Source organism: Vibrio sp. St2, assembly GCF_947311885.1.
GTDB classification, from domain to species: Bacteria; Pseudomonadota; Gammaproteobacteria; order Enterobacterales; family Vibrionaceae; genus Vibrio; species Vibrio coralliilyticus.
The window spans coordinates 1-115,343 of the sequence record NZ_CAMZNA010000007.1 but is presented as its reverse complement, the minus strand read 5'-3'; the positions used below and the strand labels follow the sequence as shown (position 1 = coordinate 115,343).

100 protein-coding genes and 2 pseudogenes (1 of these 102 running past the window's edge) are annotated in these 115,343 nt (G+C 52.5%); 50 read left to right on the top strand and 52 right to left on the bottom strand.

Annotated features, from left to right (window positions below):
* Both QMA41_RS18730 and QMA41_RS18725 read right to left on the bottom strand, forming a co-directional pair.
* Positions 1–602: the start of a solute:sodium symporter family transporter gene (locus QMA41_RS18730; protein ID WP_019276727.1), read on the bottom strand. The gene continues 1,168 nt to the left of window position 1, outside the view; 602 of the gene's 1,770 nt are visible here — the first part of the coding sequence; its start codon is at positions 600–602; its stop codon lies beyond the left edge, outside the window.
* A gap of 135 nt (positions 603–737) precedes the next feature.
* Positions 738–2,840, bottom strand: coding sequence for an alpha-galactosidase (locus tag QMA41_RS18725; RefSeq protein ID WP_235676550.1), 2,103 nt, complete (start codon positions 2,838–2,840; stop codon positions 738–740).
* 250 nt (positions 2,841–3,090) lie between these two features.
* Between QMA41_RS18725 and QMA41_RS18720 the strand changes: the two genes are divergently transcribed.
* The gene (locus tag QMA41_RS18720) at positions 3,091–4,164 is read left to right on the top strand and encodes a LacI family DNA-binding transcriptional regulator (RefSeq protein WP_235676549.1); all 1,074 of its coding nucleotides are present in this window, start codon (positions 3,091–3,093) and stop codon (positions 4,162–4,164) included.
* Positions 4,165–4,784: 620 nt separating this feature from the next.
* On the opposite strand, the gene QMA41_RS18715 is transcribed toward QMA41_RS18720, so the two are convergent.
* Complete coding sequence (locus QMA41_RS18715) at positions 4,785–5,843, bottom strand: hypothetical protein (RefSeq protein WP_021456963.1); 1,059 nt, start codon at positions 5,841–5,843, stop codon at positions 4,785–4,787.
* Between the two features lie 3 nt (positions 5,844–5,846).
* The gene (locus tag QMA41_RS18710) at positions 5,847–6,938 is read right to left on the bottom strand and encodes an SPFH domain-containing protein (protein WP_021456962.1); all 1,092 of its coding nucleotides are present in this window, start codon (positions 6,936–6,938) and stop codon (positions 5,847–5,849) included.
* 767 nt (positions 6,939–7,705) lie between these two features.
* Here QMA41_RS18710 and QMA41_RS18705 point away from each other — a divergent pair.
* The 4 genes from QMA41_RS18705 to QMA41_RS18690 all read left to right on the top strand — a co-directional run bounded on the left by QMA41_RS18705 (position 7,706) and on the right by QMA41_RS18690 (position 12,982).
* Positions 7,706–9,994: a hypothetical protein gene (locus QMA41_RS18705; RefSeq protein WP_235676548.1), complete on the top strand. Its 2,289-nt coding sequence runs from the start codon at positions 7,706–7,708 to the stop codon at positions 9,992–9,994.
* Positions 9,978–10,847, top strand: a complete 870-nt coding sequence (locus QMA41_RS18700; RefSeq protein ID WP_021456957.1) for a toll/interleukin-1 receptor domain-containing protein — start codon at positions 9,978–9,980, stop codon at positions 10,845–10,847. Before QMA41_RS18705 ends, QMA41_RS18700 begins: the two co-directional genes overlap by 17 nt.
* Positions 10,848–10,983: 136 nt before the next feature.
* The gene (locus QMA41_RS18695; protein WP_082315513.1) at positions 10,984–12,222 is read left to right on the top strand and encodes a TRAFs-binding domain-containing protein; all 1,239 of its coding nucleotides are present in this window, start codon (positions 10,984–10,986) and stop codon (positions 12,220–12,222) included.
* A gap of 286 nt (positions 12,223–12,508) precedes the next feature.
* Positions 12,509–12,982, top strand: coding sequence for a DUF1203 domain-containing protein (locus QMA41_RS18690; RefSeq protein WP_082315515.1), 474 nt, complete (start codon positions 12,509–12,511; stop codon positions 12,980–12,982).
* A 73-nt stretch (positions 12,983–13,055) separates the two neighbouring features.
* Here QMA41_RS18690 and QMA41_RS18685 read toward each other — a convergent pair.
* A pseudogene (locus QMA41_RS18685) lies at positions 13,056–13,895 on the bottom strand (hypothetical protein); the annotation flags it as partial.
* A gap of 32 nt (positions 13,896–13,927) precedes the next feature.
* Here QMA41_RS18685 and QMA41_RS18680 point away from each other — a divergent pair.
* Together QMA41_RS18680 and QMA41_RS18675 are read left to right on the top strand one after the other, a co-directional pair.
* The gene (locus QMA41_RS18680) at positions 13,928–14,575 is read left to right on the top strand and encodes a DUF1993 family protein (protein ID WP_235676547.1); all 648 of its coding nucleotides are present in this window, start codon (positions 13,928–13,930) and stop codon (positions 14,573–14,575) included.
* 13 nt (positions 14,576–14,588) lie between these two features.
* The gene (locus tag QMA41_RS18675) at positions 14,589–14,933 is read left to right on the top strand and encodes a hypothetical protein (protein WP_235676546.1); all 345 of its coding nucleotides are present in this window, start codon (positions 14,589–14,591) and stop codon (positions 14,931–14,933) included.
* 14 nt (positions 14,934–14,947) lie between these two features.
* Here the strand turns inward: QMA41_RS18675 and QMA41_RS18670 are convergent, their stop codons facing one another.
* Positions 14,948–15,736 (bottom strand): CLCA_X family protein, encoded by a 789-nt coding sequence (locus QMA41_RS18670; protein WP_165579953.1) that lies wholly within the window; start codon positions 15,734–15,736, stop codon positions 14,948–14,950.
* A gap of 131 nt (positions 15,737–15,867) precedes the next feature.
* Positions 15,868–16,617 (bottom strand): WYL domain-containing protein, encoded by a 750-nt coding sequence (locus tag QMA41_RS18665; RefSeq protein ID WP_235676545.1) that lies wholly within the window; start codon positions 16,615–16,617, stop codon positions 15,868–15,870.
* Positions 16,618–16,709: 92 nt separating this feature from the next.
* Here QMA41_RS18665 and QMA41_RS18660 point away from each other — a divergent pair, with 92 nt between their 5' ends.
* The gene (locus tag QMA41_RS18660) at positions 16,710–17,654 is read left to right on the top strand and encodes an alpha/beta hydrolase (RefSeq protein ID WP_235676544.1); all 945 of its coding nucleotides are present in this window, start codon (positions 16,710–16,712) and stop codon (positions 17,652–17,654) included.
* Between the two features lie 130 nt (positions 17,655–17,784).
* Entirely contained in the window at positions 17,785–18,291 is a 507-nt protein-coding gene (locus tag QMA41_RS18655; protein ID WP_235676543.1) for a hypothetical protein, read from the top strand.
* On the opposite strand, the gene QMA41_RS18650 is transcribed toward QMA41_RS18655, so the two are convergent.
* Positions 18,283–19,212 carry a LysR family transcriptional regulator gene (locus QMA41_RS18650; RefSeq protein WP_235676542.1) on the bottom strand — a complete coding sequence of 310 codons (930 nt, stop codon included), beginning with the start codon at positions 19,210–19,212 and terminating at the stop codon, positions 18,283–18,285. The two genes, QMA41_RS18655 and QMA41_RS18650, sit on opposite strands and share 9 nt — an antisense overlap.
* A gap of 623 nt (positions 19,213–19,835) precedes the next feature.
* Here QMA41_RS18650 and QMA41_RS18645 point away from each other — a divergent pair.
* The 5 genes from QMA41_RS18645 to QMA41_RS18625 all read left to right on the top strand — a co-directional run bounded on the left by QMA41_RS18645 (position 19,836) and on the right by QMA41_RS18625 (position 22,778).
* Positions 19,836–20,633: a transcriptional regulator gene (locus QMA41_RS18645; RefSeq protein WP_235676541.1), complete on the top strand. Its 798-nt coding sequence runs from the start codon at positions 19,836–19,838 to the stop codon at positions 20,631–20,633.
* Positions 20,620–21,099 carry a hypothetical protein gene (locus QMA41_RS18640; protein WP_235676540.1) on the top strand — a complete coding sequence of 160 codons (480 nt, stop codon included), beginning with the start codon at positions 20,620–20,622 and terminating at the stop codon, positions 21,097–21,099. The genes QMA41_RS18645 and QMA41_RS18640 overlap by 14 nt, the downstream gene beginning before the upstream one ends.
* A 288-nt stretch (positions 21,100–21,387) precedes the next feature.
* Positions 21,388–21,891 carry a thiol peroxidase gene (gene tpx / locus QMA41_RS18635; RefSeq protein ID WP_045985581.1) on the top strand — a complete coding sequence of 168 codons (504 nt, stop codon included), beginning with the start codon at positions 21,388–21,390 and terminating at the stop codon, positions 21,889–21,891.
* Positions 21,892–21,893: 2 nt separating this feature from the next.
* The gene (locus QMA41_RS18630) at positions 21,894–22,502 is read left to right on the top strand and encodes a peroxiredoxin (RefSeq protein WP_045985582.1); all 609 of its coding nucleotides are present in this window, start codon (positions 21,894–21,896) and stop codon (positions 22,500–22,502) included.
* 69 nt (positions 22,503–22,571) lie between these two features.
* Positions 22,572–22,778, top strand: coding sequence for a hypothetical protein (locus QMA41_RS18625; protein WP_064487087.1), 207 nt, complete (start codon positions 22,572–22,574; stop codon positions 22,776–22,778).
* 120 nt (positions 22,779–22,898) lie between these two features.
* Here QMA41_RS18625 and QMA41_RS18620 read toward each other — a convergent pair whose 3' ends face one another.
* The 3 genes from QMA41_RS18620 to QMA41_RS18610 all read right to left on the bottom strand — a co-directional run bounded on the left by QMA41_RS18620 (position 22,899) and on the right by QMA41_RS18610 (position 25,463).
* Positions 22,899–23,162, bottom strand: a complete 264-nt coding sequence (locus QMA41_RS18620; RefSeq protein WP_064487086.1) for a hypothetical protein — start codon at positions 23,160–23,162, stop codon at positions 22,899–22,901.
* 156 nt (positions 23,163–23,318) lie between these two features.
* A complete protein-coding gene (locus QMA41_RS18615) occupies positions 23,319–24,527 on the bottom strand; it encodes a M20/M25/M40 family metallo-hydrolase (RefSeq protein WP_281630365.1) in 1,209 nt (402 codons plus the stop codon).
* A gap of 360 nt (positions 24,528–24,887) precedes the next feature.
* Positions 24,888–25,463, bottom strand: a complete 576-nt coding sequence (locus QMA41_RS18610; protein WP_235676538.1) for a TetR/AcrR family transcriptional regulator — start codon at positions 25,461–25,463, stop codon at positions 24,888–24,890.
* 94 nt (positions 25,464–25,557) lie between these two features.
* On the opposite strand from QMA41_RS18610, the gene QMA41_RS18605 reads away from it, so the two are divergent.
* Complete coding sequence (locus tag QMA41_RS18605) at positions 25,558–26,031, top strand: HPP family protein (protein ID WP_235676646.1); 474 nt, start codon at positions 25,558–25,560, stop codon at positions 26,029–26,031.
* Here QMA41_RS18605 and QMA41_RS18600 read toward each other — a convergent pair.
* Complete coding sequence (locus tag QMA41_RS18600; RefSeq protein WP_172854893.1) at positions 26,023–27,693, bottom strand: ABC transporter substrate-binding protein; 1,671 nt, start codon at positions 27,691–27,693, stop codon at positions 26,023–26,025. The two genes, QMA41_RS18605 and QMA41_RS18600, sit on opposite strands and share 9 nt — an antisense overlap.
* 486 nt (positions 27,694–28,179) lie before the next feature.
* On the opposite strand from QMA41_RS18600, the gene QMA41_RS18595 reads away from it, so the two are divergent.
* The 6 genes from QMA41_RS18595 to QMA41_RS18570 all read left to right on the top strand — a co-directional run bounded on the left by QMA41_RS18595 (position 28,180) and on the right by QMA41_RS18570 (position 34,078).
* Positions 28,180–29,001 carry a C45 family peptidase gene (locus QMA41_RS18595; RefSeq protein WP_235676537.1) on the top strand — a complete coding sequence of 274 codons (822 nt, stop codon included), beginning with the start codon at positions 28,180–28,182 and terminating at the stop codon, positions 28,999–29,001.
* Positions 28,998–29,888, top strand: coding sequence for a hypothetical protein (locus QMA41_RS18590; RefSeq protein WP_235676536.1), 891 nt, complete (start codon positions 28,998–29,000; stop codon positions 29,886–29,888). Before QMA41_RS18595 ends, QMA41_RS18590 begins: the two co-directional genes overlap by 4 nt.
* Positions 29,889–29,897: 9 nt before the next feature.
* A complete protein-coding gene (locus QMA41_RS18585) occupies positions 29,898–31,481 on the top strand; it encodes an asparaginase domain-containing protein (RefSeq protein ID WP_235676535.1) in 1,584 nt (527 codons plus the stop codon).
* An 11-nt stretch (positions 31,482–31,492) separates the two neighbouring features.
* Positions 31,493–32,260 (top strand): hypothetical protein, encoded by a 768-nt coding sequence (locus QMA41_RS18580; protein WP_019277168.1) that lies wholly within the window; start codon positions 31,493–31,495, stop codon positions 32,258–32,260.
* A gap of 608 nt (positions 32,261–32,868) precedes the next feature.
* A complete protein-coding gene (locus QMA41_RS18575; RefSeq protein WP_019277169.1) occupies positions 32,869–33,357 on the top strand; it encodes a JAB domain-containing protein in 489 nt (162 codons plus the stop codon).
* Positions 33,358–33,715: 358 nt separating this feature from the next.
* The gene (locus QMA41_RS18570) at positions 33,716–34,078 is read left to right on the top strand and encodes a hypothetical protein (RefSeq protein WP_172854888.1); all 363 of its coding nucleotides are present in this window, start codon (positions 33,716–33,718) and stop codon (positions 34,076–34,078) included.
* Here the strand turns inward: QMA41_RS18570 and traI are convergent.
* The 15 genes from traI to traE all read right to left on the bottom strand — a co-directional run bounded on the left by traI (position 34,075) and on the right by traE (position 55,795).
* Positions 34,075–39,141 carry a conjugative transfer relaxase/helicase TraI gene (traI, locus tag QMA41_RS18565; protein WP_235676533.1) on the bottom strand — a complete coding sequence of 1,689 codons (5,067 nt, stop codon included), beginning with the start codon at positions 39,139–39,141 and terminating at the stop codon, positions 34,075–34,077. The genes QMA41_RS18570 and traI overlap by 4 nt on opposite strands.
* The gene (locus tag QMA41_RS18560) at positions 39,135–39,332 is read right to left on the bottom strand and encodes a hypothetical protein (protein WP_235676532.1); all 198 of its coding nucleotides are present in this window, start codon (positions 39,330–39,332) and stop codon (positions 39,135–39,137) included. Before QMA41_RS18560 ends, traI begins: the two co-directional genes overlap by 7 nt.
* Entirely contained in the window at positions 39,325–41,055 is a 1,731-nt protein-coding gene (gene traD / locus QMA41_RS18555) for a type IV conjugative transfer system coupling protein TraD (RefSeq protein WP_281630384.1), read from the bottom strand. The genes QMA41_RS18560 and traD overlap by 8 nt, the downstream gene beginning before the upstream one ends.
* A 76-nt stretch (positions 41,056–41,131) precedes the next feature.
* Complete coding sequence (locus tag QMA41_RS18550; protein ID WP_281630364.1) at positions 41,132–43,798, bottom strand: conjugal transfer protein TraG N-terminal domain-containing protein; 2,667 nt, start codon at positions 43,796–43,798, stop codon at positions 41,132–41,134.
* On the bottom strand, positions 43,791–45,176 hold the full coding sequence (locus QMA41_RS18545) for a conjugal transfer protein TraH (protein WP_235676529.1): 1,386 nt from the start codon (positions 45,174–45,176) through the stop codon (positions 43,791–43,793). The genes QMA41_RS18550 and QMA41_RS18545 overlap by 8 nt, the downstream gene beginning before the upstream one ends.
* A complete protein-coding gene (gene traF / locus QMA41_RS18540) occupies positions 45,163–45,882 on the bottom strand; it encodes a conjugal transfer protein TraF (RefSeq protein ID WP_235676528.1) in 720 nt (239 codons plus the stop codon). Before traF ends, QMA41_RS18545 begins: the two co-directional genes overlap by 14 nt.
* Positions 45,879–47,555 (bottom strand): type-F conjugative transfer system mating-pair stabilization protein TraN, encoded by a 1,677-nt coding sequence (gene traN, locus QMA41_RS18535; RefSeq protein WP_281630383.1) that lies wholly within the window; start codon positions 47,553–47,555, stop codon positions 45,879–45,881. The genes traF and traN overlap by 4 nt, the downstream gene beginning before the upstream one ends.
* 41 nt (positions 47,556–47,596) lie before the next feature.
* Positions 47,597–48,178: a type-F conjugative transfer system pilin assembly protein TrbC gene (trbC, locus tag QMA41_RS18530; protein WP_235676526.1), complete on the bottom strand. Its 582-nt coding sequence runs from the start codon at positions 48,176–48,178 to the stop codon at positions 47,597–47,599.
* Positions 48,179–48,188: 10 nt separating this feature from the next.
* A complete protein-coding gene (gene traU / locus QMA41_RS18525; RefSeq protein WP_235676525.1) occupies positions 48,189–49,202 on the bottom strand; it encodes a conjugal transfer pilus assembly protein TraU in 1,014 nt (337 codons plus the stop codon).
* Complete coding sequence (gene traW / locus QMA41_RS18520; RefSeq protein WP_235676524.1) at positions 49,199–49,858, bottom strand: type-F conjugative transfer system protein TraW; 660 nt, start codon at positions 49,856–49,858, stop codon at positions 49,199–49,201. Before traW ends, traU begins: the two co-directional genes overlap by 4 nt.
* Positions 49,855–50,205, bottom strand: coding sequence for a TrbI F-type domain-containing protein (locus QMA41_RS18515; protein WP_235676523.1), 351 nt, complete (start codon positions 50,203–50,205; stop codon positions 49,855–49,857). Before QMA41_RS18515 ends, traW begins: the two co-directional genes overlap by 4 nt.
* Positions 50,202–52,793, bottom strand: a complete 2,592-nt coding sequence (gene traC / locus QMA41_RS18510) for a type IV secretion system protein TraC (protein ID WP_235676522.1) — start codon at positions 52,791–52,793, stop codon at positions 50,202–50,204. Before traC ends, QMA41_RS18515 begins: the two co-directional genes overlap by 4 nt.
* A gap of 344 nt (positions 52,794–53,137) precedes the next feature.
* Complete coding sequence (locus QMA41_RS18505) at positions 53,138–54,523, bottom strand: TrbI/VirB10 family protein (RefSeq protein WP_235676520.1); 1,386 nt, start codon at positions 54,521–54,523, stop codon at positions 53,138–53,140.
* A complete protein-coding gene (locus QMA41_RS18500) occupies positions 54,516–55,232 on the bottom strand; it encodes a type-F conjugative transfer system secretin TraK (protein ID WP_235676519.1) in 717 nt (238 codons plus the stop codon). The genes QMA41_RS18505 and QMA41_RS18500 overlap by 8 nt, the downstream gene beginning before the upstream one ends.
* Complete coding sequence (gene traE, locus QMA41_RS18495) at positions 55,229–55,795, bottom strand: type IV conjugative transfer system protein TraE (protein WP_235676518.1); 567 nt, start codon at positions 55,793–55,795, stop codon at positions 55,229–55,231. Before traE ends, QMA41_RS18500 begins: the two co-directional genes overlap by 4 nt.
* Before the next feature lie 68 nt (positions 55,796–55,863).
* Here traE and QMA41_RS18490 point away from each other — a divergent pair, with 68 nt between their 5' ends.
* Positions 55,864–56,067 (top strand): hypothetical protein, encoded by a 204-nt coding sequence (locus tag QMA41_RS18490; RefSeq protein ID WP_281630363.1) that lies wholly within the window; start codon positions 55,864–55,866, stop codon positions 56,065–56,067.
* A gap of 52 nt (positions 56,068–56,119) precedes the next feature.
* On the opposite strand, the gene traA is transcribed toward QMA41_RS18490, so the two are convergent.
* The gene (gene traA, locus QMA41_RS18485; RefSeq protein WP_031343380.1) at positions 56,120–56,374 is read right to left on the bottom strand and encodes a type IV conjugative transfer system pilin TraA; all 255 of its coding nucleotides are present in this window, start codon (positions 56,372–56,374) and stop codon (positions 56,120–56,122) included.
* 410 nt (positions 56,375–56,784) lie between these two features.
* Here traA and QMA41_RS18480 point away from each other — a divergent pair, with 410 nt between their 5' ends.
* Positions 56,785–57,393 carry a DUF2913 family protein gene (locus QMA41_RS18480; RefSeq protein WP_019277172.1) on the top strand — a complete coding sequence of 203 codons (609 nt, stop codon included), beginning with the start codon at positions 56,785–56,787 and terminating at the stop codon, positions 57,391–57,393.
* Here QMA41_RS18480 and dnaB read toward each other — a convergent pair.
* Together dnaB and cfa are read right to left on the bottom strand one after the other, a co-directional pair.
* On the bottom strand, positions 57,386–58,735 hold the full coding sequence (gene dnaB / locus QMA41_RS18475) for a replicative DNA helicase (protein ID WP_235676517.1): 1,350 nt from the start codon (positions 58,733–58,735) through the stop codon (positions 57,386–57,388). The two genes, QMA41_RS18480 and dnaB, sit on opposite strands and share 8 nt — an antisense overlap.
* 437 nt (positions 58,736–59,172) lie before the next feature.
* Positions 59,173–60,297, bottom strand: coding sequence for a cyclopropane fatty acyl phospholipid synthase (gene cfa / locus QMA41_RS18470; protein ID WP_235676515.1), 1,125 nt, complete (start codon positions 60,295–60,297; stop codon positions 59,173–59,175).
* Between the two features lie 239 nt (positions 60,298–60,536).
* Between cfa and QMA41_RS18465 the strand changes: the two genes are divergently transcribed.
* The 9 genes and pseudogenes from QMA41_RS18465 (at position 60,537) to QMA41_RS18425 (ending at position 67,650) form a co-directional block, all read left to right on the top strand.
* On the top strand, positions 60,537–60,896 hold the full coding sequence (locus tag QMA41_RS18465; protein ID WP_235676514.1) for a DUF6559 family protein: 360 nt from the start codon (positions 60,537–60,539) through the stop codon (positions 60,894–60,896).
* Between the two features lie 1,111 nt (positions 60,897–62,007).
* A complete protein-coding gene (locus QMA41_RS18460; protein ID WP_235676513.1) occupies positions 62,008–62,844 on the top strand; it encodes a hypothetical protein in 837 nt (278 codons plus the stop codon).
* Between the two features lie 580 nt (positions 62,845–63,424).
* Entirely contained in the window at positions 63,425–63,931 is a 507-nt protein-coding gene (locus QMA41_RS18455) for a hypothetical protein (RefSeq protein ID WP_235676512.1), read from the top strand.
* Positions 63,932–64,043: 112 nt separating this feature from the next.
* Positions 64,044–64,682 carry a hypothetical protein gene (locus QMA41_RS18450; protein WP_235676511.1) on the top strand — a complete coding sequence of 213 codons (639 nt, stop codon included), beginning with the start codon at positions 64,044–64,046 and terminating at the stop codon, positions 64,680–64,682.
* Positions 64,683–64,845: 163 nt separating this feature from the next.
* Positions 64,846–65,436: a Crp/Fnr family transcriptional regulator gene (locus QMA41_RS18445; RefSeq protein WP_082315571.1), complete on the top strand. Its 591-nt coding sequence runs from the start codon at positions 64,846–64,848 to the stop codon at positions 65,434–65,436.
* Positions 65,437–65,497: 61 nt separating this feature from the next.
* Positions 65,498–65,944, top strand: coding sequence for an isoprenylcysteine carboxylmethyltransferase family protein (locus tag QMA41_RS18440; RefSeq protein WP_019274826.1), 447 nt, complete (start codon positions 65,498–65,500; stop codon positions 65,942–65,944).
* 180 nt (positions 65,945–66,124) lie between these two features.
* A pseudogene (locus QMA41_RS18435) lies at positions 66,125–66,589 on the top strand (isocitrate lyase/phosphoenolpyruvate mutase family protein); the annotation flags it as partial.
* A 23-nt stretch (positions 66,590–66,612) separates the two neighbouring features.
* The gene (locus tag QMA41_RS18430; RefSeq protein ID WP_281630382.1) at positions 66,613–67,188 is read left to right on the top strand and encodes a LysE family translocator; all 576 of its coding nucleotides are present in this window, start codon (positions 66,613–66,615) and stop codon (positions 67,186–67,188) included.
* 159 nt (positions 67,189–67,347) lie between these two features.
* Positions 67,348–67,650, top strand: a complete 303-nt coding sequence (locus QMA41_RS18425; protein ID WP_021458675.1) for a hypothetical protein — start codon at positions 67,348–67,350, stop codon at positions 67,648–67,650.
* A gap of 216 nt (positions 67,651–67,866) precedes the next feature.
* Here QMA41_RS18425 and QMA41_RS18420 read toward each other — a convergent pair whose 3' ends face one another.
* On the bottom strand, positions 67,867–71,967 hold the full coding sequence (locus QMA41_RS18420) for a TcdA/TcdB pore-forming domain-containing protein (protein ID WP_242704201.1): 4,101 nt from the start codon (positions 71,965–71,967) through the stop codon (positions 67,867–67,869).
* A gap of 2,721 nt (positions 71,968–74,688) precedes the next feature.
* On the opposite strand from QMA41_RS18420, the gene QMA41_RS18415 reads away from it, so the two are divergent.
* Together QMA41_RS18415 and QMA41_RS18410 are read left to right on the top strand one after the other, a co-directional pair.
* Positions 74,689–75,492, top strand: coding sequence for a type II CAAX endopeptidase family protein (locus tag QMA41_RS18415; protein ID WP_021458644.1), 804 nt, complete (start codon positions 74,689–74,691; stop codon positions 75,490–75,492).
* Positions 75,493–75,727: 235 nt separating this feature from the next.
* Complete coding sequence (locus QMA41_RS18410; protein ID WP_281630362.1) at positions 75,728–75,979, top strand: hypothetical protein; 252 nt, start codon at positions 75,728–75,730, stop codon at positions 75,977–75,979.
* Between the two features lie 45 nt (positions 75,980–76,024).
* Here QMA41_RS18410 and QMA41_RS18405 read toward each other — a convergent pair whose 3' ends face one another.
* The 3 genes from QMA41_RS18405 to QMA41_RS18395 all read right to left on the bottom strand — a co-directional run bounded on the left by QMA41_RS18405 (position 76,025) and on the right by QMA41_RS18395 (position 78,558).
* Positions 76,025–76,282, bottom strand: a complete 258-nt coding sequence (locus QMA41_RS18405; protein WP_154351843.1) for a hypothetical protein — start codon at positions 76,280–76,282, stop codon at positions 76,025–76,027.
* Positions 76,283–76,427: 145 nt separating this feature from the next.
* A complete protein-coding gene (locus QMA41_RS18400; RefSeq protein ID WP_235676506.1) occupies positions 76,428–77,495 on the bottom strand; it encodes a metal-dependent hydrolase in 1,068 nt (355 codons plus the stop codon).
* Positions 77,496–77,586: 91 nt separating this feature from the next.
* Positions 77,587–78,558 carry a hypothetical protein gene (locus QMA41_RS18395; protein WP_235676505.1) on the bottom strand — a complete coding sequence of 324 codons (972 nt, stop codon included), beginning with the start codon at positions 78,556–78,558 and terminating at the stop codon, positions 77,587–77,589.
* 464 nt (positions 78,559–79,022) lie between these two features.
* On the opposite strand from QMA41_RS18395, the gene QMA41_RS18390 reads away from it, so the two are divergent.
* Both QMA41_RS18390 and QMA41_RS18385 read left to right on the top strand, forming a co-directional pair.
* A complete protein-coding gene (locus QMA41_RS18390; protein WP_006958757.1) occupies positions 79,023–79,277 on the top strand; it encodes a hypothetical protein in 255 nt (84 codons plus the stop codon).
* Positions 79,278–79,384: 107 nt separating this feature from the next.
* On the top strand, positions 79,385–79,762 hold the full coding sequence (locus QMA41_RS18385; RefSeq protein WP_235676504.1) for a hypothetical protein: 378 nt from the start codon (positions 79,385–79,387) through the stop codon (positions 79,760–79,762).
* A gap of 45 nt (positions 79,763–79,807) precedes the next feature.
* Here QMA41_RS18385 and QMA41_RS18380 read toward each other — a convergent pair whose 3' ends face one another.
* Positions 79,808–81,478, bottom strand: a complete 1,671-nt coding sequence (locus tag QMA41_RS18380; protein ID WP_235676503.1) for an SgrR family transcriptional regulator — start codon at positions 81,476–81,478, stop codon at positions 79,808–79,810.
* 1,523 nt (positions 81,479–83,001) lie between these two features.
* On the opposite strand from QMA41_RS18380, the gene QMA41_RS18375 reads away from it, so the two are divergent.
* From QMA41_RS18375 to QMA41_RS18365, 3 genes are all read left to right on the top strand, one after another.
* Positions 83,002–83,910 carry a leukocidin family pore-forming toxin gene (locus QMA41_RS18375; protein ID WP_006958760.1) on the top strand — a complete coding sequence of 303 codons (909 nt, stop codon included), beginning with the start codon at positions 83,002–83,004 and terminating at the stop codon, positions 83,908–83,910.
* Between the two features lie 57 nt (positions 83,911–83,967).
* Complete coding sequence (locus QMA41_RS18370) at positions 83,968–84,639, top strand: hypothetical protein (RefSeq protein ID WP_235676502.1); 672 nt, start codon at positions 83,968–83,970, stop codon at positions 84,637–84,639.
* 288 nt (positions 84,640–84,927) lie between these two features.
* Positions 84,928–86,028 carry a hypothetical protein gene (locus tag QMA41_RS18365; RefSeq protein ID WP_045987580.1) on the top strand — a complete coding sequence of 367 codons (1,101 nt, stop codon included), beginning with the start codon at positions 84,928–84,930 and terminating at the stop codon, positions 86,026–86,028.
* Between the two features lie 61 nt (positions 86,029–86,089).
* Here the strand turns inward: QMA41_RS18365 and QMA41_RS18360 are convergent, their stop codons facing one another.
* From QMA41_RS18360 to QMA41_RS18350, 3 genes are all read right to left on the bottom strand, one after another.
* Entirely contained in the window at positions 86,090–86,749 is a 660-nt protein-coding gene (locus tag QMA41_RS18360; RefSeq protein WP_021458554.1) for an outer membrane beta-barrel protein, read from the bottom strand.
* A 278-nt stretch (positions 86,750–87,027) separates the two neighbouring features.
* Entirely contained in the window at positions 87,028–88,128 is a 1,101-nt protein-coding gene (locus QMA41_RS18355) for an FAD-dependent oxidoreductase (RefSeq protein WP_099608923.1), read from the bottom strand.
* A gap of 112 nt (positions 88,129–88,240) precedes the next feature.
* Positions 88,241–89,920: a methyl-accepting chemotaxis protein gene (locus QMA41_RS18350; protein ID WP_043011888.1), complete on the bottom strand. Its 1,680-nt coding sequence runs from the start codon at positions 89,918–89,920 to the stop codon at positions 88,241–88,243.
* A 500-nt stretch (positions 89,921–90,420) separates the two neighbouring features.
* On the opposite strand from QMA41_RS18350, the gene QMA41_RS18345 reads away from it, so the two are divergent.
* Entirely contained in the window at positions 90,421–91,506 is a 1,086-nt protein-coding gene (locus QMA41_RS18345; protein WP_045987582.1) for a tyrosine-type recombinase/integrase, read from the top strand.
* 380 nt (positions 91,507–91,886) lie between these two features.
* Here QMA41_RS18345 and QMA41_RS18340 read toward each other — a convergent pair whose 3' ends face one another.
* The 3 genes from QMA41_RS18340 to QMA41_RS18330 all read right to left on the bottom strand — a co-directional run bounded on the left by QMA41_RS18340 (position 91,887) and on the right by QMA41_RS18330 (position 93,962).
* Positions 91,887–92,540: a 3,4-dihydroxy-2-butanone-4-phosphate synthase gene (locus tag QMA41_RS18340; RefSeq protein ID WP_038175856.1), complete on the bottom strand. Its 654-nt coding sequence runs from the start codon at positions 92,538–92,540 to the stop codon at positions 91,887–91,889.
* A 113-nt stretch (positions 92,541–92,653) separates the two neighbouring features.
* A complete protein-coding gene (locus QMA41_RS18335) occupies positions 92,654–93,634 on the bottom strand; it encodes an HDOD domain-containing protein (RefSeq protein WP_281630361.1) in 981 nt (326 codons plus the stop codon).
* A 142-nt stretch (positions 93,635–93,776) separates the two neighbouring features.
* Positions 93,777–93,962, bottom strand: coding sequence for a hypothetical protein (locus QMA41_RS18330; RefSeq protein ID WP_281630360.1), 186 nt, complete (start codon positions 93,960–93,962; stop codon positions 93,777–93,779).
* A 109-nt stretch (positions 93,963–94,071) separates the two neighbouring features.
* On the opposite strand from QMA41_RS18330, the gene QMA41_RS18325 reads away from it, so the two are divergent.
* Positions 94,072–94,848, top strand: a complete 777-nt coding sequence (locus tag QMA41_RS18325) for a transporter substrate-binding domain-containing protein (RefSeq protein WP_021457913.1) — start codon at positions 94,072–94,074, stop codon at positions 94,846–94,848.
* Here the strand turns inward: QMA41_RS18325 and QMA41_RS18320 are convergent.
* The gene (locus QMA41_RS18320) at positions 94,814–95,122 is read right to left on the bottom strand and encodes a hypothetical protein (protein ID WP_095665020.1); all 309 of its coding nucleotides are present in this window, start codon (positions 95,120–95,122) and stop codon (positions 94,814–94,816) included. The genes QMA41_RS18325 and QMA41_RS18320 overlap by 35 nt on opposite strands.
* A gap of 440 nt (positions 95,123–95,562) precedes the next feature.
* On the opposite strand from QMA41_RS18320, the gene QMA41_RS18315 reads away from it, so the two are divergent.
* Positions 95,563–97,176: a peptide ABC transporter substrate-binding protein gene (locus QMA41_RS18315; protein ID WP_019274803.1), complete on the top strand. Its 1,614-nt coding sequence runs from the start codon at positions 95,563–95,565 to the stop codon at positions 97,174–97,176.
* Positions 97,177–97,234: 58 nt separating this feature from the next.
* The gene (locus QMA41_RS18310) at positions 97,235–97,456 is read left to right on the top strand and encodes a hypothetical protein (RefSeq protein ID WP_141650588.1); all 222 of its coding nucleotides are present in this window, start codon (positions 97,235–97,237) and stop codon (positions 97,454–97,456) included.
* A gap of 280 nt (positions 97,457–97,736) precedes the next feature.
* Here the strand turns inward: QMA41_RS18310 and QMA41_RS18305 are convergent, their stop codons facing one another.
* The gene (locus QMA41_RS18305; protein ID WP_141650587.1) at positions 97,737–97,931 is read right to left on the bottom strand and encodes a hypothetical protein; all 195 of its coding nucleotides are present in this window, start codon (positions 97,929–97,931) and stop codon (positions 97,737–97,739) included.
* A gap of 12 nt (positions 97,932–97,943) precedes the next feature.
* Here QMA41_RS18305 and QMA41_RS18300 point away from each other — a divergent pair, with 12 nt between their 5' ends.
* Entirely contained in the window at positions 97,944–98,195 is a 252-nt protein-coding gene (locus tag QMA41_RS18300; RefSeq protein ID WP_141650586.1) for a hypothetical protein, read from the top strand.
* Between the two features lie 17 nt (positions 98,196–98,212).
* On the opposite strand, the gene QMA41_RS18295 is transcribed toward QMA41_RS18300, so the two are convergent.
* The 3 genes from QMA41_RS18295 to QMA41_RS18285 form a co-directional block, all read right to left on the bottom strand.
* Positions 98,213–98,407 carry a 4-oxalocrotonate tautomerase family protein gene (locus QMA41_RS18295; protein ID WP_019274801.1) on the bottom strand — a complete coding sequence of 65 codons (195 nt, stop codon included), beginning with the start codon at positions 98,405–98,407 and terminating at the stop codon, positions 98,213–98,215.
* 114 nt (positions 98,408–98,521) lie between these two features.
* Complete coding sequence (locus tag QMA41_RS18290; protein WP_019274800.1) at positions 98,522–98,899, bottom strand: Rid family detoxifying hydrolase; 378 nt, start codon at positions 98,897–98,899, stop codon at positions 98,522–98,524.
* Between the two features lie 183 nt (positions 98,900–99,082).
* Complete coding sequence (locus QMA41_RS18285; protein WP_019274799.1) at positions 99,083–99,814, bottom strand: hypothetical protein; 732 nt, start codon at positions 99,812–99,814, stop codon at positions 99,083–99,085.
* Positions 99,815–100,012: 198 nt separating this feature from the next.
* Between QMA41_RS18285 and QMA41_RS18280 the strand changes: the two genes are divergently transcribed.
* The gene (locus QMA41_RS18280; protein ID WP_019277792.1) at positions 100,013–100,252 is read left to right on the top strand and encodes a hypothetical protein; all 240 of its coding nucleotides are present in this window, start codon (positions 100,013–100,015) and stop codon (positions 100,250–100,252) included.
* A gap of 37 nt (positions 100,253–100,289) precedes the next feature.
* On the opposite strand, the gene QMA41_RS18275 is transcribed toward QMA41_RS18280, so the two are convergent.
* The 4 genes from QMA41_RS18275 to QMA41_RS18260 form a co-directional block, all read right to left on the bottom strand.
* Positions 100,290–100,985 carry an aspartate/glutamate racemase family protein gene (locus QMA41_RS18275; protein WP_281630359.1) on the bottom strand — a complete coding sequence of 232 codons (696 nt, stop codon included), beginning with the start codon at positions 100,983–100,985 and terminating at the stop codon, positions 100,290–100,292.
* Positions 100,986–101,028: 43 nt separating this feature from the next.
* Positions 101,029–102,288 (bottom strand): DUF917 family protein, encoded by a 1,260-nt coding sequence (locus QMA41_RS18270; RefSeq protein ID WP_235676639.1) that lies wholly within the window; start codon positions 102,286–102,288, stop codon positions 101,029–101,031.
* Between the two features lie 23 nt (positions 102,289–102,311).
* Positions 102,312–105,218 carry an XRE family transcriptional regulator gene (locus QMA41_RS18265; protein WP_281630358.1) on the bottom strand — a complete coding sequence of 969 codons (2,907 nt, stop codon included), beginning with the start codon at positions 105,216–105,218 and terminating at the stop codon, positions 102,312–102,314.
* A 160-nt stretch (positions 105,219–105,378) separates the two neighbouring features.
* Positions 105,379–106,470 carry a carbohydrate porin gene (locus tag QMA41_RS18260; protein WP_019277788.1) on the bottom strand — a complete coding sequence of 364 codons (1,092 nt, stop codon included), beginning with the start codon at positions 106,468–106,470 and terminating at the stop codon, positions 105,379–105,381.
* Between the two features lie 699 nt (positions 106,471–107,169).
* Between QMA41_RS18260 and QMA41_RS18255 the strand changes: the two genes are divergently transcribed.
* From QMA41_RS18255 to QMA41_RS18240, 4 genes are all read left to right on the top strand, one after another.
* A complete protein-coding gene (locus tag QMA41_RS18255) occupies positions 107,170–107,634 on the top strand; it encodes a hypothetical protein (RefSeq protein WP_019277787.1) in 465 nt (154 codons plus the stop codon).
* Between the two features lie 797 nt (positions 107,635–108,431).
* Positions 108,432–109,496, top strand: coding sequence for a replication initiation protein (locus QMA41_RS18250; RefSeq protein ID WP_172845700.1), 1,065 nt, complete (start codon positions 108,432–108,434; stop codon positions 109,494–109,496).
* Between the two features lie 187 nt (positions 109,497–109,683).
* The gene (locus tag QMA41_RS18245; RefSeq protein ID WP_006958798.1) at positions 109,684–110,883 is read left to right on the top strand and encodes a ParA family protein; all 1,200 of its coding nucleotides are present in this window, start codon (positions 109,684–109,686) and stop codon (positions 110,881–110,883) included.
* Entirely contained in the window at positions 110,883–111,965 is a 1,083-nt protein-coding gene (locus QMA41_RS18240) for a ParB family protein (RefSeq protein ID WP_019274723.1), read from the top strand. Before QMA41_RS18245 ends, QMA41_RS18240 begins: the two co-directional genes overlap by 1 nt.
* Here the strand turns inward: QMA41_RS18240 and QMA41_RS18235 are convergent.
* Both QMA41_RS18235 and QMA41_RS18230 read right to left on the bottom strand, forming a co-directional pair.
* Complete coding sequence (locus QMA41_RS18235) at positions 111,953–113,587, bottom strand: MFS transporter (RefSeq protein ID WP_006958420.1); 1,635 nt, start codon at positions 113,585–113,587, stop codon at positions 111,953–111,955. The genes QMA41_RS18240 and QMA41_RS18235 overlap by 13 nt on opposite strands.
* Before the next feature lie 27 nt (positions 113,588–113,614).
* On the bottom strand, positions 113,615–114,814 hold the full coding sequence (locus QMA41_RS18230; RefSeq protein WP_171353198.1) for an aromatic amino acid transport family protein: 1,200 nt from the start codon (positions 114,812–114,814) through the stop codon (positions 113,615–113,617).
* A gap of 317 nt (positions 114,815–115,131) precedes the next feature.
* Here QMA41_RS18230 and QMA41_RS18225 point away from each other — a divergent pair, with 317 nt between their 5' ends.
* A complete protein-coding gene (locus QMA41_RS18225; RefSeq protein ID WP_235676636.1) occupies positions 115,132–115,326 on the top strand; it encodes a hypothetical protein in 195 nt (64 codons plus the stop codon).
* The last annotated feature ends 17 nt before the right edge of the window (positions 115,327–115,343 follow it).

The window sequence follows — 115,343 nt, the reverse complement described above, 5'->3', positions numbered from 1 at the left end:
CCACCGACAATCAGACCTACGCCATTCAGAGTATCTGCGATTACTACCGCTTTTAGACCACCATAAATCGCATAGAACAAACCTAGGAAACCGATAACAGCCGCGATAAGTAAGATGGCTTGGAAACGACTAATACCTAGCATTGTTTCAATATCGAAGATACCACCGATAACCATGGCACCGGCATAAAGCGTATTCGGTAATAAATTCACGATGTAGCTCAGCAGGAATAGAACGGTAACAAATTGCTTAACCGATAGGTCATAGCGAGATTCTAAGAAGTCGGGAATGGTGGTAATACCCTGCTTTAAATATCGCGGAACTAAAAAAAGGGCGATAATGATCAAAGTAATACCTGATGCGACTTCATAGCCCATTACAGACATATTGCCTTTGAACGACAGTGCACTCATTCCGACAAAACTGGTGGCAGAAAGGTTGGTTAGAATCAGTGAACTTGCAATTAGGCCACCAGTCAGGCTTCTACCACCGAGGAAGAAACTATCTTTAGAGTCATTTTTCTGATTCTTAACACGAGACCAGGTGTAATACACGACGAGCCCGGTAAAGAAAAAGAATGACAGTAGGATTGTCATTGGCATTTTATTTTTCCTTAAATTTTGTGAATTAATTTTTATTTTTCACTTTCTTTAGGCAAAGGGGTGACGTCAGATGAGCGTCAACTCTTCACCTGGTACGCTTGAAACTGTGCTGGTATGAACGTTCGCTAATCGCGCTTAGATTTTTTTTAGATGTACGATTAACGCTGACTCTGGGTCAAGAATCGGTAAAGTTAAGCCAATTTCTTTAAGATTGTCGCCGCTCAAAGTCAGTGTTTGATCTAGCCATTTAGGACGTTGTTTCATGAGCTGAAAGCTGGTTTGTGGCATTTCCACCAGCTTGACTTGGTATTTGGCGTTCACATCGGAGCCGCTAATACGTAGCGGGGAAGGTAACGCATGATCTGGCATAGCGAGCTGACAAACTGTAATGAGCATTTCATCATCACTTTCCACACCATAGATATTTTGGTTCTTATCCGCAGGATCAATACGGAAGCTGCGCCCGCGATGAAGAAGGTGGCGATACTGCTTGTGCAGAGCGATGTAGTGAGAGAAGGCTTCTTTCTCTTGTTTCGACTCTTTCACCGGATCAAGCTCAACCCCCATGTGACCACCTAGAGCGGTCACACCACGCATGTTAATACTGTGGCGACGGTTAGTTGAGTGGCACTCATACGGACCAATATGCGCGCCCATTACCTCCGGAGGGAAGAAGTAGCTCATGCCTTTTTGAATCGCTTGACGTTCCAATGCATCGTTACAGTCAGATGCCCAGAAGCGTTGCGTACGTTTGAGAATTTCAAAATCGATACGCCCACCACCGGAAGCGCATGATTCGATCTCTATTTCTGGGTGCGCTTTGTTTAGCGCATCAATCAGGCGATATAGAGCTTGTGTTTGACCATGTACTGCAGGTCTGCCTTGATGGCCTGGCTGAACCAGCTCACGGTTCATGTCCCATTTTAGGTAAGTAATATTGAAACTGGTTAAGAGGTCGTTAAGGCGCTCGAACAAGTAGTTAAAACAGTCATCATTTTGCAGATCCAAAACGTATTGCCAACGACCAGAAGGTTGGTGATAACCTTGTAGGCTTAGCACCCAATCAGGGTGATTGCGATAAAGATTCGAGTCTTGACTCACCATCTCTGGTTCAACCCACAAACCAAACTCCATACCTTTTTGGTTAACATGTTCAATCACAGGTTCTAAACCATTCGGGTATTTAACTTCATCTAAATACCAGTCACCAAGTGCCGCACGTTCACCATCACGACCAATAAACCAACCATCATCAATGATGAACCGTTCAACACCCATCTCAGCGGCTTCTGTCGCCATCTGCATGATGTATTCCGGTTTATGATCAAAGTAGATGCCTTCCCAAGTATTGAGATGAACGGGGCGTGGTTTGTCGACTGGAAATGTCACAATAGTGTCGCGAACGAACTGTTGGAAGCGCTGTGCAACACCATTTAACCCCCTGTTGCTGTAACAGCCATATAACCATGGACTTTGGTATGACTCACCCTGTTCAAGGATCACTTCGCCGGAAATCAGCAGTTCCCCCGCTTGAACAAAACGACGGCCGTCACTACGCACATCGGCACGCATTTGGTGGTTACCACTCCAACCAAGGTGAAAGCCCCAAACTTGGCCAAGTTGTTCACTAAAGCCGTTAGAGCCAACAAACAAACCAGGAAAGTTTTCGTGAGACGTACGTCCACGACGGTTCTCTTGCATAAAGCCACCGTGTTCAAAGCGTTGACGTTGTGTTTGAAACTCGTGACACCAGCGACCATGGAAAGTCATTAGCTCATTAGCGTGATTGGGAAGAGGAAGCGTCGAAGAGAGCTTACCTAGATAGTACTGGCCCGAACCGATGTTTTTTACAGCGACTCGTTTTTGCAGTACATCCGTTTCAGGATTCAGCATAAGCTCAATAGCCAATTCAAGTTGAGCGGTCTCGTCGATCAGGGTAAAAGTAACACTATGAGCTTGCTCATCAATTGCCACACAACGGAACACTGGTGCCCAATCAAAGCCTTGGCGATGACCTTCGATGCCAGGAGCATTAAAGTGACCACTGCCTAACTCAGGACATAATGACAGCGGTACATCCACATCTAAGCGCGCTTGCGAGATAGGTCGTTCAGTCGATAGCAGAAGATCGTGGTCAATTTGAGCGATCTTTGCCCCCCAATGCAGTATCTCGGGCACACGCTCTGTTTTAATAATTACGCTGTGGTTTTTACTCTGTAAGTGTACAAACTTAGTCATATCTAAACTCAACAATTGTTTTCGTAAACATTTTGTGGGTTAAATATCGAACTAAGTTATGCGTAATAATAGTGATATAAAGGAAAAACGTGATCAAAAAGAGTTTAAAAATAATAAAAACATGGTTTAGATCGACTGTTTTCGAGAACATTTTTTGATGTTTTCGCCAACATTGTTAGGGCATCTCACGTTAACTTTCATCTAGATTTGTTAATGTTTATGCAATACAAAAAGGAAGGGGGTAAATGGCATGAGTGTCACTTTTAAAGAAGTAGCAAAATTAGCAGGTGTTTCGACTCAAACGGTGTCTCGTGTCACGAATGGTTCGGAACACGTTTCAGAATCTACCCGCGCTAAAGTTAACCAAGCGATCAAGAAACTTGGCTATGTTCCCAATAAAGGCGCACAAATGCTTAGCCGTGCCAAATCAACCAACATAGGTTTGGTAACCTTAGATATGGCATTGCACGGCGCCGCACTCATTGCCAATGGAGTAAGACGAAAAGCCCATCAACTCAACTTCGGTACCGCTTTTTCCATTGTTTCGGGGCCAGGCTTAGACAATATTCAGGCCTCAATGAGAGAGTTGATTGCTCAACAAGTGGACTGTGTGATCCTCAATGTGCCTGTAACGTCAGAAGAAGCTGTCACGCTGGTAGAACAGTTTCCTAGTCTCCACCTTATTTTTATTGACGTACCAGACGGCACATCAGTGAATTTTGTGCATGGCGAACACGCATCTGGCGCTGCAGAAATTGTGAAACATCTTCTCGATACGGGACGGGAGAAATTCCTCTTGGTGACAGGCCCTGAAGAATCTAGTGCATCAAAAATTCGTTTAGACAGTTGGCGACATGAAATATCAAAAGCAGGTAAACAGGTTACCTTTCAATACCAAGGAGATTGGCAAGCGAGTAGCGGTTATTTAGCCGTGCGAGACGCTGTCGCGCAACAACGAGAGTTTGATGCCGTTGTGGTTGCTAGCGATCAGATGGCACTTGGCGCTCTGAGAGCATTAGATGAACTTCACATGAAGGTGCCAGAACAAATCGCAGTAGTCGGTTTTGATGACATCACAGACAGTGCTTACTTTACGCCACCGCTAACGACAGTGAAGCAAGATTTCACGCTAATTGGTGAACAGGCAATGATCCAGGCGATTGAGCTAAAAAATCACACTCCGCAAGATACCGAATCGTTTAAACAAACTCGTATACCTGTGGAGTTAATTATACGCAAGAGCAGTGAGCAAAAACCGCAAAACCACTACAACAAACATGAGATTCAGAAGCTATTAAAAAAGGTAGAATCGCTTCTGCCTTAATGAATTAGGTGAATTGAAATAATGATTAGCTAGACAGAGATTCTAACAAGCCTGCTCCAGGTTTAGACTGACAAACGTAGATAGTAAGGCAAGTAGCCGCTCGGTAGTTCGATTCCACGACGGCGTTAACTTTCATCCTCTGGCATAGGCGGCACTAGGAACAACGCAGCCGCCCCCTGTCATCCGCACGCCTCCTTTGTCACCAATGTGTCCTAACCATCTTATTATTGAATAACTGTGTAGATAGTGAGGTGAATAGCCACCGATTTAATAGACGTCAGGCAAGTGTTAGGAAAAATCGTCCCTAATGGTCAATCGTAGGCATGCAGCTTAGTCAGCATATTAAATTCGACAGCGCAATACAGCTACAGGATGTCTGATCCGGATGTGACCTGGACCGCAGCAGTGTATTCAAGAATAGTTGTAACACGTTTCTGGACAGAATTGATTTGGGTGCATAGCTCTAATCTATCGCTATCAAAATGACGCGATGGCTTAGATTCATTTTTATCAAGTTATTTGTGTAGTAAGTGAAAAGCACTCCACATCACATGCGCCCTGCATGCGATATGGCGTCAATTTTTATAGTCAATAGAAGGATCGTGTCGTGAGTAGCCACCTTATGTATCTTTGGTCAAAATGGTGATGCCCAGCGCCGCCAAGGCTACGAGTATCTGAAAAAAGGTGAGTTTGACTTTGCTGACGGGGTAAGTCCCGTGCACTTTGCCCGTCTGACCGTTGACAAGAACCTGGTACACCTTGTCCTTGTATCGGTAAGAGGTCACCCAGATAGGAAGCGTGATGTGTTTGAAAAATGCATTAGAATACGTCGAGTCGGTGGCCGCGATGAATTGCCTTGCTCCGCCAATGTCTTTGCGGATCAGCGCATTGATGTCGAACTGCATGCGATCTTTCGCGTCTTCGAATCCTTGCTTGATGTCGATCTGGTAGGTTTCGGCTTGATAGCCGATGAAATATTCGTCAGCGTAGGCCTCGAGAGCATCCAGATCCCAGGGCTCCAACCTATTGAGGAGCTTGTCAGGCAAAGACGTGCTGCCCGGGACCATCACATCATCGAAACTGGTTGCGACGCTACCGGTGACCTTTTTCCATTTTACGTCGATTTTTGTGTGACCTGAGCTACTTTTGCGTTTTCTCTCGTAGCCGCGCTCGCCACGATAATCGGTGGCGACATCACAATCGTACGTCCAGTAAGGCAAATACACCCCCTGAAAGTGTTCATAATGCTGAGCGTGTTTTTTCAGCGCATTGGGCGCCAGCCAGCGGCATCCAATCCAGCTGTTAAAGTGTTGGATGGCTCGCTGCCGATTGATGAGAAAGGGGATCATCCCTTGGGGTTTGATACGGTTGCGGTTCTGGGCTTTGTCGACCACCAAAGGAGTGTCGCAGAACGCACAGTGCGTTGCCTTGATGTTGGCTCCAAACTCGGCAGTCGCGCCGCAACTGTCGCATTCAATGGTGCTCACCTCAATATGCTCTTGGGTTTGCTCAAACGCTTCAAGATAACTTAGCAGTTCACTTTCCTTAAAGACGTTCGTGGTGTCCTGAGCGGGCGCGATGTCAAAGGAAGTCTCACATGTTTCACACGTCAGTGACCGAGCGCCAGGTAAGTAGGTCAATGACGCGGAACAATTTGAGCATTTTGTATCGATCAACATGCGTTAGGCTCTCTGGATGGGTGGTGGGGTGACACGCAATATGGCATTAAGTTCGCCCACGTTCTCGGCGCATGTCCAGTCAGGTAAGCCTTGCTTCCAGACTTTGTCATGTCGCCCCAGTTGACCCTGCGCGATTTGTTGGCGGATGTCATGCTCTGAGAACGGGCCGGTCTGTTTTCCTTCGACCGCGACATAATAGTGCACCGGGCGGTCAATCGGGGGTGGAGTGACCGTCTGAGCGGGCGCGCCCATGGATTGAACCATCTGATGAGCCATCGCGATGCCGGCGCCCATCTCCAGCGCAGAGCTGGCACTGTTCTCATGGTTGGCTGCCTGCTCAATGGCCGTCGCGGTTTGAAATTTCGAATACTGGTCCAATCCACCAATAATATTGATTGACGTGCGTTTGTCCAAGATGGCCTCAACACTGGCAGGCAGTGAAATGTTTTCAATGATGAAGCGAGACAAAGTCAGACCATAAGCATTGAAATCCACGTTCATGCGCTGCTGCATCAATGTTGAAAGTTCATCGTAGTTCGACGCCATGTCCATGATCGGGATCTGACTCTCCGCCAACGCATCGCTAAAGCGAGAGACGGCTAATGTGCGCAGTTGGTCGTGAATTTCGTGAATTTGAAAACAGCCATCGGTCCCCACCACTTGCTCTAATAGCTTCACTGGCTCGCTGACTTGGACATCATAATTGCCAAAGGCTCGCAAACGCACTGGACCAAAGTCCAGATCACGTAACATGATCGGGTTTTTCGTCCCCCATTTGTTGTTGACAAAGGTACGTGTATTTAAAAAATACACCTCCGCTTTAAAAGGGGAATTGAAGCCATGCTTCCAGCCTTTTAATGTACTAAGGATAGGTAAGTTCTCGGTGGTTAATGAATACATGCCCGCTTCAAATACGTCAGCGATAATACCTTCGTTGACAAAGATGGCTACCTGCCCCTGTCTGACAGTCAACTGAGCCCCGTTTTTGATCTCATTCTGATAGCGCTCGAATCGCCACACCAGGGTGTCGTTACTGTCATCGGTCCATTCAACGATGTCGATGAACTCTCCCAATAATTTCTTCCACAGACTCAACCTAACCTCCTACATCATCTTGTTTTTAGTAGTGATTTTGTACGATTTAAATAATAACTTTGACGATTGGCGGGGATAGTAACAGACAAATTTTGGTCTGTCGTGATGGCAAAGTGACGGCTCATTGTGAGCTTTTCACTGACCTTGGAGTGCATTGGTCGGCGTGGGAGCAGAGAGGCTGAGTGGTCTTGTCGGTACACGGCGACATTTGCACTATGGTAGGCGCTTGGTTGGGCCAATTCATCGAAAAAAAAACGCTTTAAGAGGCATCAAAGCGTGAAAGCAAACGTAGACTCAGGGCACGGTCGATTCAAACTGGCCAGATCGGCTAACCATCCGCTCATCTTTGAAGTGCGTCTCTTGCCGTGATATTGATTCATATAGTAATGTGATTGTTTGATGTGAAATCATAGTCATTGTCATAAGTTTCAATGCGCAAAATTGAACTTCATGCGAACAAGAGCGCCACAACCACGAAGGCGCCGTTGACTACACCATGAGCTCCTGCAGCGTGTGTCGCCCTATAGGGTGGCTACAGCGAAAAGTCACACGGCTGAAGCCAAGTGGTCAGCCAAACGATGCCGTGTCTACCGATCCCTCAATGTAAATGGATGAGGGCCATTGATGGGTGCTCAGGACTGATAACACTTGGCTTGATGTGCACGTCCGATTGCCGGCCGCCTCGTCACGTTCCTGTGACTCGGTGGTGAACTGGTAATGAAAAGAATGAATAAAAATCTATAAATTAAATACAAGTGGGTCTATTTATGAAAGAAGCCAAGTTTTATGCAGTTGGCGCTCATCTCGACGCGAACACCTCATCGCCGCTCCGGTCTCAAATCGACCGTAAGTACCTTGTTGAATGGGGCCTAGGTAAAACCTACAAAGTGATCTGCGAAGACGAAGATCATGTGCGAGAGTTTGAACGTCATAGCGCTCCTTTGACTGGGGTCACCAAACTGTATTTTAGCACGCGCATGTTCCTAACCATGGCTGAAGATAGGGAAGTGCATGTCTGCGCAAATACTGGGCGCCTGCTTCATACCCTGACTGGGCATACGAGCTCAATTATGGGGACCATTGAGTTGACCGATAAACGTTTGTTGACCGTTGGAGAACAGAGTGAGATCAAGCTCTGGAATCCTAAAAATGGCCAGAATTTGGCAACGATCCCCGCCAAAGTGAACGCACTCTCGGCAATTAAGATGTTTCATCAATCGCCTCACTTTGCCGTCAGTGAAGCGAACAGTGTCAGCATTTGGAACTATGAAGGTGAGCGAGTCACCATGCTGGACGATGTGAAAACAGAAATTACTGATGTACTGAATCTCAGCGGCGGTCGATGGCTGGTGAACGCCATGAATACTACCCCGGGGATCTGGAACCGCAGTGGCCAACGTATCTGCGATTTCCGTTTTCACTTCGACTTTCGCCAGGACCTACTTGAGTTGGATGACCACCGGCTTTTGATAAAAGAACCCAATGAGAGGTTGTCACTTTGGGACGAACAAGGGGGCAAGATCAGTCATCACGAACCGAGCGACGCCTTAGCTTCTCTGTTTTCAGATCTCCAAGAGGACTTCAAGACGGCTGAGCGCCATTTTTTGGACCACCCCAATGTCGGGGATTACCCTCATATCCGAAATCCGGTCGGCAACAAAGGCAGCGTCTTGTGCGCTCGTGATGAAATCGAAGAGCAGCAATTGGATCTGGAAGATCCGATGAGAAAGCGGTTTTGGGATTTCTTCAATCGACCGTTGTTCGACCCGATAAAAACGGCCTTGAAAGAGCAGATTCGACGCTCAAGAGAAGCGTTAACGTCTCTTGAGGCTCAGCGCCATGCGATGCAGGCACAAATCGAAGACCACCAGAACCGACGAAGAAAGCACGCGCTTCTGAGCCTTGCCGGCCTAGTGTTGGCCGCGATTGGGGCCGGCCTAACGTATGCCGCCTCTCACCGCATCGAATGGGTATTGGACTTGGCCAGAGTTGTATTGGACATGCAACGAGCCAGCCCATCCAATGCTGCGATGACTGCCACGACGAGTTTGGGACTGGCCACGGGAGTATGCGCATTGCTGTGCTTAGCCAGTTTCTCGGGCAATCGAAAACAAAAACGGCTGCAGCATCAAAAGGAAGAAAACTTGGCGTTGCTGGACACGCTCCCCGATATCGTCACTTCCCTGATCGATAACATCAAAACGTACAGACGCCGCATTCTCAAGCAGATCCCGGTGATGCAAGATCGCCATATCTTTAACGGTGTGCTCATCCGAGAAGAGATGCAGTCGATTGTGCATGGCAAACTCGAACAAATGGCTCGTGATGAGTGTGGCTTGGAGAAAGAAGACATCATTTATACGGACCATCAGGCGATCGTGCTAAAGGATTGGGCGTTGATTCAAGACCAAGGCCGACGTAAGCAAGTGATGTCGAAGCTCAACACCAACAATGAAAACAGTTTTTGGTCAGCCTCTGGTGAGATGCTGTTCGCTGTGCAGTTTATTCAATACATCTTTCTGACCGAGGATAAAGTCGATGTCTTCACCACCTATTATGATTTTATCTCGAACCGATGCTTGGGTAGAGAAGCGAACGCCTTCTATTACAAAGACGTGACCAACATTGCCAAGCGAGAAGTTGAAAGGAAAGGGCAGTCTACCTTTAATGCGTCCGACGTATCGGCGACAGAAATTGCGCTGTCAGTCGCCAGTGGCGAAAAAATCCGACTCACGATCCTGAATGAGGACAGTGCGTCGGCGTTAGCGGACAGTGCCAAAGACAATGAGAATTTGTCGATCCCAGAGCGCCTCGAACGCCTGAAAGCCCAGCGCCATGATTTTCAAGAGGACACGTCAATGTCTGAAGAAGAGAAACAAGATGAGCTCGATGTCATTGAGAGCCAAATTTCTGATCTTCAGAATCAAGTGTTGGAGCAAAATGTTGAAAAAATCAGCAGTAAGGCAGACGAAGCAATCAAAAACATCCGGGCTCAACTGCAGCAACATAAGCAGTATGAAATGTCCCATGAGGCATTGAATGAAAGCGTTTCTTAGCTACAGCAGCGCCGACCAAGAACAAGTTGCGCTATTGCAGCAAGCACTAATGAGCTACGGGCACGATGTGTGGTTTGCGCCTAAAGACATTCGGGTTGGCGATTGTTTTGCTAGTGCGATCAGTCAAGCCCTCAAACAGGCTGAGGTGTTCTTGCTCTACGCCACTTGTCACTCTGTGGGAAACCGCCATCGTCAGGGGTCACACGAAGTCAAAACCGAACTCAAAATCGCTCGCGAGCGCGGCCTTCCAGTCATTCCCATCAATGCGGACGGTGCTATCAGAGAAGGGGGCGGAGAGGGGTTCGATTACTTGCTCAAAAATTATCAATACAGCTTGGACGTCGAAGCAGCGCTCAGTATTCACGACTACCAACACGCGGCGAGTCTGATTAACGCGCAGCTCTTATCAAAACAGGCGCAGGTAGATACCGATTGTTTTGATGAGCAAATCTTACATGCCGAACGATTGCTCAAAACAAAGCAGACACTTCTCGCGTCGCAATACTTAGCAAAACTTCAGCTGCCAGAGGCCTACCACGAGTCAGTCATGATGCTGAAAGTCATCGCAAGGCTACAAGGTAAGGCACTGAAGAAACGACCTAAGCAGGAAATCGACCATTGCATCACGCTGCTGGCATCTCTGACGCAAGCGGAATTGCAGGCCCCTAAATTGTACCTGCAAGCCTTGCTCAGTGAACACTACTATCGTAAGGCAGGGATGGCCGATCCAACCCTAGGGATGGCGCAGTTGCGAACGCGCGCATCACGTGTTGGCCGACTGAAAGCCAAATACATCAAGATGACGGAGGGCCTCGTCACGGAACAGGCCTTGTTTGTTTCTCAATGGCGATGAAAATTCAGGAGAGGTGCAGGAGCGCGGCGGGGGAAGTTTCCCTCAAAAATCGCATACGCATCACACAATGTAATAATAGGTGAACATATGATAAGTCTATGTTATTCAATATCTTATTAATAAATCTGAAAGTAAAATGAAAAAGAAAACAAAAATCTGTTTCGTCATTATGGGCTTTGGTAAAAAGAGCGATCCCGACTTAGGGAAAACGTACGATCTTGATAAGACCTACAAAAACATCATTCGTCCTGCTGTCACGGCGTCAGGGTATGAATGTGTGCGCGCGGATGAAGTCATTGACTCCGGGCTGATTGACAAAAGTATGTACGCACTGCTTATGCAGGCGGACTTGGTGGTGGCTGATATCACCACGTTTAACCCCAATGCGATTTACGAGTTGGGCATACGCCATGGCGTCAGACCTTACTCGACCATTATTCTCAAAGAAAAAAATGGCAAGATCCCGTTCGACCTCGACCATAGTCGTATGTGTATGTACTCACATTTGGGTGAGGACATTGGGGTCGATGAAGCGGAACGATGCAAGCGACACCTGATCACCTTGATCAACACGGTGACTGAGCAGAAACAAGTAGACAGTCCACTGTATGAGTTCATCAATGATATTAAACCGCCCATTTTGCCAGAAAATGAATACATTCAGCTCATCGACGACCTGTCAAAGAAAGAACAGATGTTGTTCGCTCATGTTGAAAAAGCCAAGCAGATGATGCAGGACAATCAATTTGATTTGGCCGCAGAATATTGGGAAAAAGCCAGCCTGAACGCCCCATCAGAACCGTACTTTATTCAGCAAAGGGCCCTAGCTCGCTATAAAAGTAACCCAAGAGATATTGCTGTGTTGAGCGAGGCTCTCAGCATCATCAAAACATTGACACCAGAAAAGCAAAGCACCAACGATCCAGAGACGCTCGGTATAACAGGGGCGATATACAAAAACATGTGGTGGGCAACCGAAGACGTATCATGCTTGGAGCGCGCCGTAGAGTATTATGGCAAGTGTTTCAAAATCACAAATGATTATTATACTGGTGAGAACTACGCTCTCTGCTTAGAGGTGAAAGCGCGCCGTGTACTCGATGACGACGAGAAAATCTACTGCCGCTATGAAGCCAAGCAGACACGTCAACGCATTACGGATGACTTGACCAAGTTGGTCGAACACGTTGACTTTGAAAGCCGTCTCGATAAGAAGTGGGTGTACGCGTCTCTGTCTGGTTGCTGTCTAGCACTCAAACAGGCCGCTAAAGCCTCAGAGTTTGAGCGCAAGTTTTTGGAAGAAAATCCGAGTGACTGGGAGGTTGCTACCTTTACTCAGTCGAAGCAACTGATCCAGGATATGCAGATGAACTAGTCCCCTCGCTTCGTATTGTGAAGAGAACGACACGGAAGTCAGCCCATGTCTTCGCACCTGTGAGCTTGAGCATGAATGGCGTCGGTGAGGTGAGATCGGGGACATACACATGAGCGAAAAAATAAGATGGGGAGGCGCTCATTTCTGGTGCCTACTCCAATCAGGTCTGCTAGGACTGCGTTTTTCGACAGAGCGATAAGGCGATGATGTTGCGCCTCCGGTTGTGGCCAGTCTGCCCGCCACAACGCGCTATGCTACGGGCTGTTTTCCACCGCATGGAGCCCGTATGAAGACCGACTTTTTGATTGAACCCATTGCCCGACACCAGGTCGAGGAGTGGTTCCGATTAAGCGATGCCCGCTTGGCAGAGCGACATGGACAATGGCTGACCGCCGACAGCCAACCCGGCTACCCTTGTCGGATCTCGCTCGAAGAGGCGCAACTCGGAGAGCGTGTGCTGCTCATTCCGTACCTCCACCATGATGTGGCGTCCCCTTATCGGGCGTCGGGGCCAATTTATCTGCGTGAACAGGCCCAAACGGCCACACTGGCCATTAACGCCATTCCTCCCATTCTGGCCGAGCGACTGCTGTCGGTACGGGCCTATACCCAAGCGGGAATGATGCGTCAGGCCTGCACAACCCAAGGCGCTCCCCTGACTGGGGTCATTCAACAGGCGTTTCACGATCCCAAGGTCGCGTACCTGCAGATCCACAATGCCAATCCAGGCTGTTTCAATTGCACGGTGCGCCGTGTATAAGGCCGCCCTGCCATCGTCGGCAGGGCAGCAGATCGTCACTGTGCGTCGAACGCGGTGCTGACATCACGCATCGCACCTTGACCGCCAGTTCCGGCAACACGAACCGATAGATAGGGAAGACAAACAACAGGGTCATATAGGTAAAGAGCGGGCGCACCACTACCTGAAAATCGCCCAGTTCATCGACCGTGAAATACCGCACCGTCAGTAGCACCGCGAGGTAGATCATCAGGATGCTGGCGCCGGCTTCCAAAGTGGCGATCACGCTTTTCTTCATGTAACCCACCATCGCGCTGTCCAAGTGCACCGCTTGCAGTGGCAAGGTGGCGATCCGTTGGCGGCGACGCACGAACATATACAGCGCCGTGCACAGCGACGACAGCGTCAGCGCAGAGAACAAGGCACTCAGCGCCTCCAACCCTACCAGGTAATACGCCCCAAGAAACACCACAACGTTGAGCGCCGGATCCAGCCAGGTGGTTAGGTTGGTGAGGTCGTACAGCCGATACATCGCCAGCAGGTTAGTAAAATAGAGCTTGAGTCCCAGCGCCACAATGATCCCCACCAGTTGCAGGTAGGGCACACTGATGCCGAGCGCGTGCTTCATATAGGGGATCACGCCGCCCCAGGTCAGCAGCACCACGGCGATCAACACAAAGCGGAACAGATTGATGATGCCTGATGCATTACGGGTTTGGGAGTAACTCACCACCATGGAGGAGCGAAACCCGCTCATCAAAATGAGCGACAGCGAAATCACATCCACCACGGTATGAAACAGCGCCAAATCGGCTTTGGCCACCCAACTGGCTAACCAAATCTTAAACGTCAGCCCAATAGCGATGCTGACCAAGGTGGCCCCCATCCCGGTAACGAAGGCCTGTTTCAGTGTGTGAATGGGATCGGTAGACATAAAGGCGCGTGAGGCAGGCAAGGAGACATTGAATGGATAATATTGAAAATAAGACGTATTTTCAAATGGGCGTGAGTCGTGCTACAGGACGCTGTCTAGCTTGGCCCAGTTGGACGCGTGACCGTTGGGGTTTCTGTGCTAGGATGGTCACAGGATTTCATCGAAGGAACGGCGTTGCTATGGCCCGCTTAAAACACACTCTGATCCACCATCTCACCCAGCTCAAAACGATGATGACCCGTATGCCGGCCTCAGCGCTGCCGTGCTCGTTAGCGCCTGACATGTTTTCTCTGGAAAAACACGCCAAGGTGGCGGCCAACTTTGCCTTGCGCGGGTATTGCCCGTTGCTCGGTGTGGCGACCGTGTCGTTCTACAACGACAAGGAAGGGAAACAGGCCGTATTGAGTCAGATTGAGGCGACCCTCGCGTATTTGGCAGCTGCGCCCGAGATAGAAGGTTATCAGGACCAGAGGCAGATCACCGACACCGCTGGGCTGATTGACGTGACTCTGTGTGAGTCCGAGTTCATCGAACGGTTCATTTTGCCTAACCTTTTGTTTCATATGGGCATGGTGTACGCGATCGGTAAAACGCAAGGTGTGTCGCTCAGCAAAGGCGACTTCGACGGGTTTCACCACTATCCCCCTGGCTTTTGCTTTAGCCAGGTCAGTCAAGCCTAGGGAGCGCGTCACCATGGAAGCAGAACACATGATATGGATGGGGTGGGTGATGCTGTGGACATTGCCCTATCTGGTGCAATCCGCTGGTGTGTGCATCGGACCGTTCAAGCACATCGCGTTTTTGGATCACCAATTGGCGCGATCGGCGCGCCCCATTTTGTCGACACCTGACCGGCTGCCCGACCTGCCATACACCTTCTTGACCATTGGCCTTCGATTCCAGTGCTACTGCTTACTGTTTCCCGCTCTGTCCTGGCGAGCGACAACCCGTCGGGGCAGTTTTTGGCTGCTAATGGGGCTCAACTTCGTGTGGATTTGGAGCGTCATCGTCGGGGTCGTTTGGATCGGAGGGCGATAAGACGAGAAATGCCGTTAACTGAGCGCCTGACCCAAGGGGCCAAAATAGGCATGTAACGCCCGATAAATCGTCTGGCGATGTGCGATGTCAGGATACACTGGTCGCACATCCTGGCGCGTGGTTCCCTTTACCAGATAAGCATTGTCAATCTCCGCGCACGACTCGATCGCCGCCTCAAATGCCCGTGCCATCATCTCCGTGGGCGACGAAAAATACCGCTGCGCCAAGGCCTGATCGGCTCGCACACTGCGAGCCACATAATCGTGCTTGTCGAGGGTGTCGCCGCTCAATAAGGTGACGGCAAAGAGCGCCATCAGTCGCTCGTTCAGCGGGTGCGCGATCGGCGTGCAGTCTTCAAGCCAGCAGTCACTGGCAAATCGGGGGCGCAAGCTCGACGGCCCAGACGTGTCGAGGTCAAAGGCTTTATCCGCAATGTAATGATCGAAGGCGTGCCAGAATTCATGCGCCAGCGCGCCCGCTCCGGCATTCTTGGCTAAGGCCAGCTCTCGCCGACGAGGATCGTAATGCGCTTGCACGCCCTGACGTCCCCCGGTGCCAAAAGCGAAGTTGAGCGTGCCGCGCAGGCCCATAGCATGGGGCGGAAGGGCGAGCAGATAGGCTAGATCCGCTAACGAGTCGTAAATCAGGTTGGCCGCGAGCGCTTTTTCTTCTTGTGTCACCCAACGACCCACCCGCAAGTTACCCATGCCAAAGGTGCGTTGGATGTCCTGGAACGTCGCAGGCTCGCCATGCCGGTAGTCCGGACCGCGGCGCGTTTGGTGTTTGAAATGCGTCAGCTTCACTGTAGGGTATCTGGTCGATGCTCCACGAACCGATGATCGGCCGCCTTGTGTCTTAGCAGGGCAGTATACCCTGAACTGGGGGCTTGTCGATGCTCACCTTCGCATGATTTCAAGGACGCCCATATAGCTCCTCAACGCGAAGACGGGGCGCGCTGGGAATGGGGGGAGGCGAGGTTTCTCAGCGGGGAGACATGCGCATCGAACGCAACGTCACGACGTAAAAACCGCGGCTCGTCTGTGCACCGTGGGGCGCGGATCCGATCCATGCGAAAATGGCGAAAGTCGCCACGCTGTGGATCCCAAGCCACCAAATACCACAACGGCGGCAAAATGAGCAGGGCATGCGGCTCCACACAGCGATGCGTGCCTTGGCCTTGCGCATCCACATAGTCAAAACGCAGCGGACGGCATTGCAAAAACGCCTGCTCAAACGCGGGTAATAAGTCGGGATCTTGCTCGGTGTGTCCGGTGATGTCCACCTCAGGTGCAAGCTGTCCGACAAACAAGCCGGCCAATAAGCGGCGCAAATCGTTCAGTTTGTCGCTTGGCAGGGCGGCTTCGAGTTGAGCCAGCGCGCGGTCCGCGGCATCGGTAAACGGCAGCCCACCAATTGCTGAGAGGGTGGCGGTGCTGATCACCAGCGCAAACACCGCTTCGACAGACAGCGTTACGGTGGCTCGCATCGAACGCGGATCCAGTTGTATGCCGCCCCCACGCCCAGGTTCCGCATGGATAATCCAACCTTCATCGCGCAGAGCGTTGAGATCCCGCAACACCGTCCGACGAGATGCCCCTACCGTCTGCGCCAAGGTGACCAGGGTGGCGGTGCCATTGCGGCGCAGGTAACGCACGATGGCGTCTTGTCGAAGTCGAACGGTCATGGGCAGGCTGATAAAAGGTGACAAATTAAGGCACTATTTAGCGATATTGTGTCCCAGACGTCAAGCGGACGTCGACAACCAGGAGACACAGTATGTTCAAATCGCCCTTTCCTCGCGTCAAGATGCTATCGTGCAACGGGATCACCCTCGAAGTCTTTGACGCCGGTCAATCGCCGGGTCGTATGCCCATCGTACTTTGCCACGGCTGGCCCGAGCTTGCCTTTTCCTGGCGCCATCAGATCCCAGCGCTGGTCAAGGCTGGATACCACGTTATCGTCCCCAATCAACGTGGTTACGGGGGCTCGTCTTGTCCCGATGCTGTCTCGAGCTACGACATCACCCACTTGACGGGCGACTTGGCCGCGTTGCTGGATCACTACGGGTATGAGGACGCCATCTTTGTCGGCCACGACTGGGGCGCCATGGTCGTTTGGGGAATGGCCTTGCTTCACCCACACCGGGTTCGCGCCCTGATCAACCTCAGCCTCCCATATCAGGTGCGCACAGACCTGCCCTGGATTGACGCGATGGAACAGGGGATGGGCGCTGAACATTATATGGTGCACTTTTGCCGTCAGCCCGGCGTCGCAGACGCTGTCCTCGACCAGCATCGGTCACAATTTTTGCGCAATGTGTACCGCAGCCAACTGCCGCCGGCCTCGCCAGAGCCGGGCATGGCGATGATCGCGCTGGCCCAGCAGTCGACCCCACAAGGCCAGCCACTCATGAGTGACGACGAATGGCGCGTTTATGATGCGGCCTTCGCCCACACCGGTTTTACGCCCAGCATCAATTGGTATCGCAATCTGAACCGAAACTGGCACCAACTCGCCGATGTGCCCGCCCTAGTCAACCAGCCCACCCTGATGATCTACGGGACTCAGGACAGCATACCCGTGTTGGCATCGCTCACCGACTATGTCCCGAACGTGACGACCGTGCACCTAGACTGTGGCCACTGGATCCAGCAGGAGCAACCTGACGAAACCAACCGCGTGATGCTCGAGTGGCTACGCGATCTCGAAGACGAGTGCTGAGGGTGGGGCCCTAAATGGTCTGACTAAGACAAAATCACAAAAACAGGGCGAAAAACGGCCCATTTCTGCATGGTTTTTTCCGCCCGCAATCACTACCCTTATCGCCCCTTAAATTCGAGAGAGTACAACGATGAAAGCTTGGTTCGCTGGCATACTGATGAGCGTGGCGTGGCACGCGGGCGCGCAGTGCTATCCGTCCACCGTGCAAAGCCCGACTCCATTTATGGGGCACAGTGGTGAGGTGTTCCAACTCGCAGACGGGACGCTGTGGGAGATCCGTCAAGCCTACGAGTACCTGTATCACTATGCCCCGCGTGTGGAAGTGTGCCCGAACCTAGGCACCTTGACGGTGGCAGGGAAGACCCTGCCGATCACCGCCCTCGGCCGGGTGGCGCTTCATCGCGATCCCCTAGGGCCGGACGAGATCCTCCACTCGGCGATCGCCGGCCAGTTTAATGGCTTTGAAGGCGATACCTTGTTTAAACTCGCCAACGGACAAGTCTGGAAGCAACGAGAATACGCCTACTGGTACCACTATGCGTACGCGCCCTCGGTCCGCATCGAGCGCGTTAACGGCCAGTATCGGATGACCGTCAACGGCGTTGCGAAAAGCATCAGTGTCGTGCGCTTAAAATAACGTCGCCGATCCATGGTGGTGCGTCAACGCTTGACGGCAAAAGTCGATAAAACACCGGGTGCGCTTGGGTAAGTGCTGACGTTTAGGGTACAAAATATACAGCGGCAGCATCGCATCGGTGTCCCATTCGGGTAAGAGCCGAACCAGTGCCTGGCGCTCTGCGATCGAGAGCTGAGCAAACGCAAACTCATCCAACATGGCGATGCCCTGTGCGGCCATCAAAGCGTCCACCATTGAGGCCACCAAGTTGACACTGAAGCCTCCAGGTAGCGTTACTTCAACCGACGCCTCTTGGTGACGGTGATGAAAGGTCCAGCGATCAAGTGATAGCGTGGGATCTCGATAAAGAATGTGCTGATGTGACGACAGCGCACCCGGGTGCGTGGGCGTTCCATGCGCCGTGAGATAGTCACGGTGTGCGTAAGGGCGGCAGTCAAGCGCTCTTAATGGGTAACCGACGTGGCCGTCCGGTGGCTGATCCGTCAGGTAAAACGCGACATCAAACCCGGCTTCAATGATGTCAAAAGGCTGCTCGGTAAACACAATCTCCAGATGGATCGAGGGGTACGCCTCCCGAAAGCGCAAAAAGGTCTCGGTCAACACCAAGGCACCAAACGACGCAGACGCTGCGACCCGTACGGTGCCCGAGAGGGCGTGCGTGGTCTGTAGAGTGGCCTGAATGACATCGGCGTGGCGCATGAGCGCTTTGAGTTCGCGATAGAAGCATTCTCCATCGTGCGTGAGATGAAATTGACGGGTCGTACGATGGATCAGTTGCATCGACACCACCTGCTCAAGCTGCCTCAATTGACGACTGACATGGGCATTAGAGCATCCCAGTCGTTTCGCCGCGCCTGCCACACTGCGCTCTTCACATAAGGCTATGTAGAGCGGCGCATAAGGTAACCAGAGTATTTCCATATGGTAATTCTGAATATCCAAATGATAACTTCCGGGAATAATAGGAAAGCCTTACCCTGTGCGCAAGCGGTCGTGTTCCCTTAATGAGAGACCGGACGCCCGTCGAGAGACGCCCGATTGGATGACGAATGGGATAGATCCCATTCGTGGCAGGGTAAGGTGTCGTGGTCGGTGCTTCGATGAGAGAGAGACGCGCTGTGACAATAGTAATACATTGAAAATAAACCATTATTTATAATAATGCGCTCGAGAATGGCACCGAAATCGACCCCCGTGGACTTGCCAGGAGTGCCGGGTCTGGTCCGATTTCAGGCGGTGTTTTTATATAGCTAAATGTAATAGTTTATTATTGTTTTTTATATAAACAGCGGTTATCGTACGCGCCAAAACGGACGCTGCGGCGCATTCGTTCAGCCCCTATTGAGCGGGGATTTAACGTGCTTCGGCCTCTTGGTTGGCCTCAATAAGCAAACGTTCTCTTTTGCGGTGTCGACGCCGCGGGTCACGCTAGGATGGCAGTGACGAGCTCCCATGGAGCGATTCGGGCCGGTTTCGGCCTTTCCAGGACGGGTGAGCCTTAGGTCATGTGCCTAAGAAAATGTGGACAATAAGAATAAGCGTGTATGAATTGCGAATCGTTGTGGCAGCTGTACCCCCTTGCGAGGGAACAACTGGTTCATGTGAAATCCCTTAACGCCAAAAAACTCAAAGGCCCAGAGTGTCGAGTGCTGCAGGTGTTAATGGCCCATCAGGGCAAAGTTGTTTCTAAAAAAGAGCTGTTTGCCCAAGTGTGGGGCGAGCGCGTGGTGTCCGACAACAGCCTGACTCAGTGCATCGCTCAGCTACGGGTCGCGCTGGGCGACAGTGGTAAAGAGCAAAAATTCATTAAAACCGTGCCTTCTCGCGGCTATATGCTGTTTGAAAACGTGGTGCAGTTGGCCGAGCCTGAGACGTCACCGTCGGCCCCTGTTCACGAGGCGATGGCCAGTGATAAGGTGCCTGAGCCCCAGACGCCGCCCGCCCCGCAAGCGCACCACTATAGGCAACAATTTAAGGCGTTAGCGGCATTAATGCTGGCGGTGGTGTGTCTGTTTCAAACGGCTCAGGCCGTTCATCGCTGGACGTTTGCCTGGAATGTTCCTTTGGATCGCTGGAGCACTCACACGCACGGTGAGCGGACCTTTTTTCACTTGGATAACCCCGCCAGTCAGGCGTTGTATCAGTACTTCAGCACCGGCAGTACGCATCTCAATGACAGCTCAGTGACCGAACTGCTGATCTCCACTGGCGTGAGCAACTACTATGTGTCCTGTGTCTACCGCTGCGACACCACCGGCGATCAAGAAGTTAAGAACTTCACCTTTTCATTGCAAGAAAACTTCTACTTCATCGGAGGGATGGTTCGTGATGTCTGTCAATAAGGTCCTGCTGATGTTTTTCGTCCTGGCGCTGCTGGCCACCGGCGCCAATGTGGCACTCAAGCTGCGCGACACCCCCACCTTTATGAACGGCCAGTCTAGTCAACTGTACTATGCCCAAACCCTCAATGTGACACTCAAGGGCGACGTGTTTTCCATCGAGGACTTCCACACCGTCAATCATCGCCCGTTTTTCAATCTTAAATCTCACACCAGCCGCGTTGTTGACGATGATCCTCAAGCGATGCATTTCAGCTATTTCACGGAGTTCTATAGTGATCGCCTCGTCCAGTTCAGTGAATTTTCGCGCCCCATCGGCGGGGGAGCCAACCGAGCGATCCCGGTTGAAGCGCATGCGATGCACCGGATGAACAGTGAAACCTTACAAGTCATTCATCACAACCGAAAAGTGTTGTGTTACACCAAGTTGCTCGAAGGGGGCGTTAAATGCATTACCCGTCGCCAGTAGCTCTGTTTGTGCCGGTGATGAACGTCTAAAGGCGTTGAGTCGGGGAAGGTGAGGCCGCAATATCGCAATCACGAGTCGATATCCTAAAAAATAAGATTAATAAAAACAAATAGATAGATATAAAAGATGTGAATCACAAAGGTTGTGATTTGTTCATTGGGGTTTACCGCTGCCTTTTGGCACCATGCGTCTCGCTTTGACGGCGTCGCCTCCTCAACACCCGCTCGGTGAGAGGAGCGTTGCTCTCAAAGTTCAGAATGCATGATGTTTAAAATAAAAGAGGTATTTATGTCAGTCACATTCTTAGGAAACCCCGTTACTGTTGCGGGCAACTTGCCACAGCAAGGCCAGCGCGCAGCCGAATTCACCCTGTGTGACCAAACCTTGGCCGATATTGGCGCTGACCATTTTGCGGGCAAAAAGCTCATCCTGAACATTTTCCCAAGTGTCGATACGCCAACGTGCGCCGACAGTGTCCGTGCCTTCAATGAAGCCGCCAAATCGCTTGATAACACGGTGGTCCTGTGTGTGTCTGCCGATTTGCCATTTGCCCTGGCGCGCTTTGTTGAGCAACACCAACTAGACCAAGTGGCGATCGGATCGTGTTTCCGCTCGCCAACGTTCGCTCACGACTATGGTTTGGCGATCACGGAAGGCCCTCTGCGCGGGCTGGCGTCAAGGGCGGTGGTTGTATTGGATGAACAACGCCAAGTTGTGTATGTTCAGCGCGTCTGTGAAATCGCCGACGAGCCCGATTACCCATCGGCGGTTGCCGCGGTAAAGGGAGCGTGATCATGAAACGAACACTGGCGCTGCTCGCCATGATCACGACAGGCTGGGCACATGCGGGCTTTGACGTGACGCAAGCATCTGCGGGCCTTGGAACGACACACAGCGTGACACTGGAACACAACACCACCTTTTCGCTTGGCGGTCATGCCGTGAAAGTCGGTGATCGCATGCCTGCCATGACGCTCGCCAGCGCGTCATTGGCTCCCGTCCAGACACAAGGCAGCGGCAAGGTGCGGATCTACAATGTGTTAGTGTCCGTTGACACGCCCGTGTGTGTCGAACAAGCGGTGGCGTTCGATCAACTGGCGGCGACGCACAAAGCGTACGCCGATCGCATCGATTTTATGACCGTGAGCGCCGATACACCGTTTGCGCAGGCACGTTTCATTGCGGAACAAAAACTCAGTAACGGCGTGTCGTTTGTGTCGGATTCGCGCCAGCACGAATTTGGCCAGCAGACGGGGGCTCATATTGAAGAGCTCGGCCTACTATCCCGAGCGATCATTGTGGTCGGTAAGGACGACCGCATTCTGCACATCCAGCGTGTGCCGGAACTGACCCAACTGCCGGATCTGAACGCGGCGTTGGACATCGCGAAACGTCATATCTAAGCAATAACACGATGCCAAGTGGCCCAGTTCGCTTGGCATCGTGCTTCTTTCCCCCTGAGAGTGTTGATAATGAAAGCCTGGCTTCCTATGTTGGCGGTGATACTGATCACGCTGGCCTTTATCGTTTTCTTCTATTTGATCCCTGTACGCTTTGGCGCCGATGAGTTGTGCCGAGAGATCAAGCGTTATGAAGCGTATCAACGTCACCCCTATCGTAACCCTTGCTCACCCGGTTGGCCCGGTCCAGCGCTCACGCTGGATAAACGTCACGGCTGAGAGAGGCGCTGACCCCTTACTTAAAACGGCCGGCCTGTGTGTGAGACACAGGCCGGCCGTTGTTCATTGTGGTATGAGGATAAAAAAGCGGCCACAGGCCGCTTTGGGTGGCATCTTCGGTCACGCTTTGAGGATCAACAAGCCAGCCAGGGTGTCGATGACCGCTTCCGCGGCATAATTATGGGTGCGCTGACAAAAGCGAGTTTCTTCGAGCAGTAAGGCCCGTGTTTGTTGTTTGAGACGTTGTTTGTCCTGTGCATCCAACCACTTGCTCTGAATGAAAAAGCACTTGAGCGACAGGCTCAAGTTGTCAATGTGTGTGCCTTCTTGTCCGGTGAGCGCTTGATATTCTTCTAAGGCATGGAGCGCCGATTTCAGTGACATAGGGATCCTTTGTATCAAAAAACGTAAGCAATTGAGACGGCCAGCGCCTCGTTCATCGTCACTGTAATGAACGCACTGGACAAGGAGTAATGAACTTGTCTGAAATCATCACAATTAAAGTAATTACTTTACTTAAAGTGATTGAAATAAAGCCTTTTATACTTTTTTTGATGGGACTGGGAGCACAGTAAATGCCTCCAACAACGTGGCGTAAAAGGCCAGCATTTGTCCGTACACTTGGACACTGATCCGTTCGTTGGGGCCATGAATGCGCGCCAAATCATCCTCCTTAAGGGCCAGCGGTAAGAAGCGATACAGCTTGTCTGTCAGAGGCAGATAGTGACGGGCATCCGTGGCGTTGATGGTTAGGTACGGAGCCACCACCGTTTGGCGATCGCCGAACACCGATTCCACGGCGCGACGTAGGCGCGAAAATTCATGGCCCGAGGGATCCGCCACGGGGGTCGCCAGATTGGCCGGTGGGGCGATCTGTACCCTGAGCGCGGGATCGTCGATCACTGATGTCATGTGTGCGATGACCTGATCCGGTGTGACACCAGGCAAAAGTCGAACGTTAACGTTGGCGGAGGCCTCTGAGGGCAAGACATTGTCTTTGATCCCTGATCGGAGGAGGGTCACTGCCTGCGTGGTTCTGACCACCGCGTTCGTCGGCGGATTGTCGGTTAACTGCTCGAGCAGTAGCGGCTCAAGCAGCCACAAATTGGCAAACAAGATCCGATACCCCAAGCTCATGTACGGGGACGTCGCGTCGAACAGCTGTTGAGTCGCTCCATCATACTGCGCCGGCATCGGCTGGGCTTCGAGGCGGGTGATCGCACGCGCAAGCCGGCCCGGTGCACTCTGGGTTGGCGGCATGGATGAATGGCCGGGAACGCCGGGTGCCGAAAGCGTCACATTCAGATAGCCTTTCTCCGCCACGCCAATTAAAGCCACCGGTACCGTAACGCCGGGTACCACACCTTCAAGCACAAACCCCCCTTCATCCAAAACAAAGCTCGGTTGAACGCCGCGGGATTTAAGTAAGGCCGCCATAGCTTGAGCCCCATGTTCGCCGCCCACTTCTTCGTCGTGGCCGAACGCCAAATAAATATCCCGATCTGGGTGGTGGCCTGACGCTAGACTGGCCTCCACCGACTCCAATATGGCGAGCATCGACGCTTTATTGTCTAACGTTCCTCGCCCCCACACATGGCCCTCGTCGATCGCGCCAGAATACGGCGGATGGATCCATTGGTCCCGTGCGGTCACTGAATAGGAGACCACATCCTGATGGGCCGCAAGGATGATAGGGGACGCCTTAGGGTTGGTACCACGCCAACGAAACAGAAGACTGAAACGATTCACTGTCTCCAGATCGAGGTGTCGATGGACTAGCGGATACGCAGTACTCAGCCACTGGTGAAAGGCTCGGAAGACGCGCGGTTTGACTCTTGGTAGAGAGGCGCCAGCGCCACTCAGTCGTGATACGGTCGGATACTGAATGGCTTGACTCAGTCGTTCGATTTGAGCCGTTGAAGCCGGTGATGCCACCCGCTGGGTTGCCTCGGGCAGGGGGTGACCTAACCACCAGGCGCGAGCGAACAGAGTGGCGAAGAGTAGGCCGATCAGAACGGCAGTGCACAAAACGAAGGGCTTAAGACGTGTCACAGGGTTCTCAGATCACAAAACATGGTGGCAGTGGCGATGATTGTATCTTAGCAAGGACTAAGGGGTGGCCTGATCAGTAGTGGCCGCTATCACTGCCTGTAGCGTCATCACACATCGCTGCGTGACCTGCTCACTGCTTTCGCCCATCGAGACCGAGACAATCGCGCCTTCCATCAGCACCGACAGCGCCTCGAGTAGCCCGGGATGCGTGTCACTAAGTGACTCGCCAATCAACGCTCGGACCGCCTGCTTGTGATACTGGCAATACTGGGCAATGGCACTGTTGGGATCGCCAAATTCGCCCGCCGTATGGATAAAGAAACAACCGCGAAATGGCCCAAGTGGGGCAGCGCCGCCTGTGAACCAGCGGTGTAAGGCGTCAAACACGCGCTCGACGGTCTCGGTATCATTGGTTGACCCCGACAGGCATTGGCGTAGCCAGTCGATGAAGGCCTCGTGACGCTGGGCCAATGTGGCCAGTACCAATGCCTCTTTGCTGTCAAAATGCGTGTACAGCGTGCGTTTGGCGACTCCGGAACTTGCGATCACCTCATTGATGCCGATGGCGTGAATGCCATGGCGATAGAATAAGGCCAAGGCCGTGTCGATCAAATGTTGACGTTTTTGGCTCATCTCTCCCTCCTTTTTTAAGATCTTGACAAAAGTAGACCAATTTGTCTACCTTGAAAAGGAGACAATTCTGTCTACTTTTTTAGGAGGAAAAGAGGTGCGTATCAAAGAGTCACTCTTCGCAGGCCTTGGGACAACGTTGGCGATTGGCGTTTTGGCCTTACTTGATAAAGGGTATCCAGGCGCCATCTGGTTAATGGCCCCCTTCGGTGCGACGGCAGTACTGCTGTTTGGGGTGCCGGACAGTCCGTTAGCCCAACCCAAAAACGTGGTGCTGGGTCACGTGATCACGGCCGTGATTGGTATCGGTTTTGCGCAATATGTGCCAGTGTCACCCCTGACCTTAGCGTTGGCGACGGGCGTCGCCGTCACCGCGATGCTCATCTCGCGCACCACCCATCCGCCGGCTGGGGCCAACCCGATCGTGATCATGGTGTCAGGGCAAAGCTGGGGCTTTCTGATCACGCCCGTAATATTGGGCGCGATCTTGATGGTCGCCATCGCACAAGGTTGTCGTTGGTGCCTGCGAAGACACGTGCCAGACGACACACCATCCTCTCACTCATTCTGAGGTGTCAGGGCGTATCCACAGACGATGCAAGTCCAAATACCCGTTGGATTTCATGTGCAAGCCCGCCACTTGTTGTCCGCGAGTGATGATCTTCCGACCATAGAACATCGGCAATATGCGCCCTTTGGAGACAAACTCAGCCACCAACGCCAGCAAGTCGTCCTTACCTGTGTAGGCCGCCATGGTAGCCTGGACACGTTGGCGGTGGTGCTCCAGTTCGTTATCATCATGGCAATAGCGCAGCACCCCAGAGGTCAGCAACCAGTCATACAAGCCGTACTCCAGAGGGGGCTCCAAGATCTCTTCGCAGAGCAACAAATCCATGTCGGGGCGACAACCACTGAGATCATCCAGATTGGTCAGCGGTAAGCGCTCAACGGTAAGGCCTGTCGTTTCCAGTGTGGCGACGACCCAGTCGACCAATTCTTGCTTGTAACGCAAACGCCAGTTCGGGTGGCCGAGCACCACGGTACCGCTGAGGTTCGGCGTAGGCGGGGCGTCTGGGTACAGCGCATCAAAACTGTGCACCGGTTGAAGCTGGGTGCGGGCGGTGTGCGCCCGACGCTGGCTCGCGACATAGGCCAAGAGCTGGCGGCACTCTGTGTCGCTCAATGGGCAGCGCTCGGTGGGGCGCGAAGCCAAAAATGAGTAGGCGTGAATGTCTATCTGTTCACTTTGGGCATCGTCGTCGTGCAAACTTAACACGTGATCCAACGCACTGCCTTGATGGAACAAGGTGATGTCACTGATGAGGGCGTTGTCTGAAAAATAGTGAGGGTTGCGCTTGAGCATCAGCTTGCTCGGATCCCACTCCGACAGCATCAAGGGCCCCGTGCCAATTGGGCAGTCACCGCGAGTGAATGACTGGCGGCGTTGGGTGGTGATGCTGGCATTGGCCGTCGTTAACGCATAGATAAACAGTGGATTAGGGCCATCGAGTGTGACCACAACGGCGTGCTCCTGTTCGTCCCACACCACCGAGGCCATTTGACGAAACAACCACTGAAACGGACCGCGCGTGTCACGCATCCTAAGCAAGCTGAAGATCACGTCCTCGGCGGTTAGAGTTAGCCCATCATGGCATTTGACGTTAGGTCGCAGCCAAAAATGGTACACGCTGGCGTCGTGGTTGACGGCGTGATCAAACGCAAGGTGATCGACCAAAAAGCCATGTTCGTCTAATCGCAGTAAGGGGTCGTACAAGGCACTGGAGATTTGCAGCTCGGCTGACCAATAGGTGTCACTGGGCGTGAGGACACGCACTTCGGGGTAATGAGTGACGGTCAGCGCATTGTGGGCCTTTTGGCGTTGATCTTTTTCCGACAGCGCGGCGCGCAGTAGGCCAGGGGCCAGGGTCTGGTAGCTTTGGACGTACTTTGCGAGGCGATCAAACTGGCCCGCGCTTAAATCGGCCTGAATCGTTTCGGCCAGCGCCTGCTCGAGGGAAACCCGAACCACTAACTGACTCGCTTTCCCGCGGCCAACACCCGGTGTCCATTCGATCCAACCCAAGACCTGCAGGGCTTTGACAATGGACGATACGTTTCGCCGAATGGTAAAAAACACATCTTCGAGCTCACCGACCGTGACATCGTAGCGTTCGCCTAACTGATAGTGATGCAGCATCTGATCTAGGCGGCGCAAAGGCTGGTCATTTTTCATAGCAACAGGTCGCTTGTAATTACTGAAGGGCCGATCCTAGTCCCCTTGTGTACACAGAAGCCTCGTCACACCATGTGGCTGAGGGTTCTCCTAGTATAGGAGAGAAATGGGCCCAAACGTCGTTAATCTTCAAGACATCGAGAGCACGTTTGAAACCAGATGACAGAAACAGAATGTCTATGCGCCGCGAGAGTATAAAAATTCGTGGGGAGCGACAAGAGCTGTGACGCAGGAGACTGAAGCAATCTCTCATTTCGTCGGCGTTTGCCGGCACAATCCCTCGGCCCGTCTTACTCCTGAGACAGCCACAACGATACACCGGGAGGCGTGACAGGCCTCTCACCTAAGACAAAGTGATGGGGTCACTTCGCTGTTGCACAACGTGCAGCTTGATATGTGATCACATGCATAATGATAACCCCGTTTCTTAACTAGACTTCTCACGTTAGGCGCTCAGCAGAGCCCATCCAAGAAAGGAGTCTCATCATGTGTACCATTGGGGCCGTATTTGACGGCAATCAATTAGTGACGTTTAAACAGTGCGATCTTATCCCAGTCACGCACTTTCATCCGCCGCGTGTACGACGTGGTCAAAACGGCGTCGAATCCTATATCGCCATGACGCGCGAGGGCAGTGAGGGGATTTGGGCTGGATCCAACGACGCAGGCGTCAGTTTTGTAGCTGCCGACTCGTACACCACGACAGCAGCGAATTACTCCACCAGCCAGGGTGAGGTTCAGGCGCTCTTTGAAGCCTATGAAGCCACGGTACGCGATCACACCAACGCCACCGAGGCGGCAATGCACCTGACGCAGTTCTATTTGTCCATGGGGCAGGCCACCCCGTTTCCTGCGCCGGACATCGCGCTGGTGAGTGGTTGGGCCGATGAGACCCGTACCCGAAAAGTGGCGATTTTTATCGAATACATGCCCAACCCCTACAACCAGCGTCCCGTGCGCACCATTTGCCGCGACGAAGGCTATTTCGTGTCCACCAACCATTTTCGCCTGCAACCGGACTCGGTGCACTATCCGGCCAATCACAGCACCTATTTACGCCTGAATCGTGCAGAATCGCTGCTGCAGCTTTCCCCTAACCAAACTGGGGTCGAGCAACTCTTATCGGACCAATACTATGGCCAGACCGAACTCTCGCTCTGCCGGGAAACTGAATTTGTTGGCAGCGAGTTTTTTACCCAAGCCACTGCCCTTTTTTCCCTTGGCCAGGGACGACCGACGTGCCGATATCAGGTGAATGGTAACCCTCGAACTCAGCCATTGCAGACCTTTCAGGAGGCACCATTATGACCCCAATTCACCTCACCATAGACCGCAATGACCACGCGCCCATATCGCCACCCGAAGAGGGATTTGTCTATGTAGATCAAGGCAATTATCATCCGTTGACACTGTCATCCGGTACGCCGCTCACCCTCTATTCCGACAGTGCCACCTCGTGCATCATCACCTTCGTCGTGGCCGATCTTGGCGAACAGACGCAGGTCATTGGGGCGCATCTCGACAGTCCCGCGTGCATTGAGGCATTCTTTGGCGTGATCGACAGCTTGCCCGCCAAGACGTTGCAAATTGTTGCTCAAGGCGCTAACCCGCCCGATAACGACACGGCCAGACACAACGCGCAGCAGTTAACGGCGTGCATCGATGCGCTGGGCGATAAGGTCATTCACCACGAACTGTTTTTGCTTGAAGGCAATCCCACACAAGACAATTTGGGACAGCTGGGTCTCTACTTTGATGGTCAGACGCAAGTGACGGTCTCCAATCAACCTTATGCCCTCGAACTGTATCAACGCGATCCCACCTGCGGCGGCCAGACCGTTTACTGCATCATGCGTCGTCAGGAAACACCCCCCATCCAGATCCGAAACGCGGCGCTGCCTTTTACGCATGCTGAATTGGTCGAACTGGCGTCGATCGCGAATGCGTATCGACAAACCCCAGACGACCCTCAAACTGCGTTCACCAACATTGTGAATTTACAGGGTGACGTGATACGTCAGACTTGGTCAACTACCCCAGACTGTGAAGCGCCGTGGTTTGCAGACCAACTCAAGCTGGGCGCCACCTTCGCGCTGGCGATGTCGCCGGTGGTGAACCTCAGTGAGCAGCACCTTCAGCGCCATACGCCAACCACCTTCCATCGCCTGCGTCGCAGTGTGCTGGGCGGACAATGAGGAGCGACTATGAACATTGGTATCATTAACACTGGCGGAACGATCAGTTGTGTTGGGGACCCACTCGCGCCCATGAGTGCGAAGGCCTTCGCTCACGCCTGTCATGAATGGATTGATCCTGTGATTTCGGCGGAGTTTCCTGAGATCAAACTGCATTACTTGGTCGATGTTGTGTTTCCTGGGTCTTCTACCCACACGTTAGACAGCACCAACCTTCAGCCCAGTGACTGGTGCATTATGGCCGAGGCCATCTTGACGCACTATGAGAAGATGGATGGCTTTGTGGTCCTGCATGGGACGGACAGCATGGATTTCTCCGGCGCCGCGCTGAGTTTCTTACTCAATGGCCTTAATGAACGGGGAGTGGGCGTCGCGGTGTTGAGTAAACCTGTGATCGTCACAGGCTCGCAAGTGCCGCTGTTCCATCAGGGGGATGACCAGCCCTGCCAGCTCAACTTCAACACCGATGCGTATCAGAATCTGTGTGGTGCTATCGCAGCGGCGCGCACCGGGATCGCCGAAGTTGGGGTCTATTTTCAAAATCGACTCTATCGCGGTAATCGAGTGCTCAAAACTAACGCCAGCGAATTTAACGCGTTTGAATCGCCCAACTATCCGTTTTTGGCTGAGGCAGGGGTCGCGCTGACCATTCAAAACCAGCGATGTTTACCCGGCCCGGTGAACCATGCGGTTAGCTTGGACAACGGCTCTGTCCGTGACAGCCTGCGCGCACAACTCAATGATCTGAGCGTGCAGATGAACGCCAGCTTGGTCAGCCAGTTGAATGCGTTTCCCGCGCCGTATCGCACCGCACCACCCCAGGCGTTTCTTGCCCAGATCATTGATGCGCTCGTGTCGGCCGGCACACAGGGGATCATCTTGGAATCCTATGGTGAAGGCAATTTCCCCTCAGGATGCCCGGACGCTCCGTCGAAAGGGGCGATCTATCAGGCGCTAGCGACAGCAAACCAGCAAGGTGTGGTGCTGGTAGACGCCAGTCAGGTGATCGCGGGTACCGTCAACAACAGTGCCTACGCCGCAGGGGCGTGGTTGCCCGAGGTTGGCGTTGTCTCCTCAGCAGACATGACGCCGATGGCTGGCCTAGTGAAGTTAACCGTGCTGCTGGCGCTGAACGCTCTGCACGGTTGGCCGAAAGGCACGGTGACTCGTTTGTTCCAGACCAATTGGGCGGGCGAAATGCAAAACACCAATCGTCTCGACAGCCGAGTCAACCCAAGCTTGTTGCCTGGTGAGCATCTGATGACGTTTGATGGCATGGCCAGCTTGTACAACGATCCCAATCATGGGCCACGCTTGGTTCGCCACAGTGACAACGCATTGCTTTGGCAACTGCCAGATCCGATCCCTACGCAGGCATTGCCCGGTACCTTGACGATGCAAAATGACGGCAACTTAGTGTTTTACAGCCGAGATCAGGTGCCCTTATGGGCGAGCCAGACGGCTCATGCTGGGGGCGCCGCGTCTTGGTTAGAACTGAGCCAGTCGTCGGCCACACAAGACACCACCGAGATCCAGCTAACCGTCTACAACTATTCGGACCAGCAGGTATCCGTACAACTTTATCCCTCTTAAAGGAGTCACTCATGACACGAATGAAGTACAGTGGTCGTATTGCACCGAATTGTCCATACCACGCCCCCTCGCTGCTGACGCAAGGACACATCGTTGCACCGACCACCATCACACCGCCTAACCCAGAGTGGGGGCCTGTCGCCCAATACGGACCAACGGTCTTTGGCCGCTCCACCGCGTACGATCCTGCTCACAATTGTGAGGGCAATTTCATGTCGTATAAGAATCAGCCCAACAACAATTGTTACGCGTACGGGACCAACATTGCCTCGAACTCTTTCCCGCAACCCGGGCGGGCCAGTGAAGGGTCGACACCTTGGTCCACGGCGATGACAGCAGACAGTGTCACGCGCAACGCAGAGCTTGATGGATTGGTGGTATTGCCGCACCAGACTCTCGACGCATTGCTCGACGACCCCACGTATCGACAAGGCGTCGATGGGCATTTTGTTGCCTTGGTGTTTTCGCCGCCTGAGTCCGGGTTTCAGGGTGACCCCGGTGCTCAGTGGGGTGGGGATTATCACTGGGTTCGCGCCGACGAGGTGGATTATGCACGCCGTGTGATCCACTGGTCTCAGAAAGATGGAGGGGATCAAGTCACCAATTTCGATTTTGCGGGTCAACCCATTACCGATCCCACGCACGCCTGCTGGACGGTCAACCTTGGCCCGGTGTCAGGCGTGGATCCCAGTCGGCCTGACGATCAACACGATGTGATTGTGACGTACGAATTTCATACCTTCATGTGGGTACCTGCTAACGGCGTGACGATTTTATAACCGACTTTCGGCGCCCTGATTGGGGCGCCGGTTTTCCTTTCTTTTTCATTCCGTCTCACCGGCGCCTTTCCCACCTTAGTTCAAACCACATTCTCTCTCCCTGCGGGGCGTTCCGTTCTCGTGGGCTAAGGCTGGCTAGGCGGGGGGCATGCTCCGCTCCATCAGGCCTATCTCCCATCACTGTCCCTGTTCGCCATCGAAGGGGAGCCTTTCAAAAATGGGGTCAGAGAAAAGGGTGAAATGCACGCAGGGCGCCCTGGTCTCTGACCCCATTTTCGATCCCCAACCGCTAGGCGAAAACGGAAGTGATGTCATTGGAGACAGGAGAAAGAGGATGAACAGACCATTGCCCCCCACAAGTCAGCCTAACCCCTCGAGTACGGCCAGCGTATCGTCGCTGGAGCACTCAGGCTCATCCAAAAGTGATGCGCAAAACACCGCCAATATTCGGTATATTCAGCGGCTGTACCAACTGAACCGCATCGACCGATTGCGTCGCCGTTATGGGTGGCGACGCTCAAGTCCAGTCAGGCGAGGCAAACGTCCTTTATGGTACCGCTGTACTGTGAAGGGCTGTGTTGACGTCGCCCCCGGAAAAAGGGGGCTTTATGACGAATAAGCTCCCCTTTTGGTCTCATAGCTCCCAATTCACTACCCAAGAGCAAGCGGTGCTTCAAGATGCCATGAACATCATCGCGCGCTATTGGGCGACCCGCTCATCAGACGTTTTTACCTCCCCCGATTTGGTCAAAGCGTTTTGCCAAATGCATTTGGCCCACGTCGAGCGCGAGGTGTTTGGCGCGTTGTGGCTCGATCAGCGTCATCGTCTGTTGGATGTGGAGGATTTGTTTGCTGGCACCGTCAATCAGGCCATTGTACAGGCCCGAGAAGTGTTGCGCTCCGGCCTGAAAGTGAACGCGTCCGCGGTGATCTTTTATCACAACCATCCTTCGGGCTGCCCCGAGCCGAGTCAGGCCGATCGCCAGTTGACTCAATATTTAAGCACGCTCCTTGAACCTGTGGACGTTCGAGTGTTAGACCACATGGTGGTGTCCCTGTCTGGCGTAGTGTCGTTCGCTGAAAGGGGGTGGTGTTAGTTCGTTGAGCGCCCGAACCGGGCGCATCGTTTCGGGCAAGTGCCTAGTGTATAGAGATCGCCCCGCGTTTGCGATGGCTTGGGTTGCACGCATTGTGTCAGACTAGAAGACACACCCCTCGCTAACCGTTTGAGATGTTTTTATGAGGGCGTTCGCTCGCTAAGTGACGCATTTTTCAGGCTCAATTGAGACCAAGATCGAGACAGCGCCCACCCGCGGTTCTGGCGCCGAGTCCCGGCATTGATACGCCAATGTTATGGCATTGAAAACGCATTGAGGTTTTGACGGGCAAGGACTCCGGGCGTACACCATTGAAACGTCAATGTGACGCACTATTCACCGTTCAAAGGAGTTGTTTATGTCCGATCGTTACCCTCTCCAAACCACACTGCAAGGCGCACTCAAACGGGACTTTATGACCTTCAAACAACGAGAACACCTCAGCGACGCCGAATCCGCCCGTCAATTGTTGGCCCTCGGCTTGCGGATAGAGTTGAGCGATGCGAGTGAGCCGGCGGTAAGTCATCGTTGCTTGCTAGAAGAGGTGTATCGCACGCAACGCCTGACCTCGGCGATGGTTGATTTGGTGTTTGGGCAAACGTTCAATCGAGCGCACTTAACGGCGCAGCGAACGGCGTCGTCAGCGCTAAGACAGCAAGTCAAAGCCGATATTGAGCAGCAAATCGCGACCTATTTATCCGGTAAACCTTCGGCGGATTAACGTTCAGGCGGGCCTAGCTCGCGCGCAGAGTGGATGAGTTGGCGCCAATGCTCGGTTTGCTGAGTCAGATCCCAATCGGCATTGTCGAGGGCAGGCACAGGCTCATGACGTCGCATCGCGGGCAAAGCCAGCCCCTTGCCTTCGAGTTCGTTGTCAGGCTGACTGTCGAGAAGGGGGCTTGGGGTATCGGTCAGACGTGTCCAGGCAGGCAACGCGGGTAGTGGGTGCGTCAGGCGGGTTTGATGTTGGGGGTGCGGGGCGATAGACGACAGGGGATCATGAAACAAAGCCTGGTGCAAATGGGCCAGCAACATCGTCTCGGGTAGGGAAGTGCGCTGGCGCAGAGCGGCCAGGAGCGAGCCAGTGCGTCCTGTGGCCAACTCGTAAACTTGCCCTCGATTAGGCCCAGTCAAGCACACCAGTGTTGCCGTTTCCTGAGCGCCGAAAACCAACCAATCGGGCGTCGTACGATTTGGGTTGGGGTCGCCAAATAAGCATCCGGCGAGGCTTTCGGTGAATTGAGGCAATAGGTGCTGAAGGTAGGCCAAATATCGCCTGACTTCGTATTCTCCCAGTGCATTGTGAAACCGTGGATCTTCGGTTAGAAGGGAGTGGTCGTTGAAGTGGACGGACAGGGAGGGGAGGGTACCATCGACAGTCTCCAGCGCGCTAAAGGAAGTGTCCGGTTGCTGAAGCCAGGTGTTCACTAGGGCAGCCGTGGCGTCCGTGTAGAGGCAGACATGATCGCGAGCGCGACTGATGTCCACATAGGCTCGGCGCAAACTTGTCAGCGCCCCTTTGGAGCGCACGACAGACAGCACACTGTCAACGGTCATGCCCTGAGCCATGTCTGCGGTTCGGGTGTAATCATAGTCCCAATGAGCCTGACCTAAATGAAACGGATCAAACGTGACGGCCTGACCTCCCTCCGATCGTAACGCGATGCCCGCCGTTGAGATGCGCTGTACGACGTAGCGCAAATTGGCATGCCAGGGGTCGCCTCTTGATGTTTGACGAAACACAATCCAGTCGCCGACCGACAAGGGCGGGGTCGATAAAGCGTACAACCGCGTGTGTTCGTGGCGCCGTTTGAGTGGCAATATCACGCGAGGCGCTTTGGGATCGGACGGTTCTAGTCGAACGATGCCCGCGTGATCATCCACTTCCTCGATGGTGGCGTAATGCCTCGGATGCAGGCTAAGCACTCGCCCACATTGATAGGGCATCATGGTACCCCGCTCTGCCGGGGTCGTATCAATGGCGCGCAAGCGAGGGACGAGGGTCTCATCGTCTGGCAGTTCTCGCCGATGGCGACGTGTCGTCCGAAGTGTATGCGCAATGGCGTCCCGCTCTGCATGCGTGTGGGCGATGATCAACGTTTGGCGGCGAGCCTCTGGGGTTCGTGAGAGAAAGTCATCAGCCAAATGTTGATACAAGACCGAACGCGTGTCGTCGGCGTCAGATTTCGCACCAGATGGCGTCAGTTCAGCGAGCGACACAAGAGTAGGCGATGGGGTGGTTTGCCTGTGCAGACTGGCGAGTGCGCTGCGCGGCTGACCGTCGACTAATTGCTGGGCCGCACGCCGTAATGTCGGCGTTCGCTGGCGCACAATATCATAAAGATACGCGGTCTCTAGCCAGCCTCGTTCGATCGCGAGTGCAAACGGCTTACCGGCTCCCAGAGCAAGTAACTGATGGTGATCGCCAAGCAACACTGCGCGCGAATGACTGTCGATCACCAAGCGGATAAACGCCAAAAACGGGGCATTGCCCAACATGGCACACTCATCAAGGAAAAACAGACTGCGGTGAAAGGTCGCGGCGGAGGTCTGCTGCGTGCGGTAATTGGTGAGACATTGCGCCAGCGTGGTCGCAGGCAGCCCCTGTTTTTTGAGTTCGCGAACCGCTGAGCGTGTAGGAGCGACGCCCAATAAACGGTGAGGAGCAAGGTCTTGGTGTACGTCACGCACCAGGCGTAAGGTATCACGCAGTAAGGTGGACTTCCCGGTGCCTGCCAGCCCTTGCACGGCGACAAAACGGTCGCGATGGCTGGCGATCAATTGCAGGGCCTGACGCTGGCCACGGGTCAGGTGAGGACGCGCGTTAAGGAGACGCTCAAGGCCCTCGGGGGTGGCCAGCGGTGTCTGGGTTTGCTGCTCGTTTTGCAGATGCATGAAGATCGCTCGCTCTTGCGTTAGTGCTTGCGACGTCGTCCATCGGGTACCGTCTTGAAACGCACGGCTCAATGCCGTGCGGTGCTTCTCTAGCGCGATGGTGATGTCAGATAACGTCAGCCCCTCTCGAGTGTGAGAGAGCGCAAACCGTATGGCTTCGATGACTAAGGTGTGCTGACGAAAAGCCGCGTGTCGGACCGTAGAATGCGCCAAGGCAAAAGCGACGGCTTGCTCAGCCACAGGAACGGGGGCGGTCGGCGCGATGTGACGGATCGCTTGGCGGATATCTTGGACGATCCCATCGGCGGTCGTGGTGTCGAGATAGCGGTCCACCCTGGGATTGGGGCTCATTAGGTGCTCGATAGCACTGGGACGAAGCTCCGCGTTCAATAAGCGTTGGTGGGCCTTGGCACATTGGTCAGTATGGATATCGATACGTCGATAACGCGGCAGTAAGGTGTCCAGCAGTGTGCGCGATAAGCGATGTGTGGGCGAGACGTACAGCAGGCACGGACGTGGGTGCGGATCGTTGGGGCCCGCAAGGTAGTGGTAACTCAGTGGCCAGCACTTGGCGCTGTTGACGCCCAGTCGAATACGCGCGCCATCGCGGCTTTTCAGTACGCAGTCGGCGGCGGAGGTGCACACAACACGGTAGGTGACCCCTTCCACCAAACCACAGTCGGGATCATCTGAGGTCGCGATCAACTGTTCACCTTTGAGAACGGCGATAGGCTGAGGCGTAGTAAGCTGAACTTCGGTGAGTGCATTCGCCTGCGTGCTCAGCGTCAGGGTTGTGGGTGGAGTGGTGTGGCGTCTGATGGTCAGAGAATTCGAGGTGGTATCCGCGTGCAGTATGCGTCCTTGAAGCCATTGACCGTCATAACGCCAGCGTATGCCCATACCGGGCCGATAATGCTTCGCCAATGTGCGTTCACTGGGACTCAGCCAGTGACGCTGCTCACTGCGCAATTCGATATCTTGCCCACGTAAATGCCCATGTGTGATCAGCAACTCGCGCACACGCCTCGTCAACTGCTCATGTGCGCTGCGTGTTGTGGCTCGGATTTCCCAACGCGGATCCAATGCCGCGCTCAGCAATCTGGATGACAACGCCCACTGTTGATTGTCTGTCAGAATCAGCCTTGATGGGCGAAGGTCGTCACCACGCCAGGGATGCACCAGCACTTGTCCCCGCCGAAATAGTGCCAGGGCATTATTAGACCAGTGACTGGGACGTCGGTCGGGACGCTCGATCAGAATCAGTTTACTCTGTGTTTGTGTGACGGCGTCACTCAATCGACGTAGCTGATTGGCGCTGAGTTGACGAGCGTCATCGATCACTATGACGTCTCTGGATCCTAACGACGCAGAATGGGCCAAAAATTGGCGGGTGACATCTGGGCAAACGGGGTGGATTAACTGGGCTAACAAAGCACGACCACGACAGACCGGACTGCGGCGCCGCGCTTGCCACGCACGTTGCTCGCCTCGCCGGCCAAACAGTAAGTGAGTCCGCGCACCACTGGCGCTAAAGGCCTCCGTAAGGCGAGCGCTCAGAGTGTCAGCCCGGCCTGTCACTTCTATCAAATGAAACGGCCGTGTTGAGCGGATCAAGCTCGTCAGGCATTGCTGCTGAGATGGACTTAAGTCCATCGCCTTGAGCGTCGGGAGAGAAGGTACATGGCCTCGTATCGCGTGTTGCCGCTTGGCTCGCTCGAGTAAGGCTTGCTCTTGCAGCAATAGGTCTGCGGTCGTGTAGTGGCCTGGGGTGGGCAGTGCGATCAACGTGCGTTGGCGGATCAGGGTCTCCGTCGCTCGTTGGATGTCCTGCACACGTAACGACGGCGTCTGACTGAACCTATCCAGAGCGCACTCGACAATGTGCTCCAGAGACAGAGCAGTTTGAAAACGGCTCAAATGTTTCAGAGCGAGGTGAACCGCGTGTTCGGCCTCATGCATCAGGGCCGGGTTCACGCTTGGTGCGCGCTGATGGCACGATTGCTTGAGCGTATCGGGTGTATGCCCCAAGGTTTCTAATCGCGCTTGCCACTGCGCCACGCGGTCGACACCACGCTCTGTGGTCAACTCTGCCCGGGTACACAACGCGGCTAAGTCTCGTGCCGGTGCTGAGTTCAAGCCCCGTTCCCGTTCCCATTGTTGGATGCGCGCTCGTCGCGTTGAAAACGCGTCAATGACGGTGCGTGGCACGCCAACAATATCAAAGGTATGGTTTCGTCTGGGCGCTAAACGGTAGCCTAATGACGTGACGGTTTTGGCCAAATGCCCGTGATAAAGCGCGGAATAATATTTCTGGTGGGCATAAAGGCGCTCAAACGTACCATTAATGACCGACGAGCGTTGTCGAGTACAACTGGCCAAGGCGCGCAGTGGCCCTTGTTGCAGGCGGGTCATGTTTGCAATCACGGCATGGGAATGCAGTTGTGGATCCCCAGAACGGCTGGTGGTGTGTTCAAAAACGGCGACGAGCAAGGCGCTCGTATCAACAAATGCCAATTGTCCTTGGCTCTGAACCCTGGTTTGTGCAACATCGCGTTCTAATTCGGTCAACGCATAACGCACGGCCACATCATGCGCGTGCCGCAAACGCGGGTCTCCTGCTAGCAAGGCCAACAGGCTTAACGACTTGGGCGCTGAAAACGTGACATCCAGACCCGGCGCATGCGCCCCGCGTCGCCCAAGCGTGGCTTCGCCGCGCCAATGACCCCGCAATGCGCCCAGAAAGATACCAGCGTCAATGGGTTGCTGGGCCAAACCCGCGGCTTTGGCGAGTTCACCATACCAATAACCTGCTGTTGAGAGGCCGCCATCGTCAATCAGATAATACTGCGCAGCACGTGTTGGATGGCTGAGTGGCGTCAGGGTCAACATGGCGCATTGGGAGAGGGATCCGACTCGTCACTGTCGAGATAGGTTAACATGTAGCCCCGATGAGGCCATCGCTGGATACAGCGCTGCGCCGCCTTAAGAGTGAGCGTTTGGTGGCGCCATTCATTCTCGACTAAGATATCCAGCACCACTTTCTGGTGGCGACGTTTGGTTTGGGATTTTCGTTCAGTCATACAAGTCTCCTAATGTGTTTAAAGAGGGCGCATCGGGCGCCGATGTTGGCTGGGTGTCAGGTGCGGCCTCATCAGGCGGCGGGTCGCGTGGAATAAAATCGGGTTGTGTGGTCTCAGGGGGGACATAGGGCAGAATCAGTTTGGTGATCCAATCGGTCCCCGGTGAACGGACAAAGCAATGCAAATCGGGTAACGCTTGAATGTCACTCGCTGTCACGACCGGACGCGTCAGTCTCTGTGGTGTTCGCGAGCGCGAGTCCCGTTTCGGCCGAGAACTGAGCGTTTGGCTCTCCCGGACAATGTCCACGTCCTGATCGCCGAGCTCGTGTGATGCCGCTTTGGCCATTGCGTGCGATGGGGACCGAAAGAAAAAGCGACTGTTGAGCAAATCGCAGATCGCCTGCGCGTCATGGGGGCCATAGTTTTTGACCAACTGGGCATGCGATTGCAAGCTGGCAACGAAGCAGCCACCAAACTTTCGTGCTTCGGCTAATGTACTGGCCAGCTCGGGCAAACGCTGCAAGCTGGGCAATTCATCCAAAATGACCCAGACACGACGTTCCTGACTTTCTGTCAGGCCTAAAATCGCGTTGGATGCGATCGCGAGCCACAACGAGATCAACGGCCTCAGTGCTACATGGTGGCGAGCGTGGCTGGTGAAAAACAGAAAACCGTCACCATGGTCCTGACGCACCCAGTTCGCTATCGAAAAACGGCGCGTAAGATGTACAGGGCGATTTGGAGCGTCTAAGCCTTGCAGGCAACGTAGCGAGCGGACATAAGTGGTGAGGACAGTTTGAATCGACAGCGCGGTTTTTTTGATGTCTTTAGAGACATACGTGGCCGCTTCTGTACCAGCAAGCAACGTAGACAGCGTCGACAAATCCGAGCTGGTAAGCAGGCTCAGCAAGCGCCCTGTGGTTGGAAGAGAGCCTTGGGTACTCAGCTTGTGAGCCACGGAGGCAAATACACTGCGAGCCGACTCGTTCCAGAAAGGGTCGCCATTGGGGGGGACTGGGATCAAGGCGCTGGCCTGATGGTCAAAATCGGCAGCATGGGTCGCATCACACCATAAGTCCCAATTCACGCTGCGAGCATCAAACGGGTTCAGCAAGGTGTCTGTGTCAGGTTGATAAAATTGCCCCACAAAACTGCACCCTTTGTCGTAAATGATGGCGCGATCGCCCTGAGCACGAATCCAACTGAGAAACTCGCGGATCAATACCGACTTTCCACTGCCCGTCGTCCCTTCAATCCGCACGTGTTGACGTTCAAAATGAGGGTGTAGGACATCATGCCCCCCCAGCAGTAAGGGCGATCTGAGCGGTCGAGGATCGGACTTGGGTTGATGCATCCGCTGAGCAAGCTGGAGAGGGGTGACGATCTGGGCTCCGCGCACATAGCGATCTCGCAGGGTGACGGCACTCAGTCGCCATGCGAGGGGGAATACCAGTCCAGCAGTGAGACCACCAATGGTCACCGCGAGTACCAGGGCTGGAGTCAGGTGTTGCCAAAAACTGCGATGGCCTTGTTCAATGAAAGGGGCGTGCAAAAGCGTGCCCAATGAGCTCTGCAGGGATTGCTGGTTGACGCTGATTAGCACGGGCCGATCGAGCGTCGCGCCGAACCCGAGCAATACGCGTACACGCCAGTACCAATACTCGGCCATTGCAACACGACGAGGGATCACCACCCAGATCTGCATGCCAAGCACGAGGCTCATTTCGAGGAGAATGAACCCTATCAAGGCCAAAAGCAATCGGCCACTTTGGAGCGCAGTGCGCACAGGATATAAGAGACTAATCAGTGGGCGCATCACGCTCGTCTCCATGGTTATCCGGCGTACTTTGGCGCTGTAACTCTCCGCCCCATACCAACGCGTTCGCGCGTACCTGTCGATGAGTCTGATCGCTAAACAAACTGCCGCTCTCGAGTAAGTTAAAAGCGCCAGCACGCACTTCGTCCATGCGCTGATGCGCTTGCTCGGACTGAGTGGAGAGTCGGCTTTTCTGCGTTGGGGTCAGAGAGGGAGGGGGAGGCTCTTGACTCAGGCGAGGTATGATGGATTGATGAAAATTCGCGCTGCGTAGATACTGACTAAACTCTTGTTGTACCTCACTCAGATCTTCGGGTAGGCGTGCCGTCATCAGTCGAGCGACCCAACCTTCCGGTCGCTCAGGTTGTTGTTCTAGGTAACGTTGGAAGCCAGAAATCGTACTGGTCGTTAGGTTGTGACCGTCGCTGCTCAGCAATTGCCCGAGGCGAGTGAGGCTGTTCATGTGCGTTTCGCTTTGGGTCGCCGACTGCGTGAGGCCTTGCAGACGCTGGTGATGCAGTGAAAAATCCTGAGCGTATTGGGCTAAGGCACTGTGCTGCGTCTGGCTGCTGACTTGCAAGCCCGCTTTGAGCATCTCACTGGCCCCTTGTTGATACTGGGTCAAGGCTTGCGTGAGGGCTTGACGCTGCGTGCCGCTCATGGCTTGGTATTGCTGTCGTTCTTCCGCGCTCCATTGGGCGTTAAGTCCCGCGGACACCCCAGTGATCGCACTTAAGGAAGACGGAACGGCCATGCCTGCGTGTGCCGACATCGCCGTGGCAAAAGCCACCGCTTGCTGCTGGGACCATCCCATGGTGTTGGCAACACCCGAAATAGCGGATTCCATATTGCTACGCGTACGGAGGATCTGACCGTCGGCGCTGCTGTGCTCACTGTGGCCATAGTTACGCGTTAGGGCGGCTTGGTCACTCCAGCGATCGTGCCATTGGGCACTTTGTTGGTAGGCAGCGCTCAGTTGATCTTGCCATTGCGCCTGTTGGTGCTGGGCATCTTGGAGCTGGGATTGGAGACTGCGTTGGATAGTGCGCTGCGCCTGGGTCTGCCATAAGGGCTTGGATTCGGTCTCTCTAGCGTCATAGGTCTGGCGGAAGCCATCGTTCACATACGTCTGTGTCATTGCGCCGCGGGCGTCTTGTGTTGATGCGACACCAGAACGAAGTAGCACGTTGTCGTCCCATTTGTTGGCGTGCGTGGTGTTGAACTGATGGGTCTGCATATGAACCTGACCAAAGTCTAGGTTGCCCGTCGCTGAGGCCGCCGACGCACGAGTATTGGTGGCATGCACCATAGAGGCAAACTGTTGGTGCAAGCCTGCCACGGCGCCTATCCCTCCCTGCAATAACTTAGCGGCCAACACCGGCACAGAGAGCATGACGACACCAGTGGCGGCAGCGAAACGTGTGTGAAGAGCGTATAAGGCATCCGCATTGCTCAGGGTGAGGCCTGCCATGCCCTGAGTCTGGTACGGAGAAAATGCGTCCAGAGTCCACATCATCAACGCATTGATCAGCGCAAATAAGGTTGGCCACATCGCTAAATAGGCATACACCCGGCAGTAATTGCTCAGTACCGAGCGGGTCAACGTCGGGATCATCGCGGCGACGGCGATAAAGAAGGCGCTACCGCTGAAGACCAAAAACATGATCGCATGGAGCATAGGTAACGTATCTCGCGCCTGGAGACCGATTGACCAGCCCATGGTCGTTTGGTGCAGTTGGTTCTGCGTGTACGCGTACGCCAGGCCGCCAGCAGTGGAGTCCAGGCGGGCGATCCCCATACGTACAGCGTTCAGGGCCAAATTTTGCCTAAGCAGCCCTACGGCATGGTCACTGATGCCCAGAAACGCGCGATAATTGTCAGACAGTGATTGGGCTAAATGTGTGTAGTGAGCCTTGGCGTTTGGCCCATAGAGTTGCGTCGCAAGTCGTTGCAACGCCAGCGTGGCGCTGCGATCGAACTCCCCTCGGAGTTGAGGATAAAACTCAGCACAGGTACGAAAATGCCCCTGTTGATCGAACACCCCTCGGACCGGGCTCATCGTCTGTGCATCCAGAAACCCCACCACATCAATCGAGCGACGTAACGCATCCCAGGTGTATTTCTTGTTCACCTCGATATCATCCACCACGCAGTTGCTGAAAAAGGTTTGCCACTGTTCACGGACGGTCACGCTGGACAGCTGGCTGTGCTGAGACAACCGATACAGTTCAGAACCAAACAGCATTCCCGTGCGGCCGTAGCGCCGGTCATCCGTCGTATTGAAAGCGGTTTCCACCCCTTCGGCCATCCCCACCATTAAGGTCGAGAATGCCCAAGTAGGGAGGGCAATCAGGTAAGGGACATGGTCGACCGCCATCGGCGCGTTGGGCTCAGTGAGGTCGTGGACCCAAACTCGCGCTGTTTGCTTAAACAGTAGGGTGGGCACCAGTGCAAACGTGACTCCCCATAGCCATAGGTGCTTGATGTGGCGGGTCATCATAAAACGTTGCAGTGTCGAAACCGTACCCAACATCACAGCGATGGCCAACACATCCCCAAAAGGAGAACTGCCAAAAAAGGCCACCACCGCATTCAGCACACGCACCAGCGTCGCGCCTTGGGTATAGGTGTAATAATCCAAGTCAATCACGCCCGCGCTCCTGCCCTGAGAGTGGCCGAAGTTGGTGTTGAAGACGTTGGCGATACTGCGTGTCTTGGAATTGATAATGCGCAATAAAATCGTTTTGCCAGATCAGCTGTTGCTTTGCTTGCTCGGTAAAGCGTAAGCAAAACGCTTGGACACGCGTGATTTCCTCGGCGATGTTGGCCACATCGTTGCGGTCCAGCCGCTGACGCAGCAGCGCGTTACGCGCATTGCTGAGCATCGTCTGCATAAAGGTGTCCAACAGCTCGACGGCGATCACGCGTGAGTGCGCCGCAAAATTGGGCGTAGAGCCTGCGCGGTGAACGCTTTTAAATACCGCTAAAATCGGCGCGCGCGTCCCCTCTAGTAACCACCGCTGCTTCGCCGTCAATGGAGTGTCTTGCAGCAGGGCATCGTATAGACCGACCAGCGCACGCTGCACGCGTTGCTGCAGGCCTTGCGTCTCAGGGAGGCTAACCCAAACCCGTTGGGGCGCCAGGCAACCCATTTTGGAACGATCTTGGCAGCGATACAGTGCGACTCGTCCTCCGGTCAGTAAGGTCTCCACCAGGCGGTTGGATTCCGTGGCCAAGCTTGGATAACGCCGTAAATGCTGGGCCGAATCGTAGACTTGTGTGCCAGTGATGCTCATTAAAAACTCAGCCATTGGCAGGTCAGCAGACAGTTCTGGGATCGCTAACAGGGCCGACCACACCAAATTATGGTGCCATTGGGTTAGGGGGCCGAGATCGGGCGATTGACGAGCCTGTTTGAGCTGTGCGTTCGACTGCCCGCCCACGCCGCACCCTTGCTGAGCGGCGACCCAGTCCGAGAAAGCATTGTTGCGAACGCCCATGGTGGCGCAGACATGCTTTTGTGTCTGTGGCACCGCAAAAGCAGCCAATCCACTGACGCCCGCTTGGGCGGCCTGGCAAGAACTGATCGATTGGTTGAGCCAGCGATCCGCAACGCTTTGTAAATGGTCGCGGATCTGCTTGATCTGCGGGGCCCAGGTTTGGAGCGCCAAATCGACCGCAAAGGGCAAGGCATTGGCAACGACCGCCTTACCGAAATGCACCAACTCTTCCGAGTTGATATGGGAAAAGCCACCCATGAACGCATCAATACCGCCACATCCAGCTTTAATCGAGGGTAAGGTCACCGAACCGAGTGACAGCGGTCGTATGGGCGCCCTGACGTACACTGAACCGCCGGTGTAGTAATTGGCGGCTTGTCCTTCATAGGCATGGGGCCTAGAGACGTTGCTCTGATACTCTAAACCATCATAAAAGGCCTCTAACGCGCTTTGCAGCCCAGCGGCGTTACTGGACGGCGTGAGGACGCTTAAGAGAAGTACACCGCCCCAACCGTTAACGCGCCACATGACGAAACTCGGTGACAACGTGATAAAGACGTCGAGCCAGCTCAGACGTCGACAGAAAACCGTACGCCACAGGACGCACACGCCGGGTACTTGGTTGAACGAGCAGCAGAGCAGGGGTGGTCGTAATGGCCAGTTGCCCACGGTGATGACGATGATGCTTGAGCCCACTGGCTTGCACGCCGTCATCACTGATGCCCAGTAACGCGAGATGATGCGCATCTGCAAAGGCTTGGAGACTGGGCGCCAGCGCTTGACTATAGGGGTCTGCGCCGCGATATAGCCAGAACAAGCCCCAGCCCTTTTCCGACAGCGCGTCGAGCGTGCGTGATTGCGTCTGATCCTGCTGCCGGTAATAGATGGCACGGGCGGTTTGACCCGCGGGGTGATCGACAAGCGTCGACAGCTCAGGGTGCATCAATAGCACGCGTTGAAACGTCGAGGCGGTTTGTTCCGTTTTTCGTAAAATAAAGCGATGCAATCGCATCAGCTTGAGGGCGTATTCGGGGTTGTTCGGGGCTAGTGTGGCCTGCGCCAAGCTGGCTTGGTAGTGCTGATGAAACCAGCGCAACTGGGCTTGGGGCGTTAGCGGAGATGCCACGGCCGGGGGCACGGAGGTCGGGACATTGTACCACCGCCAACCCAGAGGAGCGGCGGTGGACCATGGCACCCAAATCAGCGCCGCCAAGGCTAAAGCGCGCGCCGTCATGGACGCCTCGCTGGGGAGTTGGGTGTCAGCAATGCCTCTTGAGTTGGCAATCGCATTCGCTGCTTGAGTGTCCCGTAATACGAAGTGAAGTCGATGCGTTCAAAGTCGATACGCTGTAATTGTTTGGCCGTTAGAGGGAGGCAACGCGGATGCTTGGCACTACCCAAAGGAATCCCTAACTGCTTGACGGCGCCTTGCTGTTGTATGATTTTGGCCAGGACACTGTCGTACAGGCAATACCCTTGTTGGTAGCGAGTACAGACGCCAAGCACGGAATGGGCGCAGTATCGGCCCAGATAGATCGCGGTACCAAGGCGTTTGGCTCGGCCGATGGCCTGTGCCTCTTGGCTACACTGCGTTAAGCCCAGGTCAGTGCCCCATCCGCCATCTTGGCAACAATTGGCAAAGCCGATGGGTTTTTCCGCGCAATGCGCCGCTTGCCCTGCAAAGATCCGGGGCGGCTGAGTTAAGTGCTGGCCGGCCCGGGATAGGGCAGAAAGGGCTGAGGCCGTTTTGGCGAAGGCGGTTGACTGTGAAGGGGTCGCGTGATAGCACTCCCCATCAAGACAGAACGAGGGCGTACCACACGCCAGTTTTGTTGAGCTGCACTGCTTAAAGGGGCACGAGAGCTCGCGCGCCTGACGGGTGCAGACACCATGACGTTGCTCAGCGCAATGTGCCTTAATAACGCGGCAATGGGTATAGGCCTGGCAGGTGTCCTTGGATTGGCATTGATAAGTATGACGATATGTCCAGCAGGTCAAATGAGTAGGGATCCCATTCACGGTGCGTGTTGCCTCGCCTTGATGACAACGCTTTGATGTGAAAGCGCAGTCACGCAAATCGTTACAGTTTGAGCGCCATCGTATTCGGTTGCGTATACAATCCCCCGCCACCAACGTATACCCCTCTGTGCATCGTCGACTGGCTGGACGGGTTTCTTTTTGCGGTCCACAGATTTCATAGCGGCGACGCCAGCGCGACCCGCGACACCCAGATTGGCTTGACTGTCTCCTGAGTGCCCCTTTCACATAGCCATTCTGGGGCGAGACGGTTTGTCCATGCCATTGATACCATTCGCCTCGTTCAGCGCACCATCCCGTTCCACCTTTTTCTAAGACATAATCTGCCCCGCTGTATAAACACCGCGTTTCTTGTCGACGACATACGGAACCGGTGCGTTGCCAACCGGATGGGCAGGTGTAGCGAATAGGGCCACGTTCCATCGTGACGACAGGGACGACATCGCAGGACACGGGTTGCTGAGTCGGCTGGCTGCAGGTTTTCGGCTGATATTGCGTTGCACATTGCGTTTGAGTGCGGCAGTCGACTCGCTCGTCATGGCCGCCATGAACGATGGTGTTCGCGTGATCTTGGCCGACAGTGGCAAACTGATACGCTGGTTCTTGCGAGGGATCCGGTCGAGTGGCGGTGGCGGAGTCTGCGATAGAGCGAGCCAGCTCATTGCGTTTCAAGCGCTGCTGGCTGGATCGCCGAAGGGCCGACTCCTCTGGTGGAGGTAACGCTTGACGATCGTGTTGACACGCTGCGCTCTGACAATAGTCTGAAGGTGTCCAGTTTGGTGCTAATCGATTCGGCAGATCGCGCTGGGCTTTCTGGGCCCAAGGAACCGCGGCATCGTAGTCGCGCTTGGCCCCAGCGAAGCCGAACATCGAATAGATCACTAGGAGACCCACAATCCAAACTCGAGTGTTCATTGCGGGTGTGCCTTGAGTAACCGATCCGCTAGGTGGCCTATGGGAGTGGCCGACAACGCTTCTAATGCCGCGCGTAGGGAAACATTGCCTTTCACCACGGCGTGATCCTGGAGAGTGCAAGGGCGTTGAGGGGCACAGCGGTTGGGGCGGATAAGGACAAACGCGGGGACGTCCTGAATGCTGAACTGGTGAAACGCCTCTGGATCGATCGCCACGCCTGAAGAAATGACCGAGGAGCCTGGGGGGTTAAGTAACGCCATCAAACGGCGAGCGGTTGCTTTGAAGCCAGAAGGAAGCGGACCACGGATCAGCAAAGGCACTTGCCATTCATGACTTTGATGGAGCAGAGCTCGCAACGAGGCGTCAGGCATCGTTAAAGAGATGAATACCAGCATGCGGGCAGGGTAGGGCTGCTGAGTGAACGGATCATCGCCAAAGCGACGGGCATTCAGTTCGGCTGTGACTGGGTCAAAAGTGCGAATGGATGGGCCGGCGCTACATACCGAAGCGGGCCACATCATCGCCAGCCCAAGTGTCCAGGCCAGAGGAAAGATCTTCCTTAAAATTGTCAATATCATCGCTTATCTCCTACAACATGACGCAGTTACGTTTTCGCCATTGAACAAAGCCAAAATTGTCTCCGCTGGAGGGATTGTCGTGGCCCATCTCCCATAGGCTGGTGGGGGTGGTATAGGGGTGACACCAGGCCGCATCCGGGATAGGAGCGCTCATTTGATAGCGGTACCGCGATTTGGGCAGAAAGGGGGACAGTTTGAGGTGACACACCGCCCCATTGCGGCCTTGGCTGTCCCACACCATCCCTTGGCGGTGGAGCTTGTAATTGAGGCGCTCCATGATCAGCGTGGCGGCTTGGATGGGCGAGTCACGATAATTGGTGTTGCCCGTTAATGGATACGCACTGCCCTGTGAGCCTAAGCACCAGAACAAGTGGTCCCACGGCAGTTGGCGACGCGTGCTGGTGGCTATGGCTTCACTGGCGCAAGCCAACTGCGCTGCCGGGCTGCCGAACACAATCGCCTCGGGGTGAAGAGCGAAGGCCAGAGCATCATCGTGCCAGAGGGGATCCAGTTCGGAAAAATACCCAATGTCAAAAGGACGCGTCTCCATGCACGCGGCAGATTCCAGCAATTTCAGCCATTCGATCAGAGGATAGCGATACCAGTGAGCATGATAAAATCCACCGTCACTGCTGTCGTCATCACGGGATGTGCTTCGTCCTCCGATACGCTGGGCATGGGCTCCGCTCAGACGGAGCCCCAGATTGACCATGCAAAAAGGCGATCGAGTCACGTCTGTCAGCGCATAAGGCTCCCAATAACCAAGATTAAGGCCCAGTCTGACCATCACAGGCGGGGGCGCCGGGCATAAAGAAACCGGCAAGGTTGGGTTCGGTGTATCGGGTAAGGGGCCTGGATAGACCGGGACCGCCCCGAGCGTAATGGGCAAGAGGCAGCGCCAACACACGTCGCGAAGTGGGTTGATAAAGTGCCCACTGCATGCGGCTCCCGCAACACTCAGAGTGGGGGCTGCGAGGAAGAGCCCCAATAAGCACCAGACTGGAAGCGGGCGAAGCCGTTTCATTGTTGTTCCTCCTCGGCCATGACATCGTATTCGGTTACCTGCCAATAGTGGTGTGCTTGTACCACCACGCTCGGCACCGCTCGAAGTTGCAACTGGCGAGAAAGGCGTCCTTGCTGATCAAAGTACACCGGTGCGTTCAACACCTTAGCCAATTCTTGCGGCCTGCCCCCGGTTAATATCCAGACAATTGGGCGGTCGCTCTTCCACCTTGTGGCCCACTCACGCTGGTGTGGATCCCGGCCATCAAAAAACACCAAGGCCTTGGGATAGTGAAACGACATCGCGAGCGAAGGCTCGGGCCACGTGGCTTGGTCAAATGGATTGATCCAACGCCCCTGTGCGGCGCGCAGTAACGGCGAGGCGCTACTGCGCGCTGAAGACAGACGCACACTCGGGTCAACCAGAAACGTCGTGGGCCTATGCGTGGTTGAGAGCGAAAGGGGCTGCGGAGAGGCAAACTGGGCGTGCACACGCTCGCGCAGGGTTTGTTGCCATTTCGCAAGTCCACCGTCTTGTTCCAACGTTTTGAGTCGCTTCGCAATCCAGACCAGCATGTCGACTTCGCCAATGGGGAATGTGGCCCCCAGTCGTTGCGGCGCTGGGCCGGGCAGGAGTGCCGTCACACCACTCAAGATCCAGATGCTTAACCGGCTCATGGCGTATCCTCCGAAAATGCATGTGGGGCCGCGATCATCGCCTGTTGTATTGTGTCCGTAATGTCCGTTGCCCCTGCAATCACGGCCGTGGGTTTGAGTACCAAACTCTGATGATGTCGCTGATACTGAGTGATCGTTTGTTCTACAGCAGCACGGAAGGATTGCCATTTCTGGTGTTGGGCTTCAACAGATAAAGACTGAGCGACTAGGGTTTGCTGGTAATGCGCAGCCAGCAGTGCAACGTCGAGTGTGACCACACGGCACTGGGGTGTCGCCGTCTGCACCCAGGCCGCCGTGAGGCACACTTGAACGGTGGCGCCCAGCAACCACAACATCGCCGTGTTCATGAGTGGCCTCCTGCCGCAGGCGATGAGGCCATCGTCACTTGGTTAAACGCGGCGAGCTCTTCGCCATAAAAATGCGCCGCGGTTTGCGCAATGGCGGTTTTTAAAGGCACACCCGACTGGATACGCTGTTCACACCAGGCGTATTCATTGGGCTCGGTGCTCAGATACGCGCGAGTGAGAGGATCGGCGAATATTCGGTGATAGCTTACCTGGCCGCCAGCTTTGATGCGTACTGCGCTGTATCCTGCATCGCGTGCCCGGGGGAAATGTTTGAGAAGATGTTGGTCGAGCGCGCTGAAAGCTTTGGGGTTGTCGCGCAGAAAGGCGTCGAAGCCTTCCCCTTGACGCAACATAATGTGAATGTCTGAATTGTCATAGCAGGCTTTGGCTTCCGCGCTGGCAAACGCGTCTTCGATGCCCTGCGTGACCGTGCAAAACGCCCCACCAAATTTTCTCGCTGTTCGATACCCCGTATTGATGAACAAGCGAGCTTGTGCGTTGTTGCCACTCAGCAAGTTCCACGCTTCTTCGATAACGCACAGTTTTCGGCGGGCCCGTTCCCCGGACAAGTACATCTGCTGATTGATTGACACCATGAGAGCGAAGATCACAGGACGAAGCACATCGTCGTTAAATCCATCGAGTTCCAGAGTGGTGATATCGACGTTGGGATCAAGCAAAGAGGGACGATTAAACGTTTCACCATAGACACCATTCTTGGCGTACTTGTTCAACTGAATGGCAATGTCTTCAATCCGTCGATCGTGTTGCTGAGTGTGGGCCAATACACGCAATGCGTCCTGTACATCGTCGACACAGGTACGTGCTCCATGACGTTGCCATGCTTGGACAATAGCGTCCCCGAGGATCGCCAGTTGAAAGCTGTCTAATGGCTGATAAGGGGCCGCCATGGTGGCAAACAAAGCTGTGATGTTGCTGAGAGCTTCTTTGATGGGACCGTAGGCATCGGTGGGCGATGACGTCGTCCCCTGGCTCGGTAGCGCCGATTTCATGGTCTCCAAATGGGTAAAGGGGTTTAAGAAAATATGGCGGTGGTCGAGATGGACTCCCTCCAGCATCAACGTCAGTTTTTTGTAGCTGGCGCCTTTATCCAGTACCCACACTTTCCCCCCTTGAGCAAACACCGTTTTGGCCAGTTGCTCGACAAAGAAGCTTTTTCCCGCCCCAGAGCCACCATTGAGGGCGATGTTGTGATTGTCGCTGCCGCAGTTAAACGGGTCAAAAAACGAAATCTGTCCCCTTAAAGTGGGAAGCAGGACTCCGCCTGTGAGGCGGCGCACATCCATGACAATAGGAAAGAAATTGACCAGATTACTGCTCTTTATGGTGCGTACACGTCCCACCTTTTGACAGTCATCCCAGAGGCCTTCACTCATCATAAAGGGTAAGGACGCCATCAGGCATTGGGCCTGCAGCATCGGTAATAAGCGTAGCTCCAAGCCATTGGCAGCAAAGGCTTCTTTCGTGGCTTGGACGTGATCGTGATGTGCCTTTGGGTTTGTGAATAACACTACACCAACACTCATTGAACTTAAGGTGTATTGGCGATTACTCAACCCTTTTTGTATCGACCGTCGCTCGTCGAGCTCATCCGACGCTGAGGGCAAGAATAGCGCGAGGGTCGATTGGACGGTTTTGGTCAAATCGGCGATTTTTCGGTTGTTGCTGTACTCGGCTTGTCCGGTATTCTCTTGGCGAAAGCTGACGCAGATCGCGTGAGGGCAGGGGACTTGCCTTGCCACATTGCGCATCGAGGAGAAGCACTCCGGCAGAGCGTACAGGCGAAACTCATGCGGTAACGCCGTCAGGCCGAGGTGGATCTGCCGACTGCGGATCGGCGCGCCGTCCACCCCCTGATATTCCGTGTCGATGCAATCGCGATGGACGCGGATCTCCGCATCGCGCGCCACGGCCTGAATATGCAGAGGATCGAGTGGGTTGTACTGGGCGGGTAAGGGGCGGTCTTGTTCTGGGGAAAAATGGATCAGATCGCGTAGTAAGGTGAGTAAGCCAACGGGCTCGACCCGCTGGACTGGCAAGCCCAGTTGCGCCAAGGTGGTTTCTGCTTGGGTACGGACTAACGTGAGGGAACTCAGTGACGCGGTTGAGCTCGACACAAAAAAGTACGCTTCGTAGTCACGTAAGTCAAAGTGGGTGCGTTGCTGATGCATAAAGCCATGCCTGGCCGCGTAATAGGCGTAACGGCGCTCCTGATCAGCCAATTCAGCGCAGATGCCGCCTCGCTGTCCCATTTGCTGGGCATTTGCATCCAGCCATTGGCAGACTCGGTTGTGACCGAGCAGTATGAACTGGTAATCCCAGTCCTTGCCTTGGGGCAAATCACTCACCCAGGCATTGAGCGACTCAACCAACTCGTCGTTCGCACCTGACAACGGCCGAAACGCCAGGCCAAATCCCATGCTGCGCGCATTGACGAACAGCGATGGCTCACTGTCGTAGTCGCGGTACGGTAACCATTGGTGCCATCGAGGTCGATGCTGGAGGGCATCTTGACGCAAGTGTTGAAACGCCGACCAGCCTTTATGCCAAAAACGGGCGTTACTCATTAGACTCGCTCCACCAGGCTTGGGGGGAACCGAGGTGCCACTGCCCTTTGGAAAGCGTAAAGTAAAGGTCGATGCTACCAACAAACGGCCCAGACGCGCTGGCCTTAGGGAAGATCGTCAGGCGTTTCGGGGTTGGGGATAGGTACGTTGGTGACCAGGATGCGCCGGACTCCTGCGCTGTTATTGGGCGAGGGGTTGGCAGTTGGGGCGGTGGTGATTCGATGGTGTTGCGGATCGCCGACATCGAGGTGCAGCCTGCCACCCCTCCGATGGCTTCGCAGGCGTAATCGTCACCCAATCCGGCGGCGCACCCAGAGAGGAGTACGCACAATCCTGTCGTCACACTATTCATACTTTAGCTCCTGTTGGAAAGAGGGAGAAGGGGCGAGCTCTAGGCCTTCTTGGCGCAGCTCATCGGCAAGGGGGTTGAATGAGGCTTGCCCCTGTGAATGAGAGGGCACGGGGATAGTCTCCCTGCTTGGGGAGTGCCCGGATTGGGTCAGCGGCGTTAAAGCGAAACCTTCAAGAAAGACAATGTTGACGAGTGTGCCTGGGTTGATTTCAACGATGGGGTGATAGGTTTCAGCCAGTTTGATGTAATAGTCAGACAATTTCGCCCCCACGGTTGAGCCTGCGTGACCCAATAAGTTGAGAGGGGCTTGGTCTGACTTGAGGGTTTGTGTCGACCCCAATGGATGAAGGGTGGTCTGCTCGGACAGGGCTTTCCCTGTTTCACCGAGCCCCGTCAAGATCCCAGCAATGCCTGCCATTTGCACAATGTCGCCATTTTTGAGTAGCGTTGTGCCTCGAATGCCATTGCGGCCAAAATTAAAAGCCGTGCCTTTTACGGGTTGATCAATGATGGCGCCATCGTCTAAAACGCAGCTTATCCGATCGGTTCGCACGATCCCGCGGCTGGAAGACACTTCCCCATACGCAGAGGCGGTAATGGTGCAGTGGTTAAGCTTAGAAGGTTGACCGTTGGGCAACACGCCAGCGTTCAACGTTTGAAAGACCAAAGGCACGGTGTCCCCTTGGGCGAGCACCCCGGCGTTTGTGTCGGCGCCCCCGGTGACAATCGCACTGACAAAACTGCCGCTTGGTACGTAGCCATCCAAGCTTAAGGGCGCGGGCTTGGACGAGACCGCCCAGTGAAAATGAAGACTTTGGTACCTGGGTATCGAGGGTTTGGGTGTCGCGATGAGGGGCGATAGAGAGGGTGGAGCGGCGTCAACTTCGGGAGATGGCCAAGCCACGGCTGGCGCCATTGGTGGCGGGGATGACACTGGCTCGGCTTCGGTGTGCGTGTTGACTTGCGATGGTCGGTCCGAAGCGGCGCTTTCCAGCGCACTGACGCGGCGGCGAAGCTCATCATTGAGCTGCTCTAGTTTTTGATTCGCTTGTTGTTGCCCTTGTTCTATCTGAGCGTGCAACGCCGTAAGTTGGTCACTCATGGCCGTCAGAGCCAAGTCTTGCTGCGCGAGCGCGCTTTGTTGATCGATGTCCGTAAATCCCGGGTCAATGATGTTATCAAAGTGAACGGTCGGCGCCGATGGGTCATCGGCTGTGCCGTCAGACTGAAGCCACCACAGCATCCCCAGTACCAAAAAGCAGGCTGATGCCACGACCCCACCACTGACCCAAGCGTTTCGTCGGAAGACATCCGCATTGAGTTGGTCACCTGAGGACGTCTTTGGGTCAGGCGAAGAGGGGCCTTCGGATTTAGTCATGGCCAGCCTCCCTGTCTATCACTAAGTAAAGCCGAGTGTGCGCATCTGGAGACAGTTCCGTATCCTCAAGTGCCGCCGCCACAGCAGAAGGCGAATAAAAGTCGCGATTGTCCAAACTGACAGAGGTCTCGGAGACGTTATGAACGTCGTAGACGATCGCCGATAGCGAGGATTGGCGTCCAATGACAAGAGGCAGTAATGTCAACGTCTGTCCGTGGGGCATCGGGTCAGCTAAGCTTAAACGCCGTATCGTCATGTCAGAGGGATCGTCGCCGATGTGGCTCCACTGCATTAAGCTAGTGACGAAACGAAGTAGGCGATGTCCATACGAGCCAATGAGGGAGTCTTTCGCCGAGTGACTGAGGTCAAAACGATGTACGGACCGACCCTGGGCACTGGGTTGTATTGCTAACGCGAGCAATTGACCGCGCTCGGTGACCATATGAGCGGTGAAGGGATCGTCGGTGTTAAGTCCCAGCAAAATGGACCCCGATGGATCGTTGGGGTTTTGGACAACCTCGCAGTGCCCAGCTGGGCAGGTTAGGCTCAGTATTTTATCGTCACCCACATAGAGGCGGCTGAGTGCGTGTCGATCGAGCATTAGGGTGATGGTGTCACCAGAGGCAAAGGGGTGCTGTGTCGCCGGTAGGCTGAGCACAGTTATCGGCGTAAACCCCAGCAGCGTCGCTATCAGGAGGCGAGTGATCATTCTCTGGCCTCCTGATGTATTGCCAACAGACGGATGGTCCCTTGGTGATAATCCATTTTGACGTGCACGTCCACCGCTTGTGTCGGGAGCTGACGCTCTCCGACGGCTTTGCTTAATATGCCCGACACTTTGACCTTCAGCGCGTTGATGTCGACCCGGGTTTCATCCGGTAGAATATCTAAATGACTCGATACATTTTGGTGTCGAATTCGCTCGGCGTCTTTTAGCAGTGTGGGTTGGACAAGCGGCCATAAGGAAGCGGGGATATAGTCAAGTAATCGCCCGTATTGGCGGTGTACATTACTGGGTGTAACGTCGAATTTGAGGTGCAGAAAATAATCACTCATCATGGTGAGATACGCATTGTCTACTTGCACTTGGCTCAATGTAAAAGCCCCGGATACTGTCGGTGGTACGATGGTGTAGCGTTGGTGAGACAACGCATAGGCCAATCCAGCGGCTAAGGTGACGCTGACAAGGCTCAATGCGAGAAAACCCACGGCAAGAAAAACGTTGAGTAGTCGGCTGATTTCCAAAAACTGGCGTCGGATAGCGCGGTCCATCTCTGACTCCTATGACAACCAGTACCGATACTCGGCAGGGGGAGTGAGGGTAAAGAAGAGACGAGAAAGTGGCGCTATGGACCACCAGTAGCCCCACCGTACGAGCACAGTTTGACCATATTGGACCTTCAGGTAACGCAATCCCAGAAACCAAAGTAACCCCAGTGCCCCGCCGAGCAGATGATGGTGCGCCGCAAAGCATATCCCAAACCATAATAACGCCGGGGCCACTTCGTCACGCGGTAAACCAACGAGTCGGGGACCGTGGTTGAGGTGCATTGGAATGCTGTAAAACCCTGTGTTGATTGTCATGGTGTATGTCCTCTACGATAGTCCGACTAACGGCTTGACCACTTCCCAGAAGATCATGCCACCAATAAATCCACCCACAGCCCCCATCCAATTCCGCGTCATAAACCCGGCCGACACCGCCCCAATTGCACCTGATGCAAGCAGGGCATTTTCAACCGCGGAGCCCGAACCGGCGGTGTCTTTGATGGTTTGTTTGCCCGCACTAAAGAGGTCAGCCCCTAGAGCACTATGAATGGCGAGCAGCACCAGCACCACGCCGGCCGCCATGAGCAGAAAGGGTTGCCGCGTTCGAAGGCTTGATGAGTGGCTCTTCTCTGGTTCCCGCTTGACGGTCCGGTTGCGTTGTTCGTTTGACACCCGTATTCATCCTGTCGGTCGGTGGGCCAGCTAGAGTGCTGGTGTGCTACCAGTTGAATATGATGAAAACAGGCAGAGTTTGAAAATTAATAGAGATTATTGGTGATTATTAGTGTTTGTTGGCGGCGGGGATCCCCGTCTTATCGTATACACTGGTACATGATAGAGCACAGGCGAGGCCACACACTTCGCGAAATAGGCTCTCAACCATGGTGGGTATAAGACTTTGGACTTATACTGTGCCCTCTAACCGTAGCCCGTTGGCCACAAGGATGTTTTTCAAAATCGTCTGAGATTTTGATAAAGAATGATCGCACTTCATGAAGATTCACAAAGATTTTGAGTATTTTTACCGTTTAAGTACCTTGGTGACGGATGCTCTGCTGCATTTGCTGTGCCACGTCGCCGCTTCCCAACGACACGTCCCCGTTGCCAAACGCAACGAGATATTGGTGAAGTTCCTAAAAAAGAAGCTCAATGACAAGGCTTTCGCTAACATCAAGAAAGACATCAAGCTGATGATTCGAGTTGGGCGAGACAAACACGGTAATCTCGAGCAGAAATTGTATGAACTGCACGATCGCGCCAGTCGAACCAAAGTCGGTGGCGTTGAGCGTCTGTATCAACTGCTGAATACGCTTCACGACGAAAAAGGCATCGATTCTCGTTTGTTCGAAGAAGGAACCGTGCCTGAACCTGGCGTGGTTTACATGTTAGAGGAACACATCGAAAACGGATTTGATGGTGCGAACGACCAAGTCGCCCCCATTTCGTTGTTATACCAATCGGAAGATGCCAAAGAGCTGGCGTCGTGGGTAGACGAACGCAGTCAGTTTAGCTCCGAAATCAAAGAATGGAATGAAAGCAATCATCAAATTCACATTGTATTGCATCCCAAAGAACGTCGACCGACCGCTGATGTTACTTAGGCGACACTGAAAGGTTGTCAAAACGCGACAGTTCGCCGTGGAATGCTAATCGTATCGCACCAATCGGGCCATTGCGCTGTTTGCCTATGATGATTTCAGCAATTCCTTTTTGTTTGCTATTGGAGTCGTAAAGCTCATCACGATAAATGAACATGATCACATCCGCATCTTGCTCGATGGCGCCTGAATCACGCAAGTCAGAGTTGATTGGGCGCTTGTCTGGACGCTGCTCTAGCGAACGATTGAGCTGTGACAAAGCCACTACAGGCACGTTGAGTTCTTTGGCTAGCGCTTTGAGAGCACGAGAAATCTCCGCAATCTCTAAGGTACGATTGTTGGCTAATTCAGGGATGCGCATCAGCTGCAGATAGTCGACCACGATCAAGGACAAGCCACCGTGCTCTCTTGCTAAACGTCGCGCTTTGGCTCTCAGCTCTGTGGGTGTCAGGCCTGCACTGTCATCAATCAACAAATTGTTTTTCCACTGCAGCATCTCCAGCGTGGAATCGACATTTTGCCACTGTTCAGGGGTTAAATTGCCCGTTTTGAGGTCGGTTAAGTTGACGTGTGCTAACGAGGCTACGATTTTGTCCATCAGTTGATTACGGGGCATTTCTAACGAAAATATCAACGCGGGCTTATCGGCGTCCATAGAGACACTCTCACACACATTAAGTGCCAGTGTGGTTTTTCCGTGTGACGGTCGAGCGGCAACCACAATGAAATCAGACTTCTGTAGCCCCAATGTCAGGCTATCTAGCGCCTCGAAACCTGTTTTAACACCGGTGATCGCTTGGCCTGCACCACTTCGTAACCTGAGCGACGCTTCCAGTGCCAGCCGCTTGGCATCAAACACTGTGTCAGTATTGAGGCGTTTTTCAGATATCGAAAACACGCGTTGCTCTGCTTCTTCGATTAATTCCTCGGGTGAGCGCCCTTGGGTGTCGTAGGCGGAATCGGCAATGTCGTTGGCCGTTTTGACCAAGTGCCGTAGCAAGGCGCGCTCGGCTACAATGTCAACATAGGCCATGATGTTGGCGGCACTAGGCGTGTTTTTCATTAGATCGGCGAGATAAGCCAATCCACCAATCTCGCTGAGTTGATGCTGTTGCTCGAGTTTCTCACTCACCGTGATTAAATCAACAGGTATCGCCGTTTCCATTAAGGCCGCGATCGCTTTAAAAATCAGCTGATGGGGGCGGGCATAAAAGTCTTTGCCAGATAGACGAGCTGACACCTCTTCCCACCGCAAATTATCGATAAAGATGCCACCAATGACAGATTGCTCAGCTTCAAAGGAATGAGGGGGTGTTTTCATGGCGTCGATAGATTGTTGGGTCATAAAGCGTTTGTCAGTCTCTGTCACGTCGTGTGTGCGCTCGGATCATTATATTGGCTAAGTATAACAATATGTTGGATTAGGGTGAACGTAAACTTGTATGTCTAATAATAAATACTGACGCACTATAACTAAAAAGCTCGACATAGAATAAGCAATCTTATTTTTAACAAAGAAAAGCTCATCAACCCCTAAACAATTCTCTAAGTGAACTGACATAAAAAAGGCAGCCAATAAATGGCTGCCAAAACACAACATGTTTTCTTATCAAAGTAAGGCACAGTACGTGGAAGAAGAGAATAATCGACCGAGCACCACCTCTAGAACCCCTTTTGAGTTTGTCGATTATGCCCCAAACTGTGCAGAAATCATGCTACGCCTAATGACCTACGACACACAACATTGAATAATGCTTAAAAACCGTTAATAAACCGAACGATTTAAACGCTTCGAGACTTGTCAGGGTGAGCACGTCCTTTATGTGTCAGCAGCAGTTGCCACACTTGCAGATCGCGCGCACGAAAAGTACCAGCACAAGTCAACAGATAAAATTGCCATTGACGTTTTTGTTGGGTTCTCCCTCGCATGTCCTCACGATCCCATAAAGGTCGAATGTTATTCCACCATTCCATCAACGTGCGATCATAGTGAGGGCCGATATTGTGAAGGTCTTCCAGGACAAAATCTGTTTTTTCGAACGCTTGAGAAAGTTCGGACAGGGCAGGGATGTAACCGTTTGGAAAAACATAGTTGTGTATCCAAGGGTCCACGCTGCCTCGTTGATTTCGACCAATCGTGTGAATGAGAGCAATCCCATTTTTCGCCAATAATTGGTTCACTATCGAAAAATACAAATCATAATTTGGTACCCCAACGTGTTCCAGCATACCTACCGACACGATGCGATCGTAGGTTGTATTACCTACGATGTGGCGATAGTCAGCGAGGACGAAATTGATCGGTAGATGAGCGTAACGATTTCGGGCATATTCATACTGCTCTTTTGAGAGCGTCACCCCAGTGCCATGGACACCATAATGCTCAGCGGCATAAGACAGCAGTCCTCCCCAGCCACAACCAATGTCTAACAACATTTGACCATGTTTGAGGTCCAGCTTTCGGCAAATAAGATCGAGCTTTTTCCTCTGTGCATCCGCTAAATCGCTGGCTTCGTGCCAGTAGCCGCAGGAGTAGATCATCAAAGGATCCAACATCTGTTTGTAAAAGCTGTTTCCAATATCATAATGAAAGCCAATATCCCGCTTACTGCCTTGCTCATTGTAGGGTGAAAAAAGCTTAGACAAGCACCAATACCACAGGTTTTGTTTATTCGAGCGATAGGCATCCAACTCACCACTTTGAAGCAATTTGCTGACCATGACATCGAGTGCATCACACTCCCAGTCGCCTCGTAAGTAGCCATTCCCAATTTTCAGCGTGTCGTAAGACTCTAAACGATCGAAATAATTAAGGTCCCTTAAGCGAATATCCCACGGTCGATTGCCATTCACCTTAATGTCTGCTTTTTCCAAAATGCGTTCTAATGCCTTGGCAAACACCTTCATCACCTGACTCCTATACCTTTGGTTGCCAAAGCATCAGACAAAAGTCTGGCTAATTTGTCATCGTATTAAGGCATATTAATCATTGTTGGACGTTTTTCTCGCCACTCAAAGAGTAAAGGGATTGATGTCCTGACAAAAGATGACGTATAAAGGTTATATACTCTGATGTAGATCTTGGCTTAAGTCATGCATACAGAACAATAGGGTGTTTTCTTCGCAGTCATAAAGGAGCCCAGACTATGCTTAACTTCCTAAGGCGACGACGTATTAAAAAAATCATCGGCAGACTCTCTCCACAACTGGTTAAAGGGTTTGGCAGTAGAGAATATTTTACTCTTGCTCAGATCTATCGTTTGAGCCAATCATTAGCTCCGAGACATAAGCTGATCGCCGCAGCATTGTTTTGCGATCCCAATACACTAGAAGAGCCAACTCGAGACTCCGTCCTTGCCATCAGGGTTCACATCGAAGAAGACTTTTTCGGTGGTGAAGCATACACCGCGAACGATGTCCTACATTTGGCTAAACAAAACAAATGGAAAGGTGGGCAAATGGACGATCATATGTCGCATCACCATGGCATGGGCAGCCGTTACTGAACCATTACTACAGCCGCAAAGTCTGAAGGCGGTAATAAGTACTGGGTGCATCGCTAGATGCGTTCATTACTTATTACCTATTTTATGGTAAATCCAATTATGTTGAATGGATTTCAAAAAAGAGAGGAGCAATGGCAACAAACAAGTCAGATTTCGCATAGATGAATATTTTATTTAACATAATTTACGTAATACGCACTGACAAACAGTTTTAACATCCGATGTTGAGGGCTTTGTCTATGTCGTTAGCTTCGAACTCTTCGTACACTGCTAGCGTAAATTTGTGGACAGCTATATATAGACAAAGTACCACTACACAAGAAGCTAGGTTTAATACACCGCTACCAATTAACAGTGTTCCTTCCTCACCTAGAGTCAGTTGAAGGAATCCTAGATTTAATAGAAGTGTGTAACTTATAAAAACAAATAAGATCAGGAAAGCAACTCGGTAAATGAGCTTTACTGCTGTCTTAGTTCTTTGAAATGAGTTAGCCAGAAAGAAAAGAACAAGGGGTAACGCAAATAGCGCACTTTCAAAATACATCATTGCGTAGTCCTCTTTGTGTTTGTTCTTTCAACTAGATTTTAGGTTGGTCAAAATCCTTGAGATATTCAATAGCTTAGTTGATGTTTTGATTGATAGCTCAGAGTTTATTTCTAACAATGCGTTACCTACCATAATTTGCAGCGGTGAGACGAACTGGCCATTCGGGAGTACCAGCCTGTAGTTGTTCATACGAAAGCCTTCCCAACACCTACTTGGGGCTATCGATGTGCGTTTACACCCTAACGCTAGTGGCCCTGTAAGAGATCTTAAGTAGTTACTCGGTTTATTGCTTACGCAACCCCGAAAACCGCCAATCACTTAGATATTATGACGATTCGTGCCTCTCGGCGGTGCTCTTGGCACATGAATCCTAGTGCACCTGACCAAGTAGTATGATGACTAGTTGATTCTATGTATTTGGAAGCAACATTTCATATCAGAAATTAATTGATCTTCCGCAAAAACAATTAATTACAATATGAACTAAATTTCCTATTTTGTTACTATCTTCTGCCAACAAAACATCTACATTATGAAACTTCTACTTCTTTCAAAGAGTATAATATGAGCAGTCACAAACAAAAATTCATGGTAGCCACTTGTGGCTTATTCGCCTCTCTAAATGTGTTTTCCAGTGAAGTCCTCGATGTCAACGATATTAATTTTGAGGACGACAATTTCCAAAAGTGCGTGCTCGCTCAAAACACAAAAAATCCAGCCAAATTAACTAAACTGGTGTGTCGTCAGTTTAATATAGACAGCGCAAATGAGCTCCGTTATTTCCCAGCGCTCAAGGAATTGTGGTTATCTGGTGAGCAACTTAGTCGCGTCGACTTGAGCAAAAATACTGAGTTAACTTCAGTTTCTATTACGAAATCAAACTTAACGAGTTTAGATTTAAGCGGGAACCCAAAATTGACAGAGTTAAATGTTAGTTTTAACCAGATTGCGGATCTCGACCTTACGAAGAACCCTAATGTTACTGACTTGAGCGTAGTGTCTAACCAAATAGAAACACTTAATCTATCAAGCAATACCGAGCTGAAGTACTTCTGGGCAAAAGACAATAGGCTGAAAACTATAGATTTCAGCCAAAACCCGAATTTGGTACAGGTTGATTTAAACAGCAATCAGCTACTTAACATCAACGTTAGTAAAAACGAACAACTCAACAAGCTTAGCGTGATGTTTAACCAGTTATCGGCGTTAGACGTCAGTAAAAACGTCAGTCTCACAAAACTGTATTTAACGGACAACAAGCTGACCAGCTTGGACGTTCGTCACAACCCTAAACTAAGAGCACTGTGGGCTACCGAAAATCCACTAGAAGATCTTGATATTCGCGCTAACTCTTCATTAAGCGATTACGAAGTTGATGAGGGCGTTTCAGTACAAGAGTAACTCAGTTCTTCCAAACATCACAAAACGAACATGGCGTCAATTACTCTTCTTTTATGTGCAGTGTTTTACCCAATTGACGCCATCCTTAAGCATTAAACTTTGCATCGTTCGCAACATTCAAAGCGTATTCATCAGGATACCCCAACATACAACATTAAACGTAATACCTTGGACACCTCTTCCCAAAGGTAAGCTCAAGGCATGCCTAGAAGCAAACAAAAGACACGCAAGTACTTAAAGAAACGTGCAACTCAATGGTAAGGGCATTCTCACTCAGATCACCCTACTCTCCCGTCGCGTAAAGAGCCTCTGCCCGCATCTAGCCAAATAACACCACCACTCGAAACTCCCCCAATAAACTGGGGATTTAATGACACTAGCCGCTTGTGTCACTCCACGACCCGTCTAACAAAAGCTAAAGTGCGTACTCTCTCTTTCCCTTTAATTTTAATAATTTATTTCTCTTTTTCAGCGGGTTAATATTGATATAATAAATGATTAGTCCTTGCGCATTGAGCAATCAAAGTGAGCGCGCGCATGATACAAACATTAGCCATATGTGTGTTACTGAAGGGAGCGTATGAATAAAATTAAATATTTACTGTTAATTTTCTTGCTGAGTGGTTGTAGCACAACGCACTATGAAGAAGATGGAGTACAGGTAAAGCTTGAACGAGATTTTTTCATCGGCAAATGGGATTGCACATTTGAAGGTAGTGACCCGCTAGGGCTGTTTTCGAGCGAATCTTACACTCGGCAATACCTTGAAAATGGTCTGGTAGAGGTAAACGCCAGTTTTGAAATGTTCATAAAGGAAGTAGGAGAACCAGTCTCAGTAAGCGTTTTAAGTGAAGGAGTATGGTTTAGAGACCAATTTATAACAGATATCACCGAGTTTCATCATAAACTCTCTGTGAAGTCAAATTACAACGAAGTAACAAGTGAGCTGATGGAAGCCTTGGATAACGACAATCACCTCAACGAAATGATCTACATTTCGGTGGAACCTCATGGCAGCGAATCAATGACGCTGAGCTGGCCAAATAACGAGCATGTATGCACAAAATTAAACAGTTCATCAGGCTAACAAGCATTCAAGAGTGCTTCCCAACGCTTGGTATTATTATTCATTCCATCGCTGAGTTTAGTGTTCAAGATGGTCAGGTTTCGTGGTAGCGTTGCCCACCACTTAAAGTGGCGTGAACATTCTAGGGGGCAGTATTCAGATTCTATCATTTATAGCTCCATTGATTGTTGTTTCGTTTCTCGTGATTAAGGCAAGGTTTTCGGTATATCACAATACGCTCGACAATGGCGTTTTCACTTATGTTTCCGCTTTTCTGGCAATCACCTTAACTGCGATTTTTTACCTCTACAAAATTCGAAGAGCGGAACGCGCCGAAAAAATCATTGTGAAGCATGGAAATTTTGGAAAGCGCCCTAACTCAGTAACTCATTTGCTCCCATTTCTTGTTCTTCTGCTGTTTATCTCAATAAGAGTTGGTATCACAATTCCCCACGAAAGATATCTAGACGATGAGGTGGTAAAAATCACCTTCACGATTACTTGCAAAGGTGAGCACTCAGCTAGAGGTGGAACAAATAAGTATCTGTGTATCAACGACGGTGAAAGAGACCTGAAATATGATGCAAACGACATCGCATCTCATTATTTTTCAATTGGAGAAGAAATTATCGCCACTGCACGACGAGGGTATTGGGGATACTTAGTTATTCAAGACCTGCATAAAACAAAGACTCGCAAGGCGCTCGATGCGAAAGCCCTCACATGTGTTGGGCTTTCCGCTTCAGAGTGTGCTCGATACTTTGCTCCATAGAAAGCGCCCCCCTGGTACACTATATCCACACACACCCTTATACCCTAACGATTGTCTGATTTAGCGCTCAAAACAAAAAGGCAGTGTGGACACCAGCGACCGCCCATACCACAATCAGCCTCATTAACTGCTGTCAGCGCCCTTAGGCCTTTGGATAGAAAGTATGGATACTCGTAGCCAGAGCTTGTTGCTCTCCGCCCTCTCGCGATGGACTCCGCTGGGTCAAACCGACCTCGCTCACGCCTTAGACGATCTCACCATTCATGCCCATCAGCCGCTCGAGAATCTCTTTTGCAGCGGCGATGTCGTGCTCGATGTGCACTTCGTACTCGACGGCATCGGCCGCTATTTCTATCTTGATGAGCAGGGCAATGAACGAAATAAGTCTCTGGTCACCACAGGCGGTGCCTTCGCGAGTTTGAGTTCCTTGGTTGAAGCCAACCCGAGCCCGTTTTTCGCTCAGACATTGACGCCGTGCACGACGGCCTCTATCCGCTACGAACGCCTCGTGGCCCTCTCAAGAATTCACCCCAATTGGGCGGAGTTTCTGCGCACGCTCTTAGAGCGCCTGGTGCTGAAAAAAGAGAGACGAGAGGCGGGCTTTCTTCTGCTGAACGCCAAACAACGCTATCAGCAATTTTTGCACGAATTTGGCCATGATAGCGACCGTATCCCCCTTCGCCACGTTGCAATGTATATCGGAGTGACGGATGTGACGCTGTCTCGGATCCGCCGAGAGATGGGCTTAACATAGGTTAAGGTCAACAGAGAACCGCTGACCTAATATCGTGTTTTCTTTACCAAGGAAACTCGACATGAAAAAACTTTTGCCCCCTGCGCTCTTTTTGATTTTTGTGGTTGGAATAGGGCTCCTCCATTGGAAGACGTCATTCCCTCCACACATGGCTTTCCCTTGCTCCCTATTGGGACTGCCATTGATTGTCCTGGGTTTGTGGTTATCGGCGGCGGGGAAGCGCCTGTTTACCCGGCTAAGCACGAATATCATGACATTTGGTCAACCCACTCTGTTGGTGACACAAGGCGTCTATCAGTACACCCGCAACCCCATGTATCTCGGTTTTGCTGTCGCATTATTGGGCGTGGCCATACTGTCTGGCGCCTCACTGCCCGCTCTCTTCCTGACATTACTGTTCATCCTCATCACCGACAGGTGGTACATTCGGTTTGAAGAACAAATACTGCGAGACACCTTCGGCCAAGACTATGACCAATACTGTCGTCAGGTCCGGCGTTGGGTATAACCACATCCAAACACCGCGTCGATCTTGATGTGGTGTAGAAGCGGACCGATGAGCGCTGATTCCCAGTAGCCCTTTGTCCGCCCACCAGCGTTCAGCTCCGAAATTGGCGCATCCCTAAACCTCTTTGTTGTTAGCCTGTATCGGCCCCGTTAAGTCTAAAACGATAGAGGAGTAGTAAACATGTTTAAGAGTCTGCATCAGGCGAACAATCCATTGGTCATTTGTAATGTGTGGGATGTACCCAGTGCGAAGCTGGCCGAGAAATCGGGCTTTCTCGCTCTCGGGACGTCCAGCGCAGCCATCGCGAGCACCCTTGGAAAAGAGGATGGTGAAAACCTCCACTTCGAGGACGTGTTGTTCATCGTCAAAGCCATCGTTGGGTCGACCCCTCTCCCTTTAACGGTCGACATCGAATCGGGTTATGGCGACACGCCGGACGTCATCGCACACAACATCATCGAATTGGTGAACATTGGCGTAGTTGGCATCAATATCGAAGACAGCGTCGTATCACAAGGGAAACGGGCCCTGCGCGACAGCGCTTGGTTTGCAAACCTGCTGATTGGCGTGAAAAAACAGCTTCGCGATGCCGATGTAGAGGTATTTATTAACGTGCGGACTGACGCCTTCTTGCTAAATGCCAGAGGTTTGTTGCAGCCTCCCTCGCACTGTGTTTCACCCCTGGGCCGACCGTGTTGTTGGTCATCGGCCAAAGCCTTGCCTATGGAAAGCGTTCTGTCTTGCCAACCGTACTTGGTGTCATGTCCGGCGATCTCATCGCGCTGACATTCTCCTTAATCGGTATCGGCGCCATCTTAGCCACCTCTGCGGAAGTGTTTCATGTCATGAAATGGACTGGGGCCCTCTACTTGGTGTATTTGGGCATCAAAGCTTGGCGACGCCCAGTCTCAGAGGCGGACACCGATGTCCCAACCCTAGGCAATGCTTGGCAGGTATACAAAGATGCACTGATGGTCACGGCATTAAACCCAAAAGGCTTGGTGTTTTTTATGGCATTTCTTCCCTTATTCATTAACCCACAAGCCTCCAACGTGACCACGCAAATGTGCATTCTGGCCGCCAGCTTTATCGGTGCTTCGATCTGCAGTGTCAGTGTATACGCCTACTTTGGTGGGCGGGTTAAAGCACACCTGTCCTCGGCCAAGACTCAGGCCCGCTTCAACAAAGCCAGTGGCGGAATGCTGATTGGCGCAGGGATAATGACATCCATCATCGACAGGTAGGCCTAGACAGCCGGAGCCCCCTCAGCCCACGTTTAGGCAGCAAGACAAGGTCATGCGTAATGCCCATGACCGTCTCACTTTCAAGAAGGTCGTCAATCCTTACACCCTAACGCTTACGTCTCACTACACTTATCATGATTTCGGTCTAGGAGTGTGCGTATGATCACTGCGTTAGAACTACTGATGCTCATCATCCCTTGGTTGATCTACTCAGGGGTCCAACAACAACGCCTTCCCATTCAACGCGCCTGCAGGGTGATCCTGCCCAGCTTTGTTGTGTTTCTCTCGGGCTTGATGGCTGGCTGGTTATGCGCTCTGGGGGTCCTTGAGCTTAACTGGCCGACACCGTCGTTGTTTGTGGGCAACGCGTGGTGGCACCTTGCCACTGGGCCGGTGGTGTTCATGCTCTACGTGTTTGTGATGTCTGAAGTCTGCAGACGAAAGCGTCTAGACGAAAGCTAGGTACTCGAACTCATTCTACATCAGGCGACGGCAACCTACGTTTGCTCAATCCCCCCCGCTTGGTAGGCTTAGTGCTTGATCTGCACGTCAGTGTCGGCTCTGGTTCTCTGCCCTCACCAAAGTGAAACACTCACGCGTTGGTCATAAAAAATGGGCCGCAACCCGCAGGTTGAGGCCCATCGTATCACCAGCTCATCACGGTAAGGCGGGAAAACCTTACCTCAATGACTCCCATAACCGCACTTGTTTGTCCGTGCGCGTTTCCTGCTTAATCAATGTGTGAACTTTGATCTCACGGCCCCCCACCGACAATCGTAGTTTTGAGATCTCGACTCGGTCAAGGTTGCGGATGATGATCCCCGTGTCACTTTCTGGGTCCCACAATACCAGTTGGTCACCGTCTTTTTGCACCAACAGTGCCGTTGGATCGCTGACCGCCAGTTCGATCGTCGCCGTTTGCGCGTGATCATCAATCACGATTTGCTGATAATGCGCCAGTGCCTGCGCGTCAATCCGATACGTTGCTCCCGCTGCGAACCCCGATACCATCACACGAGGTACACCCGCCAACTGAGGCAACGCCAATACACCGTCTCCCCCGTCGCGGCGTTGCTGCAACACCAGCACACTCGCCTCTTCAACCACAGCAACACCGAACACGCCGAGTGTGACAGAGCGACCCCCGTCGACTCTCACCACTTCGCCCGCCGTCGCATCATAGACGATAGGTTGGCCCGAGTCGGCGTCCTTACCCAAATACGCCAATTCGTGTTGCCCATTCAGCGCCGCCGACACCACGACCTCTTTTTCTCGTGTCAGATACCAACCCGACGTAACGCCATCACTGCGCAATGCCACTTTATCCGCCAGAGGATACTGCCTGCCCAGTGACGCCAGCGCCTCATCTAGGTTCTCAGCATGACGTCGACGCCACGCGCCATCCACCGCCACCACCGTCGGCTCAACTGACGTCGCCGCGCTCACTGGCAATACCAATCGCACGCCCGCATCGGTTTCCAACCACAATTGGGCGCCCTCTCTCGTCACTTGCGTCACGCCTGCTGTGCGACCCATATAAGGTTCGGCATCTTCAACCTGTTGGACGATCACCAGCCCCGGAGCCAACTGAGGAGCCATAGTTTGCGTATACACCGGCTGACGGAACAGGGCCTGAGCTTGGGCATCAAACACCCAGGCATACTGACCATCATCACTGAGTCCCAAATAAGACAGGAATCGACCCGCTAAATTAGGCCCGGCAACAATCACCCGCTTGTGTTCAACATCAAACCACACACTGCTCGCCTGCCCCGCTTCCGATGTCAGCCCCAATACACTCAGTGCTGGCACGGAGCGCTCAGTGCTGTCCACCAAGGCCGTCAGCGCTTGGGTGAGGTCACTGCCCTGCCCCTTAAGCCAATCTTGGGTCACACCTGCCATCGAGGCCTGCCCATCATCGTTCATGACCCACAACACGCCATTGTTTTGTATCGCGTAGAGCCCCCCTTGATCTGAGAAGACCGTTTTCAGATCCGGTATCGACACCGGAGTGGCCATGGTTCCACTTTGCCCCCTATCCGCTTGGAAATAGAGACGATGTTTGTCGTGACTGTAGAAGTAAAACCCTCGCTTGGATGGCGTACTTTGATGAGTGATCGACGCCAGCAGCAAATCCCTAGGGATCGCTTCGTCCAAATTCGCTTTGACCACACCCAACGCGCCGGACAAACCGGTTTGCAACCAGTAGCGTGTGTTTTGCTCCCCATCATCGCGCTTCACAGTCACCACCTCAGCCAGATCCGCATCGACCCAATCTTGAGGGTTGAGATCATACGCAGGGGCCGCATAATGTCGGCGATCTGGGAACCAATCTCTTGTGTCAGACGCATTGCCGTGTTGGCTAGATTCAATGGCTGCCATCAACTGCGCATCCCCTTGGACGGCGATCAGGCTCATGCGATCTGACTCAACTCGATAAGTCCACGTGGTCGTGCCCCCTGAAGTGAGCGTTTGTTTGACCTCAAGGTACACGTGCTGGTCTTCTTGCCAGGCTCGACTGCTTTCAATGCCTTGAGCTTCTTCACTGAAATGGATCGGCCGGTATTGCTTGAGGACCGCTCCCGTTGCAATCGACACTTGCCAAAGCTCAGGGGAGTCCGCATGCTTAAACCACGCCGTGTCATCACCGACCGCCACCAAAACGGCTTTGGCCAAAAAGGCCTGAGCTTGCGGCACGTTCGTATAGATAAATCGGTCCTGATCCACTTGGTAGAACGCCCGTCCGACAGACGCCTCGTCGGGCTGATACGCTTCCACCGCAATGAAATGTGTGTCAGGTCGGCTGGCGACCAGCGACTGTAAATGCTCTCGCAATGACTGACCTGATTTGGTCTGAGCAGGTAAGCCCTGCCAGACTTCACCATTCACTTCTATCAACGTCGCCGCACCCGCGGCGCGGTCAATCCGGAAAATGTCTCCCTGGTTATCGACCACAATCAGCTCACCGTACGTGCTGTCTGGTAACCCAATGCGAACCCCACCAACCGACAAGTGATCGCGGCGAACCGTAATGGACTTCGACGCCAAGGCTGAGGCATCAAGGATCCACTGGCCGTCCTCTGGCGCAGCGCGCAGCGTCAGTGAAGCGCCGGTTTGCAGTCCGATGTGAGACGTGGCCCCGCCACCATGCAGCTGGTAATCCAGTTTACCGCTGAGTACGCCGCGCATGTCACCCAAATCGCGCATTAAGATTTGTCGTTCGGTTTCATCCAACACCACGTCAATCGTTGTATGAACGTATTCCTGGGTGATGTTTCGCACCACATACTCGGACGGGAACGTGTAGAAGTCGTAGTCAAAACGCTCATCCTGTTCGAGTCTTCGGATCACATCAAATCCCGTATCGTGTCGGGTCGTCGAGCCAGGCCAGTTCTGATAGCGGTAACTGATGTACGACTTTGGCGTCGCTGGCAATATCAACATCCGGTTTCCAGGAGCCAAGTCGGCGTAGTCATCGCCATACCCAATCCCTTCGCGAACATTGATCGCCTTCGACTTGTCCTCGACCATACGAGGCATGTCGCCGGCCCAGAAAAAGTAATTGATGCGACCAGAGCCTGTTTTACCATGGCGCGTTCGATAGAGGTACTGGCTATCAAAATGGACACGGCCCTGACGCAGATCCACTTCGGTGATCACCGCGCCATCTTGCGGTTCCAACGCATGATAAGGCACACCACTGTCGAGCGTTTTGTCAATCGCTTGATACCCCCCTCGGCGATACGCCTGATCGACAGCATCAAAATAACGACCCACGGCCTTGGCATCTTCGGTCACCTTACCAAACGCTTCTGCTAATGCGGTGAACCCGACCGCCAAGCCACCCGCGATCACGCCAACACCGCCGAGCACAGCACCCGCCGTCGACGCGCCCGCCACGCCAGCCCCTATCCCAGCGGCACTGGTGACTAAACTGGTCGAGTCAAACGCCAACTGCGTACCAAACACCGCTTTTTGCGCTTCATTTTGCGCATGAGCCAGCTCATAGCTGTCTAAAATGACGCTCGCAAGGTTAAAACCCACCCCGACGCCTTCGTTGACCGTATGACCGATCGCCGACACCGCCGAACGGGTCGCGACTTGCCCCTCACGCATTGCGGTTCGGTACAATTGCACGATTTTCGCCGCGTCCATGATCGTTCCATGGCCGATCTGCGCCAGATTCACATACGTGTGCACTTCGAGCGCCGTGTGCAATCCTTTCGCTAAGCGGTGGCCAGCTACCTGCGTGCGACTTTTGTTGTTGAACCAGGAAAGAATACTCTGCACAGCAAACGCGGAGTTCAGGCCGTCGACGTGTTCCACGTCTGTCACGCCATGCCGCGCCACTAAGGTCCCTTCGTGATATTGGTAACGGCGTTTAATGCTCTCCAGTGCGTCGTTGTAATGGGTGGCGAATGTCCAGATACGCGGATCTTCCGTGATAAGATAACGCACATTGGCTCCCTCACCGTGTTCAATCACGGGGACCCGATACGTCCCCGCTCCCACCTCTTCAATATTGTCAAACACGATCACCGCATCTGGGTCAACCTGCTCTTGCGCAAAAAGCTGTTCGGAAGCCAGGTAGAAATCGTCCGCTACATTCGCCCCTTCCAAAAAGGTGAGTGCCGATTGCAGCTGCAAATCCCGCTGTAAGCTCGCGCCGGTGTCCGAGATGGCACTGGCGGCGGTGTCCACCACCAAGGCGTCCGCGTCGCTCGCTGGACGATACACCCCTTTCACCGTTCGCCCCGTGCTCAAGCGATAGCTTGCCATCTTCTCAATGTCGATATGATACGTCTGAAAGCGCGGTTCACTGCGACGTTGACCAAACGCTTTGTACAAGTCACCATAGTGATGCTTCACAAAATGGGTTTCCAGCCCGCGGTTCATGGCTTGCTCACTGTCAAATGAGAACAAACCAAAATTGGGATCGTAGAAATAGTAGGTACTGCGGCCTTGTTCGGCCTTCTTGCCCACCAGCATCGTATGGTTGTTAGTGTCAATCCGCAGCATTTCCGATCCTGCTTGACCCACATCGACCTGCGTAAGGTGCGCCGTCAGTTCGCGGATCGACAGCGTTTTCTTCTCTGAATTCGACGACGTTGACACCGAGATCTCCACACCAGGAATGGGCTTTTGCTCAGCATGGAAGACGCCCAAGTTTGCGAAGAACGCTTTAGACGTCTCTTGCTCAGGCTGAGCCGCGGCATCGTACATAGCTTCCGCCAACGCCCTCACGCCATCTTTGCTCGCCAGGGCGGTGGCCATGAGTCGAGATAGGGGTAAGCAGCGCCCTTGCCCTATGTTCGCCGAGAGCAGTATGAAACGCTGAGGCATCAACTGCACCGTATTGCCCCCTTCACGGTTCATGTACGTCACCATCGTCTGCGTGTTGTCCAGCGACCGTCGGTAGGCGTCCTGCTGGTAATGATCTTCAATCAAGCCCACCAGCGCGCCATTTTGTCTCGCGTTCAACGACGAGTGCGGATCGAGCAACAACCTCATCATTTGGTAGGCATCCATATCCGGTGTCAGCCCCGGAACCGTTTCGGTCGACCAAGCCGCGAGCCCTTCACGATATCGCTTGCCTTGAGGGCCCGTTGACTTATCCAGTTCTGTCTTACGCTTGTTGTAACTCTCTCGGAGCGTGACGTCAGCACCCCCTTGTAAGCGTGGTTCATCCATGATCACACTCTCGAAGCCATCGCGGTGTTTTTTGTTCAGCCACAACCACATACGATCCAGATCGCGCGTCCGTTCAATCACAGCTCCATAACGCTCACGGTAAAACTGCTCAGTGATACTCACCGCCTGCTGCTCTGCTTCATACCGCGCTTTCTTGGTGCCAGAAGCGGTTCTGATCAGATCGTGAAGCGCAGAACGTCGCGCTCGCATCGGGGCCAACTCTCGGTTCATCGCCTCCGTCATCGCTTCTCGCAACTGCTGCCATTGCGCCAAGGCAGAATTGTCGGCCACGCTCAGCGGCTCGGAGGCATCGATAGGCCCATCCTTCGGAGCGTGTGTCCGCGGGACCCCCAGACTGGTCGCGGCCTCGATGAGACGCTGCTGACTGGCTTGACGTTCGGTTGCAAACGACGTTTCCCGCTGTGCAGTACTCACCGGCTCGGGATGCAAAATCACCGGGTCTCCCGCCGCACCCTCACGTTTCAGCCACTTAATGCCGCTGGAGACCGCCGCCACCAACTTTTGCTGCTGGGGCTGAAGCATCATTTGCCATTGTCCGTCCTTGACCAGCAGATATGCGCCTGCCACGCCCCCCTGATCGCCAGACGCCTGATAATCGTCATAATCGACTTTCATGACCACATTGTCATACAAAACCGAACTGCCCACCCGACCATCGTGATAAACCCGGTAGTGGGTCTCACTCCAGTCGGTCACAATCACCGAGCAGCCAGTGAGCGAACCGGTAAACAAAAAAGTTCCGTTCGGCGCATTTTTGGGGATATCAATGTAGGCGGGAGTCGGGTTAGTTCGTCCATTAAAACCGAGGAAATACGCCGGCGCCGTATCCGCAGCGGCCACCTCGGCCAGGCGAACCTGGAAGCCCCCAAAGCTCGGTTCCAGGCGGGCTTGGCTCAGACCGCTGGGCAAAATCCCATGTTTGATGATTTCAATCACATCCACCGTGTGTTCGGTCAAAAACGCCCGCGGATCGTGCGTGAACGCTGCCATCTCAGCCGCGGTGTTGGTCTGCAATGCCGACGGGGACTGGTCCGCGCTTTGCCCGGGCTTGTCCCGGCCAGCTTTCGTACTCGGTGAAGGTTTGAGAATGTCGTTGTGGCCCGCGAAGACGGGCGGGTTGACTAAAAAGGATGAAATCGCTATCGCGATTAACGTTTTATTCATCAATGTGCCTCTAATGACGTAAAGGTTATTGTTATCGGTATAAGACGCCCACTGACGGAGACAGCACGACATGACAGAGTCGAGGGTTTAAATAATCAGGAAAAGGTGACAGAGTGGCACTTGTGCCCCGCTAAAGCTCTCCTTTCCCTTTATCTGGACAGTGGTTATTTAAACCTGACGAGAATGCGACGACGCGGCCAATCAAGACAGCCTAGCCACCTCGCTTAGGACGATTCTCTCGCCGTCAGAGGGCAACGAGAAGTGTAAGGAGAGAATTTCAGGAATATAGGTAAAGTATTGAAAAAGAATTGCATTGTTTTCTAGATTCAATCATTGCATGAATATCTAAAAAATCATTGCAAATCATAGTTTTATTAATAATAAACAGAGGAATTCAGGGCAATACCCGGTATAACCCGAACCGGCACTCAGGGGAACCGAGGGCCTCAACGCGCTCAGGCTTATTGCATTTATTGAGCGATTGAATAAGAATCACAAAAACAAATAAAACCAATCACATAGATAGACCGCAATGATACTTCACATCACTTTTCGCCACGGACTGTGGTCTCTAGGGTGGGACTCTCCAATCCCCCAATCCACCGTAACGAGGACAAAGCCTGTATGATCCCCCAGCTCCCTATCACCGGCGTACTGGGCGCCATCTTCATCCTGCTCAGCAATGCCGCTCTCCAGTTCCTGCTCTCCGCCGCCCTGTACGATGCTGGCTGGCGGGTCGACATAGGCGATCCCTTGTTCACCGGGCTCGTGACCTTTGTGTCTGGCGCCGTGATCATTGCTTTATACTGTCGCGGGTGCCAATGCTCGCTGTCTTCTCTGTTGCATCACAGCCCAAACAGCCGCAAAGCCACGTTACTGCTTGTGGCCTTACCACTGATGGTCATCGCCATCAGCAGTGTGGTGTGGCTGTCAGAGTTAACGCAGTGGATGTCGAGCTGGTTTCCGATCTCGCCCGACGAATGGCACTGGATGCAACGCTTATTGACAGGTGGGTGGCCATCGTTGTTAGCGGTGTGTATCGTGGCCCCTCTTATTGAAGAACTCTTGTTTCGAGGGATCATCCTGAGAGGCTTACTCCGCCATTACTCCGTGTCCACCGCCATTTTGCTGTCCACCTCCTTGTTTGCCGCGGCCCACCTAACCTTGATCCAACTGCCCACCACCTACCTCGTTGGCGCTTTGTTAGGCTGGCTGTACGTCAGAACACATTCCTTGTGGCCATCCATTTTCGCTCACGCGGTGTACAATCTCAGCGTATGGATAGTGTGGCAACTCACCGACGTCCCCCTTCAACATGAGGGCGTGTTGCCCGGCTTTGAGGTGTCGACGATCCTCTTCTCTATCGTCGCCACTGGCGCTGGCGTCACAGTATTGTGGAAGCTGTTACACCCGTGCCGCACCCCATAGAGGGTCTGTCTATCCAAAACGGTGTACCTTGACGTACACCGTCGATCTGCCCTTGCTCCGTAAAACACCACCTGCGCCGCATCACCCCATACGACAACAACCCTGTTTTCATCAAATGTGGCGAGTCCACCCGAAAAAACCGCGCCACTCGATTGAAGATCCCAGGCCCTCCCCTAAAGTCTTCCCACCGACCTCAACGTACTCAAATCGTCCAATGTCCAAACATTTATACTGCGTGAGCAACTGGACCCACTACGCCCTAGTCACCGCCTCTTCGCCATTGGCAGCGCTCCAAAGCTATTTTCATACCCCTTATGTGCTTCTCGATAACGACCAATTGACCGACACCTCGGTGGTCAGCGCAATGTGCTGCGAGTACAAACATCAGGTTGAAACCCGCCTAGAAACCTTAGCCTGTGACGCTGACCGCGTCTTGTGGATGGATCAGTACCCTGAAACGCTGCGTTTTCAGTCATGCACCCGCTGACTTTTGCCATAAGCGGCCGATCTGATATACTGTTTTTATATACAGTTAATAGAGATGCCCGTGATGAAAAAAATCCGCTTTGTCCGCAGTCACGTCGGTGTCACACTCAACCACTATGGTCTCAACCAGATAGGAAAAAGGATTGCGATCCCGGCATTGCTGCGCAATGGCAATGAACACTTCGCGACGTTCATGGGCTTCATCGACGCTCGGGAATGCGATTTCATGCAACGCGTTAAACTGTTGGGTTTTACCTGTTTTAGTGCCGATGATGGACGCACATGGACCCAATGGGGTCCCCACACCTGCGTGGTCGGTATCAGAAAATGGGATGAATACTACGTGGTCTTATTCGATGGTGTGCCCAAAACCTTGCCATATCCCCCCAAGCTCGCGCAGCGGTATCACAACAATGTCATCCCACTTAGCGATCCCGCCAACTCTTCATTCACAAGTTGACGCCTCGATCTTCACTCAGCCGTGGCCATCGCGACGCCGCTTCATTGATCGACGACGGCAAGTCGACATGGATGGATTGATCCCCTTGCAACCGTTGCCACAAAGGGCCCAATAAGGCGTAATCGCGGGATGATGGGTAACGCCACGTGGTGTCAAGCAATTGCCAATCCCCTTGCGGGCTCCGCTCTGCGAAGACAAATTCGAACGACAATTGATCCGCGATCCCCAAGCGCAAGTCGGACACAATCAAGTGGTGAGCCTCCTGACGATAATTGAGAAAGCGGTGGGAAAAGGCCTCCAAACCCAGCAATGTCTCTGGCTTCACATCCAACGGCCATTTCCCCAAAGGACGCGCCACAAAGTCGACCCGCGCCTCCTGATCCAGCACAGACGCAAATCCCTCCCAATATCGATCTTCGTCCATCACCACCACACGCCACAACAATGTGTTGAACGGCGTCGGGGTGATCAAAACGTGCTCATTCGGCAACCCTTGACGGGCTAAATTGTCCGATACACGGGTCGCGACCCACTGTTGAGAGAGATAACCCCACCCTAGATACAACGTCGAGAGCAAAAGCATACGCTGGGACCACCGTCCGCCGTGGCTCGGTAAACACAGTGCCACGCCCACCGCTATCAATAAGGGCAGGGTGTACAGAGGATCGATGATGAAGACATTGCGCAACTCATAGTAACCGTCAAATGGCCAGAGCAATTGGGTACCGTACGTCGTCATCGCATCCAACAGCGGATGCGTCACCAAGACAGCCAGCGTCAGAAAGAACACACGTGATAACGACCAGTAACGGTCCGGTCGCCAGCGACAGTAGCACCAGGCAAGCATCAGTGCCAACGGAGGCAACAGTAACAAAGAATGGCTAAACCCTCGGTGTTTGATGGTATTATGAACCGCGTCACCATAATCGAGTAACACATCCAAATCGGGTAAGGTGCCTAACAAGGCCCCCACCAACAACACCGACGGGCGACATCGCTTACCAGCGATAGCCCCTGCGACCGTGGCACCTAGCGCCGCTTGAGTCACTGAATCCATGACAGACCTTCTCCTTGTTTCTCGCTCAGCACTGCACGAAAACCTAAAGCCTCAATTCAACACTGTCAAATACCCGTTCACCAGCGAACCGTTATAACTCGTCAAGTCCCGACATTAAGAAGCAGTTCACCAACGCTTTGTTCTCTTCGTAGTACGAGAGAAAATACACCAATTCATCAATATCAATGGTGTGTGTATCCAGATCCACCACAAATCCAGCATGATGAGCATTGAAACTGCTGCCCACCCGCACAATGTAGTCATCGGCCGTCAGCAACGACGCCCGCGCTTTGACTCGAGTAAACAACGGTGCCAACGCCGTATTTTTCCAGCCTTTCGGCATGCAATAGGGTTGGCTGCTGATGTTCACGTCGACCCCAACGTCCAGCGTATGCGGCTTAAGTAAGGGTTTAATGTGTTTATCTAGCACGGCCTTGAGCTTCAGTAAGGCCGCTTTACCTTGCGGCTCCGACTTGAGCGGAGAGGAGTGCTGTGACTTCAGGTGCTTCTGCCACACCTTCTTAAACAGCAGATCGATCGGCTGACTCATGAGTTCAAACACCGATGTCTCAAGTAGTGTTTGCTTAAACGGCTCCCCAAGGCCATGGTCACCCAGCACGCTGTCAATGCCGATCCGGATCGGCACATTGTCGACCCCAACCCCTCTCAACAGATCAGTCACCGTCGTGCCGAGACCGACGCCTATCCCCTTTAACGCCAAAAAAGACACGTTGTGAAGCATGGCTTCCGCCATTGGATGCAGCGCCGCTTTCTCGATTTTTTTGTCATGGCGGTTAAACCAGACTTTGATCGTTTGATGCCGCTCAGTGGTGTATATCGACTGACTTCTCAGTGAAATGGCGTGAAGCGCCTCAACAATCTTGGCCAAAGGTCCGGTCATCACAATGTCGGATACGGAAACATCGTAACGCGACATCTTGATAAAACTCAACGGCACGGGTTGCTGAACCATTAAACCGGCGCGAGGGTGGGCATGGGCAGAATGGGCTTGGTAAAAGACTTTTCCTTCCGGGGACAATTTTTCTTTTAATAGATTTGGCATGATGCTCTCAATTCAATTGGAAATACCGCACAACACCCATCAAGGCGACCACTTCGAGGAGCACCTTAACGCTCGGAAGAACGCAGGATGAAAGACGTCATGAGCGTCGACCGACGCCGTGTGCGCGCAAACCCGTCAGTGTAGAGAGAAAATCCGGCGTAAAACAGGCAGAAGGGGACCCGTCTTTGTGCATGGTTTCTGGCTTGACTTGTCGATACGGCTGGCCTCATGCCATCCTGCACCTCGCTATCAACCATCACCAACATGAATAAATAAGTATAAATATGAAGAGTTGTAGCAATTTTTTACATTATTTAAATACGGCATTTCATATACGATCTCGATCACAAAATTGTCGTCCTCTTCTGGGATGACGACACCCTGATCAACTCATGAGGAGACACCCGATGCCGATCTGCCTGACGACAACCGATAATCCTAAATCCGGAGTGCGACACTGAGCGATGAATGAACGTATCCACGAAGTCATACGCTGTGCCAAACTGCTTGAACTCAACACCACAGACGACAACGTCATCACTTGTATGGCGGCCGCTGTCATGTGCAAGGCGCATGAAAACAACCTTGGCACCTTGCTTGCCTCCATCTTTATCAACCAGTCTTGGGGACTGATTCAGGCTCTGAGAACGACACAAGAATACCAAGCGTTACACATACAGATTTCAGACGCGTTGCTGGACTCCTTAACCCAAGCGTAATGCCCACCTTGGAAGTGATGCAGTGAGCGCCACTGCCCTTGATGACATTGCGTCACTTCCCCCTAACCTACCCCGCTCATCTGAGGCGACGTCGCCGTGGAGGAGCCATGCCAGAAGGACACCCCATGTATCACGATTTATTTTCAACGCTCGACAAACTGGGCGTCACCTACGACAAAGCCGAACTACAAGAGAAAATCGATAAGCTAGAGCGAGAAACGGTCGCCAAGACCCTGGTCCAGCAAGCGAAAGGCCTTAACCTGAGCTTGGAGACCAACCAAGCCAAAACGGTGATTGCAGCCTTAAGCCGCAATTATTCCACCGACCCAATCCAGGCAGCCGAAGCACTCACTCACTATCATCATATGGATGAGGACAAGCAGCGACGCTATCGAGACGAGTTATATAGCCAGTTTCTTCGACAAACGCCGGAATTTGATACCATCATGCAGCTCAATGGTGACTACGCGAAACGCTGGTTTTAACCACAAAAAAAGAGGCCGATTGGCCTCTTTTTTTGTGGTTTGACATCAGCGAGAGTGGCTCACCCACAATTTGTAGAAATCACTGTACCCCGACGCATTCACCTGAATGCCCTTAATGTGCCGAGCGGCACTGACCGTTTCAATGCCATAAAACAACGGTACAATCGACTGTTGCTTACGCAGCGTCGCCAAAGTGTCGAGCAACGACATCTGTATCGTCTCAGACGAGGCACTGCCGAGTCGCTGATGCACCGCAGCAACATGCTGAGACAGACGCGTATCGTCCCATGCAAACCTCAGCCCTGAGGCGGTCAACAGCCATTCATAGACCCCATAATGGTACGGGGATTCAAATACCTCTTCCAAAAACAGAAAATCTGCCCGGTCACTCACCGACTCCGGGCTGCTGACGTCGGTCAACTCAATCGTCTTGACCGTAAGCCCAGCCTGCGTCAGCACCTCACACAACCAGCGACATGTCGCCGACAGATACGGCAACGTCCATTTTGGGTGGGCCAACGTGAACGTCCCTGAAAGCGACGGGCATGGGGCTGAGTGCGCTGACAATCGTTCAGCGCCCGGTAACCTCATGGGATTCATCGGCCATTCAGCCAAACGTTGGCGTTCAGCCTCGATATACGTCAGCAATGCTTCCCACTCCTCGCCCGACAAACGATCATGACAACGTTCGTGTACGGTCAGGTAAGACATGGATTGAAGCTGATGGATTTCACAGTCCGAATCGACGATGTTATAACTCATGCCTTCCGTCAAAATATCGCCATCGTGGCGCAGCACGACCGATTCCACCAACGCGCTCTTGCCAAAATAACTCAAATGTTTGGATAACTGCAGACCAGAACGGTCCCAGTGGTGAATGGAAAACGGCCCTGTCCCGATGGGTGCCACACGCCTTGGACCAAACTCCATCACATCTCGGCACGTGATGGCGGCACTCGGCGTACACAACGTATACAAAAATAACGGGTTGTTTGTGGCTAACCCCAACTCAATACAAAAGGGCTCTGACCCCGCTTCAATATACCGGATGTCTGAATACAAGTGACGCACTGGGCCACACACGGTTTTCAGCTGACGCAAACTGTAGATGACATCTTCGACCGTCAACAATTGACCATCGTGGCGATAGACATCCGGTCTGAGCCACATGGTGAGCTTGCCCCCTTCAAAGCGATAGTCTCTTAATAGATGAGTACGCAGTTGACCCTGGGCATCGATTTTAAACAAGGTGTCGTAGACACTGCGGATGATTTGCAGCTCCGATTGACGAAATGTGGTCCTTGGACACAGTTGGTCGACCCAAGGGTATTGAGTGATCAAGATCTTGTCTTCCGATTGATACTGCATCGACGCCACTTCCATGGCTTGGGCCAAGGCTTTAACGGCCACATCCCGATACTGAGCAATCAGCTTTGAAATCAGCTCGAACCGCTCGTCCTTTAATTCATCAAAAATGGTCTGATACACGGCGTCGTACAAGGAGACACGGATCTTGAGTGTGCTGCATTGACCTCGCCCAACGGCAGGTTGCCACACGATCCAGTCACATTCGACGAGGCGATTCACGATCAGCGCCACGTTACGGCGTGACGTCGCCAGTACCGTTTCTAAGTCTTCCACTCGGACTTGATAGGTTTGATGACAATCATACGTTTTTAATAGTTGGTCTAGTCGTCGGATCGTACCTTCCGCCATAACCCCTCTCTCTACTTTCAAGACAGCATGATCCCTTTGCCGAAAGTGTCGCTGCGTCCTTGTTCACCAATGAGTTGGGCCTACTGCATTGAGTATAGCCTGCTCTCTTCACCTCCAGGGTGTCCGGTTGCGGTGTGCCCATAAGCAGGCAAATGCGCCCGCTCTCAATCGATTCACGGCCTCGGTGTATCGGGGCCATGAGATGCTCTTGGTCGCGTCATCACAACGCGATCGCAAGGCGTTGTCACCTGAATGGTGAAAATCATTATTTTCGGGGTGTGAAATAATAGTGAGATATTAAATTACATCCACTCCGACCAGTGTTAAAAATAAAACAAAAAGAAAACATGAAATAAAATTTTAAAATTTTGCATGCTTTCTATTTTTCTTCATAAAATAAGATCATATTTGCAAAAACTTTGTCCTATTTTACGAAGAGAAATAAGACAATCAGCGCTTATCCGGCCCTTTAAACTGCTGGAAAAATAAAGATAATTAAGGCGACAACCTCTTTTAATCTCACTGTCTTTAACAAGGATAAAATTGTAATTAACACGTTAAATAACAATAAGTAATAGATGATAACCTCATGTAATCGAATGACTCAAATCCGTATTATGGTCATCGAAACGTATCGACCCTACCCCTTATTAGGTAGTGTTTTAGGCCTAATTATTGGAAATAATATTGACTCGGCACAGGTCTCCCCATGAACACGACCAGGAAAGTGTAAAAACCAACGCTAAATAGTCTTTTTTCTCTTATTGAAGCGCTACTCTTGATTAATTGATGGCATTATCAAAAATGAGACGAATAAACCATGCATATTTTCATCGCTCGACTTCATATATCATGTTTCAGCCCCCTGTTCGCCCACTAGGCAACCGGTTTCATCGCTTTACACTCAACGAGATCACTCTCTATACATGCAGATAAAATACAAGAAGACAGTGTCATCCCATCAAAAATGATCGCCAAAGATGCCACTAGAAATAAAAATATAATCAAACAGTAAGCAATAAATAGGGCCGTATAAGGAGTGGCCCAATGATTTTATTTTTGAATTAATATCACAAATAGGCACCAACTCTATTATTTTTACACCATGCCGTAAATTATGACATCACGCGATACTACGATAATCCAATAAATGAGAATAAGAGTTAAAACCCACCAAAACACTTATTAAGATATTGTTTTTTATAATTATTTTATTTTCTCATTTTTACAACATCGGATGAATCATATTTAAAACACATTTTTAAGGTGACGGATCAGAATAAAAAATAATCACTATTTTTGTAATTAAGGTCACAGAGTGAGCGATATTGCATTTATTTTATAAATTCTATTTCGCACTATCCGAAATGATAGTGTTTTTCATCGTCGTTCATGGCAATCACTATTTTCATCCGGTAAACACGCAAAGTTTATCGATATATTTAACTCGGCTTAATGTTCAATAAAGCTTAATTAGACATTCTTAATAAACGTTTGAATGTGCTTTTTGATAGGAAGACATAATGAAAAGAAAAATCGCTTTCCTCAGCACGCTGACGCTGGCCATCGCTGCCTCCATGGCCCCAGCTCAAGCCGCTGATACGCTCAAAGCCTACACCTCGTCTTTGTACCAACTCGACGACAGTGACGCACGCAACAAAAAAATTCGACTGATCTATTCGCTTGAAAACGTCTGGAATCAATCGTCCATCCCTCAGCAACACAAAGAAGCTCGGCTGATCTTAAAAGGTGGCTCGGGATTTGACATGACCCATGTCCCCAATAAGACCCAAACCTACGGCTTCGCCACAGGGGGCGACTTCCGCTACACCGTCCCCACCGCGTTTAAGTTGGCGTTGAGTTACGCCAGCGGCTCGCCGCTTCGCCACATCAATCATGCCCCTGAAAACACTATCGCCAGCGCCTCGGTCAGCGAATCGTTGGAATACAATTTAGGCGTGACTGGCTCAAGCTCACCGTCCATTAACGCGGGGGTATCATGGAGTAATCGTGTCACCTACGATCAACCCGAGTTTCAAACGGTCGCGGATTTTGATCAAAACAATGAAAGCGTCACGTGGATGATAGAGAACCAAACCATCCGACATAACTCCCCCGCCAAAGACTGGCTACTCTATCGTTGGACCAATTGTGGCAACAACCTGATCGACTACAACGAACTCCCCGTCGTGATGCGATCTGACTTTAAGCCGCAAGTCGGGGCCGTCTACAGCAAACGCAACATCGACGACGGCCAAAATACCACCGACATCAAGCTCACGGCGGCCTGGCGTAAAACGGACTACTACTTCGGTAAAGATTGGTGTACGTACTACACCAACTTTACGTGGAAGAACCAACGTGACCGTCACAGTTGGACGCAAGCAGACCGCACCGTAACCATTGCATGGAATGATGCCCTGTATCATTGATCTGACTGCTCGTGCCGGGGCCACCCGGTACGAGCCTAACTCCTTTAGGTGCCCACTATGCTTAACCTACGCCAAACCCTTTCTCTGCTCGGCCTGTCGGCGCTGATCACTGCTGCGATGATACTGTGGCGCCCCCTAACCTCCCCGCCGCCCTCTCCCGCGACCTCACTCGAGGTGGCTCAATATGAGATGGTCTCGCGCTCTGACACGCCAGCGGCGCATGAACTGCCTATTCCACCGGCAGAGCCTATGACTGCAGCCCCAACCGCTCAGATCAGCCAAGCGGCTACGGCTACCTCTGAGCCCGAGACTTGGATCTCGCCTCCCCTCAATGAGCTGAGCAACTCGCTCTATGACTTTATTGAAAACGAAGGCATTCGATACGTCAGTACAGAAGATGTGCCATTCGACGAGAGTCAGCGACAAGCGATCCTTGAATTGGCGCAAAGTGGGCAGGTGTTGATGTTTGACAACAGCGACTCGACCTACCTCGACAGCTATGGACTGACTGAAAGCCAAGTGGTGTCGGAGTTTTTCGGTACCGCAGCGGCGGGGGATGTGATCCTCGCCACCGGAGTGGCTCACCCTCAGGGGGGGATCCACTATCTGGTGCTGCCACTCGAGCAAGGCGATACGCAGGACACACAGTGGCTGAATGACATCCAACGTGCCGTGACACTGCTTAAAGCGGAGCAACAGACGATCACTACGCCAGCCATCGACGGCTAACCGCTTCCCTCTTGCTCCTCGTGAGCAGAGGGAGTCATCGTAATAACGCACGTCGCCCACCCAATAGACAATAACAGGGTCGCCTATTAGGATAATAATAATCCCACTCATTAAATAGGAAGAAATATAACGTAAAACTACATGAATTATTTTAAGTAATATATCGTAACTACATTGTAATAATATATTTATTATTAACCGACAAACCATAGACAATATATTACTTACGTCAAGTAATTGATTATTTACCATGACAGTTCATTTACCCTTAAAATAAGGAACGACCTCATGGTGACATTACTATCCCGTACCTGGGCCCCGATAACTCTGCTCAGTGCCCTCCTCCTGGGTTGCCACAGCGACCCGACACCTAACGCTAACTCTCGCCCGCTGGCAAACTACACCTTCTCTGACCATCAGCTGTCTCAGCTATTGACAGAAAAGGAAAGCATGATCAAGGCAACTCAGTTGACGTACGATGGGACAACCTATACGGTCGCTTACGCCACAGGCGATGACGAAGATGCATTACTCTTGTTTCAAAACCACGATGCCACCCAATCCGTGTCACTTCTGATCCCCAAAACCCCCGTGGCAGACAGTCAGTGTACCCTAGTACAATACGCCGCTTCCGAACGTCGCCAATACACCTACCATTGCGGTACGAGTCAAGTTTCGCAGACGAGTGACATCATCACCTACATGGGGCGCTATCAGGGCAAATCATCCGTCTTGATCCCAGACGCGGCCGACTTTGTGCTTGAGGTCCACGAAGGAGTAGATACCATCGGGAGCACACAACTTGTCTTATCATACACCGGCGACCATGCCGAAATACGTACCCAAAACCCCTTTGATGGCTATCATCCGCTCGGCGCCTCAGACTTAGGCGTAACCACCTATCTCCAGCTTAAACGTTTGGCCGATGTTGCCGCTGGGCGAGACATCACGCTTATCTTCAACTCGCCCATTGGGGGATCGTCGGATGATGCCATTAACATGTACACGGGACGGCTTATTCGACAGCGTGCCATGCACACTCAGATCGCCGCAACAGGCAGTGTTTTCTCAGGGGGCACCGACTTGTTCACCGCAGGGATCACCCGCACCCTAGTGCGCCGTGATACGGCCGTGCCATTACAAACCAACAGACAAATCGGCGTGCACGCTTGGGCAGATAAAAACGCCGCAGGGCAAGTGACCCCAGCCACGGCCATCCCGTATACCGATCAAGCGCACCGTGCTCAAGCCACTTACTTCACCGAGATGCTGGGCGATAAAGGCATCGACTTTTATCTCTTCACCTTGTCTGCCGCCCCACACGATGGCGAGCATCTTATGACACGCCAGGAACTCGACACCTACCAGATCACGACAGCGATACGTTAGTCACCCCACAATCAAAAAAGCCAGTCACAACAGTGACTGGCTGACCGCGGGTAGGCCGCAGTTAGAAGTAGTAGTTCAACCCTATCTTTATTGTGTCGAGATCAAACTCAATCTCTTCACGCAGAGCAGTCACGGCGGTCATCCCATCAAACTGGCGCTTGTACGCGACATGAATCGCATACTGGTCGGTCACAAACCATTCGCTCCCGAATTCCAAGCCGAGCGCCGTTGCGGTTTTTGACTCGTTGATCTCGATTTTCCCAGACGCCAGCCCCAGTGTCTGGCTCGCATTAAAGTCGGTTCTCGTTTTGGTGTAGTCGAGTGATGGTTTGGCATAGAAGGTAAACTGGTAAGGCGCTTCATAGATGAACTTGGCGCCAATTGACAGCGTGTCTTGCTCATACAAAGCCACATACGATTCCAGACCTAAGACGCCTAGTGACCGGATCTCTGACATCACATCCGACGTCACCCGCCCGTAGTTGGCTTCCAGTGACAACCACGACGTCATGCGTTTGCCAACGTTCAGTGAAAAACCACTCATCTCATCGTCCAAGCGGGTATCAATCAATACCCCTTTCACTTGATCGTAATCGGATTGCCAATCAACCGTCGATTGCGCAAAATCGACCCCGACATACCAGCCATCAGACCAATCTTGAGCACTCACTGGCAACGACAAACAAAGCAAAGGCATCACTAACCGAGTCATCTTATTCATTATTTACAACCTCTTTATTCTTGAATAAATACGTATTATCACCAATCCAAACGTTCCAATTTCTTGAATAAAAAAGGCAGGAAAACTAAAATCAATAAATATAGAAAGACATTTGGAAAGAATTAAAATAGAAGGACTCTATTTTTCAATCGGTATTTTACATCAATAACAAGGAGAAAATTAATTACTATTGATAAAGAAAACATGAACAATTTTCGCTATTTTATTCATGGTTTATCTTGGTCAGTGTGTATTCACTAAATAATGACGTTCTTCGGTTATTCGACCACCGCTTTCGCGTGTGCCGCCGCCTCTTCTGCACACCCCCACGATAAACTAAATCCGATGCCGCCATGCCCGTAATTGTGGACAACCGGGAAACCCAACTCCCGTTCCACACGCACGTTGCAAGGTCGAAATGCACGCAACCCGATCTGGAGGGGCTCCACCGGATCAACCGGCAGGTTGGCGAGCGCAGGCAGAAAAGCCATGCAACGTTCATACATGGCTTGTAAAGGCGGGTACTCATCGAGGCGCAACGTCGTGTCAGTAGGGCCTTTCTCCACTAAGGTACCTAATACCACATGCCGCACGCCCCTAGGATAAATGAACACGCTGTCTTGCTCTGACGTGATGTGGTCATGAGCCAGGCAATGACCCACCTGCATACACCGGGAAGAGCGGCCTCGGCACCGAAGTCTCACCATCGCCCCTCGAAGCGAATACATGCCCGCTTCCTCAACGTCTTGCGCGCCCAACCCCGTACAATTGACGATCACTTGCGCTTGATGCACCTGACGCAGTTTTTCCTGCTCATCCGACAAAGCACCCGACAACCACATTTTGCGCAGGCGCGCACCATTAGCGAGAACGCTAGAGAGCAACCAGTGGAGGTAAACGTCCGTCTGGATCATCGGGGCCAGATGCTGATACGCGTCCACGATGTCAAACGAGGGAGAGACGCCGTATTGCTTGGCCAACGTCGGATCGTGCACAAACCCAGGAACATGGCGCTGAATGTCACGCATTCTTTCAGCATTCTGATGGTGTTCGTGAACAGGACAACGAAAATACACGTTCATTGGACGTAAGAAGACGCCTCTAGCACGGGGATCGGGTAACGTTAAGAAGCGATGCAATGACCGCAGGCTCCATCGTTTCGTGCGCGTCAGTGACAACGCGTTATCACGATAACCACCGATGGCCGGAGGCCATTCCCATAGCGCACCGGCGACCGAGGAGACGACATTGGGGACGATGTGACTCGCCAAGATCGTACACTGAAACCCTTGCTCTTGGAGACAGTAGGTCGTGGTCAGGCCGCTGATCCCGGCACCAATGATCAACGCATGAGGCGCTGAGGCTGTGGTTCTGCTCACGGATCTTCCCCTTCATTGACGACACAGGGCATACCCTACGCACTCGCCCGCCAAAAAGGCAGTTATTAGCGTTTATTATAAAGGCACGTTCATCACGTGCCCTACCTCATTGTCAGACGCTAAAGCGGCCAACAAAACCGGTCATTTTTTGCCCAGACTTGACCAACTGCGCACTCACCACCGCACACTCGCGAGCCGAACCACTCAGATCGTGAACAATGTGCTGAATGCGGACGAGGTTTTGATTGATGTCTTCCGCCACGGCACTTTGTTCCTCCGCCGCTGTCGCCGTCTGGATCCCCATATCATGGATGGTGACAATCGCCGCCTGAATAGCGGTTAAACTGGTTTGGATGTGCGCCGACTCAGTCGCGGTCTGCTCGCCTCGGTGCTGACTGGAAGCCATCGCCTCCACCGCTTGGCGAACTCGATTGTGCAGTGACGTCAACATGTCACCAATTTCCTGTGTACTGTTCTGCGTGCGACTCGCCAGCGACCGCACTTCATCCGCCACCACTGCGAAGCCACGACCTTGTTCTCCCGCTCGCGCCGCTTCAATGGCCGCATTGAGCGCCAGCAAATTGGTCTGTTCAGCAATCTCACCAATCACTTGCAGCACTTGGGTGATGCGCTCGGTTTGCTCACTCAGCGCGGCGATCGCTTCGGAGGTGGTATTGACGTCCGCCACCAAACGGCCAATCCCATCGATGGCCTGCGCGACCTCCTGCTGAGCGTCGGTGATCTGGGTGTTCGCCGCCTCGATCGCTTGAGATGTCGCGTGCGTGTTGTTGGCCACTTCACGCGACGTGGCGCTCATTTCTGTCACTGCGGTGACGATTTTCTCGGTTTCCAAACTGTGATCCTGCATGGATTTCGCCGATTGCGCCGTCTGCGTTTCCAACTCACTGCCGGCCGCCATCACTTCATTGGACGACGCCTGTAGCGCGCTTACCATCGGCTGAAGTTTGTCCATGAACGCGTTAAACGCCAAAGCCACCTCACCTATGTCATCGCGGCTTTGCACACTCAGCCTGGCCGTCAGATCCCCATCCCCAGCCGCGACCGCTTTCAATGAAGTCACCACATGCTGCAAAGGCGCCACCCCTTTATTGACAAAAACGCTGACCAACGCGATGGTCAGGAGCAGTCCCCCAAGAGACAACCACAACGCCCACTGCGTATCTTTCGTCAGTTGATGCTCACGTTCGGCCTGATACGCCGCCACCTGGCGATCAATATCGTCAATATAGATCCCCGTGCCCAGTACCCAGTCCCAATTCGGCAGGTACTCAGCGTAACCCAACTTTGGTGCCTGCGTATTCAGCGACGGTTTGTGCCACGAAAAGTTCAGAAACCCATCGCCCTGTTTCGCGGCGTCGATCAAGCCAGCGATCACCGCGACGCCATTGTCATCGGTCAGCCCATAGAGGTTTTTCCCCTCGAGAGATGGCTTAATGGCGTGCAGAGTATTGACCCCTGCCGAATCGTACGCAAAAAAGTAGCCGTCTTTTTCAAAGCGCATCGCCTTCAAAATCGCTTTGGCTTCCGCTTGATGCTCACCTGAAACATCCTGATCATGCAACGCTTTGACCGCGGTCACGCCCATCATCAAATACGCTTTAAGCTCTTTTTTGCGACTGTCTAACAACTGATGGCGATACTCCACCAATTCCTGGTTGAGGGCCTGACTGCCGTTCCAGTAATACACGAGGGTGATCAGTGTGGTCATCAACAGTAAAGGGATCACCGTCAACAATTGAAGTTTGGTCCGGGTGCTCAGCGTAAAACTCATACATCTCTCCATCTTCTTGTACGCTCGGGGACGGTTGCCGTCGTGGCTGGGGTTGGAGGTAGCCTCTTTTGCGACGCTGACCATAGGGATCACAAAATGTGGGGTCTGGTATGGAAAAGGGCCTGCCAACGTCGGCGAAACCAAAAGCGGTACCTTAGCGAGAAACTGACTCTGTTTCATACCCTTAATGAATGAGTGGTCAAATAAGAAATCGTATGGTCAATATAGAGATTAAGCGGTCTTCCTACTGCTCAATGAACACTAATCGCCTGATTTTAATGGTCTTTGTCTGATACGAATGCCATAGGGCACGCGATAGGATCGCCCTCTCGTCCTGAACGATCCCAAACAGGCATGGCCCAGTGGGAGAGCAACCCTCTGGTGTTCCCCACACAGAACAGAGAGCGCCCTTGATACTGTGTTAATCAACAGTATATAATAGATCAAATAGGTCTGAGAACGCCCATTCTCAGACGTATTGGATCATTGGCGAGGACTGCATGACGGATTTGACCCCCTTCCCACCGCTCGAACATCTCGAGCCCGACGAGTTTGCCGATCTGGTGCGCAAGGCGATCAAACGTGATCCTCAAGCGGGCGCTCACCCTGCGATCCAATCCGCCATCAGCCACTTTCAAGACGAATTTGTCCGTCGCCAGGGAGAGTGGCAACCCGCGACACTGCAACGCTTGCGTAATGCCTGGAATGTATTTGTCCGATGGTGCACTCACCAAGGTATCCCCGCGTTGCCGGCGCGTCATCAGGACGTCGAGCGTTATTTGATTGAGCGCTGCAATGAGTTACACCGTAACACTTTAAAAGTACACCTTTGGGCCATTGGTAAGACGCATGTTATTTCCGGACTACCGAACCCGTGTGCTCATCGTTATGTCAAAGCGCAAATGGCACAAATCACTCATCAGAAAGTGCGCGAACGCGAGCGCATTGAGCAAGCCCCTGCCTTTCGCGAGTCGGATCTGGATCGCCTAACCGAACTTTGGTCTGCGACTCGTTCCGTGACCCAACAACGCGACCTCATGATCGTCAGCCTCGCGTACGAAACTCTGCTCCGAAAAAACAACCTCGAGCAAATGAAAGTCGGTGACATCGAATTTTGCCAAGACGGCAGCGCACTGATCACCATTCCTTTCAGCAAGACCAATCACTCGGGCCGCGATGATGTGCGCTGGATCTCCCCCCAAGTAGCCAGCCAAGTGCACGCGTATTTGCAATTGCCCAACATTGATGCCGATCCGCAGTGTTTCTTACTTCAACGGGTCAAGCGCTCAGGAAAGGCGATTGACCCAGAGTCACATAACGCACTCAATGGTCATCACCCGGTGTCCGAAAAGCTGATCAGCCGGGTGTTTGAACGCGCTTGGAAAGCCCTCAATCACGAGACAGGCCCGCGCTACACGGGCCATAGCGCACGTGTTGGCGCCGCACAAGATTTATTACAGGAAGGGTATTCGACCCTCCAAGTGATGCAAGCAGGGGGGTGGAGCTCAGAAAAAATGGTCCTGCGATACGGTCGACACCTGCATGCCCATACCAGCGCCATGGCCCAAAAGCGTCGCCGCTCTTGACGAGTGCCAAGTGGATCAATACGTGTGTTTAATCACACATAAAATTCCAATACAGCTTAATGCCGCACTAAACGTGCTGAAGTACTCCCTTTCTTCCCTAGCTCCCTCTTCATGGCAGTATTCGGTTCGATAACCCGCGCCATTGCCCTAGCGTTCAACTCTGACACCCGTCTAATAACACTTAATTAAGCCGCATAAAATAGCGGTGATGATGAGCATCTGGCTCTCGCGTGTGCGGTTATTAATGCCTTGGCAACGTGGGCTTTAGCGTGTTTTACTCCGCATAATTCAAACCACTGGTGTTCATCGAAAACGAGAAGAGCGTGTATGACAGCCATGCAATAGGCCCAATTTTCTTGGTTATAAGAGTAAGCAAGTATTCACTTACTCATCAACTGGGTTAACCGAGTGTCAATCAGATCGCTGACCGTCGTTAATGGATAACTCGTCTCCTCACTCAGCAACTTGACGTCTTTGAGCGACATCAGATTTTCGTCCGAATCCGTCAGCAACGCCGCAGCGACGATTGGAGGACAACCTGCCAAACCCATTAAATCGGCGCTCGCTTCAGCTAACCCAGAGCGCCCCAGTAACCCCTCTGGATGCGATAAGATGGGAAAAACGTGACCGGGACGAACCAAGTCAAAATGCGAAGTCAGTGGATTGGCCAATGCATGAATGGTCTTCAACCGTTCTCCGATGGTCACGCCGTATCGCTTGCCCCAACGCGCGTTCACTGAGACGGTAAAGGCAGGGCCGTTTGGGTTCTGCCGAGTGCTCACCATTAATGGCAGATCACAGCGCGTCGCCGTCGGTTCATCAATGACCACGGCCACGATACCACAACCAAAAGACACCAGACGTTCGACCTGCTCACGTTCAACGGTTGCCGCAGGGTAACTTAACAAGGTTCCCTGCCCGACGATATCATCGTAGATGAAAAAACCTTGCCCTAACTGAGCGGCTTCAATGGCCCTTGTGATGCCTTCAGACCCCATGAGCCCTCGCGACCGAGATTTGTGTTTCCTTATCATTACCACGCCTATATTCCCGGTGGTTCATTACAAAAGAAAGAGTACGCCAAGCACGTAAAATGACCAGCATCCGCCCCCATTAATAACCATAAATAAGCTCGTAATGAACGGCCTCATGCTCTCTGCTGCACTTCACTCGCCCACTCAGACGCCAGATAGTGGCATGATAGGATCTGTTCCTCATCCATGGACAATAACTGGGCCTGCGTCGCCAGCTTTGGCCAATCCGATCGCTCTAGCGCTTCTACGACACGCAGAAAATCCCCCAAGCGTCCTCGTCGCTCAGTGAGCGCCTCGACAATGTTAGGTGCAATCGCCAACTGAGCCAGTATCGCCTCCAGAGGCATGTCCAACATCCCATCCACCAGTGACATCAGGCCACACAGATAGGCAGACGCGGGATCGCAACTGCCTTCGGTGACACCCGCTAACGCTTCAAGACACTTGGCCCGTTGGAGTGAATGGTAGAGCAAAACATCCGGCTTCCCTGGCGCCAGAGCCGATATGGCGGTGTAAGACACAAACTTGCGGATACGGTCGTCACCCAGATAGTGAAGGGATTGTTCAATGCCCTTGATTGGCGTGCGCAGCTGTACGCCTGCGTTGACGAATTTGAGCAGCTGCACTGAGAATACAGGATTACGGGAAATCACGACATTGACCGCTGAGTGGTCAATGTTACGCTTCGACACCAAGCTCGACAGCTTGAACAAATCCAATGTTGAACTCGCAATTTTTTTTCGCCGTATCACTTCTGGTTTTTGAAAGAAGTACCCCTGAAACAGCGAGAAACCACACTTGATGGCCTGGTGAAACTCCTGATAGGTCTCCACCTTTTCCGCCAGAAACACAATCCCTGTTCCCTTCAAACGCTGAATGATCTGCGTGCAGTGGCGAAAAGGCAACGTTTGCACATCCAGCTTGATCACGCTGACCAACGGGTAGAAACGCGCCCAATCGGGGCTGGGTTCGAAATCATCCAACGCCAGTACGTAGCCTTGTCGAACGAGCTCACTCAGAGCGGTAAACAACGCGTCGGTCGGCTCGCATGTCTCCAGCACCTCAATGACGATGTCTTCGCAGGGAAAGTCCAACGGTACGCCTCGCAACAGACTTTGTTGGTCAAAATTGACGTACCCTTTGTGCCCATCCAAAATGCGGCATTGATAGGTTAAGAATTGCTCAGCAAGAAGTTGGAGCGTCGCTTGCTCCGAACGCACTCCGTCAGGAAAATGGTCAGCGTCCCCACCCCGATAAAGGAGTTCGTAGGCCACTAAGCCACATTGGCTGTCCAAAATCGGTTGACGCGCCACCATAGAGCACGCCGCCAAGTGTTGCGAGTCGCCGTTCGAGGGTAAGGCAGGAAATGGCTGCATCGTACGCTCCGTCCATGCGTGAGAAGTTACCTTTTAGTATAGTCACCCACGCCCCCTCTCTTCGAGTTCCCAAGTCTTTGCATCCCTGTCCGACATCCCCTAAACTTTATTGATATAAATAACAGTATCTCATTGCCCAATATAAAGGAATGTCCGTGTCTCTGTATACATCTCGGTCAATCACACGCGCCTGCGCCCTGCTTTTTGGCCTCTTGATCGTGTTCAGTGCACACGGAGTGGCGAAACCTTCTCCTTTGCATTTTGCCATCGGTGAATGGCCCCCGTACACCACCTCTGAAACACCCAATGGCGGACTGCTTGAACCCATCATTACGTCAATTTTTGAGCCCGCTGGCTATCAAGTGCATTTTCATTATTTCCCTTGGGTGCGCAGCTTAAAACTGGTTACACGGGGTAAGTATCACGCCACCTTCCCGTGGTACATCTCTGAAATTCAAGCCGACAGTTTACTGATCTCATCCAGTCCGTTGAATCAAACCAAGACGGTGTTCTTTCATCACAAACAGGTGCCTTTTCGCTGGCGCAGCTTTGCCGACTTGATGGCCTTTCGCATCGGCTCAGTGGACGGCTACACCGTCACCCGATTACTGACGCGACACCAGGTGCCCACCCTGCCTTCCATGGAACAAAGCGAGAATTTTCAGAAACTCTATCACGGTCGGGTTGACGCCATTGCGGCAGAAGAGCGCGTCGGAGAATACTGGGTCAACCACGTCTCGGCGCATCAACACCACCACATTCTGATCGACCCCAACCCTGTCTTAATGGAACCTATGCACGTCCTTTTTCATCATGACGCGCTAGGCGAAGAGCTGAACGCGGTGTTTGAAGCCGGCCTGCAGCGCTTAAAAGCCAGTGGGTGCTACACCGCACTGCTCAATCAACGCTCTTGTCAGGCCCCAACGCCTTAACGGCGGATTTGGCTTGTGAAGCCAAGTCTAAGGCTTCCAGCGCAGCGAGCACCGACTCGAGGCTAACGCCACTTCGGTGGATCATTCGCACCGCTTTCTCTAACACGGCATCACGCTGCATTTTGGCCAACGCCGCGTCCCGAGCCCGCTTCCGATCTTCTTCAACGACCGCGGCTAAGTTTGAGTGCGCTTGCTCAAGCTGCTCCAACGACAAGTGACGCGTTTGCGCCCGTAGACTGCCTAGGTGCCGTAGGGCCCGCACTAAATCGGTCATGGTCTCTGTCCTCATGGTAAAAACGCCAACCGCACAACACGGCTGATCCCAAACAACGTTATACGCGCATTGTCGAGTATTCGTCCTAAGATTCAGGATTAATAGTGATTAATAAAAGTAAGTTGTCGCTGCAGTGTATCGCCATCGTGACCGAATCATTTAGTTATAGTGCGTTATGTTATTCAAGGTAGACGGCGTGACCCACACTTACATTGCAAACACGCCCCTCGGCATAAAGACATTAATAATAGGTAATAACTCTGTCCCTTTGCGTTTTCCGAGTAAATTGGAGTCCGTGAACACTTCCTCGCCTTACCCATTCAGTGAGTCTTAGGATGGGTAAGGAAGTTCACGACACGAACCATACATAGTATTGCCAAACGCTAGGCGGTGGTGCGATCCATCCACTGCCTATTTGGCGTTTATGAAGGTAAAAAACAATGATCGTCCCCACACTCACCATATTATGCCTGTCGGCATTATGGAGCACACTGGCCTGGTCAAGCCCCGCGAGTTCGGGCTCACAACTCATCGTGGGTAACGGTGCAGACGTTGCCACATTGGATCCCCATAAAGCCCAAGGCGTACCAGAAGGTCGGGTCCTGCGAGACATGTTCGAGGGTCTGGTCCGTATCGACGGTCACGGCCAGGTCATCCCCGGCGTTGCCCAGCACTGGTCCCATAAAAAACATACCATCTATCACTTCCATCTTCGACACGATGCCAAGTGGTCGAACGGCGACCCCGTCACCGCCAGCGACTTTGTTTACAGCTTCCGACGCGCTGTCGACCCGAAGACTGCCTCTGCATACGCATGGTACGTCTCACTGGCACACATTCTCAATGCTGAGGCGATTTATCGCGGAAAGGCCGACCCAAGCACCCTAGGGGTCTCGGCAACGGATCCACACACACTCACCATCACACTGGATCGCCCCGTCCCCTATTTTGTGGAGATGCTCGGCCACACCACATTGCTGCCCGTTCATCAAAACACCGTCACTCATTATGAGCAAGCTTGGACCAAACCCGAACATATGGTGTCCAATGGCCCATTCCAGATCGTCAACTGGACCATCAACGAGGCCATCAATCTGACTCGAAACCCTTACTATTGGGACAACGCGCACACCCGCTTTGACCGAGTGCAGTATTTATCCCTCGAAGACGCCACATCAGAAATGTTTCGCTTTCTCACCGGTGAAATCGACATCACCTCGTCCATTCCTGTCGACCAATTTGAACGCTTAACCTACGAACGCCCCGATCAAATCTGGGTCCAACCGGCTTTGTGCACCGAGTTTTATCAATTCAATACCGCTCGTGCCCCTTTCGACGACGTCAGAGTTCGGCGCGCCCTCTCTTTGGCCCTCGACCGAGAGCTCATTGCGTACAAGCTGCTTGGCCAAGGGCGAGCGCCCGCGTACACCTTCATCCCCAACTACATGTCCGGCTACGAGGAATGGACCCCTCCCTACGCCCTGATGACCCAAGATGAGCGTGATCAGAAAGCGCAGGCGTTGCTCGCAGACGCAGGCTATGACCATGCCCACCCTCTCACATTTACTTTGCTTTACAACACCTCTGACGACATCAAGAAAGTAGCCGTCGCCGCGGCTGCCATGTGGCAATCGACATTAGGGGTACGCGTCAAATTAGAGAATCAGGAATGGAAATCCTATCTGTCTACCATGAATCAAGGAGAGTATGACGTGGCTCGTTCGGCATGGTGTGCCGATTACAATGAACCCAGCGCGATGCTCGCTTACCTCGAAAGCGACAAGCTCGGCGGCCGACAGTTTGCCGACACGCACTACGATGCCCTCGTCCATCAAGCAAGTCTCACGCAGGCCGCCGACGCCCGGCGCGAAGCCTATCGCCTAGCGGACGCCTATCTGGTAGAGACCGTCCCAATCATACCGATTTTCTATCCCGTCAGAGCCCATCTGATGGCGGCCTCCCTTAGGGGGTTCGGTGAAGATCAAGCTGGCCCCTTGTCCAGTCAAGATCTTTATCGAGCTCCCGCCCTTTCGGGAGAGAGCGTGCCCGAATGAACCAGACACAACCCAACGAGGAACGGCTTAGTCATACGTTGAAAAGCCACGAACCCACATGGGTCGACTCATCTTACACATCAGAGAACACTATGCGCATTGGGATCCTGTACTCATCCAATCAACAAACGGATTCGACCTCGACTATGCCAACCCACCAACACGTCAGGCGAGCCTTGAAAGGCCTCTGCCTAGACCCGGTCGTCATCAATGGGGATCGGCCATGTCTCTTCGATCGCTTGAAGGTGGAACAGATTTCAGTATTGATCATCTGTGCTAAAGGGCAATTCTATGAAGATGGTCAGCTTCAAGGACTGTGCGATTGGATTAAATTGCCTTATCTCGGCAGCGGTCGGGCGGCCAGTACATTGTGTCAACATCCAGCCCTACTCGATCTGGTCCATTTTGGGTGCCAAGCAACGTATTCTGAACACGTCCTCGTTCAACCCGATGACGACCTGCCCGACTATCCCCAAATGGCCCAATACTTGCGCTCTGAGGTCCTCGATCTCATCCCAGTCGTCGCCGCCGATCCTTGGACGGCTAAGAAACGCGTCCGCTCAGCTCGGTACTTCACACAATTTCTCACCCAGTTTCTCGATCTCCAAGGCGCCGTGATGATCCAACCGGCACGCTCGTACACCCGTCAATATCGACTCATTGTGCACGATCTCGAGGCGGTCCCCTGCGCCATGACTCTGTTCGAGGCGCAAGACACATCCCGCCATCTCACGTCGGCCAAGGGACTCAGTCATGCCGAGCACACCATGATAGAACAAACCGCCGTGCTCTATTACCGCCAACTGTTATTGCAAGGCGTCGCCGAATTTCACGTCGCCTTAACGCCTCACCATCGATGCCAAGTATTGCACGTCCGTACGTTGCCGTCTCTGCACCCAAAAGCCATCTTAGCCAAGTCGTTTGCCGAGCAAGACACGTCATACCCTGACATGCTCATGTCACTGGTCAATCGAGCATTACATCGCCCTAGCGTATCGCCTGAACAGCGCACAGGCTAAAGGAGACATGCGGATCGCTACGTCACATCGCGATCTGCATGCAAATAGCCCCCCTTGCCCCAGTGTTCATCATCAAAGTTCTGAAAAAACACCGTCACCCCCTCAGGGGGCATCCCGTAGGCTTCTTCAAACGCCTCGGTAATACGCTTGATCAACAGCTGCTTTTGTTCCTTCGTTCGACCCGGTGATTGTTGAATCGTGACCACTGGCATACATTGCCCCTTCATTCCATGCTTGAAACAAACCATCATGACGGCTTTGGCCGGGTTCAGCAACCCATAGCCACCGGCGGGCACTTGAGTTCAACAGTCAATAAATAAGGCAGGTCAGGATAAATCAGCGATGAATTCAATTTCTACTTTAGCGGCCATCGGCAGCGCGGCGACCGCAAAACACAAACGTGCGGGCTTGTGACCACCAAAAAACGTCTCATAAACATCATTGACGCGATCAAAGTCATCCATATCCGTGAGATAGACCGCCACCCGTGCAATACGGGCTTTAGAACTGCCTGCATCCTCTACGATGGCTAAGCCGTTCCTCAAACACTGCTTGGTCTGGATCATCACATCGTCTGAAACCAAACCCATTGTTTTGGGATCCAGTGGCAGTTGTCCTGAAACACACAGTGTCTTACCAAGGATTGCCGCGTGAGAGTATGGCCCCACCGCTTTGGGGGCTCGCTTAGACGAAATTAGTTTCATGGTCAGTCTCCTAATATCAACGTGTCATCTTGGTCCCCGTCTTCCCGACGAGGCTAACGGGAGGGAACCCTCAGATGGGCGCTATCTTAAAGGGGCAAGGAGGACTGTATAGTTAATAAAAGTTAACACGACTTATTAAGACCTTAAGCACACCATGCAGAGCCTTTGGCTGGTGGCTGTCGGCTAGTGCAAGACCAGCGCGGATTCCAAATCGCCCGGGGTGCTCCCTCGAGTAAAGGAGGGGACAATCAGTTCAGAGGCGAGCAGCAAGTTCATCGGGTTGCGCTTGGCCACTGGGTTGCCCAACGTATCCCATCCTCGGCGGTGCGAATAATCGACCGAAATGTGTGTGACCGACGAGAAGAAATGCAGCGACACCGAGCGCGCGGTACACTGCCTAACCACCGTCCCCAGTTCACGCGGTTGCTGAGAAAACACCAAGACGATTTTTTCATAGGGCTCCAGCACCAAACGCTCGTTGTTCCGTTGGGGAAACACACAAAACGGGCTGGCCCCTAAGGGCGTCTGGTACGCGCGCGCTTCGGCCATCACCCCAGCCCACATCGGTCTACCGGTTTGATTGCGCAGAGTGTAAGCGTCCGCAACGCCATCTTGAAGACGCACCGTCTTCTGTCGGGTCGCCAACGCGAACGTGTCACCCAGCGTTAAAACGTCGGATAGATCGGGAGTCGCCTGCTGCTCTTCGTGCAACGGGCCTGCGTGAAAAAAACCTTGATAGTTCGGCTGCCAAGTCAGTGTGATCAAATGATTCAGTTCACTGACCGTCGCCCAGACCGTCGATACGCCCTTATCAGGCGCACTGGCTTTGACCCCCTTAAACACCTGCAATTGATGCCCTTTTAACGCCGCCAAGCTGGCATCATCCAATCGAATAGTCACCGAATAGGTCGTCATTGCCCCCTCTCCTTATCAAGTATTGGTCAACCTTGAGTCAGTATGAGAAAAAGAGCAGGACGTTTCCGTATCAAAACAGTATCAGATCGCCGAGTATCCGATGTCGCCTGACGTCAGAGCGCTAACGCGTCGATTTTAGGCTAACCTCAAAGTAAGGAAACAATAGGTGTTCCCTGCCTGTTTTAGCGAGCCAACAGTATGAGTATCGATCCAACCATGTTTTTGCACCACCATGCCAAAGCCCACCCTTCACAGGCCAGTGTGTTAACAACACACGACTTCGTGGCGTGGTGGGACGAGCACTACCCGGGATGTCATCTCTCCTACCAGGAAGCAAACCTCATCTTGAACAACCTTACGACCACGCAGGAAGCGCTGACCTTGGCCTCTGAGTTCGATGCAACGCAAGATCTGTGCTGGAGTTACACGATGAAATAGCCCATCCGGCGCTACATGGGCGCCGGATGTCTGCCCCTTATTGTGGGAATTCGGTCGGCGGCTCGTAGGTAATGCGACTTGCTCGCAGTTGATTGCTCATTAGACTTTGCAGCATGCCAATCGCTGCGCCCACAGGAGCCACAACAGGGACATAACGCCCCAACTGCGTTTCCAGCTCAGACGTCAGCCATTGATTAACCTCCAACATCCCCGTGCACCCTAGTACAATGGCCTCCGCCTGATCGTCTTGCACCGCTTTGAGGCTTTGTGCCAATAACGCACTCTTGAGCGCGTCTTTGTCTTCCAACTGCTCCACAGGAATACCCGCTTGGCGAACAGACGCGAGGTGGTTCGCCATTCCCCACTGACGAGCCAAATCCCACAACATTGGCACCACAGAGCTCACCACCGTGACGATGGAAAAACGACTCGACACCATCGCCGCATTCATCATCGCCGGCGCAAAGCCGCCCACCACGGGAATATCGACGATTTCTTTCACCGCTTCCACCGCGGGCTCACCAAAACAGTTAATGAACAGCCCCTCGTACCCGTCCCTCTCCGCTTCAAGGGCGACACGGGCAATGTCTCTTCCATCCCACAACTCAGCCGCCCGGCTCTGAATGAAAGGCGTCGCCCGATCACCAAGCGCTTGGTAGTCCACCTGCACATTCGGATGGCGGATGGGCTCAATTTCACGCTTGAACGCGTCGATGAATGGGCGGGCGCCCATGTCGGAGATCGGGATGATCACCAGAATGCGTTGTTTAGTCATGTCAGTCTCCTTGTTGACATTGCGTAGATAAATTCGGGCCAAAATAACCCAGCGATTGCAAGATGGCATTGAACCTGGCGAGCTCCGGTCCTGTCGTCAGCTCTGGGGCCGCAGGGAGCGTAAACAAGAACAGATCCTGCTCTTCAACCACGTCTTCCACGGACAAGCCATGAAACCCCGTTAGGACCGCACGCGCGGCCTCCTGATCTTGAGGAGAGAGGGGCTGGACAATCTTATTGATCACCGACGCCTTCAGCCGTCCCATCATGCACAGCAAATCCGGCGCCATGGCCAAAGGATGACTGCAACGGGTATCCCAAGCGATCAGGTTCTCATTTTGATTGAGGACCACAATCGTGCGCTCCGTCCCATCCTCTGCGCGCTGCACAAACGTCAGAACCGTAAAATCAAAGCCTCCTTTGGATTCAGAAACCTGATCGGCAAGCTGACATGGGCGCGTGTTGCCAAACAACGGAGTCAGTGCCTGACCAAATGTTTGGGTGTATTCCTCGCAAAACGCCCCCAGTGGGTCGGCGCAATCTGGACCGATTTGACGCAGCATGCTGCCGATCACCTGTGACTGTGTCACTGTGTTCGAGATCAAGCTGCGTTGCGCCGCACGCCCCGACATTACCCAGCCCGCAATCGCCGCGATCCCATCAAAGGTCCCCACCGAACTCAACAGTGGGCGCAGTGTCATTTCAGCAATTTGGGCCTGCTCCACAGGCGTCGTCTCTGGTGTTAAATCCAATGTCAACGCCCCTGGATAACGCCCTCCTTTAAACGGCCCATCCGCCGCATTTAAGATCACCAACGGCGTCGCGGCGACCGACTCACTGAACGTCAGCAAACTTAAGGTGGGCACAGAGCGGTTCGCCCCATCGGCATTGAGCACCTTTAACGGTCCACGCAGGTTGGAGATCGCCGCCAGCATCGCGACAAAGAGATTCGAGCCAGTTTCCACCGACACCACAAAAGTGAGCGGTAATTCAAGCCGGTTCTGCAACACCGACAGCGCGCGCGTTTCCGCGCCATTCAGCCCAATCTTTTCAAAGCTTTCTGGTGAACCCATCGCCGCTACTACCGCCCCTCTGTCGTCGTCATTCAAGTCGTCCAAATCCACCAGTTGAACGGGGTGCTTCACCTCTAAAATCTGCTGAATAAACGAATACGCCGTTTGAATAGACCCACCACCACCACTGGCCAACACGGTGGCCCCACTGGCAATATCAAACAATGCCTCTCGATGTAAGATGTCCATGCTTTTTCCCTTGTCTGTGAATGTTAACGGATGTTCAACGCGTCTCTGGTCAAAACCTCAAAACGCTCGGCTTTGTCGAGATAGCACAATTCCTGATGGGCCCGCATAAACGGGATCCCCGTTTGCAATAAAGCGCGTGCCCGATGAGGCTGAACCGAACGCAACATCAGCTCAGCCGCCATACAGCAATGCAGTGAGTGCCCCATACGATGCCCCGATTTGGCCAACCAGTGGTGGTAGCCATCGGCCAGCAGGGCCAGACCCAGTTCAAGCTGTCCCTGTCTGCCAAGGGACCAGCCCAGAAAAACCTTGGCAATCCCGATAAAAAACGGCAGATCAAGGTTTTGGGCCAGTTGCAACAGGGCTTCCGCCCGCAATTCAACCTCTGGTGCTTCATCGGCATGGTAGTAGTAAAACAGTGCGGCTTGCGCGCCGATGGCCTGACTGAACACGTTGTCACTTTGCGAGACCAGTTCAGACATCGCTGAAAGCTGCGTATCCGCCTGTGTCCATTCACCCCTCAACGAGTGGCTCAGCACCAAAAATAAGGTCGCCACGACTCGGGGATCCTGGCCAAATTCCACCAAGTCGCGTTGGGTGTCGGCGTGCTGATGCAAGTCCAATGCTCGCTGAGCACAGTGGAGCGACGCTTCGTGATCGCCGGACCAAAAGTGAGTATTCGCTAATGCGGCTAATCCGTGAACTTCGATGCAGGTATCCCCCACCGTCTCGCCATGCTTTTTGATGGTCAACGCCAAGCGCCCGGCGTCATCAAGCTTCAATGCCATCAGTTTTTCTAACCATTGATGAAAAAACACACTGCCAAGACTGCCTTGCTGCGCGCTTTTTACGCACACCCTTTGAAGCTGATCGAAGACACGCTTTTGTTGCGGTGAAGACCAACCGTAATGCGATTTGTACAAGGTGCCCATCAGCAACAGCCAGTCGATTTCGCGGCGCAAACTGTAGGCAGCGTTCATCGCCGTTTCGGCCCACTCCAAGGCCGTGATCGCCTGTGGTAATTCACCCCGATCTTTGTGCCGTCTCGCCAAGTGGATATAGCACTCAAACGCTTTGGCTGATTGCCCTTGCTGAGCCAAACAATGGGCGTACGTCTCCTGCCAATGAGACGGCGCGCCGGGTTGTGTCAACATCGGTTTTAGCACCTGGGTCAATTGTGAGTTGATGTCTTTCCAGACCGGAGGCGTAATGTGGCGTTGCAGATAGTCGTACACCGCCGTGTGGTAAAAAGCGTAGGTGTGGGTCGAGCGCTGCCGAAGCAACGAGTTTTGGCACAAGCCTTCTAAAGCATCCTGCCCCTGAGGAAACAAGGCTGTGATCACCTCCCTATCGACGTTCAGCCCACAAGCCACCGCCGCCCAAAGCACCCGCTTTTGCTCAACGGTTAAACGATCGACTTGTTGATCGATGAACGAGTAAGATTGAGTCGTCATTTCAGATGATAGCGGCGCTTCTAGCAGCAACTGGCGCAAGAACGCGGGATTGCCACCACAGATCTCAACGCAATGCATCACTCTCTCCCCGGATAAAGCCTCCGGTGCCCAGCGATGCGCTAAGCGCCTAACCTCGTCTGTCGAAAGCGGCATCAGCTTTTGCTCAGACACTGCCCACCGCTCAGAAGAGGGCCAAACCAGCGGGCGATCGCTGCTCATTAAGCAAATGGGAGGATCCGCCATGAGCGTCAAAGCACGGTGGATCACTTGCCAACTGTCACCATCAACGCACTGCGCATCATCCAGCACCAAGAGTCGCACTTGAGTTTGCGCCAGCACCAACTGCACCAGTTTGGGATCCGTGGTCGCCAAACGCAATTTCAACCGAGCCGTTTTAGGATGGGGCTCAGACGCCAGCAACACCAACAAACGTTCTGTGTCGGTCGCGGTGAGCCCCAATTGGTGCGCCTTGACCTGTTTGTCAGACGGTGATGCCCACATCGGGAGCGCTAAAGCTGCCAGCAACAGCCGCGCGAGTGCACTCAACGAAACGCCTTCAGACGGTCGTCCTCTGACATCAAGGCAGCGCTCACTCAAGGCTCTGGGAAGCAGAGTGATCATGGCTTGCAACACGTGAGATTTCCCCACGCCTCTGTCCCCTTGAACAAGCACACACGGTACGCGCGGTGTTGCTTTGGGCTCTTGTTGGGATAAGGAAGCCAGCAAAGTGGCACGAAGGGTATCTCGTCCAATCAGTTGGCTTGCCACACTTTGTTGTGGCGTGAGCATCCAGTAGCCATTCGATACGGGCAGCGCCAAGCGCTCCGCCACGCAGCAAAAAGGCAACGCTAACAGCGCTGCATCGTCGACCATCCATCCATGATAACCAAGTAATTGCACCACAGACACCAACTCATCAAGATCAGATTTATCAATCGGATCACTGTGACTTGGCCCACTCACCAAATGGCTTTGCTTCAGCGCCAGTTTCACATGGACATCAGGGTAACCGTGTTGGGTCATCCGCAATCTTTGGTGCAATCGCTCAAGGACCGACGAGCAGGTGTCATAACCGATATAATATCCGCCCACTTTGTCTTGAACCGACAGCCCGGCTTCGTGAAGCCAAGCACTGACATCAAGCTCCGGAGCGCCTATCACAACAGGCGTCGCAAAGATAACGTACAACCAAACAGAGGGCGATGAGGCCCCCTGTTCCACACCAGCCGAATGACGATCATCCAGCAGTTCTTCGACGCTGGCACCAAAGAACTTCGCCATTTGCCCGGCAATACGAAAACTGACCGGTTTCCCTGTTTCAATGCGCTTGACTGTTGCGATAGACACTTGGCAATTGGCGTCATAGAGCGCATGCGAAAGCCCCTCCTGGCTTAACCCGTTCAACTGCCGAAGTGATCTGATTTTGTCCCGGCACAACAAGACTTTCCCGGCCGTCGTTCCCTTGCTTGACTCCACCCTGCTCACCTTTTCTGCGATCGATAAACGACCAAGTGCATCGATTGATATGCAATCAATTACTCATTTGTGTTGTCAATATTGCAGGGGGAATTGATATAAACAACTAATTGCATATTTTTCAGTCAGAATTGTGAACACTCATTTCCAAGTATCTGTCTTAAGTGGCCCCTAGTCGTGCTCGCAGTCCCATCACCCAAGCATGGTGCACACCAGCACGGGCACTCGTCTCTTCGACATATTGCAAATTCGGAGTTAACGTCAATGGGCCCAGAGGAAGCCGATAGAAGAATTCCGCGTTATGAATTGAATGACCATCGCGGTTTGATGTGGCTTGGCCTAATGCCATACCCATGATACCAGGGCCAATCCCTTGATAACCGGTTCCGGCAACCAACGATGAGGAATACAACACCTGCGATCCCTGAGCCACCCCACCTCTTAAAAAAGGAGTCCAAGCGCCCAAAGTTCCGTTCCAAGACGCACTGAGGCCTTCTTGAGACTGTGGTTGTTCCAAAGCGCCCTCACTTCGCCATCCCGTGACATGCAGTTGTTGCGCTAACGCCTGAGAAGGCTCCGCCACCCAGCCAAGTTCCACCGCTTCAAACGTCCGCCTTTCGCGAAACACCGCTTCCGCTCGCTGCCAAGGGTGGCTGGAATCGGCACGCGCATCCGATACGTTAAGTTGAAGGTAGTAATGAGCCCCCATTTGATGGTGGATCATGCCACCAATGGATGCTTCGTCGGGAAGAACAATCGTGCCCGATCCCGTACTGAACTGTACATTGGAAAACCCTGAGTAGGGGCTGCCGTAAGGATATAAATCTATAAAATCGGTCGAATCTAAATAGCCCACCATCGCATGCCAGCGATCAGAGAGGCCCGTTTGCTCCCAATACCCATGCGTTAAGCGCCAGCCTTGATCACTGAACGGTGCCCCGGTGAGACTCATGATACCCGTACTCTGCGGCAACCAATGTCCCGGCGGCGGATTCGTAAACCCATGTCGATGATCAAGGGTGAGCGCGAATCGACCGTTTGGTGTTGCAGCCCATTGTACGCTCATTCGCGCCATACCCGCTGCAGAAGCGCGCGACGCATGAGGTTGAACGGTATCGACGACGGCACCAAACGCGTAATATTCTCCTTCAAGATCAATTGGAATGTTGTCGTTGGCCTGGGCAATGATAGGGAAACAACACAGGGTGCACGATAGCAACAGTGGCCGTTGACTTAGCAAAAATGAAAACATGGCTTGGCCTCATTCAGGTCAGGGGGGAAGATCCATTGACGCTACAGGTGTGATTATTGGTGAGGGAAAGTTGTCATTGCTCAGGCTGAGCACGCCACTGTAGATCGCGTATCGTCCCCTTTCTTACGACTGTTCGCGTCTAGAATGAGGTGGACAGATGTGGGCAGGAATCGTTGCCATGACTTGTGGCCACTGTCCCTTTGGAACGGGCATAGAACAAAGCATCAAGTAGGATACCGTCTCCATCATTCCTATCAGCATACTGGTGAGGTGAGCCCTATAGTGTCGACTAATATCCGTTCTAAGGAACCCTTCATTGCTCAAATTTGTGTGATTATTCATATCGGTAGCCCTCTTATGCTCACCACAAGGTGGTCAGTAACTCGTGACCTTGTAACGCTTAAAAAAAGCTGGCCTTGAGGAGTACCAAGACCAGCAAATACCGACACCGTTGGGCCGATGCAGGAATAGGCGTTGTACCATCGTCTTTTTGTCTTATGCAGCCTCATGTCTGCTACTGCATTGAACGACTGGAGTGAGAATATCGACTTGATGGAAAAATCCCAGAGATTAAACATTATTAAGGTTTGTTACTTACCTGACGTTTAAACCATGGATTATTAATGATTATAAAACCTCCATGTTTGAACGGTTCACTTATACAATCGTTATCATACTTCTCTCAGAGCGAATTCAACCATGCGTATGGAATCCATCTACGAGGCCGTTAATACCCGCTGTGCTTACCCAATCAGTCAGGTCCTCATCCACCCTGAATACCATCAAAGGCCAAAACAACGTAGTATCCGCTTACAAAGTGAGCTTGAGCTTCGACGTTTTATCGGACAATCCAGTCCTGTAGAACGTTGCTTGTCTCCCACTGATACCGTCATGCTATTGCACGGCTTCACACTTATCCTCTGTGCTCGTTGGGGGAAAAAATGGCTGCAGCTTGATAACTCCTCTGATGTGCTTGATCGCTTTAAAATGATTGCCTGTCATTGTGTCGGGACAATGCAATTGCCCCGCCGTGACACACGCTCTGTCTCTATGACTATAGGGGTTGAACGCTGCTTAACGGCGAAGCAATCAACGCAACTGGCGTGTTTTGCCAATTTTCATGATCAGTTAGACGCGCACATTCAAATTGAATTAGAGATCTAACATCGTGTGATGTCAGATTCGCTCACGATGATATATATAATAATTAACTATCGGTAAGGGCTAACCTATCTACATTTGAAATGTGAACACTGAAAGTGACACGAAAATGTGTGGTATTGGAACCAACTTTGGCCAGGGTCCTGTCTGCAGTGACACAAAATTGTGTGGTATGGAATAAACCACACAGAAAAGTTTGCTTTTAGTGACATGAAAATGTGTGGCATCGGTAGTTTCAATGCTAAGTCTTTGTAATACTTAGTATTACCTTATTTTCACGAGAATTCAGTGATGAACTCTACAGCGCTAGTGCGCACGTTCGCTTGTATGTTTAGGCGCTCTTGTGGCTCAAAAGTTATCCACAGTTCCTATAAAGATCTATTTATCTATAAAGATCTATTTAAACTATATAACTATTAAACTATAAAACTATAGAGCTTCCAACTTATTGATTTTAAAAAGGAATTCAGGAGATACACTACAAAAAAGTTTGCTTTGTGATCATATAAGTTTGCTTTGTGATCATTTTTGTTTGCTTTGTGATCATATAAGTTTGCTTTGCGATCATTTTTGTTTGCTTTACACAACAAAAAAGTTTGCACTATGATCATTTTGATGTCATTTACCACACAGAAAAGTTTGCTTATTTTGCTCACGGTACAAAAAATGTGATGTATGCAAACAAATTTGTGCGGTAAAGGCCCTAATACTACATAAATGTTTGCTTATTGGTTAAAATGTGTCATTCTAAACGCCATGTAGACCAAAAAAGTTTGCTTAAGCAAACAAAACTGTATGGTATGAGCACAAGCCCGAAGAATTTACCCAAGCACATCAAAAAAGGCCACGAGCTGGTCTTCTCGCAACAAGATCTGACCGCACGCGAAGCGAATCTATTCGGGCTTATGATCGCCAACATGAAACAAGAAGACTGGGATAATCAAACCCCAGAGTATCGATTCACGGCCGCCCAACTCTCCGAATGGCTGGGACTTAGCAACCGAGCGATAGGATCACAATTGAAGCAAGTGGTGGGTCGGTTAGCCTCTCGAAAGATCGGGATCATCATTGAGAAGCAAGGCGATACCGAGTTCGAGTTCACTCCCCTGTTTAAGAAAGCCACCTATAAAGATCGCGTGTTGACGTTGATCCCCAACGATGCTTTGTCTAAAGAGTACATTGAGTACAACCAAGGGTTTTCGCTTATCAATACCAAAAGCTTTCTGGGACTCAAGCGAGAGTACACGAAGCGACTCTACGAAATACTGTCGCGTTTTAAAACCGACGGCACCAGCCTCAAACCCATTGAGGTCGACGATCTGCGCGCTTTTATGGGCCTGCTCAACGAGGATGGGTCTCTCAAAGCCAATAAGACGTCATTCAAAAACAACAGCGTATTTATCTCGCGTTGCATCAAGGAAAGCATCGAGGAGCTCAGTGAGGATCCCAAAACGCGCAAGGAGATCTTGTTTCTTGAGTCCGAGGACGGCCTGGGACTGAAACTCCATAAACACGGGCGCAATATTCACGCTGTTGAGTTCTTGTATCGCTGGATCAACACCACCACACCCGTCGATAAACTCAATTTTGAAGACGCCAAGCGCAACATCACTCGGCTTGAAACCAAGCGACTGACCACCGAAGAACCCTTGACCGTCGATGAACTTGAATTGCTGGCAAGCTCCTATCGCTCCATCGATGAGGAAGAGAAAGCTCAGTTCGTCGAAGAAGCACTGGCTAGCCGTCAGAGCAGCGGAAGCCACGATGCGCCTGCCGACGATGTAGTGGAAGAAGTGCTCGAAGATAAGTCCTTTTTGGACAAATTGGCCGAGCTGGAACGCATGAACGGCAGTAAGGGCTACTGAGTCTGGATTTTTACCGCACAGAAAAGTTTGCTTAGCCGCACAAAGCAAACTTTTTTGTTGTGTATCGTCCTCCCCTCTTCGTTTCCTGTCGTCTTTCGGGATTTATTTTCTCAGTTTCCATTAATTTTTGTTGTGTAAACCAAAAAATGAAGGATATACTAAATCCAGAATCTTGGTGGAGATAGAAATGGATACCCTGCAAACAACGGCAACCTTTCAAAATCTAAAAGAAGGCGCCGATCGCTACATTAAGCGACGCAATCTACGTTTACTGGCCAATCATCGTAAAGAATTGCGTAACTTCACGCGTGCGGAAGCGTCGACTTACTTGGACATCGACGCCAAAACCTTAGATAAATACGTAGCGACGGCTGAAATCGACCCGCGCCGCCACGAGGAGTCGCAATGGTCCATCGACATGGCGGAAATGTATCGAGTCCGCGATCTGCTGCCGGACGCACTGCGTAAAGAACCGAAGTTCGCTCGCAGCGAGAAGCAGTCGATGCAAGTGGTGGTGATCCAAAACCAAAAAGGTGGGGTTGGCAAAACCGTCTCTGCGGCCACCCTAGCGTCTGGTCTGGCGACCGAATTTCACCAAGAATACCGTGTTGGTCTGATCGACATGGACGGCCAGGCAACGCTGTCCATGTACTATGCCCCAGAGTCTGAAATGGAAGGGTGCTTGTCGATTGGCGACTTAATGATGCGCAATTTCGAGTTGGACGAAGGCGAAACGTATGAACAGGCGGTATCAGAGGCATTTTTAGAAACGACCATCCCTAACCTACGTATACTGCCTGCCTCTCAAACCGATCGCGCGATTGAAGGTTGGTTTCATGAGCAGGTCTTTAGCCAGAAGTTGGCCTCGCCGTACTCATTACTGCGAGACATCATTGCGGCGGTAGAAGACGAGTTCGATATCTTGATCATTGATACGCCTCCGTCATTGGGGTATGCGACCTACAACGCCTACTTTGCCGCCACCAGTGTGGTCTTCCCGCTGTCGATCACCGAAAACGACATCGACGCGACCTGTTCGTATTTCAGCTACATACCCCAAGTCTGGGCCCTGCTCGCCAATGCAGACCATCAAGGCTACGATTTCATGAAGATCTTGCTGACCAACCATCGTGATAGCTCGACGACGACTGAGCTGATGAACAGCCTGTACGATCATTTCGCGTCTTACCTTTATTCCAAGGAATTCAAGCACAGCGAAGCGATTCGACAGTCTTCTTCCTTGCTGTCGACGGTCTTTGACATGTCGAAAAGTGAATACCCTAAGAGCAAAGCCACATTCCAGAGTGCACAGCAGAACGCGTACGAAGTGACCAGCCAGATCTTACGCGACATCATCAACGTTTGGCGTGAGCAGGAGCAAGCATAATGGCGAAGAAACGCGGAGCAATCAGTCCATTAGGGAATGCAGTCGGATCCGAACAAGCCCAGAAAAGCGCCGCTAAGGCCACTCTGGAGTCTTTAACGCGCCAACTTGATGTGGAGCTAGAGAATTCAGGAGAAAGCGCTCAGAAGTTCTTACAGCGCCATTTTGGTGTTGAATCGGTCGGGCAAAGCGTCGAATGGCGATTGAACACTGGTCGTACGGTGTCGTTCAATGAGCTGACGCTGACGTACGAACAGGTTCGTGACGAAACGGTGGTCACCTTTGATGTTAACGGTCGCGATCAGACGCAATTGACCGAAGCGTCGCTGACGGATCTCAATTCACTGGCGTTTCAGCAGTTTTATCCGGCGGTGGGTCGTGAAGTGGACGGTAAGATTGATATCCTCGACGGCTCTCGTCGCCGTGCTTGGTTCCTACTCCAGCAAGGTGAGGTGGCGACATTTCGGGTGTTGGTAACCAAAGAGTCGATTACCACGTCGGAAGCCAAAGCGTTGGCGAAACAGCTTCAATCGGCGAAAGAGCACAACCAGCGTGAAATTGGTTTGCAGTGCTTGACCATTATGCAAAGTGAAGACTGTACCCAAGAAGACGCGGCGCAGGTGCTAGGGATTAGCCGTCAGGCCGTCGGGCGAGCACTCAAAGCCGCAAACGTGGACGCGCGGCTGATTGCCCTGTTCCCTGTGGTCAATGATTTATCCCATACCGACTACGCGGTTTTGGATAAAGTGATGAAGACGTTCCAACGCGACGAGGCCGGCTTAGTGGCCTTCATTGAGCGTTTGGCGGAACAGTTGTCTGGCAGCGAGCGAGATGAAGCAGAATTGACCGTCAAGGAGTGGTTGATCCAGCGAATTGGAGCGGAACTGAAAATAGTGACAGCGAAGCAGGTCGATGCCAGCGTGTCAGTCACCCAGTTAAAAGCGTTCTCATCGAGTGCGCAGTTCGCCCGAAAGCGAGTGAAAGGGCGTAACTTCAGTTACGAATTTGGGCGATTACCCAAATCCGTGCAGCAAGCGCTCGATGATGCGGTGTGCCAGGTCCTAGACGCGTATCACGAAGACTGATCGCCTTTTGGGATCACCAATACCGGGCAGCGAGCCTGCTCGGTCACCTCTTGAGTCACTGAAAATGATAACGCGCGTTGGATGAAGGAAGCATGACTGTGCTTGACCATTACGAGCAACTGCGCATCTAGTGCCTCACCCCGGCGGATAATCGTTTTCGCCACTTGCATGGGCAGCACATCCGAAATGGCTTCGCTCATGACATCAAATCCGCGTTCACTCAGCTTTTGAAGATAGTGCTTGAGCTGCCCCATCTCCTGAACGGGCGTTTCTCTTACCCCCTCCCCTTCTACCCCTTCGACAACATTCACAGTCACCAATAGCAGTCGATGATTCTGGGGCTGAAGAAATTGATGCGCATAATCCACAGCCAGTGTGTCAGACGGACTGCCATCCATCAAAATCATCACCGGACGGCGAGGCGCTGCAACTGTCGCTCTTAGGGGCGGCAAAGGATGGCTGATTTGTGGCTTGGGTAGTTTAGCCCTGGAAATGATCGCACACGCAATCAAGGCAAAGACGGCCGCCAACGAGAAGCTGTAGGCCGAGCCATAGTGTTCGCCGATGTGTGTGATTAAGATCGGGGCAATGGCTCCCCCTAACCAGCGAACAAAGTTGTACGCGGCAGAGGCGATAGACGTGGAAGTTGGGTGGGTTTCGATGGCTAATTCTGTAAACAGCGTATTCACTACTCCAAACAATGCGCCAGACACGATGATGGCAATCACCAGCGGGGTTTTGTCAAAGTGGGCGGGCGCGGCAAAGTAACCCATAATGAGCATCAGAACCACGAGTACCCACTGACACCGGATGATAATCGAAACTGGGTGCAGTCGGCTTTGCCATCTTGGGGTAATGAGCGTTGAAGTGATGGCCAGTGCCAATCCCCATCCAAAAAAGACCGCCCCGATCTCCAGTACCCCTAACTGAAGAACAAACGGGGAATACGCGAGTATGGCGAAAAAGACGAAGTTGTAGAAAAACGCACTAAGGCTGATCAGACGAAGTTTGGGCTGCTTCAGTGCCTGAAAGGGCGCCGCTAAGGAGTGACGCTGTTGGCGCTGCACGGGCGTGGCCGGCACAAAATACGCGATGGAGACAAAACCTATCAACATCAGGAGGGCCGTCCCCCAGAAGGGATAGCGCCAAGAGCCCTGCCCCAGTAATGCACCGACCAACGGGCCGATGGCGATGCCCACCCCCAACGCGGCTTCATAAAGACGAACCGATTCTTTGCCTTTTTTTTGTGACAATGTCACTATTAAGGTCAACGCTGTTGCGACAAACAACGCATTACCTAAGCCCCACCCGCTTCGGTAGCCCACTAACTGACCTACGGTGTTTGAGTTGCCTGAGCCGAGTGCGAAGAGTGCCACGACGAAAGCCCCAAGCATGATGGTGTTTTTCAACCCAATGCGCGTGGCGGCGATATCGGTGATTAACATCATCACCGCAGTGATCAAGAAATAGCTCGTGAATAAGAGTGAGACTTCACTGGGCGTCGCATTCAGACCATCTGCGATGGCCACCAAAATGGGATCGACCAAACCGATCCCCATAAAACCTACCGTTGAGGCAAAGACAACCGCATTGATGGCGGCGCGAGATTGAGTCATGGCCATGATTGTTCTCCCAGGGAAAGTAAGACTTCAGAAAATGGAATAGACAAAAAAACAGACGGTCATTAGCAGCCAATAGAGGGCGATGAGGGCACTCGATATCCACCCCACTCGGCGTCGTTGCCAATGTAGCCAAGGGATGAGGAGACACCATATCGCGCCAAAAATGACAGCAACAAATCCAATGGCAACCAGAAACCCGTGGGGGAAAACGTACGAAAACACCATGGGAGGGATGAAGGCAATGAGCCCTGACTGGAGGAATGCTCGCCCACTCACGTTTATCTGATCAGACAATAAGTAATCGTAGAGGCCTTTGGATACCCCGTAGATGGGAGGAACTAAGAGAGCCACCAACCAAACGATTAAAAACGCTTTTGTTAACCCACTCATAGAGAAGACTTGATACAGCACATCGAAAGAACTGACGTCCAAGGCCAACTGACTGAGCACCGATTGTTGGTCAAACAAACTCAAAAATATGCCTAGCCATATGGCATAACCAATCACAATGAAGAGGACGCCAAGTCGCAGAGAAGCGATGACACCTTTTCGTTTTCTTCCTTGGGTATGGAGTACGCGAAGCGCGGGCATCATAGGTTGAAAGCCAAAGCAATTGGCAAAGAAGATAGGTAACAAAGGCAGAGCAACTCGCGGATCGTCCAGCATCCCAGTGGCATTTTCGGCAAACAGATTGTGCACATGTAGTTGAGGGTACAGAGTGACTATTAAGCTAACAAAGATGATTAGAAGCAACACGTTACAAATAAGAACCACCGCAGACATACACCGTATTCCAAGGGCCATCATCACGAAGCAGATAACGCCCATGATGATGGTCACGAAACCATGATGTAGATGAAACGGAAGCAAGCTCGTCACCAATTCGGTAATGACCGAGAAATACGCATACAGCAAGACAAACAATGAGAGAATGATGATTGCATCCACCCACTTTCGCCCATAGGCCCCGGCCGCCTTTTCGAGTATTTGACGCATACCATCGGACACGCGGTGATAGCTTGATAGCTCGAGGTATTTGACGCTGGCCGTGTAGCTGACGGCCAGCGTGATCAGTAAGATAATCGTCACGCCCGAAGTCCAGGCAGTCACGCTCAGAACGGGAAGGATAATGAATCCTAATCCGATGCATGAACCAAACACTACGGCGGCGCCAGAGATGACTTTTTGGGTGTTCGTAGCGAGAGTGACACGATGAGAACGTTGCATCTAGGGTTCCTCCGCGATGGGATTGAGGGCGGGATGCCGACTTGAATAAGGTGTTCAACTGAGTGTGATTATCGTGAAGGGTTACGGGGTAGAATGACGAGTTATTGATGTTTATTAAGCAACATTAGTGACATGGCGTTGGTAAGATTATTGATGGCGGAATCCCCTATTCTTCTCTCTTCTTACTACAGACATGGAGGTGCTCACGTAGCAATATTCGTGATTTTGATGTCACTGCTCTTCAATCATTGACTGATATTGAGGTGATGTGACGACTCAATATTGTCATTGCTCAGGGTGAGCATGGTCGGCGGAGCATGGCTGGGTACAACGTTGTTGTCGCTGAATTGGCAGAGCGCGAAGTGATGTTGATGACTCAAGTTGTCATTGCTCAGGGTGAGCATGGTCGGCGGAGCATGGCTGGGTACAACGTTGTTGTTGCTGAATTGGCAGAGCGAGAAGTGATGTTGATGACTCAAGTTGTCATTGCTCAGGGTGAGCATGGTCGATAGTTTGGCTTTGTACGTCG

Excerpts from the sequence above, each read along its gene's own strand:
- QMA41_RS18590 (WP_235676536.1), top strand. The coding sequence starts at position 28,998 with ATGACCCCAATTCACCTCACCATAGACCGCAATGACCACGCGCCCATA.
- QMA41_RS18455 (WP_235676512.1), top strand. The coding sequence starts at position 63,425 with ATGAATAAAATTAAATATTTACTGTTAATTTTCTTGCTGAGTGGTTGT.
- QMA41_RS18580 (WP_019277168.1), top strand. The coding sequence starts at position 31,493 with ATGACACGAATGAAGTACAGTGGTCGTATTGCACCGAATTGTCCATAC.
- QMA41_RS18235 (WP_006958420.1), bottom strand. The coding sequence starts at position 113,587 with ATGGCCATGACTCAATCTCGCGCCGCCATCAATGCGGTTGTCTTTGCC.
- QMA41_RS18630 (WP_045985582.1), top strand. The coding sequence starts at position 21,894 with ATGAAACGAACACTGGCGCTGCTCGCCATGATCACGACAGGCTGGGCA.
- QMA41_RS18350 (WP_043011888.1), bottom strand. The coding sequence starts at position 89,920 with ATGAGTTTTACGCTGAGCACCCGGACCAAACTTCAATTGTTGACGGTG.
- QMA41_RS18690 (WP_082315515.1), top strand. The coding sequence starts at position 12,509 with ATGAAGACCGACTTTTTGATTGAACCCATTGCCCGACACCAGGTCGAG.
- QMA41_RS18570 (WP_172854888.1), top strand. The coding sequence starts at position 33,716 with ATGTCCGATCGTTACCCTCTCCAAACCACACTGCAAGGCGCACTCAAA.
- QMA41_RS18695 (WP_082315513.1), top strand. The coding sequence starts at position 10,984 with ATGAAAAAGAAAACAAAAATCTGTTTCGTCATTATGGGCTTTGGTAAA.
- QMA41_RS18225 (WP_235676636.1), top strand. The coding sequence starts at position 115,132 with ATGGCTGGGTACAACGTTGTTGTCGCTGAATTGGCAGAGCGCGAAGTG.
- traE (WP_235676518.1), bottom strand. The coding sequence starts at position 55,795 with ATGGACCGCGCTATCCGACGCCAGTTTTTGGAAATCAGCCGACTACTC.
- QMA41_RS18665 (WP_235676545.1), bottom strand. The coding sequence starts at position 16,617 with ATGACCGTTCGACTTCGACAAGACGCCATCGTGCGTTACCTGCGCCGC.
- QMA41_RS18705 (WP_235676548.1), top strand. The coding sequence starts at position 7,706 with ATGAAAGAAGCCAAGTTTTATGCAGTTGGCGCTCATCTCGACGCGAAC.
- QMA41_RS18500 (WP_235676519.1), bottom strand. The coding sequence starts at position 55,232 with ATGATCACTCGCCTCCTGATAGCGACGCTGCTGGGGTTTACGCCGATA.
- QMA41_RS18610 (WP_235676538.1), bottom strand. The coding sequence starts at position 25,463 with ATGAGCCAAAAACGTCAACATTTGATCGACACGGCCTTGGCCTTATTC.
- QMA41_RS18255 (WP_019277787.1), top strand. The coding sequence starts at position 107,170 with ATGCGTATGGAATCCATCTACGAGGCCGTTAATACCCGCTGTGCTTAC.
- QMA41_RS18620 (WP_064487086.1), bottom strand. The coding sequence starts at position 23,162 with ATGTCACTGAAATCGGCGCTCCATGCCTTAGAAGAATATCAAGCGCTC.
- QMA41_RS18295 (WP_019274801.1), bottom strand. The coding sequence starts at position 98,407 with ATGCCAGTGGTCACGATTCAACAATCACCGGGTCGAACGAAGGAACAA.
- QMA41_RS18560 (WP_235676532.1), bottom strand. The coding sequence starts at position 39,332 with ATGACTGAACGAAAATCCCAAACCAAACGTCGCCACCAGAAAGTGGTG.
- QMA41_RS18545 (WP_235676529.1), bottom strand. The coding sequence starts at position 45,176 with ATGTGGCGCGTTAACGGTTGGGGCGGTGTACTTCTCTTAAGCGTCCTC.
- traD (WP_281630384.1), bottom strand. The coding sequence starts at position 41,055 with ATGAGCCTCGTGCTTGGCATGCAGATCTGGGTGGTGATCCCTCGTCGT.
- dnaB (WP_235676517.1), bottom strand. The coding sequence starts at position 58,735 with ATGACCCAACAATCTATCGACGCCATGAAAACACCCCCTCATTCCTTT.
- QMA41_RS18650 (WP_235676542.1), bottom strand. The coding sequence starts at position 19,212 with ATGGAAATACTCTGGTTACCTTATGCGCCGCTCTACATAGCCTTATGT.
- cfa (WP_235676515.1), bottom strand. The coding sequence starts at position 60,297 with ATGAAGGTGTTTGCCAAGGCATTAGAACGCATTTTGGAAAAAGCAGAC.
- QMA41_RS18240 (WP_019274723.1), top strand. The coding sequence starts at position 110,883 with ATGGCGAAGAAACGCGGAGCAATCAGTCCATTAGGGAATGCAGTCGGA.
- QMA41_RS18645 (WP_235676541.1), top strand. The coding sequence starts at position 19,836 with ATGAATTGCGAATCGTTGTGGCAGCTGTACCCCCTTGCGAGGGAACAA.
- QMA41_RS18305 (WP_141650587.1), bottom strand. The coding sequence starts at position 97,931 with ATGACTGAGTCCCTTGGCCGACGTGAGATGGCGGGATGTGTCTTGCGC.
- QMA41_RS18715 (WP_021456963.1), bottom strand. The coding sequence starts at position 5,843 with ATGTTGATCGATACAAAATGCTCAAATTGTTCCGCGTCATTGACCTAC.
- QMA41_RS18395 (WP_235676505.1), bottom strand. The coding sequence starts at position 78,558 with ATGCCAAATCTATTAAAAGAAAAATTGTCCCCGGAAGGAAAAGTCTTT.
- QMA41_RS18600 (WP_172854893.1), bottom strand. The coding sequence starts at position 27,693 with ATGAAAAATGACCAGCCTTTGCGCCGCCTAGATCAGATGCTGCATCAC.
- QMA41_RS18365 (WP_045987580.1), top strand. The coding sequence starts at position 84,928 with ATGGTGACATTACTATCCCGTACCTGGGCCCCGATAACTCTGCTCAGT.
- QMA41_RS18320 (WP_095665020.1), bottom strand. The coding sequence starts at position 95,122 with ATGACCGATTTAGTGCGGGCCCTACGGCACCTAGGCAGTCTACGGGCG.
- QMA41_RS18290 (WP_019274800.1), bottom strand. The coding sequence starts at position 98,899 with ATGAAACTAATTTCGTCTAAGCGAGCCCCCAAAGCGGTGGGGCCATAC.
- traC (WP_235676522.1), bottom strand. The coding sequence starts at position 52,793 with ATGAGTAACGCCCGTTTTTGGCATAAAGGCTGGTCGGCGTTTCAACAC.
- QMA41_RS18425 (WP_021458675.1), top strand. The coding sequence starts at position 67,348 with ATGATCACTGCGTTAGAACTACTGATGCTCATCATCCCTTGGTTGATC.
- QMA41_RS18385 (WP_235676504.1), top strand. The coding sequence starts at position 79,385 with ATGCCAGAAGGACACCCCATGTATCACGATTTATTTTCAACGCTCGAC.
- QMA41_RS18625 (WP_064487087.1), top strand. The coding sequence starts at position 22,572 with ATGAAAGCCTGGCTTCCTATGTTGGCGGTGATACTGATCACGCTGGCC.
- QMA41_RS18400 (WP_235676506.1), bottom strand. The coding sequence starts at position 77,495 with ATGGATTCAGTGACTCAAGCGGCGCTAGGTGCCACGGTCGCAGGGGCT.
- QMA41_RS18725 (WP_235676550.1), bottom strand. The coding sequence starts at position 2,840 with ATGACTAAGTTTGTACACTTACAGAGTAAAAACCACAGCGTAATTATT.
- QMA41_RS18340 (WP_038175856.1), bottom strand. The coding sequence starts at position 92,540 with ATGATAAGGAAACACAAATCTCGGTCGCGAGGGCTCATGGGGTCTGAA.
- QMA41_RS18300 (WP_141650586.1), top strand. The coding sequence starts at position 97,944 with ATGATAGAACAAACCGCCGTGCTCTATTACCGCCAACTGTTATTGCAA.
- traU (WP_235676525.1), bottom strand. The coding sequence starts at position 49,202 with ATGAAACGGCTTCGCCCGCTTCCAGTCTGGTGCTTATTGGGGCTCTTC.
- QMA41_RS18680 (WP_235676547.1), top strand. The coding sequence starts at position 13,928 with ATGGATAATATTGAAAATAAGACGTATTTTCAAATGGGCGTGAGTCGT.
- traI (WP_235676533.1), bottom strand. The coding sequence starts at position 39,141 with ATGTTGACCCTGACGCCACTCAGCCATCCAACACGTGCTGCGCAGTAT.
- QMA41_RS18440 (WP_019274826.1), top strand. The coding sequence starts at position 65,498 with ATGAAAAAACTTTTGCCCCCTGCGCTCTTTTTGATTTTTGTGGTTGGA.
- QMA41_RS18250 (WP_172845700.1), top strand. The coding sequence starts at position 108,432 with ATGAGCACAAGCCCGAAGAATTTACCCAAGCACATCAAAAAAGGCCAC.
- QMA41_RS18675 (WP_235676546.1), top strand. The coding sequence starts at position 14,589 with ATGGAAGCAGAACACATGATATGGATGGGGTGGGTGATGCTGTGGACA.
- QMA41_RS18260 (WP_019277788.1), bottom strand. The coding sequence starts at position 106,470 with ATGTTTTCATTTTTGCTAAGTCAACGGCCACTGTTGCTATCGTGCACC.
- QMA41_RS18245 (WP_006958798.1), top strand. The coding sequence starts at position 109,684 with ATGGATACCCTGCAAACAACGGCAACCTTTCAAAATCTAAAAGAAGGC.
- QMA41_RS18370 (WP_235676502.1), top strand. The coding sequence starts at position 83,968 with ATGCTTAACCTACGCCAAACCCTTTCTCTGCTCGGCCTGTCGGCGCTG.
- QMA41_RS18420 (WP_242704201.1), bottom strand. The coding sequence starts at position 71,967 with ATGGCAAGCTATCGCTTGAGCACGGGGCGAACGGTGAAAGGGGTGTAT.
- QMA41_RS18655 (WP_235676543.1), top strand. The coding sequence starts at position 17,785 with ATGAAAGCTTGGTTCGCTGGCATACTGATGAGCGTGGCGTGGCACGCG.
- QMA41_RS18280 (WP_019277792.1), top strand. The coding sequence starts at position 100,013 with ATGAGTATCGATCCAACCATGTTTTTGCACCACCATGCCAAAGCCCAC.
- QMA41_RS18515 (WP_235676523.1), bottom strand. The coding sequence starts at position 50,205 with ATGAACACGGCGATGTTGTGGTTGCTGGGCGCCACCGTTCAAGTGTGC.
- QMA41_RS18575 (WP_019277169.1), top strand. The coding sequence starts at position 32,869 with ATGACGAATAAGCTCCCCTTTTGGTCTCATAGCTCCCAATTCACTACC.
- QMA41_RS18380 (WP_235676503.1), bottom strand. The coding sequence starts at position 81,478 with ATGGCGGAAGGTACGATCCGACGACTAGACCAACTATTAAAAACGTAT.
- QMA41_RS18375 (WP_006958760.1), top strand. The coding sequence starts at position 83,002 with ATGAAAAGAAAAATCGCTTTCCTCAGCACGCTGACGCTGGCCATCGCT.
- QMA41_RS18415 (WP_021458644.1), top strand. The coding sequence starts at position 74,689 with ATGATCCCCCAGCTCCCTATCACCGGCGTACTGGGCGCCATCTTCATC.
- QMA41_RS18480 (WP_019277172.1), top strand. The coding sequence starts at position 56,785 with ATGAAGATTCACAAAGATTTTGAGTATTTTTACCGTTTAAGTACCTTG.
- traA (WP_031343380.1), bottom strand. The coding sequence starts at position 56,374 with ATGGCGGCCGGCGTGGTGCTGGTGCTGCTCGCCATTCATAGTGCTCTA.
- QMA41_RS18465 (WP_235676514.1), top strand. The coding sequence starts at position 60,537 with ATGCTTAACTTCCTAAGGCGACGACGTATTAAAAAAATCATCGGCAGA.
- QMA41_RS18585 (WP_235676535.1), top strand. The coding sequence starts at position 29,898 with ATGAACATTGGTATCATTAACACTGGCGGAACGATCAGTTGTGTTGGG.
- QMA41_RS18270 (WP_235676639.1), bottom strand. The coding sequence starts at position 102,288 with ATGGACATCTTACATCGAGAGGCATTGTTTGATATTGCCAGTGGGGCC.
- QMA41_RS18360 (WP_021458554.1), bottom strand. The coding sequence starts at position 86,749 with ATGAATAAGATGACTCGGTTAGTGATGCCTTTGCTTTGTTTGTCGTTG.
- QMA41_RS18660 (WP_235676544.1), top strand. The coding sequence starts at position 16,710 with ATGTTCAAATCGCCCTTTCCTCGCGTCAAGATGCTATCGTGCAACGGG.
- QMA41_RS18345 (WP_045987582.1), top strand. The coding sequence starts at position 90,421 with ATGACGGATTTGACCCCCTTCCCACCGCTCGAACATCTCGAGCCCGAC.
- trbC (WP_235676526.1), bottom strand. The coding sequence starts at position 48,178 with ATGATATTGACAATTTTAAGGAAGATCTTTCCTCTGGCCTGGACACTT.
- QMA41_RS18640 (WP_235676540.1), top strand. The coding sequence starts at position 20,620 with ATGTCTGTCAATAAGGTCCTGCTGATGTTTTTCGTCCTGGCGCTGCTG.
- QMA41_RS18285 (WP_019274799.1), bottom strand. The coding sequence starts at position 99,814 with ATGACGACCTATTCGGTGACTATTCGATTGGATGATGCCAGCTTGGCG.
- QMA41_RS18230 (WP_171353198.1), bottom strand. The coding sequence starts at position 114,814 with ATGCAACGTTCTCATCGTGTCACTCTCGCTACGAACACCCAAAAAGTC.
- QMA41_RS18505 (WP_235676520.1), bottom strand. The coding sequence starts at position 54,523 with ATGACTAAATCCGAAGGCCCCTCTTCGCCTGACCCAAAGACGTCCTCA.
- tpx (WP_045985581.1), top strand. The coding sequence starts at position 21,388 with ATGTCAGTCACATTCTTAGGAAACCCCGTTACTGTTGCGGGCAACTTG.
- QMA41_RS18700 (WP_021456957.1), top strand. The coding sequence starts at position 9,978 with ATGAAAGCGTTTCTTAGCTACAGCAGCGCCGACCAAGAACAAGTTGCG.
- traW (WP_235676524.1), bottom strand. The coding sequence starts at position 49,858 with ATGAGCCGGTTAAGCATCTGGATCTTGAGTGGTGTGACGGCACTCCTG.
- traN (WP_281630383.1), bottom strand. The coding sequence starts at position 47,555 with ATGTTCGGCTTCGCTGGGGCCAAGCGCGACTACGATGCCGCGGTTCCT.
- QMA41_RS18275 (WP_281630359.1), bottom strand. The coding sequence starts at position 100,985 with ATGGGCGCCCGCCCATTCATCGACGCGTTCAAGCGTGAAATTGAGCCC.
- QMA41_RS18460 (WP_235676513.1), top strand. The coding sequence starts at position 62,008 with ATGAGCAGTCACAAACAAAAATTCATGGTAGCCACTTGTGGCTTATTC.
- QMA41_RS18720 (WP_235676549.1), top strand. The coding sequence starts at position 3,091 with ATGAGTGTCACTTTTAAAGAAGTAGCAAAATTAGCAGGTGTTTCGACT.
- QMA41_RS18595 (WP_235676537.1), top strand. The coding sequence starts at position 28,180 with ATGTGTACCATTGGGGCCGTATTTGACGGCAATCAATTAGTGACGTTT.
- traF (WP_235676528.1), bottom strand. The coding sequence starts at position 45,882 with ATGACGGCGCGCGCTTTAGCCTTGGCGGCGCTGATTTGGGTGCCATGG.
- QMA41_RS18390 (WP_006958757.1), top strand. The coding sequence starts at position 79,023 with ATGAATGAACGTATCCACGAAGTCATACGCTGTGCCAAACTGCTTGAA.
- QMA41_RS18445 (WP_082315571.1), top strand. The coding sequence starts at position 64,846 with ATGGATACTCGTAGCCAGAGCTTGTTGCTCTCCGCCCTCTCGCGATGG.
- QMA41_RS18310 (WP_141650588.1), top strand. The coding sequence starts at position 97,235 with ATGGGTCGACTCATCTTACACATCAGAGAACACTATGCGCATTGGGAT.
- QMA41_RS18315 (WP_019274803.1), top strand. The coding sequence starts at position 95,563 with ATGATCGTCCCCACACTCACCATATTATGCCTGTCGGCATTATGGAGC.